Genomic DNA, 115343 nt, shown 5'->3' on the forward strand with positions numbered 1-115343 from the left:
TCAAGTTCAGGCTTAGCAGTCTCAGCTGGCATTAAGCACTCAGCAGGCGTGAATACCGGGTTGTCGTTCGCGAACGTTGCTAACTGTGAACACAGGTTTTCAATCCCCATCTTATTCATGTAAGTGAAAGGGCCACCTAAGAATGGAGGGAAACCAATACCAAAGATTGCGCCGATATCACCATCGCGCTCGTTAGCAATAATGCCTTCATCTAAACAGCGTGCTGCTTCATTAAGCATTAAAGACACACAGCGATCTGCGATTTCTTTCTTATTCAAGCGTGGGCTTGGCGTTACACCAAGGAGCTCGTATACAGACTCATCGACTTTCTTGCCTTTTTTGTCGTACTTGTAGAAACCACGACCTGTCTTACGACCTAAACGTTTGCTGTCGATTAAACGATTAAACGCATCGGGTGCTTTGAAGCGATCGCCCAGCTCTTTTTCAAGAATTGGTGCAATCTTAGAACCGATGTCGATACCTACTTCATCAAGCAGTGCCAATGGACCAACTGGGAAACCAAATTCAACCAGTGCGGCATCAATCTTCTCGATTGGCTCACCTGCTAGCAATAGATTTGCCGCTTCATTCACGTAAGGCGCTAAAATACGGTTTACGTAGAAGCCCGCTTTGTCTTTTACCACGATAGGTGTTTTGCCTTGCTTACGGGCAAATTGAACCGTACGCGCAATAGTTTGCTCAGAAGTGCCGTCATGAGGAATGATCTCAACCAATGGCATTTTTTCTACCGGTGAGAAGTAATGTAAGCCAATGATGTTCTCTGGGCGCTCTGCTTTTTCAGCAATTTGCGCAATCGGTAGTGACGAGGTGTTACTAGCAAAAATAGTTTCTGCTGAACAGTTTTGTTCAATTTCAGCCACCATACTTTGCTTAAGGTTTAAGTCTTCAAACACCGCTTCAATCACCATATCAACGTGCTTAAAACCTGAGTAATCAGTCGAGCCCGTAATGCGGTTCATGGTTTGCTGTACGTCGGCATGAGACATGATGCGACGCTTCTGACGCTTAGATAAAATCTTGTAGCTGTAGTTAAGTGCATTGCTCACACCTTGCTGCGCCACATCTTTTACGCGCACTAAGGCTTTAGCTTTAACCGCACTTACATGGGCAATACCTGCGCCCATTAAACCACCACCAAGTACAGCAGTTCGCTTCACTTTTGCGACATCGTCTTGGTAGTCTTTTTTCATTTCAGTGGTCGCGAAGAAAATACCACGTAGTGACTTAGACACCTCGGTCATTACTAAGTCAGCAAACCCTTCTGCTTCTGTTTTGTAAGCTTTCATTGGATCAAGCTCAACAGAGGCACGCACGGCTTTAATTATGTTAATTGGTGCAGGGTAATGGCCGCCCGTTTTCTTTAATACACCTTCTTCTGCTTTTTTGAAGATGATGTTACGACCAAATGGGTTTGACTCAAGCGCCCAGCTTAACTTATCTAGTTTTGGCTGAGATGGTTTTGCTTTGCCTTTTGTAGCAAACTTGGTTGCCACATCAAGCAAAATGCTTTGTGGTACACAATCATTCACAAGGCCTGCTTTTTTAGCTTGATAAGCACGTACTTGCTTACCTGTAAGCATCCACTCTAGCGACTTTTGAATACCCACAAGTTTTGGTAAACGTTGTGTGCCGCCACCACCTGGTAATAAACCTAGCTGTACTTCTGGTAAACCTAGTTTTGTGATGTCGCTGTCTGTACATACACGGTAATCACAGGCAAGGGCAAACTCGAGACCACCACCTAATGCTGCACCATGGATTGCAGCAACCGTCGGGTATGCTTGATTTGCCATAGTGAAGAAAGCTTGCTGACACATTTCAGATAGCTCTAACGCATCATTACGCGTTTTTGCACTATCTAGCATTTTGATATCAGCACCTGCGATAAAGTTATCTTTTTTACCACTGATGAACACCATACCTGTAATGTTATCATCACGGCCCTGCTTTAAGATTGCCGATAGGTCATCAGCAAAACTTGCACGCAAGGTATTCATTTTCTCATCGGCAACATCAATGGTTACAACTGCAACCTTGCTATCCGTTAGCTCATAACTAAATACTGACATTATGCACTCTCCAATACGAAGGCCGCACCAAGACCACCTGCAGCACATGCAGTTGTCAGTGCTAACCCGCCACCACGGCGTTTTAATTCATTTAAGCTCTGTGTGATAAGACGTGCGCCAGTCGCTGCAAATGGGTGACCATAAGCCAGTGAACCACCGTTAACGTTAAACTTATCCATATCAATTTCACCGATCGCTTTCGAGCGACCTAGTTTTTCTTGCGCAAACTTATCACTGCCAAACATCTTCATGTTTGCAAGTGCTTGCGCAGCAAATGCTTCGTGCATTTCAATTAAATCTAAATCTTGTAAGGTGATCCCCGCTCTGTCTAACGCGATAGGCGTTGAGTGCGCTGGACCCATTAGCATATCTTCGTGTACGCCAATTGCCGAGAAACCAAAACTACGTACATAACCAAGGATCTCATAACCAAGCGCCTTGGCTTTGCTTTCACTCATCATCAGTACTGCTGCTGCGCCATCTGTTAACGGTGTTGCGTTTGCGGCAGTTACAGAACCGTGTTGTCTATCAAACACAGGACGAGGCTTTGCATAACCTTCGATGGTTGAGTTATGACGAATGTTGTTATCTTGTTCGATGAAAGACTTATAAGGTGGTACATGTGCCGCCATCACTTCATCTGCAAGTAGGCCATCATTCCATGCTTTACTCGCTAACGAGTGTGAACGGTGTGCCAATGCGTCTTGATCTGCGCGGCTAATACCATGCGTTTTAGCCATCTGCTCAGCCGTTTGACCCATTGATAAACCAGTTGAATACTCAGCCACCGCTGGCGGTACAGGTAATAAATCTTTAAGACGAAGTTTGCTGAAAATTTTAAGGCGCTGGCCTAATGTACGCGCTTTGTTTAAATCAACTAAGCTGCCAGCTAGCTTTTTGCTTACACCAATTGGCAATACAGAAGAAGAATCTGCACCACCTGCAATACCAACATGGGCGTTACCCGCCACAATAGACTCTGCGACGTTGGCAATGGCTTGGAAGCTGGTCGCACATGCTCGAGATACTGAATAAGCATCTACCGATACTGGCATACCTGTACCTAGTACGATTTCACGCGCGATGTTTGGCGCTTCAGGCATTTGTACTACTTGACCAAAAACCAGTTGGTCAATTTCATTTTTATCAAAGTTAAGACGCTCAAGCATCTCATTAACGACAAGTTTGCCTAGGTCTAGCGCTGGAACATGGTGGAATGCTGTTGCCTGCTTGGCAAATGGGGTACGAAGACCGCTGACAATCGCGATTCTATCGCCTTTTCTTGTTTTTAGTATGTTTTGTTCAGACATTGAATTTGCTCTCCCGCTGACAGGTCTGACCTGTTGAATTTACATCGATTCTAAACAACCAACAAAAATATGCCAATAAAAATTTTAATTCGGCTATAAATTGAGCACCAAACTCAACCCTAGATGTTTTTTTAACCAGACGCAAAATATCTTTACAAAACAATGGAACTATTTGATGTAGTGCAGTCTAATCAATATCGTAATCTTCCTTTAAATTTCGTGTTTATTGATAGCAAACACTTGAGAAGTAACGATAGAATCCTTATAAATTAAGCAAAAAATTTTGTCAGCAAAGGACAAACCATGGCAGTAAATGAATTCTCAGCTCTGAAAAAATATTTAGATACGCAGATTATTGGTCAACCAGAACTGACCCAAGCGCTACTTATTGCGATGCTTGCAGACGGCCACCTATTGGTTGAAGGCCCGCCGGGACTTGCAAAAACCCGTGCTGTTAACGCCCTCGCTAAAGGCATAGAAGGCACTTTCCAACGTGTGCAATTTACCCCAGACTTATTACCAGCCGATGTCACAGGTACTGACATTTATCGTCAGCAAACCAATGAATTCGTTTTCGAAAGTGGCCCGCTATTTCACAATCTTATCTTAGCCGACGAAATTAACCGTGCACCAGCCAAAGTACAATCAGCGCTGTTAGAAGCCATGGCTGAGCGTCAAGTGACGGTTGGTAAAAACACCTATCCGCTGTCAGATCTGTTCATGGTGATGGCAACGCAAAACCCGCTGGAGCAAGAAGGCACATACCCTCTGCCGGAAGCACAATTAGACCGTTTCTTATTGCATTTAAACATCGACTATCCGGGCGCTGAAAACGAGCTGGCCATTCTACGTTTAACCCGAGGCGAAGCGTTAGAAGAGCATCAAGCTGATTTCACCGCCATTAGTCAAAACACCTTATTTGAAGCACGTAAGAAAGTGTTATCGATGCATCTTGCTGAGCCGCTAGAGCAGTATCTTGTGCAACTGATCATAGCCACTCGTGAAGCTGCAAAACTTGATGAGCAACTGGGTCGTTGGATTGAGTTTGGCGCCAGCCCACGAGCTACTATCGCCCTTGATAAGTGTGCCCGCGCACACGCATGGTTACATGAACGCGATTTTGTGACGCCAGATGATATTCAAGCTGTACTGCATAATGTATTGCGTCATCGCATTATTTTAAGTTACGAAGCGCAAGCTGATGGTATCAGTAAAGACCAAGTGATCAGCCGTATTCTTGAACTTGTCCCTGTGCCATAATGATGCAGCAAGCCGTATTCGATACCGCGCAATGGTTAACTCAGTGCCACAGTAATGGCGCCGAACTCGACTTAAAAGAATTGCTTTACTACAAATCTAAAGCGCATCTTTTGTCGTTAAAACCGAAAAAACGCATTCAAAGCAGCCAAGCAGGCCAATACCTTGCGCCACATAAAGGCCGCGGGATGGAGTTTGCTGAAGTTCGTCAATATCAATATGGTGACGACATTCGTGCCATCGACTGGCGTGTCACGGCCCGTACAGGCATTACTCACACTAAGCTCTATCAAGAAGAAAAAGAGCGACCGGTGTTTGTGTTCACCGATTTATCAAACAGTATGTTGTTTGGTTCGCAGCTTTTACTGAAATCTGTGCAAGCCGCACATTTGAGTGCACTTGTGGCTTGGTCAGCATGTCAACGTGGCGATCGTTTAGGCGGCATTGTCTTTAGTGAATACGCCCATCATGAATTAAAACCTACAGCACGTGATAAAGGCGTGCTATCGTTAAGTCATCAATTGGTCGACATTCACAAACAAGCCTTTGCTAACCGTGAACAAAACGCTGAGAATCGTTTTTCCGATAACTTAAAACGCTTAACGCACTTAGCCAAACCGGGCAGCTTAATTTACCTCATCTCTGACTTTAATCACCTACAAGAAGCCGACTTCAAACAGCTTGAACGTCTAGCGCGCCACTGTGAACTGATTGGTTGTCAGGTAAGCGATCCGTTCGAACATCAGTTGCCTGCCTACCAAGATGCCATCAAGGTCGATGCCGAAGGCCAATCTTGGACGCTGCCACTGATGAATAAACAATTTAGAGACAAGTTTGCTGAGCAAACCGCGCAAGTGTTTAACCAACGCTTTCAACGATTACAACGCACAGGCATGAGTATGTTGAACTTTTCAGCAGCCCACCCTATTGAACAGCAAGTAGTGAGACTTTAACCGATGCAAGCTTCACCACTCGACGCACTTCATGATGTTTTACCGCCGGAGCAAGTGGCTTGGTGGCCATTGTCGCTGCCAACTTGGGCAGTGATAGTCACTTCACTTACTTTGCTCGTCACGCTTGGCATATGGCTTTATAAACGCCAGCAATTTTTAAAAGTCAAAAAAGCCGCTATAGAGCTGGCTAAACAACAAAGTGATGATGCGCAGCAACTGCATATAATACTAAAACGCCTCGTAAAACATTATTACGGTGCGCCTTTGACTTCATTGCCTACTAAAAAGTGGCAAAGCATTTTAAATACACTCAGTGGCGAACAGTTTTCTGAGCAGGCGTTACACAGCTTATATGGCCCAAAGAACAACCCAGAATTAGCCAAGCAAATCTTTAACGCCATCAAAAATCTAAAACTCAAGGAGGCCATTGATGTTTGAATTTAGCTGGCCTTGGGCGTTTTTACTGTTACCCCTGCCTTGGATTTTAAGGCGTTTTACCGCCAGTACTGAGCAAGTAAAACAAAGGCTGCGTATGCCTATGTTTGCTCACTTTTCTAAACTGGCGCCTAGCCTCAAAGAATCAAAGCAAAAAACCAACTGGTTCGAAGCCCTAGTTTGGGTATGTTTGGTCATTGCTGCGGCTAACCCACAATACTTAGACGACCCAGTTACTTTACCTACTGAAGGTCGCGATATTATGCTGGCCGTGGATTTATCGGGTTCAATGACTGAGCAAGATATGGAGTACCAAGGCCGTTATGTTGATAGGCTTTCAGTAGTAAAAGCGGTTTTAGGTGACTTTATCGAACAGCGTCAGGGCGATCGCCTGGGTCTGATTTTATTCGCCGATACCGCTTTTTTACAAACGCCCCTTACCCGTGACTTAGATACGGTAAGTCAAATGCTCAGCGAATCGCAAATAGGCCTAGTGGGTCGCGCCACTGCAATCGGTGACGCTTTGGGTCTAGCCGTAAAACGTTTTAGTCAAAAACAAGACAGTAACCGTATTCTCATATTGCTGACCGATGGTCAAAATACCGCGGGTAACTTGGAGCCTGATGAAGCCCTTATTTTAGCGCGTGAAGAAGGCATTAAGGTTTACACCGTTGGCGTTGGCTCGGATGGTCGTGGCGGCTTTAGTCTATTTGGCATGGGCGGGATCGGCGGCAGCAACATTGATGAAGCCACGTTAAATAAAATTGCCACCGAAACTGGCGGCTTATATTTTAGAGCAAAAGACGTCGCAGGGCTTCAGCAAATCTATCAAGAGCTGGATAAACTAGAACCTATCAGCGACGAAAATGAAACCTTCAGACCGCAAATCGCTTTGTTCTTTTGGCCCCTAGCAGCGGCGCTGGCATTACTCATGCTTAATCAACTGTACGTTAATCTTGCACGACTGCTTTCTCGTTCTGGTAAGGAGGCTTAATGATGGAATTTGAATTTTTAAGGCCCCTACTGTTACTTTTAATTATCCCTTGGGCCATTTTAACCACAGTACAAGTGCTCAATAAGAGCCGCAGCAATAAATCAGGATTAATTGCGCCCCATTTAGCACATGCGATGCTAACCGAAGGTAAAGCAAGCAAACAAACAAACCCGTGGCTGCTGGCGCTATTTACTTTGCTATGCATTATTTTTATTGCAGGCCCTAGCTTTGAAAAACAAGAAGTGCCGGTATTTAAGTCAAAACAAGCGCGTGTGGTTGTGATGGACATGTCTTATTCGATGTTCTCAACCGACATTAAACCCGACCGACTCACTCAAGCGCGCTTTAAAGCACTCGATATGGTCGAACTTTTTAAAGAAGGTGAAACTGCATTGGTTGCCTACGCGGGTGATGCGTTTACCGTGTCTCCACTGACTTCTGACGCCAGTACATTAAGTAATTTAATTCCAAGCCTTAGCCCAGAGATTATGCCTAGCAAAGGCTCAAATGTGTATGCAGGTATCGACCAAGCTATGCAACTGTTGTCTCAGGCTGGTTACTTACAAGGCGAGATTATTTTAATTACTGACGGGCTTGAACAGAGTGATGTCGACGAAGTTAGAGAAGCCATGCAAAGCAGTAAGTTTACATTAAGCATCTATGCCATCGGCACCGCACAAGGTGCGCCGATTGCCTTGCCTGAAGGCGGATTTATGAAAGGTCGCAGCGGTGAAATAGTCATTCCAAGGTTGAATGTGGCGCCCCTTAGAAATCTTGCTGCCATAAGTGGTGGTCAATTTTCAGCATACACACCCGGCGCTGAAGATATTCAAGTGTTTGCGCCAACGGCGAGCTCCAGCGAAGCAGATCAAAACGATGAAGAAAACAAAATACTTTGGCGCATTGATGCAGGTAAATATGGCTTAATTTTACTTATTCCATTGGCATTGTTACTACTACGCAAGTCAGCATTGGTATTATGTGCAATGTTCTTTATGCTGCCTCTGTCTCAATCTGTTTATGCAGCAGATTGGCAGTCTTGGTTTAAAAATACCGATCAAAATGCCTTATCGGCATATCAATCTAAAGAGTTTGAAAAAGCGGCTGTCGCAGATAACACTGATTTAAAAGGCGCTGCACTTTATAAACAAGGCCAGTATGAGCAAGCTGCTGCGGTGTTGAAAAACAGCCCCTCGGCGATTGGTCAGTACAATTATGGTAATGCCCTTGCCCAGCTTGGCAAACTGGACGAAGCCATTGCCGCTTACGAGAAAGCACTAAAGCAAAATCCTGATTTTGACCAAGCCAAAGAAAACAAAGCCCTGCTAGAGCAAATGAAGCAACAACAAGAGCAGCAACAACAGAATCAATCTCAAGATGGAGAGAGTGAGCAAGATCAGCAATCAGATGAACAGTCTGATCAACAAGGTCAATCAAACAAGTCTGAGCAAGGTCAACAAGACCAGCAGCAAGGCGAGTCTGGCGAGCAATCTGACCAGCAACAAGGTGAACAATCAGAGCAAGATGCCGAACAACAAAACTCGGGGCAGCAAAACTCTGATCAGCAAAACAAGCCTGATATGCAAGCAGATGCTCAACAACGGCAAAATCAAGCAGAGCAAAAAGACAGCGAGCAATCTGAGCAACAAGCTCAACCTCAGCCGCAAGAAGCCACAGACAATAATGAACAACAAGGTCAGCAGCAAATGATGCAATCGGCTCAAGCTAAGCCAATGACCCCTGAAGAGAAAGAAAAAGCGCAGCAGTTAAACCAGTTACTCAGGAAAGTACCTGACGACCCTGCCATTCTATTACGAAACAAAATGCGCTTAGAGGCCCAAAAAAGAGCCCAACAACGTCGCCTTGGAGGATCTAAACAATCATGGTAAACCGTTTTTATATTGCCTGTGTATTTTTACTGTTTAGCACAGCGAGCGTCGCTTTTGACAAGTTAACCGCATCGGTCGACAGAAATCCTGTTTTAGTGGGTGAGTTTTTTACGCTGACTATTTCAGCGGATGGCCGTGCATCAGGTCAGCAGCCTGATACCAGTGCCTTGGCGAGAGATTTTGTGATGGGCCCAATTAATACTGGCTCAAGTACTCGCATCATCAATGGTCAAGCAAGTAGTGAAACCACTTGGCAAATGCAACTCATGTCGCGTAAAGCGGGCGACATTACGATCCCAGCTTTCACTGTTTCTGGTAAAAGTAGCGACCCAATCAAACTAAAAGTGGTTGCACGCAGTAACGATGCCGATGAACAAAAAGACATCTTTATCAAAACCGAGTTAAAGCCAAGCAAGTTGTTTGTTCAACAAGCAGGCCTTTACACGGTTAAACTTTACTTAGGTAAAGACCTATTAGACGGGCAACTGTCAGCACCCGCTATGGAAGACGCGCAAGTCACACTTCTTGGTAAGCAAAAAGAAGACTATGAAGTAGTTGATGGTCGCCGTTATATGGTCATTAGCCGAGAGTATCTACTTCAACCTCAAAAAAGTGGTGAATATACTATCGAACCGCCAATTTTTAATGGTCAAGTTAGAGAGAATTATCGCCGTATGTCGGTCTCTGCCATGGGCACAGCTGAAACAATTGACGTGCAACCCGTACCTGAAGATTACAATGGCGCATGGTTACCCAGTGAATTAGTCAATTTAAGTGAAGAGTTTCAGCCTACCTCTGATGAAGTCGTGGTTGGTACACCCATCACGCGTACTATTACCCTGACCGCTTTAGGTGTGACCAAAGAGCAGTTGCCTGAAATTCGCCTGCCAGAAGTCGGTGGCTTTAGAAGTTACCCTGATGAGAGCGAGCGTAACCAACTTGCACGTGATGGTCGAGTGATCTCACAACTTGTCAGCTCGTATGCGTTGGTGCCTCAAATACCAGGCACTTACACCCTACCTGAAGTAAAACTGCCTTGGTTTAATACAGTGATTAACCGTGTGCAATATGCGACCTTGCCAGCTCGTACACTGACCGTCATTGCTGATCCGAATCAAACTGCTCCGGCTATACCAAACATGACAGCACCATTGCAAAATCAACAGGCAATCGAGCCAACGATTGTTGAAGTTCCCGTTGAAAAGACATTGCTTGATTGGGGCATTTTGGTATCGGGCTATGTGCTTTGGATTTTCACTTTGATTTTTGTTTGGCTTGGTTTTATCGCTCAAAAAAAACCTGCGATTGAAACTGAAACCAATGACACATTCAAACCAAGAATGAGTTTGAGCTTGCTAACACAAGCGGCTAAAGCGAACGATAAAACGCGCTTTTATCAGTTATTAAGTGAGTTTGTTACTACTGAGCTCACTACAACCTCCTTTAGCCAGTGGCTAAAAGAGTTAGATAACGCTGAGCTAAAAGCAGAAATTGTAAACTTACAAGCAGCCCTTTATAGTGAAGGGGCGGCTTCTGCAAATCTTGAGAAAATTGCTAAGCTCATATCTCAAATTGAGAAAAACCAAGCAGATCAGAAACGTAGCTCGCTACAACCTCTGTACTGAAAATTTTTATGAAAAGTGTGTAAGAAAAACTTACTTACTAAGGTCTATTGGGTATGACCAAAAAACAACAACGCTACGAAGAGTTGGTTAAGCAGTATCAGACGGAGCTTTATCGCTTTGCCTACTGGCTTAGCAAAGATCCGACCGTAGCAGAAGACTTAGTACAAGAGACATTTTTGCGTGCGTGGCGAGCTTTAGATTCTTTACAAGATGAGGCAGCGGTAAAACCTTGGTTATTAACCATAGTACGTCGCGAAAATGCGAGACGATTTGAACGTAAACAATTCGATTATGCCGACGTCGACAACGACACCATAGTCGATAACCAAAGCACCACATTAGATTCAGAGATGGAACAAACGGTGATCCAAAGACAAATTAGTCAGCTCTCGATTGAATACAGAGAGCCGCTGCTTTTGCAAGTAGTCATGGGGTGCTCTGGTGATGAAATAGCTGAGATTTTAGAGCTGAACAAGAACACTGTAATGACGCGTCTTTATCGCGCACGCAACCAATTGAAAGAGGCACTGATGTCTCAACCACAAACCATGACGGGGGCTACAAACTGATGGATGAATTAGAATTTCGTCGTCGCGCATTTGCCGATCCCAACGATCCAGAAGTCATTGCGTTTGCACAGCAGAACCCTGAACATCAAAAGCTGCTAGATGAGCTAATGATGTTAGACGACAAAATTAACCTAGCACTTGATATACCCATACCACCAGATCTCACTGAAAAGCTGATGACGCAAACCAAAAACGCGCCTGCAAGTAATGTGACGCAAGGCTGGTTTGGCCGTTTTAACAAGCCTTTTGCGACCGCGGCATCAATCACATTGGCGGTCAGCTTATATTTCTTGAGTGTGGGTGGCTCAAATGACCTACAAGCTGGCGAACATGCGTTGGCACATGTTTATTATGAAGTAAAAGCGCTTGAGCGTGACAAAGAGGTTGATTTACAAGTGGTCAACGAGAAACTTGCCATGTTAGGTGCTAAGTTTGAGTCTTTACCTGGCAAAGTGACCTATGCGACTTTTTGTCATTTTAAAGGGCAACGCAGTTTACATCTAATCTTTCAATCTGATCACGGCCCTGTTACTGTATTTGTTGTACCGCACTCAGGTGATATTCAAGACAAGCAATTGGGTGAATTTAACGATGCGCGTTTTGCAGGTGTGATCTCAAGTGAAGATAAAGCCAATATGATCTTGGTGGCTGACAGAAATTCACCGGTCAACGACTATCAAGAAGACGTACAACAAGCGCTCCGCTGGTTATAGTTCTCATACAAAAACAAAAAAAGGCGCATGATGCGCCTTTTTACTTTTATTAATTTACAAACAGTATCTAGCAAATAAACTTGCGACTGTTGCAGCCGTTGGCTTACCATGCTGCCAATCACCGCCCTCAACACCAGAACCTGCAATATCCATGTGCACATAAGGTAATGGTTGCTCTGAGTCTAAGCCGTGCTTGTCTAGACCACCCACTAACGCTAAGAACGCCATCGGGAATTGGTGACCACGTGCTGTAACCGCTGATGGCGCATTGTTACTTGAAAGTACATCATCGGCTAGTGTGCGCGGCTGAACGAAGTCGTAGTCTTCTCGACGGCTACGATTTACTTCTGCTGCATCAGCCCATAAGTCACCTAAGTCAGCAATCTGGCGAGATACATTAGCTGCGCGAGCTGGGCCATTTTCAACGTACGCACTGTAAGGACCCACTGCACGAGCAGCGTGACCGGTTAATGTTGCCACAGTAAATAGCTCAGGGTTTACTTCATTCTTCGCAAGGTCTTTCACTTCGCTCAGGAGATCACCCATAGCCAGACGGCCTTCTGCATCTGTGTTACCGATGCGAACACGTAACCCCTCACGACACGTGATGATTTCATCTGGTACGAAACAATCAGAGCCAATTGAGTTACGAACAACTGCTAAATATGCAATCACTTTAACGCCTTTAGGCTGATAATCAGCTACTGCTTTCATGAAGCCTGCCACCGATGCAGCACCGCCTTTGTCACGGCTCATACCTGCCATGAAACCACCGACTTTAAGGTCTGCACCACCTGTGTCATACACTAAGCCTTTACCTACGAACAGTAAGGTTCTTTCAACGCTTCCTTCAGGCTCATAGGTCATTTTCACAACGCGTGGATGATGACGTTCTACCGCATAAGATGCGCGCGCAACGGTCGCAAGCATTGGGTAGTCTTTGTTAATTGTGTCAATGCTGTCGATCACTTCAACATCAACGACAGAGCCTTTTAACAGCTCAACACAGTAATCAGCAAATTTAGGTGGTGCCATACGCTCAGGCTCAGTGCCACATAAATCTCTTGCCGCATACTGGCCTGCTGCAATGGCATTTAACTGCTTAACTTGCTCTTCGCTAGCGCTCGCTAAAAATACCTGCTTAACAGGCTCAATGCTCTCACCGTGGTATTCTCTTGCTTCAAGAGGCTGCCATAACGCTTGGCACATGCCTAAGAATGCAACTTCTAAAGCTTGTGAGTAACGCGCATCATCAGCAATAGAGGCAAGCTGTAACACAGGCTGAGTAACACCAGCCGCTTTGGCTTCGGTGATAGCGCTTTTAGCTGCTTCGAAGATACGACGTACGTCATCATAGTCACGCGTTAATGGTCCAGTTGGTGCCACAATAAGACGTTTGCCCGGTAAGTTCTCTGCAAATAGTAATGATGCTTTTTGTTTAATGCGTGCATCAATTGCCAGTGCAGGTGCAACAATGTCATTTAGTTCTGCTTGACCTAAATCTTCAACATTGCCGGTGATCACAATGACAGCATCTGCGTCAGATGGAAGATTACCGTTAAAAGCAATCGCGAGAGGAAAAGACATAAAAAAGGCCCTTATTGTTATTCAATTAGGGCCAATTATCGGTTATTTACTTTGCTATTTCTACCAATTGAGATTAATTCGCAGTTTCGCCTTCGTCGCTGGTTTTATTCTGCTTGTGTTTGCCTATCACCGACCAAGCTTCAAGCATCACCAAGACACTGACTACTAACACAATTAAGTCTAAGACCACCAACAACCAGTTGCCTTTCTCGTAGTATTCTACCAGCTTAATTAAGCCCGCGAAGAAAGCCATCAAGATCACAAATACCATAGGAATAAGCGTATATTTAGCCGGTCGACCTAGTTTGATTAAGTACACAGACAGCACGAGTAAAGTCAGACTTGCTAAGATCTGGTTAGTCGAGCCGAATAGCGGCCATAACACCATGCCGCCCGTACCCGACGCGCCACCGGCACCAAATGCAAGCAGTAAACAACATGCCACCGCGACAAAGGTTGCGACTAAGCCATTCTTAAGCACGCCAATGTTATAAATATCGCCCCACTCTTGGATGATATATCGCTGTAAGCGCACGCCAGAGTCCATAGTCGTACCGGCAAATAGCACTACCATTACTGCCAGTAAGGTCGCTGCAATTTCAGCAGAGAAGCCCCACCCTTCACTGATAAGGTTTGATCCACCCGTAATAAAGGCGCTCACACTTCCCGCCCCCAAATGGCTATAAATTTCGTGCCACTCTTCTGGTGACACCGCTAACATAACACCGCTTACGGCAACTAACGTGATCAGTGCTAAACACCCTTCACCTACCGCACCTAAGTAACCAACAAAACGGCCATCAGTTTCTTTATCAAGCTGTTTAGAACTCGTACCAGACGACACAATGCCATGGAAGCCTGATACCGCTCCACACGCGATGGTGACAAACAACAGCGGAATAATACTCGGAGTATCGATGGCGGTTTGTGTATTGAATGCAGGTGCGGTGATATCTGGCATCACCACAAATACGGCGCCATAAAGTAACACTAAACCCACTAACAACTGCATGCCATTAATAAAGTCACGTGGCTGTAATAACATCCAAACAGGTAACAGTGAGGCAACCGCTGCATAGATAAATAAAATGACTATCCAGTTCGCTTTGTCAGTTAAGCCAAACATTTCTGTTGGTAATGACACAGGCATTTCTGCACCCATGAAAATCGTTGCATAAAGTACTGCAACACCAATCACGCACAGTGGAATAAGCGGGATCTGACGCTTTAATAACTGGCCGATAATGAGTGCGACAACAATGGCCGCCCAAGCAGGCACAACAGCACTCGGGTTTGCAACTAATGAGTTGGCGATAACCACACCAAATACCGCGTTAACCATAAGCAGTAATAAGAACACTACTATCATGAATAACACGCGCGTACGTTTGCCTATTACGCTTTCAGATAGTGCGCCCATTGATTTGCCTTTGTGACGCGTACTAGCCCAAAGTGCGCCCATATCATGTACACCTGCAAAGAAAATCGTACCAAATACGACCCAAAGTACGGCTGGTACCCAACCCCAATAAACTGCAATCGCAGGCCCGACAATCGGTGCAGCTCCAGCAACAGATGTAAAATGATGCCCCCAAAGTACCAATTTATTGGTTGGCACATAATCAACACCATCGTTAAGCTCATGGGCTGGGGTAACAAAGTTATCGTCCATTTTAAAAATCTTTGTGGCGATGAACTTAGAGTAGACAAACCAGCCAAATAGCATGCCGGCAATACCAAATAACACTATCATAATTGACTGCATTCATGACTCCTGATCTATTGGTTGTATTAATTAAAACTTAGGAATTAACATAGCTAATAAACAATACATCCAGCTTTAAGCTGATGTGTGAAGCCTTAACATAAGAAGATAACATCTTGTGGTTAAAGTTAAGGCTGGCATTAAAAACATATACACTAAATAAAGTTAATATAAGGGTTTTAAGGTCATAACGTGTGTGGTTTTGAACTAACGAATGAGTTTAGAAAGTTCTTATACTTGAGCAAAGTGGTTTCGTCTGAAAACATGCTTCCATGTGAGGCCCCTTTTACTAATATCAACTCTTTTCGATTGGATGAACTGCTATCATAGAGAGATTGAGACAGTTTACTTGGTACTTGTTCATCTAATTCAGCACTAATTACTAAGAGAGGGCCTGTGTAGTCGTTTGCTAATATATCTTTATTATCAAGGGCTTCAATTTCTTTCTGCACATTTACTGTGATGAATGGTTTCATAAGCCAAGACAAACGTTCATCAATCCACTCTTGTGCATTTGTCGCAGCACCTTGTAACACAAGTGCATCGACGTTTTGCGTTTTTGCAACCTGTGTAGCAATAAATGAACCTAATGAATAGCCATGTACAGTAAACTTACTCGGCTTAATATTTTGATGTATGTAGGCTACTTGCTGATTAGCATCGGTCAATAAATTTTCGACACTTGCATTCCCGCTACTTGCTCCTAAGCCTCTTCGATCAAAAATAATCATGTCGTGACCAAGTTCGGCAAGATCTTTCATGGCATCAATCCCTCCTTTAGAGATACTCATACCATTACCCGGAATAAAATAAATCAACTCAGTACTATCTTTCCTATCAAAAAATACACCTTGTATTGTCGCGCCTCTATCAATTGATACTAAGCTAACCGTACTTAGATTATAATTTGAGAAAACACGCTGCCAGTCTTGTATTGTATTTTCTGTAATTGGTGATACGTTTTTATCTTGTGTAATGAAACTCTCGCTCTTAATCGTCGCAGTACAGCCAGAAATCAGAATCAAACTCGAAACGAAAAATATTTTCAGAATACCCATAATTCTCTCTAATCAGACTGACTAACCGAAAAACTAATAGAATAAGCAGCCTTTGCAGGATAGAAATTAAACCCGAGTGATTTTTTTAGCTTACTGGTATTTTCGATCGTATTACTCGATGTTAGAGGCTTGTGTATTTGCATTCCCAAAAAAGGCTTTATTTGTTCACTAAAGTTTTGATATTCAAAATCAACACCTGTGTAAGCCCCATATATAGATTGGCTTTCTGGGCCTTGCTCAGAGAAAGTTAAACCAATGTTATAATCCGCTTTCCAAAACTCACTGAGTTCAACTTGGTATGAAACCCCTAAGCCATACTCAAAAAACGAATCAATATCAAAGGAATTGCCATTAACTGAACTTTTATAACCTTCAATGTATGATGTGGATAGGTCAAGTTTATATGGCTCTTCCGCGTTTGATGCAAATGAGCAAATTAAACATAAAATTAATAATGAATCCCTCACATTTCCCCCTCGCTTTCTCTTTGAGAAAGATATTTATATAAACCAACTACAATATACATACTAACCAAAAACTGCCTAAAAATATCAAATGCTGGTTGGTCCAACACTGCAATTCCCTCAATGACAACATTCGAGTAAAAATGCCACCCAGTAAGAAGAACCACATAACTTATGTATCCAATACCAAGTACCAGAAATAACCTAAAAGTAAAAAAATGAATCCTTTTTTTCCTTTCCTTGGCTGAAAACATTTCTTTGTATAGCCAATAGCCATCGTTTTTTAAAAACGGAACCAAATTAAAGAAAATTTGTATTGCCAACATATAAAAAAGTAAGACTAACGCGACCTCTCCTAACCAAAAATAAAATGGTAAAACCAATAAAGGAAAGAAGATGATTTGATAGAAAACACCCGCAAAGAGTATTTTTAACTTTTTATTTTTGTCTGTAAGTAATGCAGCATCTCTAACATCAGAAAAAAATGCTGGAAAGCAATAGTTAAATGTGACACCAATTGGAGCTTCTTTACCATGGTATTTATAGAACAAAGAGCTATGACCCAACTCGTGAATAATGCCAGAGGTAAATATATACAACATAAGCATAATCAAAATGTCATATCCCATCCCAACTGACGCTGAAGGTATGACAGTAAGTATATTATTAGTGTCATAAAGGTAAAAAGAGATACCTAATATCAACACCAAGTAAGGAATTAATAGTCTTACGTTACTAAATAAACTGAAAAACTTTAGTGCAATGCTTAGAGGCCGCTCTTTTAAAAGAACAAAACCTTCAACTTCCTCTCCATTGTGCTCACTGATATGCTCTATTTCACTAGCTTTATAAATCACACCTTTTTTATGTAAATCAGAAATATACTCAGACTTGAGCATATTAGAAATTTCACCAGTATTAGAAGAATGCTTTTCTAGTAACGTAAAGATGTCTTTTGGGATATGGAAATATCGGTCTTGAAGCGTTTTTATTGATACAACGTGACCATTATCTAATTTTTCCTTGTAATTAAATATGTAACTCTCATCTAATGTATTCACTCTGGCAGATCCTTACGCTATTTAAATTCACACATTCGCTCTAATTCATTAACCCGCTCAAAATTCTTGAAGTCATTACCCAACAACTTTACATATTCATCTACAACTTCATCATGACTATTAATTTCAACTTGTCCAATAGACATTTTTTTATAATCATTACTTACTTGAGGTAGTATTAAAGATGGTTTTTGTTTTAGCATCGAAGCGATACGCATGTACCCCAAACGATGCTTAATTTTGCCAAAGTGGGTATCAAACATTTTATAATTTTTATCGTCACTACCTGCTGGTAGATCGACCAATATGAAAATACATTTTCCGGCTTTTTTTGCTTTGAGCACTTTTTTCACAAACAAGCCTGATTCATCAATTACAATTGGTTCTAATTCTGAACCAAAGGCTTGCGCACATTTTTCTACAAGTCCAAAGTCAATACTCTGTGAAGTCAGAATAAAAGCCGCGCCACTGAAATTAAATTTTTTTACAAAGTGAAGGGGAACAGAGAAATAAGGGCCATAATGAAACAAAAAAAATATATTTTTATTTTCGACTTCGACACTGTCTTCGAAGCTTACATCGCAATTTAAATAGAATTGACTTTCTGGTCCATTAATTAAAAAGTCTGCATGTAATTTTCTGTAAGCTAGCCAATGGGAAAATGCTTTATCAAGTTGAGATTCAATTAGATTGCTGCTACAAACCTGCTTTGCAATACCATAAAACCTAGCTTTTTCTTGTTGATATCTTGATTCTTTATTATTCATTAGATTCGCAACAAAGAGAGAAATACTATTTCTCTCTTTTTATTTTAAAAGCTCAATTAGAAAGGTGTTGTGCAGCCAACGCCAACTTCCCAATCGTGGTCTACATGTGATTCAACTTCTTGAATTTCGTCTAATTTTAGTTCTTCGTTGTTTTCTACTGGAAGTTGTTGAATGTTTTCCATTTTGTTTTCCTTTTAATAATAATTAATGATCTTGAGGCATCTCTTGTACCTCGAAAAGTACAATAACCACATAAATACACTATTGCAACATAAAATTAACCGAAACTGAGAAAAATTAAAAATGAAGAGCAAAAAAAATACTTATAAGAAATTGATTTAAAAGGGAAAGCAATAGGTGTCAATTTATGTTTTTAAGTATTAAAAGAAGTGTATTTAAGTAATAAGTATATAAATTAGGTCATTTTATCCCCATAAATTGAGAAAAGCTGTTAACTACAAATCTAGCTCTATTTGTTGCTCTTGTGATACATGCTCACCTGCTAAGCCAACAAATAAACCTAATAACCTAACCGGCTTACCATAACCTCGAACAAACGCTTCCTTTAGTAACTGAGAAAATACCATCGCATTTAACTCCGAATAACTACATTCTTTAGTTGTTTGCTGAAAATCGCTGAACTTCACTTTTACACCTAGTTTATTTACCCCTCTTTGCTTCACATATTGCTCCGTACGTTTAGAAAGTTCGGGTATTAAGTGTTGACTCAAATATGCCTCTAACTCTTTTATTTCACGGATATCTTGTGAGAATGTATGCTCCACACCAATAGACTTTCTAACTCGATGTGTTTCCACTTTTCGCTCGTCTATGCCTTGGCAACGCCGCCAAAGCACCAAACCAAACTTCCCAAAACGCTGATGCATAAAGTTCTCGCTCGTAGCTTTAACATCACAACCATATTTTAAATTTAAAGCAAGAAGCTTTTGCTGTGTTACTTTACCGACCCCTGGAATTTTTTTTAATGGTAAAGTATTGATGAATTCATCAACCTCATTAGGTGTTATAACGAATTGACCATTGGGCTTATTTTCATCGCTGGCAATCTTCGCCAAAAATTTAATCGGGGCGATCCCAGCCGAGGCAGTTAAACCCGTTTCTTTAAAAATCTCATCACGTATTTGTTGAGCAATTAAAGTAGCACTGCCTTTGCATTGAGTGCAATCCGTCACATCTAGGTAAGCTTCATCTAAAGACAAGGGTTCAATAAACTCTGTATAACGGGCAAAAATAGCTCTGATCTGCTGTGAGATTTCTTTATAGAGCGACATTCTACCCGGCACAATACGTAAATGCGGGCACAGTTTTTTTGCTTGATAATTAGACATAGCAGCACGTACCCCATATTCACGAGCAATATAGTTTGATGTCGCCAAAACACCTCGGTTGCTATTGCCGCCAATCGCCATTGGCACCTTAGCCAACTCAGGATTGTCGCGCATTTCTACCGCGGCATAAAAGCAGTCCATGTCTATGTGGATAAATTTACGCATACATGAAAAACTGTATATAAACACAGTCATTATTGCGCAACTTCTGCTTTTATTGCAACTGTTACTGCGCTTTAAGATCAACTACACTAACTACTTAATAAAAAGTAATATCTCAGTTTTTTATACATTCTGAGCAATTAACTCAAGGAGCGCACATGCAATTTAGTCGTTTAGGCAGCAGTCAAATCGATGTTTCTCGTATTTGTCTTGGTAGTATGACATGGGGCTTACAAAACAATCAGCATGATGCCGATGAACAAATCAATTATGCCCTCAGTCAGGGAATCAATTTTATTGATACCGCTGAAATGTACGCAGTTCCACCTTCACCAGAAACCTATGGTAAAACTGAGGCCATAATTGGTAACTGGCTTGCGCGTCATAAAGAGAAGCGTGAGCAAGTGGTCATTGCCACCAAAATTGCTGGTCCTGGTTTAAGCTGGGTTAGAAATGGTGGGCCTATTACGCCCGATGCCATTTACAAGGCCATTGATGATTCACTCGCAAGGTTAAATACCGATTACATCGACCTTTACCAACTGCACTGGCCAAACCGCCAATCACCGCATTTTGCTCAGCACAAGCCTAATGGTCACAACTTTGTAGATGTCGATACCCAAGCTGAAATTGCCAGTATGGAAGCCATTCTTGAAGCATTAACAAAGAGTATTAAAGCGGGAAAAATCCGTCACTGGGGTTTATCTGATGACACGACATGGGGCATAAACACGTATTTGCGACTTGCTGAGCAGCATAATTTAGTAAAGCCTGTATCAATTCAAAACGAATTCAGTTTATTGCACGCAAAAGACTGGCCATATTTAATTGAAAACTGTTGGCATGAAGACATTGCTTATCTACCTTGGTCGCCGCTAGCTGCAGGTATGCTAACAGGTAAATACCTAAATGGCGCTCGTCCAGAGGGCAGTCGTTGGACACTGGTTCAGCGTCAAGGTTTATTCAGAGACACTGAACAAGCAGGCCTTGCCACTACCGAATACGTGGCTTTAGCGAAAAAACTGAATATGACGCCCGCGCAATTAGCCCTTGCATGGTGCGATCAAGTCAAAGGCGTGACCTCAACGATTATTGGCGCAACCAATATGAGTCAATTAAAAGAGAACATCGCCGCATTTGATATGTCTCTTTCTGAGGAAGCATTAAATGACGTAGCTGACATATTCAGTCGCTACCCTGCACCTTTTTAATCCGAATTTAGATTATTTTAAGGGCTCTTTCTGAGCCCTTTTGTTATTCCAAAATATTGCCTCAATAGCTGTAATCACTCGTTCTAATCGTTATACTGACAGCCGAAATTTTAAAGGTCAGTTTTCCAATGCAGTTACTCAATACACCACCTCTCAAACCCGAAGGTTCAATTTTCACTCGTCATACCGCACGCGCCATTGTTTTAAACGGCAACGACATTCTATTACTCTTCACAGAGCGTTATGACGATTACACGCTGCCTGGTGGTGGTGTTGACGAAAACGAAGCCATTGAAGCTGCTTTGCTACGTGAACTACAAGAAGAAACCGGCGTTAAAAGCATTACCCAATGCACTGCATTTGGTCGATTTGAAGAAGTTCGAGCTTGGTACAAAGACGATTTCGACTATGTGCATATCGTGTCTGATTGTTATGTGTGTGAGATTTGTGGAGAGTTTGATAAACCGCAAATGGAACACTACGAAGTAGCCAACGGCATGCGCCCTGTTTGGGTGAATATTGATGAGGCCATGGCGCATAACAAACACACTTTGGCACAAAGCGAAAAGAAGGGCTTATCGATTCAAAGAGAGATATTTTTATTAGAGGAAATAAAAAAGCGTTTGATTAATTAGACAACTTTCTTGTTAGAAAAATTGTTATTAAAAATAAAGGCTGAAAAGACATAGCTTTATCAGCCTTCCAAATACTTCGTTTATAAATTAGTGACAGGTTGGCGTGCACCAAGGCCAGGGCCATACACCAATGCGTTTAGCAGTAAGCGATTTGTCGCTAATGTTGACCCTCTAAATACTGGCTGCCCTGCAAATAAAATGATTTGTCCGCTGCCTTTACGCTCTTGTGTTAAATAAGCAGAGTTCGCTATACGTTTGCTCGCCTCAGGCCAAAGCAGACCACTCATACGCAGCTTCAACTCTTGTTTATCAGGCAAGCTCGACCAACCCACTTTGCGATCTAACTCTTTATCTTTTGCTTGCTTAACCGTTTTGCTCCATTCGCTTTTGCTCATTTCTTGATAAGCACCTAGTCTAACTGCTGAACGAACGCCCTCTTTTGCCATTAACACAGGGTTTCGAGAAATTAAAACAGGGATCACCTCTGGTGAACCAAAAGTAAGCCAATGTTTCTGGTCAGTTCGCGCAGCTACAATTGCGCCTGAAGGTCTAAATTTAGCTAACCAGTTATATTGCTTCTTAAGCTCTTTTTCACCTTTTGGTTGTGATCCGCTCTTCCAAGGGTAATTAATATCTTTCGCAGCATCATGCGACCAGATATTCTCAATTTCAGCGAAGCTGCTTTGCTGAGCAAGCCACTCTCTTTGTAATGAAATATCGTACTGCTCAACCTCTTTTAAAGTGTCTTGGATCTGTCTTACTCGACTTAAACCAGCATCTTTACCTGTAAATGGCACTGCTGAGCCGTCGATAGCCACTAACGTACCACCAGCTTCTACCCAAGTTTTAATCGCTGATAATTCACCTTTACTCAACTGGCTATACCAAGTTGCAGGTATCACCAAGGTGTTATAACGCCTCAAATCAGTGTAACTCAGTCGGTTGCTGTCTAAATGAGAATGTCTGATCCCTAAGTTACTATCGATTGAGTGCCAAATCGTGCCAAAGTCGAGTGAGTTAATGCCGTTGCCACTTAAAATAGCAATTCTAGGTTGAGTTAATACCCTAAAATGCGCGCCGCCAATGTCGGGTAAATCTCTATTACCTAAACCAGAACGAACAGCCTTTGCTGTGACTTTAACTTCAGTTGCGGTCTGTTCTACAACTTGGTCTAAATCACCCTCAAAAAATTCATTGTCATAACGCGAAACAACAATTGAGCCTCGGCTCAAGGTCACCCCATCTAACACTGTACTTTTGTCAATTACTCTCGTAGTTACACCGCGCTCCATAAGACGTGCAGCAAAACCAACAGATGCATCATTATTGCCATCTACGACATAGGCAATTGAGCCCGCTTTTTTGATGATAAATGGCTCTTCATCAGACGGCTCATAGAGGCGAATATGATTGGTGATATGTTGTGGTATTGTCAAAGCTTCTAGGCCATGCATCATGGTGATATTCCAAGCTGTGGCATCGTACATGAGGCTTGAGCCATCACGAAGTACCCTTTGACGCTCTTCAACTAACACGTCATTGCTAATTTTAGCGTCGAACTCGAGCATAGTAGAGATGAGTCGTCCTTGTGGCTGTCGGTTACGAATAATTAAAGTGCCTTCAGGCAGTTCTGAAGTAATAACGTCACCAAGCTGTGTCTTCGCTTTTTTAACTTTTATTGCTTTGGTTGTTTGATGAATTTCAAATCCTTGTAGCTGCATCAAGTCAATAAACTTCGCTAAACGCTGTTTATTTTTCGTAGGTAAAATTGCGAAGCTCTGATCTGCATACGGACTGTTATCAGAGATTAATCTTCGCTTATCTTTAACAAAATCTCGATAGATTGCTTTAGAGTGTTTAGCTAGAGTCTTTAAATTTTCGATGCTACTCACATATTGTTTATCTACCGATTCTGCATAGCTCACAATTCTGCCATTATGCTGCATTACTCCGTCTTCTTTAATGCGGGCTTGCTCATACAGAATATGAATCGTGCCTCTAAAAGCAGCATAACTTGAGTAACCTGGATAGAGGTTTTCTAACCACTCACCGGTGTAATAAGGCCATTTTTGATCATCAAATGCTTGTGCCTGATCAGCTTCAAAGACTTCTCCCCATTTGCGAGAAGACTCGGATAAATTTTTATTAACTGGCTGTCGAGCCAAGCCAAACAGATAAGAGTCCATCGGCCCCATTTCATGGGCGTCTATCATCAACTGTGGATTCCATTCATTGATAGACTGAACAATGCCTCGAGTTTCAGGGTGAACGCCTAAAATAAAGTCACGGTTTAAATCAAAGAAGTAATGATTGCTGCGTCCAGTTGCCCATGCATCTGTGTGTAATTTTGACTGAGTATCAATATTCGGAGAGGTGCCCCTTCGTTGCTGAAGCTCTTTCGTAAAACGAGCGCGACCATCAGGGTTCATGAGCGGATCTACAATAACCACAGTATCCGAAAGTAATGACTTAATATCTTGATCTTTCGAGGCAATAAGCTTGTAAATTGTTGCTAGGGCAGCGTCACTGCCAGACCCTTCATTGCCATGAATAGAGTATGCCATCCATGCAACCGCTGGTAAGCGCTCAATAATGCGCTGCTCTGCTTGCTTTGATAAGTTAATGGGGTTTGCTAACTTACCTAAGTCAGCTTTAATACTGTCCACTTTCGCTAGATTATCAGGAGAAGAAATAACTAAATAATGTAAGGGTCTTCCCTCATGTGAGCGTGCATATTCTACTAGCTGAATTTTGTCGCTCGCCTTTTGCCACACTTTAAGGGCTTCGGTGATTTGCTCAGGCGTTGCAGCTCTTTGGCCAACAGGAAACCCCAGTATACTTTCAGGCTTAGGTATATTGGCGTCTAACACGCCAGTGACAAGTGACTTGTTGTAATTCAACCCCTGCAGCTCAGTCGGTGCAAGGTTCATATTTGCAGAAGCATGCGAACTTATCACTAAAGTACTCGCTATAGCTAGTGAGAGCAGTTTATTGCGCATTATTGAAACCTTTTTTGTTATTTTACTTTGAATGGCAAATAAAGATTTACCATCACCAAAATGTTACATTATCACACAGAAAAACACCGCTCAATTACTGTGCGATAAACGGCCGCCTCCTAAATATACGAAGCTTTTCAAGCGATTGACAGACTCAACACCCTGATTATTCCCATTATGAATACATGTAAATAATAACCTGCCGCTAATCATCGAATTGTAAACTTAGCCTGAATAGCCCATTTTTATCATTGTCTCTCAATAATGAACTTTTTGACCTGTTCCGACTCAAATCAGGCTGTTATGAACAATCGGAGTAGGTTCTTGCTAAAGGGATTACCAAAAGCACTCGCCATATCTGTGCTATTTCACATATTGATTGTGTACTTTCTTCACAAGCAATTTGTGCTGCCTATCCCTCCAAAGCCACAACCTACAATGAAAACTTACCTAGTGATTGAAGAGCCTGAAACCAAGGTAGGAGTTGACGCTAAAGTAGAGCCCGAACAAGCCGAACAAACCGAACAAACCGAACAAACCGAACAAACCGAACAAACCGATGAAAACGCGGTAGCAGAGCAAACGCAAGTCACTTCACAAGCCACCATAGTGCAAACCGAAAAGATAGAGACTCAAAAAGAGACAGAAGAAATTCAAGTGCATGACACAAACAAAAATAATTTAGAAAAACCGAGAATAGATCCGTTCAAAGCGCTCGATAACATTCGCTCAGGTGAGCATGACTATTTCTCCACGCAGCAATCAAACAACACTATTGAATCGGATGATCGTTTTGGCAATGGTCGAATTTCAACACCCAAATCACATAAAGAAGCGCGTGAAAATAAAGACTTGCCGCAATTGGTTTATGAAGGACCAACCTACAGAGTATTTCAAAAAGGCGCGTATTGTTTTAAGCACAACCAAATAGACCCAAATAATCGCTCTATCGATTCAAGCCTGCCGACCACTTGGCGTGGTCTGCCTTATAAGTGCGAGAAAGATAAGATTGAGAAAGCTTTTGATGCTGCGATGGAAAAATGGTTACCGAAAAAGCAGTAAAATTGTTAATTCGACTTTGCTTTCGCATGCTCTAAAAAAGTAAGATTATAGTTTTCATGTATATAGAAAGTATTAGTCACTAAGAAATTATAAACCTGTATTGAATACAGGGCTTGGCCTCTTACTCTTCCCATATATTACTAATTCGATAAGCCTTATCATTTATGAGAATAGTTTTATTTGTAGTAGGAACATTAAATTTTGCAAAATAAGTACAACCAAGGATAGCTTTAAATCTGTCTAACTCAATTCCCGATTCGGATCGAATAATATAAAGTTGATTAATTTTAAAATCAGCAAAGTACACTGAAACTTTTCCATCATAATCTCTAATGATTGAACTAAAAATAGGGTTCGGCTTGCACTCCTCGAAAGTAATTTTTTCATAAAATACTTCCTTTTCCTCAGTCTTATGAAATAGAGAAACACTTACAGAGTTACTTTTTAAATCACATTTTTTTATCTTGTATTTAGTATTACCATTGATATTCCCTTCTATGGAGTATTCTTTACCACAAATTTGAAATTTAAGTATTTCTGGCAAATTAGAAAACTTTACCCCGCGACTTACACTTGCATATAGCTGATAATAATTATTATCGATATCATAAACTACAAAATCAGTTAACCCTATCTTTCTACCTGCGTGACTTGAAAAGTGTAAAAAAGTTAGAATCACTAAAAGCATCAGTTTAGTTTTCATTTTAATAAGCACTATTAGTGTAGGACCCGAATAAATACCCAATGACTAAAAATAACATAACTAAACCAGAGCCTATTTAAATACTTAACTATCTTCACCAAAAGTAGTGGCACATTTTATTCCACAAATAACGCAAGCTCCTAAAAGACATGCAGTGCCTACTATTAAATCTAGCGCCTCTATGATATCTCCAGAATTGAGCCTATAAATGTATACACCTGAAAACAGTATAAGGCAGCTCAAAAACATAGATAAAAAACCAATTAAGAAGCTTTTAAGTGTACTGAAAGTATTTTTAGAGCAATAAAAAACAGCTATGGAACCAACTATCCCAAGCAACAGAATAACCAACATATTCATTTTTTAAAATCCAACTTATATTGAATAAAGAAACAACTAAAAATCCATAACCAAGTGAAACTAACCAGTTCAGTTTTAACAATACTCTAGAGTTTGCAAAAAAAGCCGCACAAGAATGTAACTACACATACAATTCAAGCACTTAAGTTGTAATAAGTATTTTTCCAACTATGCCACAAGATAAAATGGGTTAAAACAACTTACTTAAACGCCCCCACAAATAAGACTTTGGTATAAAGACAGTTATTTAATGACAACGCTAACTTAAATCAACTTTTCTGTGCTCTGTTACGTGTTAAAGTTATAAAAAATGTTTGGTAAGGAACAGTAGATGAGTGTTAAGCGGATCAGCCAGTTTTTTAATCCTAAGTCAGTTGCAGTCATTGGCGCGTCTAATAATGCGGGGCGTGCAGGCTTTGTGGTTATGCGCAACTTACTTCAAGGTGGCTTTAAAGGGCCGATCATGCCGGTTTCTCCAAAGCATAAAGCGGTGCATGGTGTGCTTGCCTACCACAACATTAAAGCGCTGCCGCAAACACCTGATCTTGCTGTTATCTGTACCAACAAAAATACCTTAGAGCAAATCATCATCGAACTCGGTGAACTTGGTTGCCAACATGCGATTATTATTGCCTCGGGTGCAAACCAAGCGCAAAAGAGCGCCCTTAAGCAGACTGCAAAAGAAGCGGGCGTGACTCTACTTGGACCCAACTGTTTAGGCTTACTCATTCCTCACTTAGGTTTAAATGCCAGCTTTTCTCATACCGTCGCTGAGCCAGGCAAATTGGCGTTTATTTCACAATCGGCTGCAGTGTGCTCGACCATTTTAGACTGGGCGCAGAATAAGCGTATTGGCTTTTCATACTTTATTTCTGTTGGCGACTGTATTGATATCGACTTTGACGAGTTACTGGACTTTTTAGGCAGAGATGCGAAAACTCGCGCGATCTTACTGTATATCGATAACATTGATGACGTTCGCCGTTTTATTTCAGCCGCGCGAGCCGCTGCATTTAGTAAACCTGTGTTGGTAATTAAAACAGGTCGCACCCGCGCTGGCGCAGAAGCAGCATATATTCATACTGGCGGCCAAAGCAGTGATGATGCGGTGTACGATGCCATGTTCCAGCGGGCGGGTATGCTAAGGGTAAATGATTTACGGGAGCTCTTTGCTGCCACTCAGACCTTGGCGCTTCACCCTAAACTGTTACAAGTAGAACAGTTGACCATTCTCACCAATGGCGGCGGCCCGGGCATTATGGCCGTTGATACACTTTTACAAGGATCAGGAAAACTGGCGGAGCTGAGTGACCAAACTCGTGAAGCATTAAATAAAGTCATTCCTCAGGCTGAGAAAATCTATAACCCCGTCGATTTATTTGGTGACTCATCACCAAAACGCTACCAACAAGCGCTAGAAATATTGCTTAAAGCATCTGAGGTGAAAAACTTACTGATCATCCACACGCCTTCAGCGCTTGCACCGAGTGAAGAATACGCAGAGATCATTGCCAACGCCTTAGAAAAAATTCCAAAAATGGCTCGCCCTTATGTCATGACCGTCTTTATGGGTGAATACGCGGCTTATGAAGCACGCTATGTGTGTGCCGAACATTCAATTCCGACCTACCGCACACCCGAAGGCGCTGTTGGCGCATTTATGCACTTAGTAAGCTATCGCCGTAACCAAAAGCATTTAACGCAAACGCCGGAGTCGATCAGTAGCGACCTATTAATCAATAGCCAAACGGCAAAGCATGAAATTGCTGAGTTTATCGCTGAAGGCCATACCCACTTATCAACGCACCTTGCTCGAAAAGTTTTATCTCACTATTCAATTGAATGTATTCAAACTGAAATTGCGCTCACACCAAGCGAAGCAAAAGAGCAAGCTGAACGACTTGGCTTTCCTGTGGCGTTAAAGCTTATCAGTCCGTCTATTCCTTCAAAGTCTGAAGTGGGTGGCGTGGTACTGAATTTAAATGATGGCAATGAAGTCGAGCAAAATGCCTTTGCCATCTTGCTACGTATTAAAGAAGCCTACCCGGATGCCATTATTGAAGGTTTTTCATTGCAGCGTATGGCGCCAAGAGCGGGCGCACAAGAGCTGCGTATTGCCATCAAAACCGAGCCTGGCTTTGGCCCTGTCATATTATTAGGTGAAGCAGGTACCGGTCTTGAGTTCTCTCAAGCAGCGGTGGCCCTCCCTCCGCTTAATATGAACTTAGCAAAATATTTGATCGCCGCAGCGCAAGACAAAGGCGTGCTAAAAGAACGCACCTTACCCGATAAAGTCGACAAATACCGTTTATGTGCCCTATTGACGCGTATTTCACAATTATTGGTTGATCAACCCGATATTTATAATTTAGAGCTCAACCCTGTGCTTGCCAGTGAAGGGCAATTTTTAGTGCTCGACGCCGCGATTCAGCTTCGCCCATATCAGGCCAAAGCCAATCGTAAACGCTTAGCCATTAAACCTTACCCGAAAGAGTGGGAGCAAAAGGTGACCTTAAAAGACGGCCAAGCAGCTACTTTAAGGCCAATTCGCCCTGAAGATGAGCGCGCCCATCAAGAGTTTGACCAGGCGCTAACTAAAGAAGACAGATACAAACGCTTCTTTGGTGAACTGCCTGAGTTCAATCATGAGCAATTAGCTAAAATGACACAAATTGATTACGACCGAGAGATGGCGTTCATTGTCTCTGCTCCTCACAAAAGCGCTTATCGTACGCTAGGAGTATCTCGGGTATTAATGGACCCAGATAATCTTTCTGCAGAATTTGCTGTTGTCGTTCGCTCAGGCAGCCAAGGCTTAGGACTTGGAAAACTGCTTATGAATGCGGCCATAGATTATTGCCGAAGCCAAGGTGTGGGTATTGTTGAGGGGATAACTTTACCCGAAAATACCGGCATGATTGAGCTTTCTAAGCGCTTGGGCTTTAAAGTAACCCGTGACTTTGAAGAAGGAACCATTAATATGGTTTTGAAGTTAGATGAAGCACAACAATAAACTATGCTAACAACCAGACAAAAGGTCGCAAGCTTACTTGAAAGTAGTGGCCGACATCAAAAAGCAGGTCACATACTCGATGTATTTTTGATCTGCTTAATTATGGTTAATGTGATTGCCATTGTTTTAGAGTCTGTGGCCTCACTCGCCCAAACTTATCACACTGTTTTTCTTGTTATTGAGGTAGGATCAGTCGCGATTTTTACCTTAGAGTATCTTGCAAGGTTATGGTCTTGTGTCGATAAAATCGAATATAAACAAGTTAAAGGCTCAAACCTTAAAAAGCGTTTTAAATATGCACTGACGCCGCTTGCGATAATTGATTTACTCGCTATAGCGCCAACCATTCTTATGATGTTCTTTAGCTTTGATCTTCGCTTCTTACGAGTTGTTCGATTGCTGAGAGTTTTCAAACTCACCCGTTATTCAAAAGCTATGCAGTTGTTACTGGCAGCATTTAAAGAAGAAGCCAGCAGTTTAATGGCGGCCTTCTTTATTATGTCTGTCGTGCTGATCATGGCGTCATGCGGTATTTATCTTATTGAGCATGATGTTCAACCCGATAAGTTTGGCTCTATACCCGATGCCATGTGGTGGGCAATGGCTACCCTAACCACAGTTGGTTACGGTGATGTGGTACCAATTACACCACTAGGACGCTTTTTTGGGGGGGTCATTACCATGTTAAGTATGGGTATGGTCGCCATACCAACCGGCTTACTAGCGTCGAGTTTTGCTGAGCAACTACGTAAGCGTCGTGAAGTCTTTCATGAAGCGGTATTACATAGCTTGATAGACGGCCATGTTGACGAAGAAGAACGCGCCCACCTTGAGGCTCTGAGAGTCGAATTAGGCTTAAGCGCAGCAGAAGCTAATCAAGCAATTAAAGTGATGACCAATAAACGCGTGCATAGCCAATATTGCAGACACTGTGGCCACAAGCTTTAAGGCCACAGCAATATACAATCAAAAGAATCTCTATTTTTAGATAAACTGCTTTCGGGCTTAAACCTTTACCTCTGAAGAAGCCTCTGGTGTAAACACATACCAGGCTTTATCTAGCATGTTTGCCACATAATCACCTGTAACGGCATCGCCATAAATTGGGCCTTGGAAAATATCACAGCCTATTTCTCTGAGTTTATTAATCTGCCCAGCGTTCAATACACCTTCTGCGATACAACGCTTTTCAAGTAAGTTTGCAACGCTAATAACGGCGTGAGCAATCACCGCTTGATCGCCATTCTTTTGATTGATAAGCGCAGGCGCTATCTTGAAAGCATCGACTGGCAGGCTTTGCATTGAGGCCAATGATGCAAACTCAGAACCAAAGCCATTAATGTGAATTTGGCAACCAATCGACTTGAGTTGGGTCATCAAATTTAGGGTTTGCTCTGAATTCACCACTGTCTGTGCTTCAGTGATCTCAATCACCACGTGTTCAGCGCCAATATTACAGCGCGAGATAACATTCGCAATGCGACTTAACAGGTCACTTTGCACCAAATCTGCAGCCGTTAAGTTAACTGCTAAATAAAGATTCGGGTGATGTAAGTGCCATTGTTTTAACTCGATAAGGCCAGCACTCAAGGCATGTAATAAAAGTCGATGACTGGCACCAATTTGCTTGGCCACATCATTCACATAGTCTTGAGAGTAATCATCTAAGGATGGCCATTTTAATGAGACTTCGAGCCCTTCAACTTGACGTGTTTTGTAATTCAAGATTGGCTGATACTGATTTATGAAGTTTCCTTCTTTCAGAGAAGCCATTAAGCTTTGCTCGATCGCAAAAATTCGCTCTGCACGGGTTTGCATGGCCCTAGTAAAGAATTGATAGTCTCTGCTTTTCTCATCCATAGCATGATTAAGCGCCATGCGTGCTTTTTGACATAGTTCTTCAGCGTTATCCGCATCTTCAGGGTAACTCGCGACCCCAATGAACGGCATAAGCTGAATATTATGACCATCAACTAATTGTGCATGCTCAAACTGCTTCTTGATTTTTATGATGCATTGAGTTACTTCAGCAGGCTCAGCTAATCGCTCTAACAGCACCATAAATTCACGACCATTCGCAAACGCAATATTCACTTGCTGTCCAAGACTGAGTGTCAATTGCTTCGCGATATGTTTGATAAGGCTTTCAAAGAATGATTTACCGTAAATATCATAAAAATGCTTGAGCCTGTCGACTCTTATCGCCATCACAGCTAGGCTCTGGTTAAGCTCTTTTTGGCTGATTGCATGTTCAGCCCAGTCAATAAATCGGGCTTTACCGGCAAGTTGTGTAACTGTATTGATATTTTCAAGTTGCTGTAAGGAGTGCTCAGAACGTTTTTGTGCACTTATGTCAGTTAAGCCAACCACATAATTGCTCAGCTCACCATTACCATCTGATACAGCCGTCACTTTAATAAGCACATGACACTGCTTACCATTAGCAAGACCAACTCGCTCTTCGCCAACAAAATATTCTGACACTTTTAACTGACTTATTTTACGCAGATAATGTATTCGCGTTGCAATTGGCAGCCCTAAGTTTAACGCAGAACTAGATTTGGGTTCTTCAACGATATTAAATGCTTGTTGTAAGGCTGCATTACAGGCTTTGATTCGCAACTGTTTGTCGAGAATAAACACCCAATCTCTGGCTTGCTCGAAGGCAGCACCAAACAACCTTGCCCGCTCAGCAAACATCTTTTCTCTGGTTAAGTTGGTATAAGTCCCCGTTACACGCTCTGGTACATCATTGGTCCAAGCCATTACTTTGCCAGAGTCTTTATACCAACGCCAATGTCCCTCTTTGTGCTGTAAGCGGTAAGTACAATTAAAATAGCCTTTATTAGTAGTCACAAATTCAAGCCATTCAAGCCTGAATAAATTACGCTCAAATGGGTGAATCTTTTGCAAATACTCATCTAGCGTCAAAGCATCATTATTGTAACCAAGCTCAGCTGTGAGTCTGGGCTGATAAATTAAGTGATGATCTAATTGCCAGTCCCAGACCCCTGAATCACTACTTTCAAGTGCTAGTTTTAAGCGCATTTCACTATTTTGCGTTTCTTTATGCGCCGCCAATAAAATTTGCTCAATGCGCTGCTTTCTACGTAACCATAATGCAAATAAAACGCTGATAATAAACACGTAGCTTGCAATCGCCAAAGGCGAGCGCCAGATAGGATAATTCACTTTAATACCAAGCGAAGCCGGCGGTGTATAATCCCCCGTTAGTGGATCTTTCGCCCACACTTTCAACTGGTAGCTACCCGGATTTAACTTTGGAAATACAACCCGATTATTGCCTCGGGTTAAAATTCTTTGTCCACCTGAAATTTGGTATTCATAAACTATGCGCTCTTGGTAAATGAAGCTCATTGCAGAAAAAGACACTTCTAGACCAATGTCATCATGAGCTAATTCTATTTCCTCAAAAACCTTTAAGCCACTGTGCGTCAACTTTCTAGACATGAGTTCAACCGAAGTAATATTCACTCTGTCTAACAAGTTTTTCTTGGGCCTATTTACCTTTGGATCAAACATGGTGAAGCCTTTCACCGAACCATAGGCTATATTACCTTTTGCTAACTTTAGCGAAGCACCACCATTAAACTCATTACTGAGTAAACCATCACCAGTAGTAAATTGCTGCAAGTGAAGATTATCAGGGTCTAAGCGCCAAATACCTTTGTGAGAAGACATCCAGATCATACCTTCATCATCTTCTTGCATCCCGTACATCAAGGTGCCAAGGTTATTCTCTTCTAAGTCTATAGTGTGCACTCTTTCAGAGCTTTGCGGGTCAAGCCCGATTAACCCATAATTCGAAAGGGATAACCACAAAATATTGTTTTTATCTATCAGGTAAGACTGCACGATAATGGGTATATCTTGGTGTGCGTCAGGTACTGCATAAATAACATGTAACTTGTTGAAGATAGGATCAAAGCGGTACAAAGTTCCGCCTGTAAAAAACAACGGATGTGTTGGGTGGCTTGGCAAAGGCTTTAAAAATGAAAAAGACAAAAACGGGTCAAACTGTTCAAACTCCCCTTCTAGTTTATGTAGCTTTTTATCATTGATACTATACCTAAAAAAGCCATGTTCAGCGTGAATAAAATACACAAACCCATCTTCAGACACATAAATGCCATATAACCTGTCTTGCAGAATTTGACTCTCTTCTTCATCACGCCCTGTCAGCTGTGTTGCTTCGTCTTTAACCGGATCGTAAACAAAGAAACCTCGATTTGTTCCTAGCCATAAATTATCTTCGTACAAGTGAAGCGTATAAATGGAAAACTCAGGATAAACATCTTCACCTAAATACCCTTTCAAAAATATCTGCGTTTCATTTTTTTTAGGGTCATAACGGGTGAGGCCATCATTGGTTGCAGCCCAAATATAGCCTCCTAACTCCACCATTCTCCAAACAGTATTATGTGAAAACCCCGACCCTTGGGTATTCAAACTGCTGACATTTTTAAAGCGGTCTACTTGCTCTGAAAGGTAAAACGCCCCATCACTTTTCGTCGCTAGCCATAAGCCATCGTGATTATCTCGCACTATTTCCATAATGCTGCTATCAGCAAGGGTAAACTCACTATTAAGCAGTCTTTGATCTCGAACTCTTTCACCCGTTTCAAGCCAAAAATGTATTAACCCCTTATCTGTACCTAGGAGCAAATGATCGTCTTGAGGCTCGATATCCCATACATTAATATCTGCAAACACTGTTTTGTATTGCCAATCAAATGACCCGCTTGCAAATTTTTGCTGAAGGTCGCTAATGTCTATTTGATATAATCCTTTCACCGCCCCTAGCAGTAATGTATTACTATCTTTCAGATAAAGTCGCTTAGTATTGGACTGATATTCATGTGTCACTTCGTCAATGTATGTTATTTTCTGAAGTTGTTTTGAGGAGTGCTGAAATACAAATGCGCCATCAGTGGTCGCAATGAAAAGAAAATCGCCATGATTGAGCAGCGCCCTGACAAAAGTGCGTTGCTCTAGTACAGGCAGCTGGATCTGGTCAACAATTTCACCCGTATCAACTTGCATTAAAGCCACATTATCAAAACGGCCTAACCAAATATGGTTATCATCTTTTTCTAAAATTTGGTTTATTGAAAAGTTGACATAATCTTCTTCCGTTTTTGGGGCTGGGAAGTAATTTCTATAACTGTCCGATTTCACGTCGTAGCTAAAAAAGCCCACATTTTGCGTCGCTATCCAAACCCTTTCTTGAGAATCTTGATAGATTCGATTTAAAACGACTTCTTCAAGTACCCCTTCTGGACCTGACACATTGAGTACTCGATAGCCATCATATCGATTTAAGCCTGCTTCTGTCGAAAGCCATAGAAAGCCCTGGCTATCAAGTAATAGGGTATTGACATAACTTTGTGATAACCCTTCTGCAGGAGATAAGCGGCTAACGCTAGCATTTACGATACTGCTGCATATCAGTGATACCCAAAGAATGATAATGCTTATTAGCCTCATGTTATTTCCTTTCTTAATGGCCGCTAGGGCTGATACTTCATAGCGATAATATTGCGGCCTTGCTGTCGATAAGCGCTGAGCATACACGCTAACTCGTCTGGTAAGGCAGTGACACAGGTGAATTGAACAGCACGGTAAAACGCTTCTAAGTGAGTATATGCAAAGGTGAATATGGGCTGATTATGCTGAGATAACACCTCAAGTATGATTTGCTTTGCAATACCTTGACCGCGATACGCCTCAGCAACAAACAAAGTCGATAAAAATAACGCGCCCGCTCTATTTTGAATACGACACGCAGCAACAATAGATTGACTCTTAACTACCCATACTTCATCTTGCTTGTTAGCACGACCGCGCACATTATGAGCTTGATAAAACTTATTCACCAAAGGAGTAGCGATTTGCTCTAAGCGCTCAACCTTCATTGAAGTTAACCTGCCAACATCATACTGAGGTAGTATTCAAACTTTTGCTTTAAGATTTGCTGTTCCGAAAGTGGGCGATTATTGATAGTATCGTAAATCGTTTCACGAGAGTTCTTGCCACGTTTAATTTGATAAGCCCAAAATGAGGCTTCGTAATCCAATTGAATTTGGTATTTTTCTTGTCTAGGCAGGTTGCACAAGTTGTAACTCATAACGGTTTCACTAAGTTTAATACATAATAATCCAGACTGCGTACCATACTATTTTTAGCTATAGTTCGCTATATTTTACAAAACAGTGAATTAAGATATTTAAGGAATGAACTTGTATTTGGTACACAGAAGTCTATTTTTGCTGTTACTCTTTTCATCATTTATTCAAGCTAACACAGATAAACTTACTTTTAACCGCCCTGCAGACACTGCGCAATCTCGATATGTTGTTGAACTGATGTCACTCGCCTATAAAGAAATAGGAGTTGATGTTGAACTAATAGACTTTAACCGAGACAGTGCGCTCGTTGCCGCTAATGAAGGGGTATTAGACGGACAGTTAGCCAAAATATCAGGTTTAAGTAATACTTATCAAAACTTACTTCGTCTTGATACACCATTATTAGATTTCAAACTCAATTTAATTAGCTTTTGTGACGACTGTACTTTGTCTGATATGCCTTCATTGGTTATCCATTCGACTTATCCTGCAGCAGCCAAGTATCTTGAGTCTAACCCATATAAGGGTCAGCTTTATAAAGTGAAAAGTGTTTCGACACTATTGAATTTATTGATGCAAAAACAAGTGTCTGCAGCGCTTGTCATCGGTTTTTATTTAGACCCTTATATGCAAAAACTACAAAACGCGGGCATCAAGATCACAACCCTAGACTCACAGTATGTTTTCCATTACCTTCATAAGAAACATCAGCACCTAGTACCAGCACTGTCTGCAACGCTGCTACAGTTTGAACAGTCAGGTAAAATTCGCGAATTAAAGACTAAGCATAATTTATAAACATACAGGGATGTTAGAAATCAAACGGAGTTTGCTGTTCGCTTTGATCATCAGATGATTTTTTCTTACTGGCTAGGTAACGTTTGTAGCGTTGCTGGCACAAGGCTATCACTTTTCTTTTTTGTTGATCGGTCAATGTATTCCAAGCAAAACGCTCCTCTCTACTGCGATAACAACCTTTACAGTAGCCGCGATTATTGACCTGGCAGATCCCCTTACATGGACTGGGGATCTCAAAAATCTCGATTTGTTCCATCAACAAAAGTTAAAAAAGTATGGTATTTAATCTATTTTTAGATTTTTTAACCCTCTGTTGTCAACAATATAAATTGAGAAATCAAAGCTCGAGCTTTAAGCATGCAATAAAAAAGGGAGCTCAATAGCGCCCTTCTCATCAATCAAATAACGTTTAGACAAATTCGCCTTTACGCCTTAAAGGCTCTGCGTACATAGCCAAAATCTGTTGGTGTAATTCGTTTGGAATAGTCTCAAGTCGAGTTTGAAACTCACTCTTAAGTTCTGCAGACACAGTTTCTTCTTGACCACCTGCTATGTAATTTGTTGAGTGTAAGTAATACTGGCTGATAATTTGTTTATCAATACTAGCAGCCAGCGATTCCGGTGTATCACACTCTTCTGTTATCGGCGAACCAAATGAAACATGCACATGGCCTTTGTCTGAACGCATACCTTCAATGATACTTTCTATGTCTTCACCTTCAGCTTTTACATACTCGCCATGGGCTTTTTTGTGCACCAGCTCTTTGGCCTTAGCTATGGCACAAGGCTCGTATTGATAAGAAATCGACACAGGAACGATTTTTAACTGCTTTACATAGTCTTCAAAAGACAGCTTCAAACGACGACCTTGCAGTTGCAGCATTTTTAAAAGTGCAGGATCAGTTTGATCAACACCATCTTTGGCTCTGCCTTCTTTTTGTGCAATCCAAATTGAATTACCCGTATCTAAAGAGTCGTAGATGTAAGCAGAAAGCTGGCTCAATGCTTTAAGCATTTCTTTTGGTGCTTTCACTGAGCGCTTAACGATAAAACTCTTGTTCAAGCGCATGAGCTCGTTGATATAAGGCACTTGTAATAAGTTATCGCCTATTGCAATACGCACAGTTTGCATATTGTGAGAGTGGAGCCCCCAGTTCATGATGGCTGGATCTAAAGCAATATCACGGTGGTTTGAGATAAATAAATACGGCGTTGACTTATCAAGCTTTTCTAAGCCAGAGAAAGTTACTTTACTGGTGGTACGCTTGATTAACAGTTCTAGGTAACCCGCTACTTCTTGTTGAACTTGCTCAACGGTTGCGATACTGCCCCACTTCTTTCGTAGCTGACTACGCACTAAAGGTCTTGCAATGAAAGGCCATTTATTTAACCAACTCGGCGCATTATGCTTAGCAATTACATCAATAAAGTCATTGTCTTCTAGAAGACGAGACAGCGCGGCTGGGACTTCTTCATCATTGTAAGGTCTTATATCTGCGTATTTATCCACAAAACTACTCATTGTTACTGGGTAAAAAAAACGTCGTATTTTATCTTGCTAATCAGTCGGATGCTAAGGTTATCAACTCCGACCAGATAAGCCCATCATTTCATTCGTTGTTTTAACGATATCAAAACTAATCGCAACATTAAAATCAACAATATAACCCCCAAACCTTGGGTTAACCAACTCGGCATTAGCTCATGTTCCATGGCATGTGCCGGGTTAACTTCAAAGCCAAACTGCTCGACTAAATAATCGGTCAGAAAGCCGAACGCAATGGCAACACCAATCACGCCTGTTAAGTAGGCACTCACGGCTCGTTTGCCTAGCTCAGTTGCAACCACACCCAAAGTGGCAATGTTGGTTGCAGGGCCTGCCAACATAAATACCAATACGGCTCCCGGTGATACACCAGCCATCAATAAGCCTGCAGCAATTGGCGTAGAAGCAGTCGCACAGATATACATTGGAATACTCACCAAAATCACCACGACCATTGCCAATATGCCATCCCCCCACTGACTCAAGAATGAGGTTGGTACATATGTTTGTACTAGCGCGGCGAAAAACAGTCCCATCATCAGCCACCCCATGGTGTCACTAAGTAGCTTATTACAACTAAAGTGCACGGCTTGCTTTATTTTGTTGAAGAAAGACGCTGCTTGTTGTTCATCTTTTTTACTATCACAGCAGGATGATCCGTTGTTCATAGGCTGTGCTGGGAGCTCTGTATCACAACAGCTTGTCGTTTTTTCAAGTAACGCCTTGCTACTATTTACGATGACAGGCTCAGATGACGTTGCGCAACAAGCTGCTTTTGTATCAGTGACTGTTTCTGCTTTTATACTACAGCTTGATTGCTCTTCTAGTTTCTTCGTCCCACAACAGTTTGTTGTTGCAGGTTTCTCTTCTTTCTTTAGTGTCACTTCATCAGGTGACATCGCGCAGCATGATGCTTTTGGCTTTGTTGTTATTTCTGCTTTTTTACTACTGCAACTTGTTTGCTTTTCAGTGCCACTCTCGATATCCGCTAGCTTAGGAGCGCAACAGCTTTTACTCACAGATACTGAATTATCAGATACATCGGTTTTGGTATCTTCATCTAAGTTCTTTATTTCAGACGCTTTTTCTTTACCAACCAATAAACCCGCCACTATCGCGCTCGACACAGCGGCTATTGGCCTGATAATCGCCATAAATGGCCCAAGTAACACATAAGACACTGACACTGAATCTACGCCAGTTTCTGGTGTAGACACTAAAAACGCTGTGGTGGCACTTTTTGAGCCACCAGCCCTTCTGAGTCCCACCGCAGCAGGAATAACACCACAGGAACACAAAGGCATTGGCGCACCAATTAAAGCCGCTTTAATGGTCGTCCACACACCTTCTTTGCCTAAGTGCTTTTGTAAAAAGTTTTTCGGTATGAAGATATTTAAAAGGCCAGCCAGTAATAACCCCAACATTAACCAAGGGGCTGAAACTAAAAATAAAGACCAGAAATTAGATAACAATGTCATCTGCTGCCTCCAAGGTGATTAAAATTGAACAGCCAGTCGCAAGCTCAGGGCCGCCACAACAGGCATCTGCTAACAATGATAGAGATTTTTCGAAACGTTGTAATTCAGCTATCTTATCACGAACAATCTGTCTTTTTTGCAAAGTAAGCTGTTTAACTTCGCCACAGCTATGCTGTTGCTTATCTACCTTAATTGCTAACAATTCTTGAATTTCTTTAAGGCTAAATCCGACTGCTTTTGCTCTTAAAATAAACTGCATTTGTTTTTCATGCTTAGGACTATAAATACGATAACCTGACTCACTGCGTTCACTAAAACTCAGTAGGCCATGCTTTTCGTAATACCTTAAAGTATCCGTACTAATATCTAAACGCTTTGCTAATTCGCCTATTTTCATCTTACACTCCCGACTTATTAAGCACATTATAAACCTTTGAGTAAACTCCAAGGTCAACAAAGCAGATTAAATTTATGAAGATTGTCTTACTTGATGCCGCCACACTCGCCAATACTGACCTAACGCCTTTGTCGGCTCTTGGTGAACTGACTACATATCAGAATACGAACAAAGAGCAGGTACTTAATCACTGCAAAGATGCAAACATTGTCATATCGAATAAAGTGGTGCTAGATGCTAAGACCTTAGCTGAATTACCCCACCTAAAACTCATTTGTGTTGCTGCGACTGGCACTAATAACATTGATCTTGATGCAGCTAAAGAATTGGGCATTCGTGTTTGTAACGTCGCGGGTTATTCAACCCCATCAGTCGTGCAACATACTTTTACTCTGCTTGGCAACTTAATGACTAATATTCACCGCTACCAGCAAGATTGTGCGAATGGTCTTTGGCAACAAAGCAATATGTTTTGTCGCCTTGATTATCCGATCACTGAATTGTCGGGTAAAAACTTTGTGATTTTTGGCCACGGTAGCTTAGGACAAGCTGTTGGCAAAGTTGCCGAAGCATTTGGCGCACAGCTCATTATTGCTGAAAGACCAAACGCCACTGACATTCGTTCTGGTCGAACAGAGTTTACTGAAGCGTTAAAAATGGCCGATGTGTTATCTGTTCATTGTCCGCTTAATGATGAAACCCGAAACTTATTCAATAAAGAAACGCTAGCCCTGCTCAAACCCTCCAGCTTTGTGATCAATACCGCCAGAGGCGGTATAGTTGATGAAGCAGCTTTAGTTGAAATTCTGACAAATAAACAAATTGCAGGAGCTGGCTTTGATGTATTATCTGTTGAACCTGCACAAGCAAACAATCCCCTTGCCAATTATCAAGGTCACAATTTAATACTGACCCCACATACAGCTTGGGCGGCAAAAGAATCTATTGAACGACTAGTGAAAGAAATCGCAAATAATATTGTTAACTTTAACAATGGCAGAGCCCGTAATGTTGTTGTGTAATTCGCTAAAATTTGGTGAATAACCCTAAAATTTAGAAGGGTCAACACTTCAAAATCTGTATAAAAAACAACAGGCAATTGTAAAATAAAGACTTTTAAAGTTGGCAACAATATTGCTCTAATAAAAACAAATTATCTGAAACGAATTTTTTAAGGAAATCTACAATGAAAAAATTATTACTTGCTGCTGCGCTAAGTGCACCATTACTTTCAGGCTGTATTGTGGCTGTTTCTGATGATGGCGTTGAGCCAGGCTGGTCGTCGAATCACAGTGGTAGTAGCTGGAAGTATCAGCAAGAAGAAAATCGTAAAACAATTTCAAAATTAGACCTTGGCGCTGACTACAACCAAGTACTTGAGCAGCTTCCTACTCCTGACTTCACTGAGTTAGTGAAAAAAGATGAAGGTGTTTATAAAGTGATTTACATTGCAACAAACAGCAAACATTCTGACGGCAAAGTTACAAAAGACGAGTGCACGCCATTGGTGTTTAAGGATGAAAAGCTAATTGGTTTTGGCCAATCTGCACTACTACAAATTTTATAAGTATCTCATTAAGCCGTTAAATTGTTTTAACGGCTTAATATTGTAACCCTTTCTTGTTGCATATGTGACTTCACAAGCGCATCATCAGCAATCTTCAATACATCTTGATCACTACCATTAAAATCTCTATCTATGTGCACTATGCCAATACTAATACTGACATGAGCGCAAATCGGAGAGCTTTTATGAAGGATTTTCAACGCATCAATAACATCATGCATATGTTTTGCAAACTGTGAGATTTGCTCTTTATTTTTACCCTTTTGTAGCGCTGCAAATCGCACTCCATCATATCGAGCAACGAAACCATCATGTTTACGACTGCTCTCGCTCAAAGCTTGTGCGACTTTTATTAAACACTCATCACCCGCTGCATAACCATAGGTATCATTAAATTCTTTAAAATAATCTATATCAACTAAGAATAACGAAAAGGGCTCATGGCTTTGTGAACAACCTTGCCAATAACTCGCTAAGGTTTCGTCTAATAATCGACGATTGGGGATCTCTGTTAGGCCGTCAATTGCAGCCAGCTTTTCGAGCAAATCATTCTTTTGCTTAATCGCTAAGTGATTCTTGACCCTTGCTTTTACAATGACTGGACTAAACGGCTTTGTGATGTAGTCCATCGCGCCCATCTCAAGCCCTTTAGCTTCATCGTTGTAGCTGTTACTCGCAGAGATAATAATAAACGGAATAGAATAAGTACTCTGTTTTTCTTTTAGCTTTTCAAGCAAGTCATAGCCACTCATACCAGGCATGCGAATATCTGAAATAATTAAATCTACCGTATTTGACTCTAGAAAACTGACCGCTTCTTCACCACTTGCACACAGTGAGATACTGTACTCATCTGACAACGTGTTTTCTAATACGACACGATTAAGCGGATCGTCATCTACAATTAAAATATGCGCAACTTTTGCCATTTAACACCCACTTGCTCTATTTTTCAGAAACGCTTGTACTTTTAATAATTGCGTTTCAAGCTCAACGACTAACTTAGGGTTTACTATTTTATGTTGTTGCTTTAACTCTGCTTCTAGCTGCTTCGCAGCTTCTGCTAATTGTTCAAACCCTAACCCAGCTGATGCCCCTTTAACACTATGCGATAATAAAATCATTTCTTTAGTCTCTAAATTTGATTTTAATTGCGCTATGTATTTCTCGCACATCTCAAGAAACTTTACCATCATATTTTCTAAAAATGTGGCTTCACCCATCATTTGCTGAAGCGCAAAGGCTTCGTCAAAAAACTTACGTTGTAGCTTTACATGCTTAACCAATATTTTCTCTAACTCTTCAATGGTTACAGGTTTATTAATATATCCCTGCATCGAAGAATGCAAATATTCTTGTTGAGAAGAGATTTCTGCATTTGCTGTCAGGGCAATAATGGGGCTCTCATTTAAATACTGGCAATCATGGAGTTGCTTAGCTGCTTGGAAGCCATCAACTTCTGGCATATGGATATCCATAAAAATAATATCTGGCCTTAAGTTATCGACCGCATCACAAATATCTTTTGCCGTTTGACTGACGACAACACTGACGCCCAATTGCCGCAATAAATTTTTAGCGATCTCTAAGTTAATATCATTATCATCGACCACGTAACATAATGCACCTTGATAACCACTTTGAAGTTTTGGATTATTAGCTTCATGCTCAAGAGACTCAGGTAGCCCTGCCACGTCTTGAGGTTTGAAAAATATATCTGATAAGCATGATTGAAGAAATGCCCCTTCTTCACAACGCAAAGATTTACCTGCCAAGTCTACGTCATTTACTTGATGCTCCGCTTGGTTTACATAGATGCGTCTAAGACCTGTTATTGAGCTCAAAAAAGGGAGTGATAACTTAGATAAACTTCCTTTTTCAACAATTAAATAACGACTATTATCTGGTAGTACATCCGTTTCTTGTATTGTACATATATCAAACTCTTCAAGTAAACTAGGCGCTGCTTCACCAAAATATACACTCGATTTAGCGACTTTTGCATCTGAGGACAACTTTTTATTCAGAGTGAGTGAGAAGTAAAACTCACTGCCCTTACCAAACTGACTTTGTAAGGCGATTGCGCCCCCCAATAACTCAACTTCATGTTTTACTATGGCAAGCCCTAGGCCTATTCCTTCATGTTCTCTAGACAGGCTATCATCAACTTGGGTAAAGGCATCAAATAGTTTTATTTGGTCACTTTCTTTAATGCCTATGCCTGTGTCTTTAACAGAAAATTGAATGGTTTGTGTCTCAGCATCAGAGTCAGTGAGCTTCAGAGCAAAGCTTACAGTGCCTTTTTGTGTGTACTTCACAGCATTATTCAATAAGTTCAACAAGATTTGCGTAAGCTTTTGTTTGTCGCCATATAAGCAAGGCCATACATCTTCATCAACGGTAAAAGAAACTGCGAGCTCTTTTTTATTTGCCAGCGGCTCGATTAACTCTTGAAGATTTTCACAGAGTTCACTAACAATAATGTCGTTATTTTTTATGCTCACTTCATGACTTTCAACTTTGGCAAAATCCAAAATATCATTCAGCATCTCTAATAAGGTTTCAGCGGCATGCGTGACTGTATCTAAGCGACTTTGCTGCTGCTTTTCTGTGATAGCGCGTTTTACCATGTCTACCAGCCCAATAATGACATTGAGAGGGGTTCTAATTTCATGGCTTAAATTGGCAATAAAGCGGCTTTTGGCTAATGTGGCTCTTTCAGCTTCCATCCTTGACGTGGTGATTTCTGTGATATCTTGAATATGGATCACAAAATACTTTGGCATTTCTTCACTGTCACATACCAAAGACACACGTAAATCGAGAAACGGATAGCTTCCAGATTGTGTCAAACTAAGTTGGTCAACAGACTGTTTGTGCTTTGATAAATGCTCTAATACCTGAGAAATTTGCTGATAATTCTCATAACCAAACAGTGTAGATACGTGCTGCCCTTGTTTATTATTACATCCTAAGTAACGTTCAGCGGCCTTATTTAACATCATTACAGTACCATCTACTTTTACAAGCGCGATCCCATTAGGCGCGTACTCAATAGCAGATTTAAAGTTAGATTCTGACACTTGCAAAGATTGCAGTGCTTTTTGGTGCTCAGTAATATCACGTAATACTCCGACACACCCCATCACACCAAGTTGTTCGCTAAAAAAAGGTGCGACCGTTACTAAGTAAGTACTATGCTCGACACTCATTTGTTGAGAAAAGGGCTTGTGCTGCTCTGTGACTTTTTCTTCGATATCCGTTATTGCAAGGAAGTGTTCAGCAAAGTCATTAAAGTCTTTGCCAAGCAAGTTTAGCTTGCTTGTTTTGAGCAAGCGTTCGAAAGACCTATTGCAGCCAATCAATACCCCGTCAGTATTCTTATAATAAATGGCATCAGGCACCGCATCTAACACCCCCTTAAGTACCGCACTTTGCCGCTCTTTATCTTGCCCTGCAAGTTCCAGAAACTGTTGCTTCTGTTGAAGTTGATCTGTAAGCGCTTTATGATCTTCTTTTACCCTTGAAAATAACTGCGCACGACGTTGATGAATGGTTTTAATTTGTTTAAATTCAGAAAGCCAAAGCTTAGGCACAATATAAGAATTGGACTGATTATCGGGCTGTTGAATAAATGAGAAAAGCTCTTTCAATGGCCTTACAAAAATTTGTTCACAAAGCCAGTGCAAGGGAAAGTAAGTTGCTAAAATAAATAATAAAATAAAACTAAATTCTAGCCCTAGACTATAAATAATAGACTCAGCAAAGCCTTGCTCAGACACGCTCATAACGATATCAAGCGGGCGCGATGCTTCACTTTTATAAAATATAACCCCGTCATGCCAAGGTGCAATTTCACCTTGGTCTGGATAAACAGGCTTACCCAATGACAAATCTGTAATTAAGTTCCGATGTAATTTATCACTTAAATAGACTTCAGCTTTTGGTTGTGATTTATCATAAAACAATGCTTGGAACTTACTCGCATCAAAGATCATCAGCGTATGAGCACGTGAACTTGAAATACGCTGATTAGAGAACGCAAAGTAACTTTTGTCAGCTATTTCCAATCGCTGACTGACCATGAATTTAGAAGGGTCTGTATTTACTTTAAAGCTGCCTGAAACAATTTTGCTCAAAAGTTCACTGTTCTGAGTATGCTTTCTTTTGACAAAGACGAGACCATTCTCACTGACGTAGGCAATTGCTTCTAGCGGTTCAAGCAAAGCCAAAGAAGTATTAAACACCCCACCCAACGCCATCACTTTTTGCCAATACGGGTGCGATAAATCAACGCCTTTTAAATCACCATAGCCAACTAGCTCACCAAAGTACTTACCTAAAGATTGATAATAATAATTTGAATGGCGAATAATGGGTGAGGTTTTAGGTTGTGAAAACTCATAGCTAAGTGGTTGCTCTAAGCTCACATTAACGGCCAGGAAGATGTTATCAACTGCTGTCAACGTTTTATCTAACTGACTATTTAACCGTTCATAATGGGTTTCGAACTGAGTAAATGTTTGTTGCAGCTTAAGATTATACAAATGCAATGTCAGTGTCGCAGCCAACATAACCGTAATCGCGAGCGCAACCCAAAATGCACGACGATAAAATTGAAGCGGTGATGTGGTTAGTTGTTCTTCCGTGTGCATCATCATGCACAAATTCCTTTGGGGTAATGATCTAACCTAATACTAGCAAGCAATCTTAGTTAATGGTGACTTTTTATCATTAATATATTTACAATTTTATACATGCCAAACTTGGTTTAGACCTACTGAAGTGATAAGTTTAATGTATACAATATCCAGAGGTGTCGTATGAATAAAATTGTCATTCCTATTGCGTTAATGGCGGTGTCTAGCATCATTATTTTCACGCATAATTCGCAACCAGAAGAAGTACCATTAAAGCCTCCTGTATTAACTAGTCAGCATACGGAAAATGCGCCACCCAGTTCACTACCAACGCAAGAAGCACAGTTAAAGCAGCCAATTACTGCGATGGCGCACAAAACAGCTGATGTACAGGCACCGGCGATGCAAGCTGCACCTGTAAGCCCCAATATTTCAGCTCCACCACTGCAGCCGAATCATCAAACCAGAAATCGTCATGGCCATAACGAAAAGCTTGAACACGGCCATGAACACCATCAAAGGCCTAAAACACATAATGGTAAAATACCGCCAACCGGCGCTAATTTTTAAATACAAACTAAGCAAAAAAAGAAAGCATATGCTTTCTTTTTTTATGCCTGTTTTTTTACTGCACTCTCTCACCGCTTTGCAAACTGAAATTAAAAGCGGCCTTGCCCCGCTAATATACTGAAAACAAAAAAGCCACTCTTGCGAGTGGCTTTAGGGACGTATCAAATAATGAAACTGATTTTACTTCTGTTGTAGGGTTACTCAACAATCTCCACTGTCATCTTGGCGCCGCCAAACTGACCGTCAAGAGAGAAGTAGTGCCAGTGTTCATTGGCATCGATTTGTATGTCAATCGATTCTGTATTGCCGTGACCACCCGATTTAGCTGTGTAGTCACTGCGTGTTGGCCAGTTACCGCCTTTGTATAGGATATCTAGATTACCCCAACCACCTTCTGTGGTAATACGCAGCGTTAACGGCTCTGAGCCTGAATTTGCAAACACAAAGTTTGCGCTCGATGTGCTTGGAGAAATACATTCCACCACAGTCAAACCTTTACTTAACTGGTTGTTACTTGGATCAAATACGTTTGCTGCATCCGTTGCCAAACACTGTGTGAAATCAGTATCAATCGTTTCTGGCTCGCCTGCCCAGTTGCCTGTATCACCTGAATTTACAGCCACTGAATCATCTGGGCCTCTTTCAACAATACCGCTTACGCCTTCAGCTAATGACGCAACCCAATTTGCAAACTCGTTGTCATAACGTGTACCAATGTCATCAATGAATTGCTGATAAGCTTGATATTCGCCACTACGTAAGTAGGTTAGGATTTGTGCCACATCACTTGAATGACGCTCATGCATGAATCGTACTGCTAAATAACCCCAGCGATAGATGCGATCTTGGCCAGACTCATAGGTGTTTGTGAAAATAGTAGACAGTGCTACGTTGCCCGCTTTACCAACATTAATTGCGTGGTTATAGCCGTCTTGATATGCAATGTACTCACCTAAACCTTCTGTCCACCAAGTTGTTGCTGCCGTTAGGCCTTGTGCAAAGTCACCGTATAAATCAAAGCGACCATCTAAGTAGTGAACATACTCATGTTGTAGATTCCATACGTGGAAGTAGTCATCACCATTTTGCTCATAAGCAATAAAACGCGCTTGGTTATTCGGGTCATTCGGCGCACCTTCTAAATACATACCACCATTGTTGGTATCCATGTTAAAGAATGTACCGGCATAGTCGCGATAATCTTCTGACGAGTTGAAAATAACTAACTCAAGTGCATCATTGTAGTCATCTGCTACAGGGATATTGTACGTCTTTAATACATTGTGGAAGTGCGCTTCTTGCTGCCCTAATACTTCGCAGATCCACTGTGCTTGGTCGTTATACATTTGCTGAGCACGGATCTTTAATGTATCTGAACATTGATAGTTAAACTTCAACGTCTCTTTCTCCAAGTAATATGCAAAGCCACAGATGTCATAGTAACCACAATCTTGACGGTCAAATGTATCTGCCATGCTGCCCGCTTTTACCCATAACGGCGCGGTTTCATCATATTGACTGGTTGATGCCAAAATGTTTTTAACCATTGGCTTAACCTGATCTTTTAGTGACGGCACACTTAAGAAACGCGCAAGCTCATTCACCACATTTTTAATAAAGTAGTTATCGTCTGCTTGTAGTAAATAACGATTATCACGTTGGAAGCGATACATAGTATCTAGCAAACGTCCATCTTGCATACGCGCGATGAAATCTGCATCACCATTTGGCGCTGCTTGTGAAGCACGGAAAAACGCGGTCATCATGGCATTAGCAGCCGCCATTCGGCTTCGCTTAGCCGACCATGTTTCATCAAACATCTCTAAAATATTGATGTAGTTATCGTAGAATGGCGCGCGGATCTCAGCTGAGTCAGTCAGCGTTAATAGCTCTTGTAATGCTAATGCTTGGTCGTTTGACTCACCGTAAATGCCAGCGCTTGCAAATAAGTCCTGCATTGCCGCTTTTAGGTTTACTTCAATAGATGAAGAGTATTCAGGCACAAGATCTGGATTAAAGAACTGTACAAATAACCCACCACGTAAGAAGTAAATTAAACCTTGTACTTTATAGGCATTGTACTCATCAATAGTACGCGCTTGACGACGTAGTTCACTTATCACCGACATCATATTAGATTCGCTGAATAAGTATCTCGCCTGATCCGATTTAATGTTGAATACAGCACCCACATGTTGCGGGTTAGACGCCATAATACGCTCAACCAAAGCTTGACCATCTAAGCCTAAGAAGCGAGACTCATCTTCAGGTAAGCCATCATTTAACTCTGGGTGGTTATTTACAAATGGGTCATTTGGATCGGTTGGGGTTGGATCTGTGTTGCCACCACCTTGCTCATTACTTTGCACTAAGGCATGGAAAGTCACCCCAGTAAACTGGCCATCAAGCTGAAGCATGATCTGCTGGCCAGCATTGGCAGTAAACTGAACTGATTGAGATGTACCCGCATTGGTACTCGATAAATCAGCTGCTGCAGACGTCGGCCAAGCATTATTTTCATTGTTCACATATAGGTTGACATTACCTTCCCCGCCCATTAGGCCGATAGTAACGGTTGAAGCATCCCAAGGTACCGTCATTGTGAAGTACTTAGGCGCTGAGCCCGTCATACAAATTTTTTCATTTATTGCAATGTCATAGGCACTGTTTGTTTCGGTATTTGGACAGTTCGCAATTGGCGTCCAAGGGTTTTCACCTGTACCAGAACCAGTGTCTGTACCAGAGCCAGTATCTGTACCAGAACCATCGTCTGTACCAGAGCCATTATCTGTACCAGAGCCATTATCTGTACCAGAGCCATTATCTGTACCAGAGCCATTATCTGTACCAGAGCCATTATCTGTACCAGAGCCATTATCTGTACCAGAGCCATTGTCTGTACCAGAACCATTGTCTGTACCAGAACCATTGTCTGTGCCAGAGCCATTGTCAGTACCTGAACCATTGTCTGTGCCAGAACCATTATCTGTGCCAGAGCCATTATCTGTGCCAGAATCTGTAGTTGGTAGCATAGCTTGCGTGATCACATAATCACTGTTTAGCTCAGTTAACGCCGCCACACCTAAACAGGTATTTTGACTATCCATTACTGCCATGCGGTCGCCTTGAGACCAAAAATCTGCGCTATATACTTCGCCATTAATCAAGGTTGCATATGGGTTAGCTAAATCCGCAGCACCTGTTGCTGGGTTCACCCAGTACAAAGTCACAGGCTCAGCATACGGGTTAGTGATTGAAACACGTGCTTTTGCCGTGCCGCGCTCATAAGTGGTCAACAACTCACAACCAGAGAATACACCTGCAACAGGGTCTGGTAGTACGCCTGGTGCAACCGCGTCGGTGTTTGCAACCATCCAATTGATAAAGTCATCATTATGGTCTGTCGCAATTTGGCCCAGTAGTGTTTCAAACTGTGTGCTGTCACTTAACTTCAATGCATTTGAAAGCGCCAAAACACTTTGTTTATGGTTTTCAGCTAAGTAACGCATGGTTAAGTAGCTCCATGGATACAAATTATCAAATCCATATTCCATGAATAAAATGCTGCGCAGTGACGGAACAGTCTTACCTGCAATGGCATCAAAGTTACGCTTGTTATACTGGCCTTTGGTTAAGAACTCAGCCCATCCCTCAGCCCAAGAAACCGTATTATTATGATGTGCGAACATGCCATATAAGTTGTAACGTCCATCTAAATAGTGAACGTATTCATGTTCTAAGTTATAGACTTCACCTGCCGTGTCACATGAAAAGCCAACCCAACTTTGTGGACATTGCATTGCATGGAAACGCGGAATATTGCCCGCTACACTTGGGTCGCCTTCAAGGTAAATACCGCCATTATTGGTATTGTGACCAAAGAATTGATAACCATATGCTTCATAGTCTTCAGGCGTTGCATAAACAATCACTTCAAGTTTGGTGTTGTTATCATTGCTCACCGGCTGCATATTGGTATTAAAGAACTGGTGGAAGTTGCTGCCTACATCAGCCATCTTGCTACATGCTGTTGCAAGTTGCTGGTTTGTCATTGCTTGTGCACGAATGGTGATAGCATCATTACATTGGTAGGTAATGGTTAAAATATCTTCCACCTTTTTAGGCACAGAACAATAACCGTTCAGTGCATCGTTACTGTCACAGCTACGATTAACGGTTTCAAGGTAGCTTTCTGTGATTTTCTTCTTCACTTCCTCTGCGTCAACTTGTACCGATGTTACGTCGAAGATTTCCTTCACAATACCATCAATACGCGCCTGAACAGCTGGTTCCGCTAGGTTTGCAACATGGCCTAAGGCTAAGAACTCGTGCGGCATGATCCACATGCGATCTGCATCTGCATTCCAGCGCATATCTAAGCCAGTTTCAGCCAATGCATAACTACGAAGCACAGACATCACAGCAAGCATATGCTCATTAAATGCCGCTTTAATTACCGCATTTTGCTTACCAATATAAGCTAAATCATAAAATGCTTTTAAGATTTGATTGGTGCTATAGCCAAAATTGTCGTTTACATATGGGTTAGATAAACCCGCATAAAACTGAGTCAACGCCATTAAGTGTGGTAATTGCTCAGTAATAAACTGTGCGCCTTCGGATGTAGTTAAATTAATTAAAGCAGTTGCATAGCTTTCATGGATTAAGCCAGCCGGCGCACCTGTGGTATAAAACTCCGTCATCATAGCAACCGCATGAAGCGCATCACTGATTAACTTAGCATCAGCTTGGCTAAACTGAGTAAAGTCGCCATTTGCTGCAAAATTACGTAAAAAATACAGTAATGTATCTAGGTCTTTGTCTTTTATATCATCTTGCTGTGCAAGGTAATGAATGGCTTTGGCAACATCCACGACTACACCTGGAGTGTTTGCTGAAATCTCGCCCCACTGCGCCCAAGTAGAGGCAATGATCTGCTCAACATCTGAGCTAAACTCTGCTTTTGAATTAATCGCTGCAGCCGGTATAGACACCACAACTGGCTCTACAACCACAAAGTCTGCTGTTGCAGAATCTGTTGGGTTAACTGGATCTGGGGTTGAAGTCCCAGTTTTAACAGAGAAGTTCACGCCATCATTTTGGCCCATTACACTGACGTAAAATAACCCTTTATTAGCCGTCACTTTTAATGTTTCATTGGTGCCAGCATTCGCAGATGACGCAGTATAGCTACTACGTGTTGCCCAGCCACTATTGTTTACAAAAATATCCGCTTCACCTTCACCGCCCTGAGTTTCAATCGTTAACTCAGTGTTGTCTTCTGGTACGTCAACATAATAATAAAGGCCATTACCACCAATACATAACGCTTCATTTAGGGCTATTTCACCAGTTCGTTGTTTTGCTTCAAGGCATTTATCTGTAGTCGGTTGTTCACCAACTGTTTGCGTTAATGCAAGCTGGACTTGCTCATGTGCGCCAAAAACACTGATATATAAACGACCCTGATTGGCTGTGACCTTTAAGGAATCGTTTGTACCTTGAGTATTCGTTCGAGCAGTGTAGGCACTTGATGTAGCCCAGTTACCTGTATTGACGAGAATATCGGCCTCACCTATACCACCATCAGTGGTAATATTAAGCGGTGTGCCATCCTGTTTAATATCAACATAGAAATAAAGTCCATTTCCTGAAATACACTCAGTCTGACCAAGTGTTAAAGCATTGCCTGTTGTTGTCGTTGCGCCGCACATTGCGGCTGCAGAGGCGTAAGTTGGTAAGGTAGAAACAGCTAATAAGCTTGCTCCTACAAACAACTTTTTAGATTTATACATCATACTTCTACTTCCAGATAATCAATTACTACCATTGCGTTGGAAACGGATTAAACCAATAACCAGCTGATCTAACGCAAAAAAAAGACTGGCTCAAGTTGCACGAAAGCCAGCCCCAAATACAACAAGGAATATTGTATGCAATAAATTCTAATTGCATTTACAACTTTGTAAACTATGTGACCTTTTTATTACGAATATCAACACAAAAACCCATTAAAAAACAAAGCTAACAAGCTGTTTTAAATAGATTTAAATTTAAAGCATTAAATGTGAAATTTTGTAAACATACAAACAATTTCATTGAAAAAAATATCCAATGCAAACTGGTAAAACCAGATTGAAAGCATAGTTTTCTCTGCAATAAAAATAACATGCATACTAAATGCAATTTAAATTTACTGCTTTATTAATAGATTAGGGTCAATAGACCATTTGTTGGCTAACGTAAGGTAGGCGTCGGAATGTAAATATTGCTGTAGAGCATGATCAAAACGGGTTTTAAAAGCATCCTCTTTAACAAGAAGCCCGTAGGGGGTAAGCGGGAAGATCCGATGAATATCAACCTCAAGTTCATGAAACTTATTGAAGTAATTAAATATATTGATATCCATTACTAAGACTTGGACCTTATTCTTTCTAAGCATGTGTAATTGCAGAGACTGGTCAGATAATTCGGTATATTGACTCGACTTTGAAACTGCTTGGTTAAAAGTGTCTCCTAAAATCGTTTTAGCATTTAAAAAGGTAGCGATAGAAAAGCGCTCTAGGTCATTGATTGATTCAAGCTTTAAATTTGCGCTTTTTAAGGTCAAAGCGACATTCTGATACTGAATATAGGGCATACTGAGCTTACCTGACGCTTTATATAAGGCGACACTGGCTGTAGTCATAGCATCTATGTTTCTAACATCCAGAATTTTAATTGACCGAACATAGGGGGCAAAAACAAATTCATGCTTATTCACTACTTTGTCTAGTACAGCATTTAATAGCTCTATTTCTACCCCTGTTTTGGCTCGTTGTAAAGAGTACGGCGGTCTATCAATACCTGTTACAACATTAAATGGCTTAGCCAATAAGTAGGACGATATAATTAATAGGAAAACAAGACATACTCGTCTCATTATCTCGCCTCTAAAAAACTAGTTATTAGTTAGTATAATCAACAACTACAATTTCGAGAGGTTTTATAACCCATCTATTCACCTATAAAGGCTTGCCTCTATAGCTCATTTCTTCGCGCTTGACACTTTTCACATAGTCGCTCATTACTCTGCTTTGGTTTAATTATCAGAGTTGTATAATCAACGCCACAGTTTCGAAAGGTTTTACGACCTACCTAATCTCTCGATGAAGATTATTTTTTACCTCACTTCTCCATGCTTAACACTTTTCACATAGCCGCTCATTACCCTGCTTTGGTTTAAATACTAGGGTACACTCATCACACGTTCGACTGGGTGTGAATAGATAAAACAAAATGTGCTTTAACCATTTCATTGTCTTAAATTTCTTACTCGGCGTTAGGGATCAAGTTATTGTTATGCTTTATAAGTATTTTGTATTACAAAAATCCTACAACACACTCTATGCCTTGCTTTTTTTATGTACAATGGAAAAAATGTCTCAGAGACAAAAAGCTTAAAGTATTAAAAAGTCCCAAAAAGGAATAAGTATGACACCACTCAGACGCCAGATAAAACGTGTCTCGGAGACAAAAGGACTAACCATAAAACAAATAGTTAACCTATGCGAATGCAGTCGTTCTCATTTTTACAAAGTGCTTGATGGGCAACGTATGCCCAGTGAAAGCTTGCAAACTAAGCTAATGACCGTTTTAGAGATAAACGAAGAAGAATTTGCAGCGTTGTTACAAGCCAACAAAGCTGATGAGCAAAGAAAAGTGTCGACTGACAGCAATAATCTTAATGCTGTTAGGCTGCACGCTATAGTGAGCAAATTAAAGCCTAAGACTTTACCTAGCTATGTAATATGGCTGGTTAGTTTGATCTGTTTAACTGCGTCGCCATATTATTTTTATGCATACCTTTCAGATAGTAAGAATGAAAAAATAGAACTAAAAACAGGCTTTGCAACTAAGTTTATTAAAGACGTCACTATTCCAGATGGCACACCTATCCCTATTAACACGCGTTTTACTAAAACTTGGCGGGTGCAAAATATTGGCACCGTACCTTGGAAAGAAAAACATCTAAAACGTATCACGCCTCAGGACCCTAACTTATGCTACTCAAGAGATAGCATTCCCCTGCCTACAGTAGAATCTGGTGAAATCATAGATATTTCTATTGAGTTCACTACGCCAAAATACCCAGGCACCTGTCGGACCGATTGGAAGATGGTCGATGCGCATGAAAATTTAATCTTTCCTGACAAACAAGGACTTTATAGTATTGTGCATGTGGTTGAAGAGAGCCTTTAACTTCAACCACATAGAACTCAAGCTAGGGTTATCGCACTCCTTTTAATTAAGCTCGACCTAGCATACGCAATAGTGTTGTGTCTTTGTCAAGCACATGATGCTTGATGGCGCCAAGCATGTGTAATGCAATGAGCGCTGTTAAAGCGTAAGCAATATAAGAATGTGCAGCTTTAGCAACTACAAAAATAGTCTCATTGAAAGGTACTGCGCCATTCTCTGTATAGTTATTTGGCACTAAAGTCAGACCAAACACATCGATACCGTACCCGCCAAAGCCAGAGTAAAGCATACCGCTTATCGGCATTAACAAGGTCCCTAATAATAACCCCCAATGGGCGAAATGGATGGCTTTATTAAGCGCCTCTGACGCATTTTCATCAGCAGGTAAAAAACCTTTTTTAATGCGGTAGATCGCACGAGGTAATACAAGCAAGAGCGCAATAACACCTAGTGCCTTGTGAATGGGGTATAGAGACCAAACCTCCCAGTTCACCATGTAATAGCCCACACTAATCAAACCTAGCATAGTGAATGCAACCAACCAGTGTAGTAAGCGAGTCGTTAGAGTAAGTGACGGCTTATTCATATTGTTTTCTCCTCAGAATTTTGATGATGAAAACTATATAAAATTGATTCTACCCAACCCAGCTCTATGTGACGAAATCATAAAGTTTGGGACAAAAGGTTATTCATCCATTCGTCCCTAGCCTTTATTTTTAAAGGCCTAACAGCAATTTAGTTGTTGAACGATTACTTTTACTGACTGGCACTTCAATGTCGTTATTGAGCACCAATAGACCATGACCCGAGCGCGCATTGACTAGCTTTGCACTATGAGAAAGATTGACAAGGTAAGAGCGATGGCAGCGATAGAAAGCCTGAGCAGGTAAGCTGTTTTCTAACTCTTTCATGGTTGTGCGTACCAGTGACATACCTTGTTTGGTATGTAACTCAACATAATTGCCCGCGGCTTTTGCAAAGTAGATATCGGCAAACGCAATATCAAATTCTTCTATTTGTAACCTTTGTAGCTCTGTTTTTTCTTCCGCTTTTTGATTAACAAATAATCGAGACGTTTGGGCAACTGAGTCGCTACTTTGAGCCCGATTTACATCGACAAACCGACTTTTAAAATGCACTAAAGTGACGATGGCCAAATAAGCAATGGCATGTTTATGCCAATTATAGAAAAGGCTTTCTTGCCATGCAGTCTGCTCTATTAAAACATCAAGGCTCGTGTTTACGGTTAACACGCATGTCAGCGCGAAAAACCCCACTGAGATTAATTGTTTTAATTTCATACTGCGCTGGAGAGCAAAACAAATAAACGGCGTGATCAGCAACCAAATACCAAATTCTTGCAATGACCACAAAATAGAGGAAACAATATCAACCCGCTGTTTAGCAATAAATACGCTATGCACTGTACAGTTTAAACACACCATACATAGCATACCTAACCAACCTAATGTGAGTAATTGATAATCTTTAAGTTTTACAATTTTACTAAACATAGTTTGGCCCTGAAGTTTGAAACGGCGAGAAAATAAAAGCATAAGGATAAAAAATCCTCAGCTAAAAGTAAAAGCGATCCCCAAAACAAAAAAGCCTTGGCAAATATACCAAGGCTTCGACATCTAAAAAGCACATTCGTTCTTTTAATTACATTGCTGCTCGGAAGATTTCTGAAATTTCTTCTGCAGTAGCCTGAATAGGGTTAGTAAACCCACACACATCTTTCAATGCATTTTCAGTTAAAGTCGGAATATCATCAGCTTTGGCACCTAGCTGCTCAATACCAGAAGGAATACCCGCATCAGCCGCTAATTTAACGATGGCATCAATCGCCGCTTTATCAACCAGTTCTGCATTGGGTATGGTCACATCGACCCCAGACGCTTTTGCAATATCTTTTTAATCGTACTTAGGAACATACAGTTTAGTTGTAACGATGAGAAGATAACCATGTTTAATCTGAAAATCAGCGAAGTATGTTCTTCGCTGATATGGATGTAAAAATCAGATGATTAATGTTGTTGATGAGATGCACTCAAGCTTCTATAAAACAAAGTGGTCACTCGCTCTTCTGGTAACCAGTTTGAATAAGTTAAGTTCATAGCGCTAAGCGGCTTTTCAGCAAGTACCTCTTCAAGTGACTTGCTGCCGCTCATTGCTGATACCATGACACTTTTAGCTTGTAACAATAATTCACGATACGCTTCGAGCGCCGACTTATCAGTGACAGGACCGTGACCTGGGATCACTTTAGTATCACTATCTATTCTCGCTAAAGTTTGTTCTACAGCATTTATCACGCCATCGAGCGAACCACCACTGTCGACATCAACAAAAGGTAAACTGCCTAAGTTAAAGAAAATATCTCCCATGTGTACTGCATTGGCATTTTTGTAAAAAATGACCGCATCGCCATCAGTGTGAGCATGGGCGTAATGCCAAAGCTGCGCGTGTTCATTGTTAAAATGGAGCGTCATATCTTGGCTGAAACTTAAAATAGGCAAATATTTAGACCCTTCACCATGCTTTTCTTTCAAGCGGTCATACACATTATGATGCGCTATGACATGACTCCCCGCTTTGGCAAAGTTTTCGTTTCCACCTGTATGATCGCCATGGTGATGTGTATTAATCACAAACTCTGGCGCACCAGGTTTTAACTGGCTAATTTGTTTTTTTATGTCATCACTGAGCTTTGCAAATTGGTCGTCTACTAAGTAAATACCATCATCTCCGGTGCTAATGGCAATGTTACCACCTCGTCCATAAAGCACATGTAGGTTTTCAGACAATGCCTCTAGCTTAAATTTGACGTTTGCGATGCTTGTAAACGACGCGCTGAGTAAAGACGCCCCGATTAATATCGATAATGTTTTCATGATGACTCTCAGTTTTCGTTATTATTAACTGCTTATATACCCAAACTTCCTCAAGATGCATGATTCAGAGCGCTGCCTTCTGTTCTAGTTCAAGGAAAAGGACGCAGCGTAATGACGAGTCCTTTCCAAGTTCTTTGACGATGAAATAGGACTGAAAGCACGCTCCCTTGGGCGAGTTTGATTGGCTTTCATACTGCGTTATCAATTTTCGATTTAGAACCACTAGACCTTCAAATCGATGCCTTGTCTGACAGCCAATCAATTCTCGCTGAACCTCGTATCTTGAGGTGGTTTGGGTATACTAAAACAGCCTGTATCAAAATATATCTACGAAATAGAAACATAAAAGGATTGATTAAAACTGCTATAAAAAATGCCCACCGAGGTGAGCATTGATTTGAATGAAAAAGTTTAATTTAGCTACAGGTTTTCTTCGGCAAATGACGCCAAACGACTTCTCACCACACCGTTCAGGTTGATGGTGGCGCTACCTTCAAAATGTTTAAACCGTTCAACTAAGTAGGTCAAACCCGAGGTCACTGGGGTTAAATAATTACTGTCTATTTGTGCCAAGTTACCCGTACAAATCAGTTTTGTGCCTTCACCGCATCGGGTAATAATGGTCTTCAATTGCGAAGCCGTTAAGTTTTGGCTTTCGTCTAAAATCACCACCGCATTTTGGATACTACGGCCTCGCATAAAGTTTACTGACTTAAACTGAATGTTGGCCTTTTCCATAATGTAGTTTCGGCTTGAAATTGGGCTTTCATCATTTTTGTGTAGCACCTCAAGTGTATCGGTAATAGCTGCAAGCCAAGGTGCCATTTTCTCTTCTTCCGTGCCAGGAAGAAAACCAATACTCTCTGCGATTTCAGGCGTATTACGAGTAACAAGTACTTTGTCATAGACCTTTTTCTCAATCACCATCTCCAACGCACAAGCTAAAGCGAGGAGTGTCTTACCGCACCCGGCAGGGCCTGTCAGGATAACCAACTCTATTTCAGGGTCTAACAAGGCATCGAGTGCCATGCCTTGATAAATATTTTTCGGTGAAACGCCCCAAGCTTGTTGATGCATAAGACGCTCTACCCCGAGATCTTTTAAAGTGATATGTTGGTTGTCATATCCCACCACTCGCGTTGCAAAATGATCAGTTTCATCAACAATGTACTCATTGCTAAAAACGTCTTCAATTCGCTCTTTAGGAATATGATGCAAGGTGTAGCGCCCTTGCTGCTCTGAGCTACATTCACCAACACTTTGCCAAAAATCACCTTGGAACTTTTTAAACCCAGAACTGAGCAATTTAATATCGTCAATAAGTTGGTCTGTTCGATAGTCTTCTACAAATTTCAGTCCGGCTCCTTTTGCTTTAAGACGCATGTTAATGTCTTTAGTAACCAGCACAACCTTGGTACTTTTATGTTGCTGCTGTAAATGAATGGCACAGTTAATAATTCTGTGGTCATTTTCATTACCCGGCAAACCAGAGACATTATCAGGAAATAAATGGTCGTTGATGATCACAAGACGACCACAATTATTTGAGTTGTTCTCACCAGTTGTATTAGGGAGCTTCACCCCCTCTAACATTTGTTCTGGAGAGGCATCTCTTAAAATATCTTCAAGACCGCGTATAGCAACACGTGCATCACGGCTTACATCACGTTTTCTATCCTTTATGTGATCAAGCTCTTCTAACACTGTCATGGGGACAACTACATCGTGTTCTTGGAAAGAGAGGTATGCGAGTGGTTCGTGAAGTAGTACGTTAGTGTCGAGCACGTACATTTTTTTATCGACATCTTGAGCTTTTACCATAGCATCTTCCTATCGTTGCATTGATACCGCGACAGCCATGGCTTTTGATGACGTTGCCATCAAAAACTCATGGCCACACTGTAAGTTTAGCCTATCTGTCATAAAAGTCTGTTTTATGACAGAAATAGATTGTATTTACCTTTAAGGCGTGAATTTTGCTCAAACCAAAACTCAATACACCGATCAATTCCCTTCACTAAATCAGAAGATTTCGACTATCTTAAAAGGCAATAATTTATCTGCGCGCTACTGGATCCTCAAAAGCATAAAATTGCCTGAGAAACAAGATTGAATAGGCCCTTGCTTACGGTTAACATAGCCGCCTTTTTTCTGCTAAGTCGAGACAAACATGAATTTTTCCTTAGGTCAGCGCTGGATCAGTGATACTGAATCAGATTTAGGATTAGGTACCATCGTAGCTTTAGAGGGGCGACAGCTTACGATTTTATTCCCTGCCAGTGGAGAAAACCGCGTTTACTCAGTACAAGAAGCACCGGTTACCCGTGTAATTTTTAATCCTGGTGATGTTATTCGCAGTGTCGAAGAGTGGGAACTAGAGGTAGAAACCGTTGAAGAACAAAATGGCATTCTGAGCTATCACGGTATTCGCCTCGATACAGAAGAAAAAACCACTTTAAAAGAAACGTTTTTAGACCACTTTATTAAGTTTAATAAACCACAAGACCGCTTATTCGCTGGTCAAATTGACAGATTCGACCGTTATACGTTGCGCTATAACACATGGCAGCACCAGTTCACCCGTCAGCAATCGCATTTAAAAGGCCTAATTGGTCAACGTGCCAGCCTTATTCCGCACCAGTTATATATTGCAGATGAAGTAGGCCAACGTCACGCGCCACGCGTTTTACTTTCAGATGAAGTTGGTTTGGGTAAAACCATCGAAGCGGGCATGATTTTACATCAACAAATTTTAACTGGCCGTGCTAGCCGCGTTTTAATCGTTGTGCCTGAAAACTTACAGCATCAATGGTTAGTTGAAATGATGCGTCGCTTCAACTTGTACTTCTCTATCTTCGATGAAGAACGTTGTGACGAGGCATTTGCCGACTCTCCAAACGTATTCGAGACTGAGCAACTGGTATTGGTGAGTCTTGAGTTCATCACTAAAAAACGCCGCTGGTTTGAACAAGCCACTTTGGCTGATTGGGATCTATTGATCATCGATGAAGCGCACCACTTAACGGTAACTAAAGAAAAGCCAAGCACAGAATACCTGCGTATTGCAGAGCTTAGCCAAGATATTCCGGGCTTAATTCTTCTAACAGCAACGCCAGACCAACTTGGCCACTACAGTCACTTTGCTCGTCTGCAGCTTTTAGACCCAGATCGCTTCTACGATTACGATGCTTTTGTTGAAGAAGAAAGCCACTATAAAGAAGTGGCTGATGCCGCTAATCAGCTGTTACAGCAAGGCGAGTTAGATGAAAAGAATCAGACGACTTTAAAGACCCTGTTAAAAGAAACTGACATCACTGAATTACTAGCCAAAGCGCAAAGTGGTGATGACGCAGCAAAGCACGAAATCTTGTCGATGCTATTAGATCGCCACGGTACAGGTCGTATTTTATTCCGTAATAGCCGCAGTGGTATTGATGGTTACCCAAGCCGTAAATTACATAGCTACCCGGTTGAGTTACCTAAGCAATACAAAACCGCTATGTCTGTAATGGGTAATATGGGTGGCATTCAAACACCTGAAAAGTCTGCATTACGCGCTCTGTTTCCTGAAAAAATCTTCCAAGAGTTTGAAGGCGCAGGTAGTAGCTGGGCAGGTTTTGATCCTCGAGTTGAGTGGTTAATTGCTAAACTCAAAGAGCTTAAGCACGAAAAGGTTTTGTTGATCTGTGCCGAAGCACAAACCGCAATTAGCCTTGAACAAATTTTACGTGAGCGCGAGGCCATTAAGTCAGCCGTTTTCCACGAAGGCATGAGCATTGTTGAACGTGACCGTGCAGCAGCTTACTTCGCCGACGAATACGACAGTGCGCAAGTATTACTATGTTCTGAAATTGGTTCTGAAGGCCGTAACTTCCAATTCTCACATAACATTATACTGTTCGATTTACCGCTCAACCCAGACTTACTAGAGCAACGTATTGGTCGTCTTGACCGCATTGGTCAGAAGTTCGACATCAATATTCATGTGCCTTACTTTGAAAATACCGCGCAAGAAGTGTTATTGCGTTGGTACCATGAAGGCCTAGATGCATTCGAAACCACCAGCACAACGGGACAGCTCCTTTACAAAGAGTTCAACGATGATTTATTAGAGTTCATCAGTGAGCATAACTGTGACGAAGAAGAACTAGACCCGCTTTTAGAGCAAGCTGCGAAACAAAACGCACAACTACGTAAGCAAATGGAACAAGGCCGCGACCGTTTATTAGAGCTACACTCGAGTGGTCAAGGTAAATCAGATGCATTAGCCGCTGAAATTGAACAACTTGATGACGATGTTGTGCTACCAGCTTACATGATAAATGTGTTTGATATGTTTGGTGTAAACCAAGAGGATAAAGGCGAAAACACCATTATCTTGAAGCCAACTGAGCATATGCTAAACCCATCTTTCCCGTGTTTACGTGATGATGGCATTACAGTGACATTTGATCGTGCAACCTCTCTTTCTCAAGAAGATGCGCAATTCATCAGTTGGGATCACCCTATGGTACAAGGCACCATGGACATGATCTGTGATGATGATTTTGGTTGTGCGTCTGTAGCACTACTGAAAAACAAAAAACTACCTGCCGGTACCTTCTTTGTTGAGTTAATTTTTGTTGCTGAAGCCTCTGCACCAAAAGCGTTGCAGGTTGGTCGCTTCTTACCGCCAACACCTATTCGCGTATTACTTGATAAAGCAGGCAATAACTTAGCTGAAAATGTGGCCTTTGATGCATTCAACAACCAGCTTTCTGCAGTTGGTCGCCAAACAGGTAGTAAATTGGCAAATGCGTTACAAGCTGCGATCCACCCACTCATTACTAAAGCGAATGAATTAGCGGGTGCCGAGTTAGTTGGTCTTAAAGCTGCTGCACAAGAAAAAATGCAAACGTCGTTAAACGAAGAGCAAGGTCGCCTTGAGGCACTTAAAGCCATCAACCCGAATATTCGTGATGAAGAAATTCAGGTGTTTGATAAGCAAAAAGCGCAGCTTGATGAATTTATTGAAAAAGCGCAATTGAAACTCGATGCGATCCGCTTAATTGTGGTATCTCACTAAATTCTTTGTGAGGTCAGTCAATGACTGGCCTCCGTTTCTTCTCTCTTAAACTTTTTCCTAAACCTGCAAGCAGATTTCAATTGTGTTAATATAGCTCGCTAGTATTTCTTATTACCTGAAAGTTGATGATTTCTCATCGTCAATTTATCCTTTTGCTATTTACCCTATTTAGATACAGTCTTATTATGCTTTTAACAATCCTCTTAACTAAAATAGGGTTGGCATTAAACTTCAAGGGTAGACGATGATTTTTAAAACAAAAAAAGCGCGGGCAAATATCATCAAAGTTTTATTTGAATCTGGGTTAATCGTATTCAGTGTATTACTCGCTTTGTTTCTAAGTGAAATGCATTCTCAAGTTAAAAAAGACCAAGAAAAAGTCCGTGCCCTGCAGCTAATAAAAGCCGAATTAACTGCAAACAAAGCTTTATTAGAGCAATGGCAACCATATCACCAGCAAGTGCTAAGTAAAGTTGAATCAGCCATAAATAATCCTCCCGAATTTTCGCAAAGTAATAAACAACGGGAGTTTATCCTAAACCAGATGCCAAACGGTTTAGTGCAAGATATGTTAAGAAATTCCGCCTGGGATGCACTTAAGCAATCGGGGATCTCTTCTAATATGCACATAGAAACAGTATCTTTGTTGTCGACTTTATATCGCTTACAAGCTCTGAGTATTGAAGCCACTTTAGCTCGATTAGGCGATATTTTTTACACAAGAGAATCTGTCAGAAAAGAACATTTACTAGAAACGCTGTATTTGATGAGAAACTTACTGTTAGAACTCATCGCGCAAGAATCATTCATGATTATACATTATCAAAACGCCATCAATGATATAGATAATCTACTCGCAGAATAGCAACCCGACGCATTGACAGAGCGGCCATTAAAATAGCTCTACATCCATCTGGTAGCCATCTTCATCATCAATGTCTACCTCAGCACCCTGCATAAAACAGATGTCTTGTTGCGTTGCAGAAATGACACCTTCTAAATCTCCGACTAAGGACTTCATCTCTTTTAAAATGTGCACAAACGTAATATTCACTTCGTTTGAGTTACTTAAGTGCTCAGAAACTTCGTAAATGTATTGGTGATAGAATCAAGGATAAACTCTTCTTGTTCTGGCTCGAGTGCTAATTTGGGTAATTCAAATTGCATACTCGTCGCCAAGCGTTCGATACTTTCTCCCACATCAGCTTGGTGAACATGTAAGCTCTTGACAAGACCCTGTAATGAATGGCGAATATTGGTGAAAGCAAAATGGGTTTTCTCGCCTTGTTTGAGCAAGAGATCATTGGTTTCCATTAATCTAAGCTTGGCATCGGTAGCACCTAAAACAGTAGGCAAGACATCTTTGAATCGCCCATATTTTTCAGGGCTGTGCAAAGGCATGTTTTTTACAAGTAAGGTTACTTTTGGATAATTGATAATCGTGCGGCAACCAAAATCAATAAACCGTTTATTAGTTCGACAGCTTTCTAGCAATTCTTGCTCAATGGGCGACAGTAAACCTGAGCTGCAATAGGTAAATGCTTTGCCATTAAAATCAAACAGCACTGAGCATTTCAAGTCTAGGCTAGACGTTAAATCGAGCAACTGTTTTGCCAATGAATCTAACTGGCGAATACCATAGGTCATTTCAACAAAGCACATCACCAAGCCAAGCTCACTATTGCCAGTCATCACATCCATCGCGGTGTTATGTGCCGTTTTTATTTCTGTTTTTAATGAATCTCGTTCTGTTTTATATTTGGCTGACACCTTCAATTTGGCAATGAGTTCAACGGTATCAAAAGGCTTGAGTTGATAATCATCAGCACCGGCCTCATAGCCCAGCATACGCTCTCTAAAGTAGTTTTTCCTGACAAAAATACAATAGGAATTTCTTTCGTTGTATTGTCAGACTTCAAGACCTCGCAGCATTCATAGCCATTTTGGCCAGGCATTTCAACATCGAGCAAAATCACATCGGGTTGTTCAGACTTAGCTATTTCAAAGCCTTCAGGTCCGTTGTATGCATGACAAACACTAAATACCCCATCGCTGCTTTTCTCACCACTTTATGAATAAAGTTATCATCTTCAATGGGGAGTACTTTGATATCCATGTTTTTCACAATTTTGACCTTGTATTATTTGAAGTATAGAAATAGAAGTTGAAAAGACTAAAAAAACACCAATATATTTAATACTTAAAACGACTTAGATCAAATATTCCAAGCGCCCTGAAAAACCTCGGTAAAGCCAGTGACTTTCATCCATTTTTTCGAATAAAACTGAAATAAGTATGATATAAAACGTTATTGTCTAGATAAGGGCTTTAAAGGAAAACCATGCACTCTTTGCAGCAGTCAGAAAATTCTAATGATGCACCCGTTATTCTCGCACTCGTGACCGCTATGTTATTTTGGGGAGCCAGTTGGATTTCGGGAAAAATCATTGCCGATATGGCCCCAGCAAAGCTCACCGTTTTTTATCGTCTTGCTCTAGCAACCGTTAGCATGCTACCCATTCTTTTTTTGGTAAAAAAGTTCAAACTAGTAAGTTTACGCTTTGCTAGGCCCGCTTTACTGTGGTCTTTACCCGCAGGACTTTTGTTGGCCAGTTATAATCAGTTGTTCTTCTTAGGCTTACATGACGGTTTACCAGGTAAAGGCGGCATGCTGGTTACAACCATAAACCCCATTATGACATTTGCGCTTGCTGCTATTTTTAATCAGCAAAAGTTTAGGCCTTTGCAGCTCGTGGGTATGCTATTAGGCCTTGCGGGTGGTATGATGATGATCGAGGTTTGGCATTTTGATACCGAGCAGATTTTTGCATCCGGTAACTTATTCTTTGTGCTCGCAGCACTTTCATGGGCTTTTCTGACTCTTGCCAGTCAACGTGGTACACAGTTTGCCGACTTCATGACATTTAGCGCACTAATGTACTTATGGGCCAGCATATTAAGTTATATATTTGCTTTTGATTTAAATCCATTTACTTCAATGATTCACTATCCTGAAATCTATTGGCACCATATGCTATTTCTATCTGTAATTGTGGTCAGTATTGCCACGAGTGTGTTTTTCTTAGCAAATCAAAAAATAGGCCCGAGTCGCTCTAGTTCATTTATCTTTGTGGTCCCCGTTACTGCTATGGGATTATCTGTTTGGTATTTCGGAGAAACCATTCCTTTAAGTGTTGCTATTGGCGGCGCGTTGGCTCTTTCAGCCGTCTATTTAATCAATACCAGCAAACAATAAAACACTTTTAATTTTACTCTTAGAGTTAGGTTGTGTTTTAAGCATTTAAACCCTAGACTTTAGTAGGGTTTAGCATTTAGCTAATTGAGTGATTGCACTGAGCTATCACTCACAAATCAACAGATACAAATCAAAACTTTAATAATAATAAATGACTGGCCTCAGGCCTTTGGAGTTATGTGTGAAGTTTAAACACAAAATCATCGTCATATCCTCACTGGTCTTACTGCTTGCACTGACTGTGCTGTCTATAAAACAATATTTCTCACTAAAAAGTAATCTTGAAAAACAAGTAGAACTAAGTGTTGCTGAGATAATACAAGGGATCAGTAATACGGTTACCGCACAGATGCAAGGCAGTGCCAATTTGGCTAGCCTCACCACTGATTTAGTGGCGCAAACAGGCAGCTTAAACCAAGCCGCCCCGCTACTTAGTCAACAGAAGCTTCAACAAGAGTTTATTTTGATAGGTTACGGAGAAGAGCGCACGGGTAAATATGTTGCTAGTGACCCTAGCTGGAATCCGGGACCAACTTGGGATCCTAGAAAGCGTCCTTGGTATCAAGATGCAAAGAACGCCAATAAGCTCATTGTTACCGCACCTTATGCAGATTCTGTTTCAAAAGAAATCCTCGTTTCAATTGGCACACCGGTTAAAAAGTCAGGTCAATTTTATGGTGCTATTTTCTTTGACGTGAGCTTGGCAAAACTCAGTAATATGATTAACTCATTCAACTTATTTGACGCAGGTTTCGCCTTTATGGTCAGTAAAGACGGCACCATTATTTCTCACCCCGATAGCAAATTAAATGGTGAAAAAGCCTCCAAATTTTTAGGCAACACACAATTCAAACAATCCATGCAAATCATAGAGCTCAATGGTAAAGAGCACATCCTGGTATTTCAACAAGTTGAAGGGTTTGACTGGCTGGTTGGCGTAGCACTGGAAAAAGACAAAGTATTCGCCGCGGTTGATAACTTAACCAGTGACTCAATCACTTTCACTATTTTGTTTGTAATTATTGCTGTTGTACTGCTTTCTATTGTGATTAATATTCTACTTAAGCCGCTCGAAGATATTAATGACGCCATGGCGAATATTGCAAAAGGCAATGCTGATTTAACTGTACGCTTAAACACTGATAGTGACCCTGAGTTTTCTGAATTGGCAGAAAACTTCAACTTATTCACTGCACGTCTTCAGGGGATCATTGAGCAAATCCAAAGCCTAGGTCATGAAATTCTTGCCGATGCGAAGCAAACCTCAAATGATGCAAACCAATCTCGACAAGAAATCTCTCGTCAGGTGAATGCGTTAGGTGCATTAGTCGAAGCGACAGCCAGTATGTCTGATACTGAACAGCGTGTTGCCAACACAGCCCAAGAGGCCGCTTCTGCAATTCAAAATACTGATACAGCAGCACAAGACGGTCAAAAGGTTGTATCAGAAACCACCTCTTCAATCGCACAATTGTCAGAGCAAATAAGCGATGCTGTTAACGTCGTGAATGAGCTTGAAGTCTCAACAAGTGGTATTGAGCAAATTCTGTCTGTGATCAATGGCATTGCCGAGCAAACTAACCTACTAGCACTGAATGCGGCAATCGAAGCAGCCCGTGCCGGTGAATCAGGTCGAGGTTTTGCTGTGGTTGCCGATGAAGTGAGAACACTTGCTCAACGTACGCAAGAAGCGACTACAGAAATCAAATCAATGATTGATCAACTCCAAGCAGGAGCTATGAGCGCCGTACAAGTGATGAAACAAAGTCAGCAAGTGGTACAAACGACGGTAGGTAAAGCCGATGAAACCAAACATGCCCTTGATGCAATACGAGATTCAATTGCGCATATTGTTGATTTAAACATGCAAATTGCCAACATGCTGCACGAACAAAGGCAAGTAGTCACTGATGTTAATGACAATGCCTCTGAAATTCGAATTATTTCAGACACTGTGCTCTCTCAAGCTGCTAATGTCGACCAGACCATGCAGTCGCAGTTTGATAAAATTGCTCATCAAGAAGATATGCTTGAGCAATTTAAAGTCTAGTAAAATGATCAAACTTTACAGTTTCCAACAGACCCTTTAGGGTCTGTTTTTGTATGTGAAGTTAACTCGCTTATTACTACTTGCTTAGGGTAGAATAGCGCCCTTGCTAAAAACGAGGTATTACTGTGCTACTTAACTATGCTCCCCCACTAGACCCATATTTAGATATTCTGTATCAAGATGACGATATATTGGTCATCAATAAGCCTAGTGGGCTGTTAACAGTGCCCGGTAAAGACCCTAAACATGCTGATTGTGCAATTGCACGAGTAAACCGTGTTTTCCCGAGTGCACGTATCGTGCACCGTTTGGATATGGCAACCTCGGGTGTGTTGTGTCTAGCTATGCACAAAGAGGCCCATCGTTTTTTAAGCATTCAGTTTCAAGATAGATTAACCAACAAGTACTACATCGCTCGTGTATATGGAAAATTAGCGCAGTCTACAGGCTCGGTTGATTTACCCTTGACCTGTGACTGGCCAAATAGACCTAAGCAAATGGTGTGTCATGAAAGTGGTAAGCCATCACTTACCCATTATGAGGTGTTAGCGCATGAGGCAGATGCAACACGTGTGAAACTCACTCCTATCACGGGTCGTTCACATCAGCTGCGCGTTCATATGCTATCACTGGGTCATGTCATTTTAGGTGACAGGTTATATGCTAAAGATGAAGCACTAGCGGCAGCAAACCGTTTACAGCTGCATGCCGAGATGTTGCAAATTGCGCACCCTCGTACTGAAGAGATGATGACTTTTACCGCACCAGCGCCTTTTTAATAAAAGAGCCGCAAATAATCTTGCGGCTCTTTTATATTTTAACGAATTAAAAACTACTGTTTAAAAAGATCAAGTACACTCGCTGTCATGGCTCTTACACCCGTATGTACTGCCAATTCATAATCTGGTGCAAACTTGCTCGAGTGTAATGAAGGTAGAGGCTCACCAGTGTTCATTGCGGCTTGATAGCTGCTTGGCTCAACCCCGCCTAACCAAAAAATGGTAATTGGAATATTTTCTTCGGTGCGGCCAAATAAACCAAAGTCTTCGCCCGCCATAACAGGCTCTGCTTTGACAACCTGAGAGTCACCTAACTCCTGTTTAATGCTCTTTGTCATACGAGTTGCAAGTTCAGGGTTATTATAAGTTGATGGAATAGACTCAGATTCATGTACCAGCACTTCAGGATAAAGCGACTCTTCTAACCCAGCACTTTGCGCAATGCCAGCAGTTAATCGCTTGATCGCCGCAATTTGTTGCTCGCGAACCGCAGGATCATACGAGCGTAACGTCAGCTGCAACTTCACTTCATTTGAAATAATATTGTGTTTTGAGCCACCGTGAATTGAACCGACGGTGATAACAGACGGCTTAAGCGGTGAAATCTCACGGCTGGTAATGGTTTGTAGACCTAAAACAATACGAGATGCTAATACCACAGGGTCGATAGTGGTATGTGGGTAAGCGCCATGCCCGCCTTTACCTTTGACTGAAATATCCACCGAATCTACGTTTGCTAAGGCATACCCTGGTGCGATTGCAACTTGCCCAGCAGGGATCGACGCACTGGTATGTAAACCCAACACATAGTCAGGTTTTGCAAACTGCTTAAATAGCCCCTCTTTGATCATCGCTTTGGCACCGCCACCGACCTCTTCAGCAGGCTGAGCAACCATCATCAGCGTCCCTTGCCATTGGTCTTTATGCTTCATCAGCTGCTCAGCAGTACCGATCATACTGGTCATATGAATATCGTGAGCACAGCCATGCATAACACCGACCTGATTATTATGCTTATCTAACACCTTTACTTTTGACGCATACGGTTTACCTGTCTGCTCAACAATAGGTAACCCATCAGTATCAGCCCGGATCATCACAATTGGGCCGCTGCCATTTTCATATAAACCAACTACGCCAAAACCACCCACATTGCTAGTCACATCAAAGCCAAGCAGCTCTAGCTCTTTGGCCAAACGCTTGCCTGTTTGCTCTTCTTGATAGGACAACTCTGGATTCTGGTGCAGGTGTAAATAAAGCTGATTGAGTTTAGGTAAACTTTGTTGAACCGATTTATCTAAATCTAGGGCGTGAATATTAGCACTGAGTAATAAGGCTACGCTGAGAGTCAGTTTTTTCATTTTTTGTTTTTATCTTGTGTATTAAGTGAGCATTAAACTTATCAGTTTCAGTCGCTTTTCGCCAATAGCAACTGGTCTATACTCACTTTAGAAACTGATAGCACATAAATAGTTAAGTGTGCTCAGCATCACACCAGATACTGTACTTATTGCCTAGCCATAAACAAAAATTGAAGAAATACCCGACTCCCAACATAATGATCCCGCCCGCCAGTGCTGGCTGACTTATTAAGCCTAGTAAACAAAATAAATAACCACTTATGTGACAAGTAAATAATGCCCGAACTGTCGCATATTTTGACGGCGTTAAATTGAGGTAATTTAAAGTAAACCAACATCTAACCCACAGTGGCGCAGCTTGCCATAACTCTTCTTGTGTTTTCATATCTAACCTCGTTCGTTGCAATGTATCTACATTCACTTCCAAAACAGAGGCAAGGCATTTTAATGATTCCAAACTGGCATTTTGACCACTTTCAATTCGCTGAATTGTACGAACATTTAGACCAGACATTTCAGCTAACTGCTCTTGGGTTAAGTGTCGACTGACTCTTAATTGTTTTAAAACCATTATTTCTTGTTTCCTTGCTTCCAACGAGATCACTATGAACAAAGTAAAGCAACTCAACCACGACTTTTACCCGACATGAAATTTTATCTTTATAGTTCAGATAATTAGCTAATACGATTAGCCATTAAAAAAGCCCGCAATTGCGGGCTTTCAAAACTTAAATGCTTACTCTGAGCTTTCTGACGAGACCTCTTCAATAGGCTCCGCTTTGGTAAACTCAATTTCGTATTCATCAACACGCTGAAGCCCTCTTGGTAATTTATTACCACGACGACCACGTTCACCATAGTAATGTTCTAAGTCACTTGGCTTAAGGGTTAGTTTGCGCTTACCAGCATGTAATGTAACCGATGCTCCATCAGGCACACACGCAAGTACTTTTACAAATTCTTCACGCGCTTGTACTTTCGCACTTGGAATAGAAATGATCTTATTACCTTTACCTTTAGCCAGTTTTGGCAAATCACGAAGTGGAAAAATAAGCATTCGACCTTCATTTGAAATTGCCATACAACGATCGGTTGCAACATCATTCACAGAGATAGGTGCTATGAGCTCAGCTCCTTTTGGCACAGTTACTAGCGCTTTACCATTTTTATTCTTACTGACTAAGTCATTAAAGCCAGTAATGAAGCCATAACCGCCATCAGTGGCCATCAGATAAAGCTCTTCTTCTTCGCCCATCACCACATGTTCAAATGTCGCGCCACCCGCTAAGCTAAAGCGACCTGTCATTGGTTCACCTTGGCTTCTGGCTGACGGTAAGCTGTGGGCATCAGTCGCAAACGCGCGCCCTGTACTGTCTAAGAATACGGCAGGTTGGTTGCTCTTACCCCGTGCTGAGGCTTTATATTCATCGCCTGAACGATAATTCAAGCCTTCTGCATCAATATCATGGCCTTTGGCTACACGCGCCCAGCCTTTTTCAGATAGCACCACAGTCACGGCTTCTGAAGGAATTAAGTCTTTTTCACTGAGAGCTTTTGAGTCACCACGCTCAACCACAGGCGAGCGGCGTTCATCACCGTAAAGCTCTGCAGCTTCTTGAATTTCTTTTTTCATCAAGGTCGACATGCGACGCTCAGAGCCAAGCGTTAACTCTAACTTATCACGCTCTGCCGCAAGTTCATCTTGCTCGCCTTTGATTTTCATCTCTTCTAGCTTCGCTAAATGACGAAGTTTTAGATCAAGAATGGCCTCAGCTTGCTTGTCTGATAAACCAAAGCGCGACATCAACTCTGCTTTTGGGTTATCTTCATTACGGATAATTTCGATGACTTCGTCGATGTTTAAGAAGGCAATCATTAAACCTTCTAAAATGTGCAGTCGAGCAAGCACTTTGTCTAAACGGTACTGCAAACGACGACGCACTGTTTCGCGACGGAACACAAGCCACTCCGATAAGATTGAGCGTAAATCTTTAACTTGTGGTCTGCCATCTAAGCCAATCATGTTCAGGTTAACACGGTAGCTTTTTTCTAAATCTGTGGTTGCAAATAAGTGCGCCATCAGAGGCTCAACTTTAACTCGATTTGAACGAGGTACAATCACAATGCGCGTTGGATTTTCATGATCTGATTCATCGCGAAGGTCTGCCACCATAGGCAGCTTTTTCGCTGTCATCTGCGCTGCAATTTGCTCTAATACTTTTGCGCCCGAACACTGATGTGGTAAAGCCGTGATCACCACTTCTCCTTGCTCTTCAGTGTAAACCGCACGCATTTTTATTGAGCCTTTACCCGTGGTGTAGATTTTCTGAATATCCGCTTTTGGCGTGATAATTTCAGCATCAGTTGGGTAGTCAGGTGCTTGAACGAGCTCTAACAACTCTTCCAAGGTTGTTTTTGGTTTATCAAGTAATGTACAACAGGCAGAAGCTAACTCTCGAACATTATGTGGCGGTATATCTGTCGCCATACCTACCGCAATACCCGTTACGCCATTAAGTAATATATGAGGTAAACGCGCTGGCAGCACTTGAGGTTCGTTCATGGTGCCGTCGAAATTAGGGGTCCAATCAACTGTACCTTGGCCAAGTTCTTTTAATAGCACTTCTGAGAATTTCGATAATCGGGCTTCAGTATAACGCATGGCCGCGAAAGACTTAGGGTCGTCCGCAGCACCCCAGTTACCTTGACCATCAACGAGCGGGTATCGGTATGAGAACGGCTGCGCCATTAATACCATGGCTTCGTAACACGCGCTGTCACCGTGAGGGTGGTATTTACCCAGTACATCACCGACTGTACGTGCTGATTTTTTATACTTAGCAGCAGCTGAAAGACCCAGCTCACTCATCGCATACACAATACGACGTTGCACTGGTTTTAAACCATCACCAATATGCGGCAGTGCACGGTCCATGATCACGTACATGGAATAATTGAGGTAGGCGTCTTCGGTAAAACGCCCCATAGTTTGTTGTTCTATGCCCTGTAAGGACAAGGTTTGCGGATCTGTCATATCGCGCCCTATTGTTATTATCTTTATACGCTTTCATTAATTGAAATGAACAAAACGTACAAAGCCGCTAGCGATTATATCGTTTAGCGGCTACTCAATTTTAAAATCTATTCTTATACTTCGGCTCTGTCGCCATGCTCTTCAAGCCATGATTTACGGTCACCCGAGCGCTTTTTCGCAAGCAGCATATCCATCATTTCAATGGTGTGTTCTTCTTCATCTAACGTCAGCTGTACGAGACGGCGCGTATTAGGGTCCATAGTCGTTTCACGTAATTGCATGGGGTTCATTTCACCCAGACCTTTGAATCGCTGTACGTTCACTTTACCGCGTTTTTTCTCGGCTTCGATTCTATCTAAAATACCACGCTTTTCGTCTTCATCGAGTGCGTAATAAACTTCTTTACCAATGTCGATTCGGAATAATGGCGGCATTGCCACATACACATGGCCCGCTTTGACTAGGGTCGGAAAATGCTTTACAAATAGCGCACACAAGAGTGTTGCAATGTGTAATCCATCCGAGTCAGCATCGGCAAGAATACAAATTTTGCTATATCGCAGGCTCGATAAATCAGTTGAATCAGGGTCGATACCTAAAGCGACTGAAATATCATGTACTTCTTGAGAAGCTAGAATTTGCCCTGATTCAACTTCCCAGGTATTTAAGATTTTACCGCGCAGCGGCATGATAGCTTGGAATTCACGGTCTCGGGCCTGCTTCGCAGAACCGCCCGCCGAGTCACCCTCTACTAGAAATAGCTCTGAACGCTCTGTTTCACTGCCCGAACAGTCGGTTAGCTTACCCGGTAATGCAGGACCTGATGTGACCTTTTTACGCACCACTTTTTTCGCTGCGCGCATCCGCTTTTGCGCATTGCTGATACACAATTCTGCCAGTAACTCAGCCGTTTCTGTGTGCTCATTTAACCATAGACTAAAGGCATCTTTTACAATGCCCGACACAAAGGTCGCACATGAACGAGAAGATAGCTTTTCTTTAGTTTGACCTGCAAATTGTGGGTCTTGCATCTTCACCGATAATACGTAGCTACATTTATCCCAGATATCGTCAGGAGTTAACTTAACACCTCGGGGCAATAAATTACGGAATTCACAAAACTCACGCATGGCCTCTAGTAGGCCTTGGCGAAGACCATTTACATGGGTACCACCCTGTGCTGTTGGGATAAGGTTTACATAGCTTTCGGTGATCAGCTCACCACCCTCAGGCAACCAATGCAAGGCCCAATCAACCCCTTCAGTAGAGCCACTAAAGCTGCCAGTGAAAGGGGATTTTGGTAATACCTCGAAACCACTTGCTGCGTCTTTTAGGTAATCTTCAAGACCGGCTTCATAGTGCCATTCTTGCGTTTCTTTTGTTTGCTTATTAATAAAGCGAATGCGTAAGCCTGGGCATAACACCGCTTTGGCTTTTAGTAAGTGATTAAGTTTAGATAAAGAAAAGTTTGCTGAATCGAAGTAGCTTGCATCAGGCCAAAAGTGTACTGAAGTACCCGTGTTGCGCTTACCTACCGTGCCCGTGACTTCTAGGTCTTGTACTTTATCGCCGTTTTCAAATGCCATTTCATAGACTTGAGCATCACGGCGAACGCTAATTTCAACACGTGTTGATAAGGCGTTTACGACTGAAATACCTACCCCGTGTAGACCACCTGAAAACTGATAGTTTTTGTTTGAGAACTTACCACCAGCATGCAGTTTAGTCAGGATTAGTTCTACCCCAGGTATCCCCTCTTCAGGGTGAATATCAATTGGCATACCTCGGCCATCATCGATAACCTCTAGTGAGTTATCTTCATGAAGGATGACGTCAATCTTGGTTGCGTGGCCAGCTAATGCTTCATCAACACTGTTATCTATTACTTCTTGGCCTAAATGGTTAGGTCGAGTGGTATCTGTGTACATTCCCGGGCGACGTTTTACAGGCTCTAACCCGTTTAAAACTTCTATCGCTTCGGCATTATAATTCTGCTGGCTCATGGCTTAATTCTTTATCTTTTTTATTCGTTTTGTTTTACGTGATTTTAAGAAATTTGGCAACGGTGTCAAAGTAACGCTCAAAACCCATAAAACTGTGATCACCGGCAAACTCTACATGTTGCGCGCTTTGTTTAAAATAATCAACTGCTTGCTCAAATGGCAAAACTTCATCTCCCATTTGTTGAAGCAACATTACCTTATCTGGGTTAGGAAGATGAGTCATAAATAATGATTGTAAGGCGGCAACATGCTCTAAAGTCAGTTCGTAGTGCATGTCTTGATAGGGATTATACTGTGGTCCCAAGTAATCTGCTAATAATTCAAAAGGCTTAACTGCCGGATTAATCACAACTGCTTTAATGTTATGCAACTGCGACAAATAAGTCGCATAATACCCACCTAACGAGCTGCCCAACAACACTGTGTCCTGGTCAATAAGCTGTGTTAGCTGGATGATAGCAATTCTGGGATCAAAGTGTAATCTCGGTGAGGTGTACTCAATATCAGGATAATGCGTTGATACCCACTGTCCAAACTGCTGGGCTTTAAATGACTTCTCTGAGCTATTAAACCCGTGGATATAAATTACGCGCTTAACCATACCACCTCAGTTTTAAACGCTGAACGCGAGAACTCTATTAAACGCACTGCGGGCCCTAAATTTTGCTGCAGCCAATTAGGGGTTGCTTTTGAAAACTGAATCGAAGTTGCCGGTGTTGCTAACACAGGTAACTCTCTATAGCTCTGCGAGTAATCGTTATGCACATGGCCGTGAATAAGTGCCTTTACTTTTTCACTATCAACCAAGGTGTTTAATAACTGCGGCCCATTTTCTAAAATGTGTTTATCTAAATAACCGTTGATTGGCACAGGATGATGATGACATAGCGCGAGCACATGGTTTTCAGTTTCATGCAAAAGCGTGTTTAATTCTTCTAGGTGGCTTTGTGTACACCAACCTGCTGGCGTGTCGCCTTTTGAATTAAGCAGTAATACTTCAACGCCGCCTGCAATTAGTTTTTTATGTGGCAGTATTTGGGTGTTTTCAATCGTCGCATACTCACTGGGGTCATCATGATTTCCTGGCAGCCAAAAGATCGGACAGGTTAAGTCACTTTGCTCTAAAAGCTCTGCAAATAACTGATAAGACTCAGCAGTATGATCTTGGGTAATATCGCCACCAAATATTGCCGCATCTAATTGCTGTGTAGCAAGCAACTCGAAGGTTGCCGTTAAATTGCTTGCTGTATTTACAGAAAAATACTCGCCTTCTCTGTTAGCGAACAGGTGACAATCAGTGAAATGAGCAAGTTTTAAATGGCGGGTATCAAAAGTATAAGCTTGTTCAAACCATGCCATTGTTCACATCCCAGTTTAAAGGTACTCGACCACTTTCAAGACATGCCATCAGCCAATCGCCTAAAAAAGCATTCAGCTGATATTTTTCATCTTTGTGATGCATACTTGGATTAGGATAACCGTAAGAGGGCTTAATACGCTGATGAAAATCATGATGCACCACTTCAGCCACTTTCGCATCATGGTATAAGCGTACAGCAATATCTAACTCTGGCAGATAGTCGCTGATTGTTGAAGTTTGTTTAATAGAGATATCTGTGGTGTATTTTGCACAGTCGTCAATATGTACTTCATAACTGGCATTCGCTAATACGATTTTTCGCTTCTCGCCAACCACTTCTTCAGGTAATACTTTTAAAGCGCGTAAGTAGTTACGCTCACATAAGGTAATATACTTAGGGAGAGATTGAATATACGCTTGCCTAGTAACCACATTACTCAACTATGCACCTCTTTACTCTGCTTGCCATTGTTCCAAAATACGAGCTTTATTTAACGCTAACCATTGTAGACTAATCACAGTCGCAGCGTTATCAATTTCTCCGCTGTTTAGGCGGGCAATCGCTTCATCATACGGCATGACATGCACTTTGATATCTTCGTCTTCATTATCTAAACCATAGATACCACCAGCATTAGATAAATCTGTTTTCGCCAGATATAAATATAATCGCTCAGTAGTACCACCTGGACTAGATAAATAAGATGTCATAAATTCAAGTTCTTGCAGTTCTAACCCGGCTTCTTCTTTGGCTTCTTTGCGAACCACGTCTTCATAATCCGTCGACCCCTCGGCCATCCCAGCAATACACTCTAATAACCAAGGCGACTCTTTTGTTGCCAGCGCGCCTATACGAATTTGCTCAATAAGTAGTACGTTATCTGTACTCGGATCGTATGGCAATACCGCGACGGCATGACCGCGTTCTAGTATTTCTCTGCGCACGGTTTTGCTCATACCACCAGCAAAAAGTGCATGATTAAATTTATACGCATGAATTTTAAAGAAGCCATCAAAAACAGGCTCTATTGATGTGATTTTTACATCATTTTCATTAAATTGATTCATAAACTTCATAAATTTGCCTTTAAAAATAGGACTCTAGACGCAAAAAACTAGGTATTTCAACTGTAATATATTCTGTTACACTTGAGCGTAAACTTTTACGTATTTACCCCTTTGCTATTGATAAAAACACGGTAACATACTCTAAATTAAAAATTGTCTAAGGATCGAGCGACAAATGAAAAAAAGCTTATTATCACTACTTGTTGGTTTATCATGCGCTTTAACCAGCACGATTTCTCAAGCCGAAGATTTATTACAAGTTTACGACATTGCAACTGCCAATGATCCTACGGTATTAAAAGCAAAAGCCCAAGCTGACGCACAAAAGTTTGCTAAAGACAGCGCATTAGGTGATTTACTACCATCATTAGGTTTCAGAATGAGCTATGGTGAAACCGATAGAGATGGTTATGAAGGAAACGACGCAGAAGGTTATGTATTTGGTAGTTCATCTTCAGACTCTTTCACTCGCACGCTTACTCTTTCACAAACCGTGTTCAGTTTAGGTGTGTGGGAAAGTTTAGGCATTGCGGAAAAGCGAGCACTGCAATCAGAGACTCAGTATGCTTTAGCTCAGCAAGACCTAATTGTTCGCATTGCCCAAGGTTACTTTGACGTTTTAAGTAAATTAGACAATCTTGAATTCGTACAAGCAGAAAAACGCGCAATCGAGCGTCAACTTGAACAAACAAAGCAACGCTATGAAGTGGGCTTAACAGCAATTACTGACGTGCATGAGGCCCAAGCTCAGTTTGACCGTGCTGTTGCTGACGAAATTGTTGCTTCAAATGATGTTGAAACAGCGCGTGAAACACTAAGAACAATTACTGGCAAATACCACAGCAAACTTGATGCTTTAAACACTGATACTTTTTCAACAGTAAAACCAACTAAAAAATCAACTGATTTTATTGATGTTGCAAAAGAGCGTAATTTATCTTTACAGATCACTAAAGCATCACTAGATATTGCGTCAGATGAAATTGACAGAGCACAAGCGGGTCATTACCCAACTCTTGGTTTTGAAGCGTCTTACTCAGATGGTTTAACTAATGCAGCAGGTGCTGACGGTAAACCTCGTGGCGACACGACTCAAGTTGGATTAACTTTAAACGTCCCAATCTACTCTGGTGGTAAAACACAAGCAGCGACAGACAGAGCAAGAGCTAATTTTGTTGCAGCGAGTGAAGATCTAGAAAAGAGTATGCGTGACATCACGCGCTCGGTGATCACGTCTTATAACCAGGTGGTGTCTGATGTTGCGACTTACCGCGCACTAGAGCAAGCCGTTGTTTCTGCTGAGAGTGCTCTACAAGCAACAGAAGCGGGTTTTGAAGTAGGTACTCGTACTATCGTAGACGTGCTAGTCAGTACAAGAAACCTTTATGCAGCAAAACGTAACCTAGCAAACCTGCGTTATCAATACGTGCTTTCTTCACTTAGACTTAAGCAAGCGACAGGTACGCTTTCAAGAGCTGACCTTGAAGCTATCAACAAAGGTCTTGTTGAAGGCTAAAATTAAGTCTTGTTAAGCAGATACTTAAAATTCTTTTAAAAAGCCGGCTCTCGCCGGCTTTTGTATTTTGAAAAGCTTATCGTTAAACTATCGACAATCCTTTGTACGAGAGAACTTTTGTGGTCACAAATCCAACTTTTAAACTCGCTTTTTTAGCACCAAAGTATTGGTTAACCTGGCTAGGTGTGCTTTTCCTTTACCTAATTTCTTGGCTTCCGCAAAAAATACAAATATGGTTAGGTCGAGGCCTTGGAAAATTGGTCCATAAATATGTTAAGAAACGCCGCAAAATTGCCGAAGTAAATATAAAGCTCTGTTTTCCTGATATGAGCGAGGCTGAGCAGGCTAAACTCGTAAAAAAGAATATGGAAAACACAGGCGTAGCAACATTAGAGACCGGCATGGCGTGGTGGTGGCCAAACTGGCGAGTTAAAAATGTGATCGGTTCTATTAAAGGCTTTGAACATGTTGAGCGCGTGCAGGCTGATGGCAAAGGGGTGTTATTACTTGTGCCACACATGCTACATTTAGAAATGTTAGGCAGAATTGTTGGCTCAATTCAACCTGGCGTGGGTTTCTATCGACCTCATAATAATGCTTTGATGGAGTATTTTATGACACGAGGTCGACTTCGCTCAAATGAGGCTTTAATTGGCAAAAAAGATGTCAAAGGTTTACTTAAATCATTAAAAGACACAAAAATGTGTTACTACTTACCCGATCAAGATTATGGCCGTAACCGCTGTGAGTTTACTTCGTTTTATGCAGTAAAAGACACAGCAACAACGACAGGAACCTTGCTATTCGCAGCGAGTAATTACAGTGAGTCATTAAGCTTATCAGGATCTCGAGATAAACATGGTAAGTATCATATTGAATTTCATCCACTACTAGAGAATTTCCCAAGTGGTGATGACAATATTGATGTTAGGCGTGTGAATGAGCGCATGGAGCTGTCAATTGATAAAGCACCTTCACAGTATATGTGGCTTCATCGCAGGTTCAAAACACGACCTGATGAGAATGCTCCATCGTATTACAAGTAAATAATGAGTGTTATGCATGGCTAAAAAGAAAAAAAGAAAAAAGTCGTCTTCAGCGGGGTTTTGGGTAAAACACCTCGGTCTAAGCGCCATTTTGATTGCTGCAGCCTATTATGTACTAAACGGTGCGTTACCAGAAAATATGGATATAACCAAAACCAGTAATGCTGCCGCGCAAGGTTTGTCACAATTTTATGAAAGTTTTAGAAACCGTGTCAGCGACAGAGACTCTGAACGTGATCAGTATGTCATAAATTTAGGAAAGCCAACTTTTCCACTAGATGATGCGTTAGCTCAAAGAGGTCTAGTTGTGAAACCGTCCTCCCCCAGTTGGACAGGTGAGTCAACATCACGACGCTTCGAGTCCGGTGGCACTTTAAAAGACGTATTAGCCAACTATGCCCGCAAAGAAGGCATTGAACTATTTTGGTATCTAGAAAGAGATTATGTCGTCAAACATAACTTCAGAGTCGACAGTAACTTTGTGTCGGCACTTTATCAGGTTGGTCGCGCAATCAATGATGACTTCGAGTTTGAGGTGTACACTTTCTTTTGCCCGAACCATCGCGCCGCAGTGGTTACGCAAAAGCCTTCTCACTTCGTCAGAACGAACTGCAGAAGGTTAAGTAAGTAAATCATCTACAAAAAATGGGGCTAAAATTAGCCCCATTTTTTATTCTAGAAGCAGGCTTAGTTGAAAAGTTGCTGCCAAATATTTCTGACCTGTTCTACCTGATCGACTACCTGCTCTCTTAGTACGCACCGACCGTGCTGGTTTAAACTATTTAAGTGATAATGCTCACGAAGTGTGCAATAACACTCTGTCAAAATAGTTTGTTGCTCTGAGCTGATCACCCCCTGCTGCACAGCACTTTCTAGAATACGAATATTATCTGAAAAGTGCGTGAGTTCATGACAATGCTTAGCATGATTTAAAACCAAAAACTGAGCGATAAACTCAATGTCTGTCATGCCTCCATGACCTTGTTTTAAATCAAATGCTTGTTCACTGTCTTTAGAAAGGTGCGCGCGCATTTTTTCTCGCATTTTGACCACATCATCTTTTAGCTGAGCTTCATCTCTTGCTGTACATAAGATATTTTTACGGATCTCAATAAAACGCTCTATTAACTCAGTCTCACCGTAAATCATTCTCGCTCGGGTCAAAGCTTGATGTTCCCATGTCCACGCTTGTGACTGCTGATAATGATTAAAGCTTTCAATATTAATCGCCAACAAGCCAGAGTTCCCCTCAGGGCGAAGCCTTGTATCAAGCTCATATAAAATGCCTGACGCTGTACGAGTATTGAATAAGTGCATCAAACGCTGAGCAAGCTTTAAATAAAACTGACGCGAGGAGATCTGCTTCTTCCCAATCGTGCTGCTATCACCTTGTTGATTATGGACAAATACTAAATCAAGATCTGAATCATAGCCTAGCTCTAAGCCTCCCGCTTTGCCATAAGCGATGACTGCAAAGCCCTTACTAAGCTCATTACAGCCCTGTGGCTCACCGTAGCGGCTTACCATTTGCTGCCAAGCTAGATTCACTGACTGAGATACGATTGCTTCAGCAAGCGCTGTAAGATGATCACTGACTTTCATGATACTCAACACACCGGTCGCATCCGCGGCGGCAATACGTAATTGATGCGCTTGCTTAAATTGTCTTAGCGCTTCCATTTGTAACTCGAGGTCATCTTGCTCAATACGTAAGAAATACTGCCTAATTTCAGTCTGATACTCACTCAATGGTAAAGGTTTATAAAGCGCTGCTGGATCAATTAGTTCATCAAGCAATATTGGATATTTCGCAATATGTTCAGCGATCCACTTGCTATGGCCACACAACAGAACCAATTGCTTAAGTGCGCCCTGATTCTCAAACAGTAATTCTAAATAAGTAGTTCGAGTCGCAATCATTTCAACAATGTTTAAAACCCGCTGCAACAACTCAGCAGAGCTTTTTTGCTGTGCCAGGGCATGCAGTAGAGCTGGCATCAACTTATCGAGTATATCTCGCCCTCTTATGCCTACATGACGCTTATTCAGCTTGGCATCAAACTCAACCAGCACATTTTGCCATTGCGCTAATTTTTCAGCTTCGAGTACACCTTCTAATTGTAAGCAATCTCTTTGTAACCAGGCATAGCTATAGCTGTCGTCAAAACTCGTTTTCTCTTGAGGTTCATCTCCCACCACTAAAGCAAATTCTTGTCGAACAGACTCCATTATCTGGTTTATTTGCGGCAAAGTTGACTGAAAATCTTGATGTTCGAGTAAGTAAGCCAGTCTCACTTTATCTAACTCCGAATCGGGCAAAGTTTGCGTTTGTTGATCATCAAATGCTTGCAGGTATTGCTCGACTCTACGGAGAAATAAGTAGTGACGCTTTAAACTATGGCTGACTTCACTTGGTAAGATATCAAGCTGAGTTAATTCTGAGATGGCAACCAATATAGAGGGGGTTTGCAGGCCAACATCTCGACCTCCACGGATCATCTGAAGTGCTTGCACTATAAATTCGACTTCACGAATACCACCTGCACCGAGTTTGATATTATTTACTAACCCTTTTCTGCGTACCTCTTGCGCGATAAGATGCTTCATTTTCCTAAGCGACTCAATCACTGAGAAGTCGATATAACGGCGATATACAAAAGGTTTAAGTAGTTGCTTAAATTCATCCCAATAACAGGTTTCTTCCCCTAGCGGTCTTGCTTTGAGCATCGCATAACGCTCCCACTCACGGCCTTGGTCTTGGTAATAATCTTCCATGGCAGCAAAGCTCATCACCAAAGGTCCGCTTTCACCGAATGGTCGAAGGCGCATGTCCACTCTGAATACCTGCCCGTCTGCAGTCACTTGGTTTAACGCGCTAATCAGCTTTTGCGCAACCTTAGTATAAAACACTTGGGATTCGAAACTGCGCCTACCGCCTTGCGTCGGTACATTTCTTGGGTAAGTAAAAATTAAATCAATGTCTGATGAAAAGTTAAGCTCTCCGCCCCCAAGCTTGCCCATACCTAAAACCAACATTGGCAGAGGGTTTCCTAGTTCATCTAACGGGGCGCCACATTGTTTTGTTGTTTGAGCAAACGCCCATTGATTCGCGGCCCCGATTAAAGCTTCTGACAGCTTAGAAATATACTCAATACTGTCTTCGATGGGGTTTTGATGAACTAAGTCTAACCACATCACCTTTAGCCAGTACTGCTGACGATATAAACGCAGTTGTTTAAAACATGCCAACTCACTCAGTTCGACTAGGTCGCCTGTCAGTGGCTTTGGAACGATACGACAGTCAACATTAAGTTGCTGTAACCAAGCCCCTAACTCCGGTCGTTTTTCTAAAATTCTAAATGCAAAATCACTGAGCCCTATTAACCGCCCAAGTTGTTTATCATAAGGCTGCGCGCCAAATAATTGCTGCCAACGTTGCTCAGCTAATTGCAAAAGTGAAAGCGGAAAATCGACCTGATGCATAAAAAATCTCCAAAGCTAGGTAGCTCAATGAGTTGGGAGTCGTTATAGTTAATCTATTAAAACCATAACATTACACGTTATATGTCATATTTGTCTTTACTCGATATCAATATTTTTGCCATTTTAGTTTGTTTTGTATTAGCAAGCCTGATTGTGATTGGTCATCGTCTGATCATGCAATACAAAGCCAAAAAAGCCCTTGAATCTGAAATTGCCAAACGCGATAACTTTGCCTTCGGCATAAACTACGCCTGTCAAATCGGCATCATCGCGCTCACTGGCGCTTACATCTTTCCTGATGTTTATGAACACTTAACTGCCGGTCACTTTCCCTTAGCCATACTTACCGTTCTGATTTCATTTAGTTTTATTTTGCTAGGCCAATATATCCATCGTAAGTGGATTTTAAATCGCTTCAATGAAGAAAAAGCCATCATGAAACAAAATATCTGTGCAGCCCTCGTCGATTCAGGCATGTTACTGGGTAATACCATACTTGTATTAGGTATTTTTCATTGGCTTCACCCACAGGGCGTCAGTGATTTATTAGTGGCAACGATGAGCTTTATTGTTTTACAGATCGTATTCGCTATTGATAGTAAGCTCAGAGAAATGCGATTTGCCAAAGCAAACCAAGGCGCTTCGTTACAACAAAACTTTAACCTTGCGAATACCTCAATTGGTATACGATATGCGGGTAAAACCATTGGGCTTTCATTAGCGCTCTTTGCAGGGTTACAGAGTGCACCTTATCACGGGGCCACCATAGTCGAGAATATCAATAGCGTATTGCTTCACTGTGGAATAATGTGGGTACTGTTATACTCGATGAGCTTTTCTCTCATTCATTTTGCTCTGCCCAAAGTGAATGTAGGGTTAGAAGTTGATCACCAAGATAACATTGGCGTTGCCTGTATAGAATTTGCGGTTTTCACCGCTATGGGCTATTTACTTATTAATCTCTTTTCGGTCTAGTGCGCTAAACACTGACTGAAGCAAGGTGAAGGTATGGCGACTTGTTTTGAAAATTTTTTGCTTATAGACAGTAATGCTGAGTTCAGCAGGGATTTTGTGACCTATCAAAATCAACAATTTCCAAACAAGCCGCAACACCTTATTGTTGCAGGTGAGAATACCCGTCATCTAGTAAAAATGATGTTCGACAACCTAATCAAAGACTACTGCTATTGTGACTTTGCTAACGAAATAAGTGTCACTGAACTTGCCGCTTATTTGTTAGAACATCATCAAATTGCTGGAGTGATTATCCATGACTTAGATTTTCATCTCGCGAATGAAGAGCAAAGAGCCATATTCAACGCACTGCATCCAATCCGATACTTAGTTGAAATCACACCTGAAGGTTATAACTACAGTAAAATTCAAGATGTGTTTCATGAAAATCACATGTCTTGTCACAGTGAGCACCTCAATGAAGCCGATAAATCAATCGAAGCATCTTTATGTAAATTAGAGAATGACTAGACGTCGCTTTCGCTTAGCCTTACTATTGCCCCACCTTTGTTTTTAAGTCGAATCACTATGCGCGTTCCTCATATTTTTCAACCTTCTGAGTTAAGCCTTAACACCCCTGTTCAGCTTTCTGTTGATGCTGCTGGCCATATTGGTCGAGTGTTAAGAATGCAACAAGGCGATCATGTCTCTTTGTTTAATGGCGAAGGGGGAGAGTATTTGTGTGAACTGACCGAAGTAGGCAAAAAGTCGGTTACAGCAACACCGATCGAATTCAAAGAAATTGACGTTGAATCACCTCTTAAAATTCATCTGGGTCAGGGGATCTCTCGCGGTGATAAAATGGATTTCACCATTCAAAAATCAGTCGAGCTCGGTATCACCGAAATTACTCCCCTGTTCACAAACCGTTGTGGAGTAAAACTAACCGGTGATCGCCTCGCTAAGAAGCACCAGCAATGGCAAAAAATCGCAATCGCTGCTGCCGAGCAATCTGGTCGTAATTTTGTAACCAAGATCCATCCTCCAATTCAATTATCTCAGTGGCTGTCCCAACAAAGTGAAGAGTTAAAGCTAACGCTGCACCCTCGTGCCGAGCACAGTATTAAAACTTTACCAGCACCAACATATGGTGTGCGTTTTGTAGTGGGGCCTGAGGGCGGCTTTACCGATGAAGAAATGGCTGCGACCTCAGAGCAAGGCTTTGTAGATGTTCGCTTAGGCCCACGAGTACTTCGCACAGAGACAGCCGCTTTAACCGTATTAAGTGCACTGCAATTACAATTTGGTGATTTAGCACTTTAAAAGTGCTTTTCTAACCCCATATTGATTAAAACATTCAAATAACTAGGTAAACATTATGGCAATTAAACTCGGTATCATTAGCGATCCAATCAGTGGTTTCAATATTAAAAAAGACACTGGCTTTGCCATGATGCTCAGTGCCCAACAACGTGGCTATGAGCTTTACTACATGGAAATGGACGACTTGTTTTTATATCAAGGCCAAGCCCGTGCAACCGCAGCTAAAGCGACAGTGTTTGACGACGTTGACAACTGGTATACGCTAGAAGACAAGCAGGATATTGCACTGAGTGACCTAGATGTGATCTTAATGCGAAAAGATCCACCCTTTGATACTGAATACATCTACGCTACCTATATTCTTGAACGCGCTGAAGATGCTGGCACTTTAGTCGTTAATAAGCCACAAAGTCTTCGCGATGCTAATGAGAAGCTATTTACTGCATGGTTTAGTGAACATACACCAGATACGCTGGTGACTCGCTCTCAAACACAAATTCGCGAGTTTTTAACTAAGCATGGCGATATCATTTTAAAGCCACTCGATGGCATGGGTGGCGCATCAATCTTCAGAATAAAACAAGATGATCCTAATATTGGTGTGATCTGCGAAACCTTGACTGAACATGGTAGCCGATTTGCAATGGCACAACAGTACATTCCAGAAATTAAGCAAGGCGATAAACGAGTTTTGGTTGTGAATGGTGAAGTCATCCCGTACTGCTTAGCGAGAATTCCTCAAGGTGGTGAAACCCGAGGTAATTTGGCTGCTGGTGGTCGAGGCGAAGCCCGTCCTATCAATGAAGATGATTTAAAAGTAGCGCAAGCTGTCGCCCCAACCTTAAAAGAAAAAGGGCTCATTTTTGTTGGCTTAGACATTATTGGTAACAAGCTAACCGAAATCAATGTCACAGCCCCGACCTGCGTAAAAGAAATAGAAGCGGCGTTTGATATTTCAATTATGGATAAACTCTATGAGGCGATAGAAGAAAAACTAGCCCATAATAAATAAACAAAATGGGGTGATATGCGCCCCATCTTCTGATCTAAGGCTATCAATATGCAATCATCATTAGAAAATCATTTCTTAATCGCAATGCCGAGTTTGCAAGACCCCTACTTTAAACAAAGTGTGACGTATATTTGTGAGCATAATGAAGAAGGTGCTATGGGTCTGGTGATTAACCACCCCGTCAATGTTACTGTAGGTGAACTACTCGATAAAATTGATATTGAGAATAACAAGATGAGTGAAGCGGCTAAACGCTATGTCTTTGCCGGTGGTCCTGTAAACACTGACAGAGGGTTTGTGCTTCATACGCCAAAATATGGCTACTCATCGAGTCAAGAGCTTAGCTCAGAGATTATGATAACTACCTCTAAAGATGTGCTTGCCAGCCTAACTTATGATGACAGCCCCAGTGAATTTATTATTACCCTTGGCTATGCGGGTTGGGAGCAAGGTCAGTTAGAAAGAGAGTTATCAGAAAATAGCTGGTTGGTTATCAAAGCTGATCCTGCAATTATATTTAATACGCCCGTAGAACAAAGATGGCAAAAAGCCGTTGAAATGCTTGGCTTCGATGTGTCGAAATTAGCGACAATCGCAGGCCACGCCTAATACAGAAATTAATTCATGTCAGATAAAAAAGAAAAAACACCCATTGGCCAACGAACAGTCATGGGCTTTGATTTTGGTACTAAAAGTATTGGCATTGCTGTTGGTCAAGAGATCACTGGCACAGCCAATAGTGTTGGTGCCGTAAAAGCGCGAGATGGCATTCCTAACTGGGATGAAATTGCTACACACATCAACGACTGGAAACCTGATTTATTAGTGGTTGGACTGCCGTTAAATATGGATGGCACAAATCAACAAGTTACGTTCCAAGCAAAGAAATTTGCTAATCGTCTGCATAACAACTTTAAGTTACAAGTTGAAACTCAAGATGAGCGGCTCACAACAACTGACGCGAAAGCGCGTTTATTCGAACAAGGCGGTTATCGTAATCTAGGTAAGGGTAACGTAGACAGCATGTCTGCGGTCATCATTCTAGAAAGCTTTTTCGAATCGCTGTGGGACTAATTCTTACCTAGTTGGTAACTGATTTAAAACCTCATATTTTGACAGATCAGGAATGAAGCCTGCTTGCGTGTAGGCTTTTATGATCATTCCCCGCTCCCGCAGTATTTCAAGCCCAACTTGAAGCGCTTGAAAGGCTTCTTTGCCATAAGGATGTGATTTAGATACAACCAGATGTCTACTGCCATCGAGCAGAACAACTAAACTTGGGTGAGCAACTAGCTTTATTCCCTCTAAATTGAATTCATTTTTTAAACTAGGCATCAGTGGCATTAGCATAAAGTCAGCCCACATCATGCTCACCATACGAGCTTGTGATATCCATTCATGCTCTACAAATAGCTTTTGTAACGGCAGATTATGTAGTGTTTCCCAATCTGTCCGCCAACGTGGTGTACTTACTGATGTATAATCTTTTAATTGTTGGTAGCTTTGCAGTCGCTGCATTTTTTTATTGTCTGGAGCGAAAAATACACCTGCATAATACTCTCCGCGCTTGATAAGGGCTTTACTGACATAGACAGAGTTAGACATGGCTTTAGCATCTTCTAACCAATAACTGTCCATGCTCAGTAACAGCTTTCCTCGTTCTAAGAGTTTGGTATTTCTAAAATTGACATTACCTGTTTGATATTCAAATTGTTTTGTAAAGCCACCCAGAACGAGTGCCTGCTGGGCCAGAATCATATCAACAACATCTCGACGAATATAATTGCCTGAAAAGTCAGTGATCTCTGAGACGTTACGGCCGTTTAGGAAGCGTTTGTAATCGATATACACATCATCCCTAACGTATATCTGTATTTTGTTTATGCCTAATGCGTTGACCGTGTAACTAAACAACACAGCCAACATAGGCAGTACAAAATATAAACTTCTTAAATACTTATTATTTTGAGTCCAACCCATCAACAGTCACACCTTGTAGGAAACCTGCGCCTTGCTGCTCATTATTCTGCAGCTTTATCATTAAACGTAGATCATTTGGCGAGTCTGCGTAGTGAAGTGCATCGGCATAATTAATACGACGTTGTTTATAGAGATCAAACAATGCCTGATCAAAGGTTTGCATCCCCATCTCTTTTGACTTCGCCATGGTTTCTTTAATTGAACCTATATCACCCTTTTTGACAAGCTCAGCAACCATTGGCGAGTTAAGTAAAATTTCTATCGCTGCTTCACGACCCTCTCCCTTCGCTGAAGGTACCAATTGCTGAGCGACAATTGCACGTAGGTTCAACGCCAAATCATATTTAAGTTTATCATGTTTCTCTTTCGGAACCAGGTGCATAATACGGTCAATCGCTTGGTTAGCGTTATTTGCGTGTAGGGTTGCAACACATAAATGACCAGTTTCAGCAAAGCTAAGTGCGTATTCCATAGTTTCTTGAGAGCGAATTTCACCAATTAAAATGACATCCGGCGCTTGTCGCAAAGAGCTCTTTAGCGCCGCTTCAAAACTCTCTGTATCAATCCCTACTTCACGCTGTGTGATGATGCTCTTTTTGTGCTCATGCACAAATTCAATTGGATCCTCAATTGTTAGAATATGACCACGCTGATTACGGTTGCGATAACCTAGCAGTGCAGCTAGTGATGTTGACTTACCTGTGCCTGTACCACCGACAAATAACACCAGGCCACGCTTTGACATGATCACATCTGTCAGGACAGAAGGTAGGCCCAAATCATTCACATCAGGAATTTGTGTCACAATGCGACGCAGTACCATGCCGGCACAATCCCTTTGCCAAAATGCGGAAACACGGAAACGCCCTTCATCGGTGGCAATCGCGAAATTACATTCTTTTTCGCGATAGAACTCTTCTTTTTGCCTGTCATTCATTGCAGACACGACAATCTCAAGAGAAGCTTCCGGTGTTAAGCGCTCTTCACTTAAAGGCGTTAACTCACCATCAATTTTGGCACTCACAGCTAGACCCGCAGAAACAAATAAATCTGAAGCTTGTCGGTCTACCATGGCTTGTAAGAATTGATTCAATAACATGATGGCCTCCCCTTACATATTTGGACCAAATTGAGCCTTATCGTGCGCTTTTGTTTGTGCATCTTGCGCTGTGATAAGGCCGCGGTTAACCAAGTTCTTTAAACATTGATCCATAGTTTGCATGCCATGCATAGCACCGGTTTGAATGGCCGAGTACATCTGCGCAATTTTATCTTCACGGATTAGATTACGGATTGCCGGAATGCCAAGCATGATTTCGTGTGCAGCCACACGACCTCCCCCTACCTTTTTAACCAGTGTTTGTGAAATAACCGCTTGCAGTGATTCTGACAGCATTGAGCGAACCATGTCTTTTTCTTCACCAGGGAAAACATCAATTATACGGTCAATGGTTTTTGGTGCCGATGTGGTGTGCAAAGTACCAAACACTAAATGACCTGTTTCAGCTGCGGTCATAGCGAGACGAATAGTTTCTAAATCTCGTAATTCACCCACTAGGATAACATCAGGATCTTCACGCAGCGCTGAACGAAGTGCCGCTTTAAAGCTGTGTGTATCTCTATGCACTTCACGTTGGTTAATTAGACTCAATTTATTAAGGTGCACAAATTCAATAGGATCTTCTATGGTCAAGATATGGTGATGTTTATTATTATTTATGTAATCGACCATAGCGGCTAAGGTGGTTGATTTACCAGAACCGGTAGGACCGGTGACTAGCACTAAACCTCGCGGTTTATCTGAGATATCTTTAAAAATATCTGGCGCACCTAACTCTTCAAGTGAAAGTACCGTTGACGGAATGGTACGGAATACCGCTGCAGGCCCGCGACTCGTATTGAATGCATTAACACGAAAACGTGCTAAATTAGGCACTTCGAATGAAAAGTCCACCTCTAAATTTTGCTCATAGTCCTTTCGCTGGTTATCATTCATAATATCGTAAACAAGGCTATTTACGTCTTTCGATTCTAACGCGGGAATATTTACACGACGCACATCGCCGTCAACCCGGATCATCGGCGAAACACCCGATGATAAATGTAAATCCGAGGCTTTATGTTGAACACTAAAGGCCAATAATTCAGTAATATCCATGTACGACTCCAAAACGAGCTGAAATATAATATGGTTACAATAGCAGAACGTCTGAGCTGCGCCTACGATCGCGTGATAAAAGCAGAACAAAACAGTCCATTTTCCGATACAGTGCAATTACTTGCTGTGTCTAAAACCAAACCAATCGAGCTTATTGAAGAAGCTTATGACGCTGGGCAACGTCAATTTGGGGAGTCTTACGTACAAGAAGCCGTTGATAAGATTCAACACTTAAAAGATAAAAAAGACATTGAATGGCACTTTATTGGTCCGATTCAATCAAATAAATCTCGCCATATTGCGGAGCATTTTAGTTGGGTGCAAAGTGTTGATCGCTTAAAAATAGCAAAACGCTTAAACGAGCAACGTCCAAACAACCTTATGCCGTTGAACATCCTGATCCAAGTAAATATCAGTGAAGACGAAAATAAGTCAGGTTGCCAGCTTTCAGAGCTAGATGAATTGGCTGCATTTATAGCTGATGCACGTCAATTAAACCTTCGTGGTTTAATGACCATCACCGAAAAAACTGACGATGAACAGAAACAATTACAATATTTTCAGCAAATGCGGGCTTGCTTTGATAAACTAAGGCACCAATATCCTCAAGTAGATACCCTTTCTATGGGTATGAGCCAGGACTTAGAGCCTGCCATCATTGCAGGGGCAAACATGGTGCGTATTGGCACCGACATTTTTGGAAAAAGACAATAAGGTAAGCACAAACTATGTCAAATAAAACCATCGCGTTTATCGGAACAGGTAACATGAGCTATGCCATCATCGGTGGTATGGTAAAAAGTGGCTTCGATGCGAACAGCATTATTGCTACTAACCGTAATCCAGAAAAACTAGCAAAAGTTGAAGCTGACTTAGGTGTGAACGCCACATCAGATAACCTTGCGGCAGTAAAGCAAGCCGATATTATCGTACTCTCTGTTAAACCACAGATGATGGCGGAACTTTGCCAAACATTCCAAGACGCAGGCATAGACATGAGTAGCAAACTATTCATCTCAGTTGCTGCTGGTATTACTGTAAAGCGCTTACGTGAAATGCTGGGGTTTGATGCAAAACTCGTACGCTGTATGCCAAATACACCGAGCTTATTAGGTAAAGGTGTCAGTGGCTTATTCAGCGATGCAATTAGCGATGAAGAAAAAGCCATTGTCACTGATATGTTCAGCGCAACAGGCATAGTACTATGGTTAGAGCAAGAGTCACAAATAAATGACATCATTGCTGTAACAGGCTCATCGCCTGCGTATTTCTTCCTATTTATGCAATCTATTGCTGAAAAAGCTGTAAACCTTGGCTTTAGCCATGAACAAGCTCGACTGCTAGTGCAGCAAACTGCATTAGGCGCGGCTGAAATGGCGTTTGCCAATGATGACATTTCACTCGAACAACTGCGCGCCAATGTGACATCAAAAGGTGGAACAACACACGCGGCTGTTGAATACTTAAAATCAAAAAGCTTACAAACTACCGTTGCCGACGCTATGGATGCCTGTATCGCTCGCGCTGAAGAAATGGAACAACAGATCTAGGAGGCAGCCATGACTGCTATGCAATTTTTAATTGGTATTGTATTCGACCTATTTTTAATGGTCGTGTTACTGCGTTTTTGGCTACAGTTAGTTCGCGCTGACTTTTACAACCCTCTTAGTCAAACCGTCGTTAAAGCCACTTCTTTTGCGGTTAACCCACTGCGTAAAATTATTCCTGGCGTAGGTGGCTTAGACCTCGCCTCTTTGGTGCTCGCCTTCTTAGTTGGTTTTGCCAAAGTATCTTTACTCATGGTGATGTTTTACGGTGGTTGGGAGCCAGTTGGCGCCGCAATTAATGGAGTTATCACTGTCTTAAAAGAAGCTTTTACGCTGGTATTTTGGATATTAATTATTCGTGCAATCATGAGCTGGGTGGCACAAGGTTATAACCCGATTGCCGCGGTATTTGACCAGCTTACTGAGCCAATGCTACGCCCCATTCGTAAAGTTATCCCACCTCTTGGTGGTTTAGATCTATCTATTTTGGTATTAATTATTGGCCTGCAGTTCGTGCAACTATTAATCATGGATTTGCTAGGTTAATTAGGAGTATTTATGCGAATTTTGATTGCTTTCATCCTTGCTTTAAGTAGCTTTATTGCCTCTGCTAATTCTGTACAAGGTGGACAATATAAAGAACTCGGCCCGTGGCAAGTTCACTACATAGCTTTTCCTTCAACGTTTATTCAACCTAGTATTGCCAAAGCCTATGGGCTTGAGCGCAGTAATTATAAAGGCGTGATTAATATCTCAGTGCTTGCCAATAAAAAGGGCACGCCTGCTCAAAAAGCCAAACTCACAGGTGAAGCAAAGAATCTCCTAGGTACTAAACAAGTACTGGAATTCAAAGAAGTGGTTGATGGTGATGCCATTTATTACCTTGCCCAAGTTGATTTTCGAAATGAAGAAATTTATCGCTTTAAAATCAATATTAATCAAGGTAACAACTTCCAAGTTTTAAACTTTCAACAAAAATTCTACGTGGACTAATTAGCTAATGAGTCAACAAATTGTTCTTGCCACAGGCAACCAAGGTAAAGTGAAAGAGCTCGCTGCGATGCTCAATGAGTTAAGCATTGAGGTATTACCACAAAGCCAGTTTAATGTACCTGACGTGCCAGAAACAGGCACTACCTTCATCGAAAATGCTATTATTAAAGCGCGCCACGCAGCTAAAATTACCGGCCTGCCTGCCATTGCGGATGACTCTGGTCTTGAAGTCGATGCTTTAAATGGCGCACCAGGTGTGTATTCGGCACGCTTCGCCGGTGAAAGCGCAAACGACCAAGATAACATCGACAAGTTACTGGTCGAGATGCAAGGCAAAACAGAGCGTTCAGCGCGCTTCTGGTGTGTGCTAGTTTATATGCGTCATGCTGATGACCCGACACCACTCGTTTGCCAAGCAAATTGGGAAGGGGTAATCACAGAAGAACAACAGGGTCGTGAAGGCTTTGGTTATGATCCGGTGTTTTATGTAGCAAGCGAAGGATGCACGTCTGCACAGTTAACGAAGGAGCAAAAAAATGCCCTGAGCCATCGTGGTCAGGCACTGCAGCAACTCGTTGCCAAATTAAAAGGCTAATTGTGCAACTTCCTCCTCTAAGCTTATATGTGCACGTGCCTTGGTGCGTGCAAAAATGCCCTTATTGCGACTTTAATAGCCACGGTCAAAAGGGTGAAATTCCTGAACAAGAATATATTCAACACTTACTTCACGACTTGCAAGCTGATTTACATTTAGTGCAAGGTCGCAAATTACACAGTATTTTTGTCGGCGGTGGCACACCAAGTTTGTTATCGGGTAAAGCCTATCAATGGTTATTAGCCGAAATAGAAAAGCTTATCCCCTTTGAAGACAATATTGAAATTACGCTAGAAGCCAACCCAGGCACGGTAGAAAAAGACAAGTTCAAACATTATGTTGAAGCCGGCATTAACCGTATTTCAATTGGTGTACAAAGTTTACAAGCCGATAAGCTTAAGTCTTTGGGTCGTATTCATGGCGAAAATGAAGCCATTAACGCCGCCAAAGAGGCTCAAGCTGCGGGCTTAAATTCATTCAATATGGATTTAATGCATGGACTTCCAGGTCAAAGTGTCGAAGATGCGTTAAGCGATTTACAAAAAGTCATTACTCTTAACCCACCTCACTTATCTTGGTATCAATTGACCATTGAACCAAACACTCAGTTTGCTTCTAAACCACCTGTTCTCCCTGAAGATGAAACATTGTGGGATATCCAAGAACAAGGTCAAAAATTACTGGCAGAAGCAGGCTACGAGCACTATGAGATCTCGGGCTACGCAAAACCAGGTTATCAATGTAAACACAATTTAAATTATTGGCGCTTCGGTGATTACCTAGGCATAGGCTGTGGCGCCCACGGTAAGATAACTCAGCCTGAACAAGGTGGTATTTTACGTACCGTAAAAGTTAAACACCCTCGTGGTTATATGGATCTTAGCAAGCCATATTTGTATGAAAGCTGGCAAGTTGAAGAAGAGGGTCGCCCTTTTGAGTTCTTTATGAACCAATTTAGGCTACGTGAACCATGTAATAAGCAGCAGTTCATAAACTATTCGGGCTTGTCATTAGCCAAAATCGATACTGCAATAAACACTGCAATTGAAAAAAAATTAATAGAAGACTTAGGTCATTCATGGTTGGTTACAAATAAAGGCCACCGTTTTTTAAATGACCTGCTAGAATTATTTGTTTAAACGGTTTCGGCTGTTTTTATAAAAATAACAACACGCCAAGGATAATCCATAGCGTACACAAAACTCAAAGGTAGATAACAATGCGTAAACTCACCATTATTGCTGCAGCAATCAGCGCAGCATTTTTGGCTGGTTGTCAGCAAACAGCTGAAAAACCTGCTCCTGCACCGCAAGTCCAAGTTGTTCAGAGCGAAGTTGAAAAAGCCAATGCGCTTTTTGAAGAAGTGTTTATGAACGGCGTCATGCGAAGCCCTGTATACCAAACTTACATGGGTATCAAAAAAGACTACGATAAGTGGGATGATGACAGCGAAGAGCGTGCACTTGAAGATTTAGCTCTAGCTAAAAAAGATCTTGGCAGATTGAATGCGATTGATCGCAGTAAGTTAGATGCTAACACGCAAGTTAGTTATGACCTGATGAAGCAACGTTTAGAAGATGGTATTGCTGATTTCAAATGGCGCTACCATAACTACCCGGTAAACCAAATGTTTGGTACGCACTCAATGGTACCTGCATTTTTAATTAACCAGCACCAAATCACTAATGTTGAAGATGCGAAAGCGTATATCTCACGTTTAAATGGCGTAACGAAAGTATTCGATCAACTTATCGACTCTTTAGAGATCCGTGCGCAAAAAGGCATTATTGCACCTAAGTTTGTTTTTCCTCACGTAATTGAATCAAGCAAGAACATTATTAAAGGCGCACCGTTTGAAAAAGGTGACGACTCTACTCTACTTGCTGACTTCAAACGTAAGGTAAACAAACTAGAAATCGCTGATTCTGAAAAAGCAGCACTTATCAATGAAGCTACAGAAGCACTTAACACTGCTATCAAGCCGTCTTACAACAAGCTAATTAACTACCTAGCTAAGCTTGAGAAAAAAGCAGATACCCGTGACGGTGCTTGGAAGTTCCCTGAAGGTGAAGCCTTCTTTAACAATGCCCTTGCTCGTACAACGACTACAGAGCTAACGGCTAAAGAAATCCATGAAATTGGCCTTGCTGAGGTTGCACGTATTCATGACGAAATGCGAGCAATCAAAGAAAAGGTTGGCTTTAAAGGTGACTTAAAAGCATTCATGGAATTCATGAAAACCGACAAGCAATTCTACTTGCCTAATACAGAAGAAGGTAAAGAGAAGTATCTTAAAGATGCTACTGCGATGATCGACAACTTAAAATCTCGTCTTGATGAATTATTTATTGTTAAGCCAAAAGCAGACATGATCGTTAAGCGTGTTGAAGCATTCCGTGAAAAAGCGGCTGGTAAAGCGTTCTACCAGCAGCCTGCACCAGATGGCTCTCGTCCTGGTATTTACTACGCAAACCTGTATGACATGGAAGCAATGCCTACTTACCAAATGGAAGCGCTTGCTTACCACGAAGGTATTCCGGGTCACCACATGCAAATTGCTATCGCGCAAGAGCTTGAAGGTGTGCCTAAGTTCCGTAAATTCGGTGGCTACACAGCTTATATCGAAGGTTGGGGTTTATACTCTGAGCTAGTACCAAAAGAAATGGGCCTATATGAAGACCCATATTCAGATTTTGGTCGTCTTGCAATGGAATTATGGCGTGCATGTCGTCTAGTGGTAGATACAGGTATTCACGCGATGAAATGGACGCGTCAAGAAGGCATCGATTACTACGTAAACAACACCCCTAACGCTAAGTCTGACGGTGTTAAAATGGTTGAGCGTCACATCGTAATGCCTTCTCAAGCAACCGCTTATAAAGTCGGTATGCTTAAAATTTTAGAATTACGTGAAGATGCGAAGAAAGAACTTGGTGACAAGTTTGATATTCGTCAGTTCCACGATGTGGTTCTGAAAAATGGCCCTGTGCCACTTAACGTACTTGAAAAGTTCGTTGACGAGTGGGTAGCAAGTAAAAAAGCTTAACCGCAAAATTGATTTAGAAAGCCATGGTTAAAACCATGGCTTTTTTATTTCTATATACTTATTTCTGCTGACAGAATAAACGTCAACCTAAACAAAATGAGTTACTCGCAAGACTAACTTATAGGCTCTTAACTGACGTCAGATAATTGTTTTTGTGAAAATTCAGTCTCTGACAAAATAATATGAAGGCAAGCACCACCATGCGCAGGGCTTTGCATTTTCACTTCCCCTTTCAGCTTTTGCGTGACCAAATTATATATGATGCTCATACCCAGACCAGTGCCACCACTATGGCGTTTTGAAGTAATAAACGGTTCGAATATCACCGGTAAAATTTCTTTGTCTATGCCCATGCCATCGTCTTTAAAATAGATATGCACAAAATCATTAACAACCATTGCTGACACCACAATATGGAGTTTCTGATTGGCTATTTTGCCATGTTTAATACTGTTATGAATGCATAGATTAATGATCTGATTGATTGCTGAGGGGTAGCTATTAATAAACAGCCCTTCTGAGATATCAAAGGTGATATCATAATCTTCGGCTGATAATAAACCGTCATTACTTCGAAATGCATATTCTACTTGATCAAGTAAGTTAAAATAGGTCAGGATATCCAAATGTTGGTTTGCAGAGATCAGCTTAAACTCTTCAATAAGCTGCTCACTGACCGTGAGATTACTTTCAATAATATCTAATGTACTTTCTAGATGACTTATCATCTCTGTAATAGAGGCACTCTCATCTAACCCATCTCTTAGGTTATTTTTCATGATGGCTATTAACTCAGCCATATCGCCCTTACCACTTTTTACTTCTCCAAGTGGCGTATTGAGCTCTTGAGTAAAGCGATGAATAACATTACTAAAACTCGCCACTTCAGTATCTTCTAATAAACGTTTTTGCGCCGAAGACAAACGCACTAGAAGACCATCAAGGTATTCAAGTAATTTATCGACATGCGTGCCTATTTGACCTAACTCATCGGTATTATTGAGATTAGTCCTGAGTTTAAAGTTTTCATGTTCAACAACCTTATCTAAGACATCATTGATCACATTGATCTTTTTCGAGACTCTTGCATGCAATATCATCAATAAAACAAAGCATACAGAGCAAATCAAAATTATCATGCCCAGTAAACTTAAAACCCAAGCTTGCTTGGTATCGTGATCCTGTAAAATAATAGTATTGCTCAATCCCAATATTTCAGTTGTTAGATCGTTTTTTTGCTCATCAAGTTGCTTTCTCAAGCCCTGCTTAGAGTTCAAACCAATTTCTGTGAGCACTGCACTGTAAGATAAAAAACCTTGGCGATAAGCTTTGAGTTGCAGTGCCGCTTGAGGGTTTTCGGATTGCAGCTTTTGATATAATTTTTCGTAAATTCCTGTATGACGTTCAATATAGGCATGATCGTGTCGCAGTAAAAAGTCTTTCTCTGCACGCCGTAATTCTAGTACCTTAAGCTCTAACATGGGTTGTTCAGCTGTTTGCACATAACTTTGTAACTGATGAGCGTGACGTCTAAACAAGCCATATACGCCCTCATCAGCCTCATGACCTAACTTAATTTGGAACTGCTCAAAACGCTTTAAAGTTTGCCTTAGTTGTGCGGTATTAGATTCTATCATGGAAAGTTGCAGCATGACTTTTGGCTCATCTAAAAGAAGTTGGGCAAGCTCACCGTATTCTTTTTCGAACTGAAAATAATGCTTATCGAAAGACTCAATAAATTCTGGCTGTTTTTCTTGTATGTAGTCATTTTTTACGCCAACTAATCGAGCTGCGGCTAACTTTAGACGATTTAACTGCAATTCAACTTGCTGGGTATGATCTATGTGTGAATACATTAACCAACTTGCAAGCATGATTAAAAACACACATGTGCCCGAAGCAACTTTAAAAATAAGTAATGAAGACTTAACGCGCATAGTCTGACCTTAATTTTTCCTTACTTTAAGTTTAGTAAAGAAAACTAGATTTAGATCAAGTTATAAATTGTGCAAATTTCGAGCATAACGATAGACTATATGATAAACCACGCTATGGGGTTTACGCTTAAAGTAAGCCGCAAGAGTGAGTTCTTAAAAAGGTCATGGTTTGGTTAAAAAACTGTCACTTTTTTCGCAAATAATGAAGTCACTTAACGATCACTCAAGTGAATTTCACTAGTGTTTGTTGCCTAAAGCAAACATGACAAATGCAGTTAAATTGTCATAAAAGATGTAGGGAAATCATCATGGATATACAAAAAACTGCCATTGTAACTGGCGCCTTTGGTGGCATTGGTACAGCCATCGTTCAATCTCTCGTAGACAACCAGTTCTTCGTTATCGCCGTTGCGAGCCAGCGTCGAACCCAGGCTGACTTTGATCAATGGCTCAATGAAGCAAACATCAACCCAAAACAAGTTCAAGCTGTGTTTTTAGATGTCACTGATGCTCAAGCTTGTAAACTTGCCCTTGACAACCTTATCGAAGAGCATCAACACATTGATGTGTTAGTCAACAATGCGGGTATCACACGTGATAGCACATTTAAAAAAATGTCGATTGAGCAATGGCGTGAAGTGATCGATACTAACTTAAACTCTCTTTTCAACATGACCCAACCTTTGTTTGCGCATATGTGTGCGCAAAAGCAAGGTCGTATCATCAACATCTCAAGTGTAAACGGCCAAAAAGGACAATTTGGACAAGCAAACTATGCTGCAGCAAAAGCGGGCATGATCGGCTTTTCTAAATCTCTTGCTTATGAAGGTGCGCGCGCTGGTGTCACAGTGAATGTGGTTGCTCCCGGTTATACAGAAACTCCAATGGTTGCTGCAATGAAACCTGAGGTTCTAGATAACATTCGCGGCCAAGTACCTATGCAGCGTTTAGCGACCCCAGAAGAAGTCGCCAAAGCAGTACGCTTTTTAGCATCTGACGATGCGGCTTATATCACAGGTGAAACACTCGCTTTAAACGGCGGTTTATACATGAATTAAGTTAGTTGAGTAAGCAGTTAACACTCAACCCATTTTTTGAACAATTTCAACGACTCAAAAGGAAAACGTTATGTACACTGATTTACTAAACACGCTAACTGAACAAAACCAAAAGTTTTTCGGCCCAGCAATCAAGTTCAACCAACTTGTTGCAAAGAACATTGAACAGCTAGCGAGCATTCAAATTGATGCAGTACAAAACATTTCAAATGCTTCTGTATCGCAATTAAAAGCAGCGACTGAAGTACAAGATGTTAAATCTGCAATCGATTTTAACTTAAGCCAAGTGTCTGCAATGACCCAGCTAAGCCAGCAAATGATTGAAGACGGTCAAAAACTAACAAAACTAGGTCAAGAGTTTAAAGACAGCCTTGAAGCTTTAACTAAAGAGCAAATGCAAACAGCTCAAGCTTAAGACTTATTTAGGTAGCGGTAGTTCTGCCGCTACCTGCTCTTCTTGCCTTCATGCTGCGACACCCTGCAGCGTCTAGTTGTGTCATTAGGACAATCATGATGAAGATGGATAACGACGCCTTAAATGCTACGATGCAATCTTGGTGGCAACAAAACCAAGAAATTTTTAACTCCTTTACCCAAAACTTGAGCCAACAAAGCCCTGTTCAACAAGCTTTAAATGAGCTAAACAGCAAAGACTTTACTACCTGGTTGCAAGCACTAAGCCAGCAACCTGAGACATTAATAAAGAATCAAACTAACTGGTGGCAGCAGCAATTGCAAATAATGCAAAATGCGATGCAAGCAGGCGACGAAAACGTTGCGTCTGTCATCAGTGAAGAGCGAGGAGACCGACGCTTTAAAGACGAGCAATGGCAACAAAATCCATGGTTTAACTACATCAAACAAAGTTACTTATTATTTGGTGAGTCACTGTTACAAAATATTCGTGATACTCAAGGGCTAGACGAAAAACAAAAAGAACGCCTTGAGTTTTTTGCCAGACAAACCATTAACTCGCTTGCGCCCAGTAACTTTATCAGCACTAACCCTGAATTACTTAAACTCACCCTAGAGTCAAAAGGTGAAAACTTGGTGAAAGGTTTTGAGCTGCTAAAAAAAGATTTAGATAAAAGCCATGACATGCTGCGTATTAGCATGACTGATGAGCAAGCTTATAAACTCGGGGAAGACCTAGCCACTACCCCAGGTCGTGTGGTGTATCAAAACCATTTATTTGAATTAATCCAATACAGTGCAACCACAGAGCAAGTACTCGAGACGCCTCTATTAATCATTCCCCCTTATGTGAACAAGTACTATATCTTAGATTTGCAACAACAAAACTCGATGGTGAAATGGGCTGTAGAACAGGGCCATACCGTGTTCATGATGTCGTGGAAAAACCCTGATCCAAGTATGGCACACATCAGCTTTGAAGATTATGTGGTTGATGGCGTGATAGCTGCCCTTGATGCCATCGAGAAACATATAGGCACAACCTATGTCAATGCCATGGGATATTGTATTGGCGGTACTTTGCTGACCACAACATTGGCTTATTTCACAGCAAAACGTATGAAGCAACGCATTAAAAGTGCAACCTTGTTAACCACACTACTCGATTTTGCGCAACCAGGGGAGATTGGTGTATTTATTAATGAGCCAACAATTGCTGCGCTCGAAGCGTACAATACAGAAAATGGTGTCATGCATGGTCACTCGCTGGGTACGGCGTTCAGCATGCTCAGAGAAAACACCCTGTACTGGAATTATTATGTGAATAATTACCTCAAAGGCAAAGCGCCTATGAATATGGACCTGCTTTATTGGAATGGTGACAGTACCAACCTTACTGCAGCATGCCATAATTTTATGCTGCGTAACCTCTATTTAGAAAACAAGCTGGTAGAGCCAAAAGCGATCAGTATTCGTGGTACTAAAATTGATTTGAGCAAGGTAAAAACACCTATTTATATGCTTTCAACTCGAGATGATCATATTGCGCTATGGCAAGCCACATTTAAAGGTGTGCAAAATACTGCAAGCCCAGTGACTTTTGTGCTGGGTGAGAGTGGCCACATTGCCGGTGTAATTAATGCGCCTGAGGCAAATAAATATGGTTATTTCTATGGCCCAGAAGCCAAAGGAGAAGCGCAAGATTGGTTTGATAAAGCGCAGCATCACACAGGTTCTTGGTGGCCTCACTGGCATCAATGGCTCAATAACCTTAATGACACAAAAGTAGACGCCAGAGCAACGCATACTGATGAAAAGCCGGGGATTTATGATGCACCTGGAGAATATGTAAAGGTTAGTCTATAACTAATTCTCTTTGGCTTTATTGCAAAAAGCCAAAGAGCTTCTCTCGGTAATCAAGTAAAAACTTCAAGGTAGCCCTTTACAACCAAACATAAAATATGTTGTTTACAAAAGTTTACGTTCAGCGCGGAGCACTCCTTCTTTTAAGAGTTTTAATAAAATAGAATACGCCCGATTTTAATAAATGGAATAAAATAATGATAAAATTGATATCGGGTCTTGCCTTATCAGCATTAATCAGCGGCAATGCTTTAGCGAATGATGCTAATTTAGTTCAGGAAGACGGCTCTGATATAAGCTTTTCAGCGTTTATGGGTTACTCTGTTGGCGGTGAAAAACTGGTAGAAATAAACTATAAAGATAATTCGGATCAATCAATTAAAACAGGCAAAGGTTTTAGTTTTGGACTTGGCCTTAATTATTCGATTAGTGAAAAGTGGTCTCTAGCTACCAACTTAAGTTATTTTTCAGATTCAGATAATGCAGAAAATTTAGATGCCAAAATCTCGCGATTTGTTTTAGACGCGATACCTTATTACCAACTTAATGAAAAATTTAAAATTGGCTTAGGTTTAACATATCACCTAAGCCCGGAACTTGAAGTTGAGTCTTCAAAGTTAGAATTTGATAGCGCCTTAGGCTCAGTGGTTTCAATTGGTTATGAACTTGAATCATACAATAGCATGATTGAAGTAAGATATGTGTCTAATAGTTACGACTACAATGAAAAAGTCTATTTAGGTTATGGCAGTTATGGAAGCTACAAAGGAACAGTAGATGCAAATCAATTTGGTGTATTTTGGCACTACCAGTTCTAATAATCATTGATGATTGAAAAACAAAAAACCCGCCGAAGCGGGTTTTTTTAAAGCTTAAAATCAAAGAATTACTTCTTCTTTTTCACTGCTTTTTTGTTTGGTAGGTCAGTGATTGAACCTTCAAAGATTTCAGCAGCTAGACCGATTGACTCGTTCAGCGTTGGGTGAGCGTGGATAGTAAGCGCTAGGTCTTCACCGTCTGCACCCATTTCTACCGCTAGGCCGATCTCACCAAGCATTTCACCTGCATTGATACCAACCATTGCACCACCAATAATGCGACCTGAGTCTTTATCGAAGATAAGCTTAGTTGAACCTTCAGTACGTGCTGAAGCGATTGCACGGCCAGATGCAGCCCACGGGAATACCGCAGTTTCAATGTTAAGACCTTGCTCTTTTGCTTCTTTCTCAGTTACACCAACCCAAGCGATTTCTGGATCTGTGTATGCAATTGAAGGAATACACTTAGGATCGAAGTAATGCTTCTGACCAGAGATCACTTCTGCAGCAACGTGTGCTTCATGAACCGCTTTGTGCGCAAGCATTGGTTGACCAACGATGTCGCCAATCGCAAAGATGTGGTTTACGTTTGTCTTCATTTGCTTATCAGTGTTGATGAAGCCGCGCTCGTCAACAGCTACGCCCGCTTTTTCAGCGTCAAGTAGTTTACCGTTAGGTGTACGGCCTACAGCAACAAGTACTTTGTCGTAACGTACTGGCTCAGCTGGAGCGTTCTTGCCTTCGAATGATACGTATAGACCGTCTTCTTTCGCTTCAACAGCCACTACTTTCGTAGAAAGCATTACGTTGAACTTGTTCTTAACATACTTTTGGTAAATCTTGATGATGTCTTTATCCGCTGCTGGTACTAGTTGATCAGCAAATTCAACAACGTCGATTTGTGAACCTAGTGCACGGTAAACAGTACCCATCTCAAGACCGATGATACCACCACCTAATACAAGTAGTTTCTCTGGTACGTCTTTAAGCTCAAGTGCACCAGTTGAATCGATTACACGCTCATCTTCTGGGATGAAAGGTAGGTTTACAGGCTGAGAACCCGCAGCAATGATTGCATTGTCGAAAGTAACAGTTGTAGTACCGTTTTCGCCTTCAACAGCGATAGTGTTAGCACCTGTGAATTTGCCGTAACCGTTAACAACGTTAACTTTACGCATCTTCGCCATGCCGTCTAAGCCACCAGTTAATTGACCGATTACAGAATCTTTCCAAGAACGGATTTTGTCTAGGTCGATTTGTGGAGCACCGAAAGTAACACCGTGAGATGCCATTTCGCTCGCGTCGTCGATTACTTTAGCAACGTGAAGTAATGCTTTTGAAGGGATACAACCTACGTTCAAGCAAACACCACCTAGAGTGTTACGTGATTCGATAAGTGTAACGTCTAAACCTAAATCAGCAGCACGGAAAGCTGCAGAGTAACCACCAGGACCACCGCCTAGTACAACAACTTGAGTTTTGATCTCGTTGCTCATGTTTTAACCTTAATATTTTGCGAACGGGTTATGCCAAATTGGCGTTGCCCTACTCGTTATACTCACTGCCATGTCATCCATTTGTCAGGAGGAACAAGGGGCAGACTAAAAAAGTGTGCGTCGATTGTATCAGAGGATACAAACAAAATCCCACTGAAAATCAGTGGGATTTTTGAGTTTTACATTACCAGCTGACGAATGTCGCTTAGGTAAGCTGCAAGTGTTGCAGTAAAGCGTGCTGCTAACGCACCGTCAATTACACGGTGGTCGTATGAACAGCTTAGCGGCACCATTAGGCGCGGCTCAAACTCTTTACCATTCCACTTCGGCTTCATGTCAGACTTAGACACACCTAAGATGGCAACTTCTGGTGCATTTACGATTGGTGTAAACGCAGTACCACCGATGCCGCCTAGGCTAGAAATCGTGAAACAACCGCCCTGCATATCAGATGCAGTTAGTTTACCTTCACGTGCTTTCTTAGAAATTTCCATCAACTCGCGAGATAACTCAATGATGCCTTTTTTGTTCACATCACGAACAACAGGAACAACTAGACCATTTGGTGTATCTACTGCGATACCAATGTTTACATACTTCTTGAGAATTAAGCTTTCGCCATCTTCAGACAGTGATGAGTTAAACGTTGGGAACTCTTCTAGTGCTTTAGCCGCGGCTTTCATTACGAATACTAGTGGAGTGATCTTCACGCCCATTTTCTTCTTCTCAGCCAGTACATTCTGCTCTTTACGGAATGCTTCTAGCGTGGTGATGTCCGCTTCATCAAATTGCGTAACATGAGGGATCTGTACCCAGTTACGGTGAAGGTTTGCACCAGAAAGCTTTTGAATACGAGAAAGCTTCTTCTCTTCAACTTCACCAAACTTGCTGAAGTCTACTTTTGGCCAAGGAATTAGGTTTAGCTCGCCACCGCCAGTATTGCCACCTTTAGATAGCTGACCTGATTCAACTTGCTTCACTAACTCTTTCACGTAGTTTTGTACGTCTTCTTTAAGTACACGGTTCTTGCGACCTGTGCCTTTAACGCGCGCTAGGTTTACACCAAACTCACGCGCTAAACGACGAACTACAGGTGATGCATGTGCGTATTGGTCGTTCGCTACAAATTCATCTTTTTGTGCTGAAGCTGCAGGTGCCGCTGCTGGCGCTGGTTTTGCCGCTGGTGCTGCCGGAGCCGCTTTTGCAGGTGCAGGCGCAGCTATAGGAGCTGGTGCAGAGCCTTGCGTTTCAAATACAAATACCAATGAACCAGTCGACACTTTACCGCCAACTTCAACCTTCACTTCTTTAACAGTCCCAGCAAACGGTGCTGGTACTTCCATAGAAGCCTTATCACCTTCTACGTTTAAGATTGATTGGTCAGCTTCAACCACATCGCCTACCGCAACCATTACTTCAGTTACTTCAACTTCGTCACCGCCGATGTCTGGTACGTGAACCTCGATCAGTTCTGCCGCCGCTGCTGGAACAGGCGCTGCCGCAGGAGCCGCTTGAACAGCTGCCGGCGCAGATGCACCAGTTTCAAATACGAATACTAGCGAGCCCGTTGATACTTTGCCGCCAACTTCAACTTTGATTTCTTTAACTGTACCGCCAAATGGTGCTGGTACTTCCATAGAAGCCTTGTCGCCTTCTACGTTTAAGATTGATTGGTCAGCTTCAACCACGTCGCCTACAGCAACCATGATCTCAGTTACTTCAACCTCGTCACCACCGATGTCTGGTACGTGAACTTCTTTTAATTCAGATGCCGCTGCTGGAGCAGGTGCAGCCGCCGGGGCTGCTGGTGCTTCAGGCTCGGCTGCTGCAGGTGCATCACCCGCAGCATCAAAAATCATAATTAAAGAGCCAGTTGCAACAGTGTCGCCTTCAGCTACTTTAATTTCTTTCACTGTACCCGCTTGCGCAGCTGGCACTTCCATTGAAGCTTTATCACCTTCAACAGTGATAAGAGATTGATCAACTTCAACTGTGTCACCTACGTTAACTAGGATCTCAGTTACTTCAACCTCATCCGCACCAATGTCTGGAACATGAATTTCGATTGCCATTCTATCTGCCTCTTATGCGTATAGTGGGTTAGTTTTCGTTGTGTCGATATCAAATTTCTTGATAGCGTCAGCAACAACTGATGCGTCAACTTTACCTTGCTTAACAAGCTCTGTAAGTGCAGCGACTACTACGTAACCTGCATTTACTTCGAAGTGACGACGTAAGTTTTCACGGCTGTCTGAACGACCGTAACCGTCAGTACCAAGTACTTTGAAAGAAGCGCTAGGCATATAAGCACGTACTTGCTCTGCATAGTTCTTCATATAGTCAGTTGCAGCAATTGCTGGAGACTCACCTAATACAGATGTGATATAAGGTACTTTTTGATCTGCTGCTGGGTTAAGCATGTTGAAACGCTCAACATCTTGACCGTCACGTGCAAGCTCATTGAATGACGTTACAGAGAATACATCTGAACCGATGCCGTACTCTTCGCTTAAGATCTGACCTGCTTTACGTACTTCGTTTAAGATAGTACCTGAGCCCATTAGTTGAACGTGTGCTTTGTCGCCTGCATTGTCTTCAAGCTTATAGATACCCTTACGAATGCCTTCTTCCGCACCTTCTGGCATTGCAGGTTGTGCGTAGTTTTCATTCATTAGCGTTAAGTAGTAGAACACGTTTTCTTGTTCAGGACCGTACATGCGACGAATACCGTCTTGTAGGATTACAGCTACTTCAAATACGAATGTTGGGTCGTAAGAAATACAGTTAGGAATAGTACCCGCTTGAATGTGCGAGTGACCGTCTTCGTGCTGTAGACCTTCACCGTTAAGGGTTGTACGACCAGCCGTTGCACCTAATAAGAAACCACGTGCTTGTTGGTCACCCGCCATCCACGCCATGTCGCCAACACGTTGGAAACCGAACATAGAGTAGTAGATGTAGAATGGGATCATCGGCAGGTCATTTGTCGAGTATGATGTTGCAGCCGCAACCCATGAAGACATTGCACCTAGCTCATTGATACCTTCTTGAAGTACCTGACCTGATGTTGCTTCTTTATAGTAAGAAACGATGTCACGGTCTTGAGGTGTGTAGTTCTGGCCATGCGGGTTATAAATACCGATCTGACGGAATAGACCTTCCATACCAAAGGTACGTGCTTCATCCGCAATAATAGGAACGATGTTTTTACCTACGCCTTTATCCTTTAATAAGATATTTAGTGCACGTACATAACCCATAGTTGTAGAGATATCACGCTTTTGTGCTTCAAGTAGTGGCTTGAACTGCTCTAAAGTTGGTAGCTCAAGTGCTTGTGTGAAGTTAGGCAAACGCTGCGGTGTATAACCGTGAAGCGCTTTACGACGTGAGTGAAGGTACTCATATTCAGCTGAACCTTCTTCAAGCTTCAGGTATGGTAAATCTTTGATTTGCTCATCAGATACCAAGTCTTCAAGACCAAGACGTGAACGAAGGTGTTCAACATGCGTCATGTCCATTTTTTTAACTTGGTGTGCAATGTTTTTACCTTCAGCTGCTTCACCCATACCGTAACCTTTAACCGTTTTTGCTAGGATTACTGTTGGACGACCTTTTGTCTCTTGCGCTGCTTTGTAAGCTGCGAAAAGCTTAGATGTATCGTGGCCACCACGCTTAAGCGCGAAGATCTCGTCATCAGTCATATCAGCAACAAGTGCTGCAGTTTCTGGGTAACGACCGAAGAAGTGCTCACGAACATATGCGCCATCTTTCGCTTTATATGTTTGGTAGTCACCGTCGATTGTCTCGTTCATAAGCTGTAATAGCTTACCCGTTGTGTCTTTTGCAAGAAGCGCATCCCAACCAGCACCCCATACAACTTTAATTACGTTCCAGCCTGCACCTTTAAATAGACCTTCAAGCTCTTGAATGATCTTACCGTTACCCATTACTGGGCCGTCTAGGCGCTGAAGGTTACAGTTAATTAGGTAACATAGGTTATCTAGCTTCTCACGCGCAGCGAAAGAAATTGCACCTCGTGATTCTGGCTCATCCATCTCACCGTCACCTAAGAACGCATATACGCGCTGCTCGTTCGTCTCTTTTAGACCACGACCTTCTAGGTATTTAAGAAAACGAGCTTGGTAGATTGATGCAATTGGACCTAAACCCATAGATACAGTTGGGAACTGCCAGAATTCAGGCATCAACTTAGGGTGTGGGTATGAAGAGATACCTTTGCCGTCGACTTCTTGACGGAAGTTATCAAGTTGCTCTTCAGTTAAACGACCTTCTAAGAAAGCACGTGCGTAGATACCTGGTGAAATGTGACCTTGGTAATAAACTAAATCACCACCGTCTTTTTCGTTTGGTGCACGGAAGAAGTGGTTGAAACACATCTCATAGAATGCAGCCGAAGACTGGTAAGACGCCATGTGGCCGCCTAGCTCTAAGTCTTTCTTAGACGCACGTAAAACGATCATGATCGCATTCCAACGAATGATTGAACGAATACGACGCTCAATCGTTGTGTCACCTGGGTATGCAGGCTCTTGATCTGCTGGAATAGTATTTACATAGTTTGTAGTAATACCTGTTGGCATATCAACGCCATCAAGACGAGCTTGTTCTAATACTTGCTCTAATAGAAACTGAGCGCGTTCAACGCCCTCTTCTTTTACTACAGACTCAAGCGCTTGTAACCACTCTTGGGTTTCTAACGCGTCTACGTCAATTTTATTGACTTCAGACATATGGAGTGTTCCTTATGTTTAAAATACGAATTTAATTACTTCTGGTTAATCTTAACGAACTCGATTGTTACTGGTACGTCTTAAACTACGTGCGATCCGCGAACGTTCTTTGTCCGCTTCAAGTAATGCTTCTTCAATAAACGCTAAGTGCGCGTTACTGGCTAATCGCGCTTGCTCTGGATTACCTTCTATAACAGCATCCATCAACAATTTACGGTGCTCAGCAAGCTGTTCACTGACGTCGTTCTTTTGCACCAAAACTTGTAAGTTTTGTAATACATTTTGCTCCAGCAAAGACTGCATGCCTTTAACGAGGTGTAGTAACACCACGTTATGCGACGCCTCAGCCACTGCAAAATGAAATGCATTAATTGCTTGTGCTTTTTGCTCTAGGTCTCCGTGCACATCGGCGATATTGTCGAAACTTTGCTGAACTTTCTCAAAGTCAGTGTCAGTTCCGCGAAGCGCTGCATAATATGCCGCGATCCCTTCTAGTGCATGACGAAACTCCAGCAAATCGAATTGCGATTCTGGATGCTTACTGATCAAGTCAAACAGCGGGTCAGTGAGCCCCTGTTCTAATTGATTTTTTACATACGTTCCGCCGCCTTGACGACGTGTCACGAGTCCTTTTGCCTCAAGCTTCTGAATTGCTTCTCGAAGAGAAGGTCTTGAAACCTCAAACTGCTTCGCAAGCTCCCTTTCTGGAGGCAACTTTTCACCTGGCATTAAAGAGCCCTCGAGGATCATATTCTCAAGTTGCTCTAAAATAACATCGGATAATTTTGCTGCTTTTATCTTTAAAGACATTGATCAAACGCCGAATTTAAGGATGTTGAAAAGACCATCTAACATCACATTGCTAGGTAATCTTAACCAAAAGGTAAATTGGTAATACCAAATTTGCGCATTACACTATCAAAAACCCGTGATACTGTCAAAATTCTGCACGGTTTAACCACAGCTTTTCTACAACCAAAGTCTAAACTTTATACAAATTTAGGAAAAACCACAGTACAAATTAAAGTGGTCTGACCATTGGTGTGTTTTTTATTATGCCACCAGCTTGGTGCTCCAAAATTTAAAGCGATCATTTTTACTTAACTGACATATTGTGATTATTTGGTAGTAAATAGACTTAGTTAAAACGCAAGCAATAGGATTGAGGGATATAAATGAAAAACTATAAAGACAACCTCTTTAAGCTACTCAGTAATGAACAAGATGCCAGGGCCTGTAAGCCACTTGATGATTCTGCCTGTAAAGTCGTCTCTCATAACTTCATGTTGACGCTATTCAGCCAGCTGTTTAGCCAATTTGCAGATGCATTGCTCAATCCAAAAGTGACTTTGCCTTGGCTACTACAAAGCTTGCAAGTGCCCGCTGTTTTTATTTCGTGGCTGGTGCCGATAAGAGAATCTGGCTCACTGTTACCACAGTTTGCTATTGCAAGTTTCATCAGAAAGCTACCGCTACGAAAGTGGGTATGGGTATTTGGTTCCCTGACTCAAGCCTTATGCATGCTGGCATTGATTGCGATAAGCTTTACTTTAAGTGGTTATGAAGCGGGTATTGCAATTATTGGCACGCTCATTATCTTCTCTTTGACCAGAGGTTTTAATTCTATTGCCGCCAAAGACTTACTGGGTAAAACCATACCTAAAACGCAAAGAGGCAATTTAAGTGGCTTAACCGCTAGTTTATCTGGCTTGGCAACAGTGTTGTTTGGGTTGTTTTTTATATTTTCAGACAGTCGACAAGATCAAACTATCTTATAGGCATTAGGCTTAGCTACTGTTATGTGGTTATTAGCAGCATTAAGCAAGTTTAGAATGATTTATGAGACAGTAACTTTGCACTGTTTTTACTGACCCGTACTTTGCTGATTTGCTCAGCCTTGAGCGCCCCGTTTTATATAGTACTTGCCTCAGAGCAAGCATTTGATTTTGCAGTTCTGGCGATATTTATGCTGGTATCTGGTACTGCAAGTTTAGTCTAAGCACCAACCTGGGGGCGCTTAAGTGATTTATCGAGTAAACGTGTAATGACGTTAAGTCCGGCCCTGGTGGCAATAAAAGAACTGACTATGTTGCAGTGGGCAATACATTTACCGGAATTGTACTGTTGATATTGGGAAGTGCTGGCTTGTTAGCAGATCAGCTAGGGGCACTCCAACTTATCCTGATGTTCAGCAGCCTGTCATTGCTGGCAATTATCAATTCATATTTTTTGAAAGATTAAAGCGTATTTGTTTGGCCCAATTGCCATTTTTTTAACAGCTTTGCATATTCCCCGCTGAGTTTAACTCTCTGCAATGATTGACTTAAACTCTGAGCTAAACTTGGGTTAAGCTGCTTATTTGCAACAAAATGCAATTCATTTGGAAAATCTGGCAAGCTCAGCTTCTTTTCTATCTGACTTGGGTCTAATCCTAGGTTCCTTAACTCTTTATCAAGTGACAAGGTATTCGTTAGCACCAGATCAGTACGACCTCTGTACAACATTTTAAGCAAACTTGCAGGATCTGGCGCAAGCACTAGATCATGCTCAGTCGAAAACCCTGCTCTCTCTAAATAATAATGACTGTGGTAGCCTCTAACTGTGCTCACTCTTAGCCCTTGGGCTGTTTTCAAATCTATTAGTTTAAGTGCTCTGTGCTTAAGCCCTATTAGATATGCATCTGCAAAATACACACTCCCCAAAAAGTTAAACTCATTGGCACGTTTTGGTGTTTTTAATAAAGATATCATTAGCGTGTTTGAGTTTGATGTAAACTCTTTAAATGCACGCGCTTGCGGCATAATTTCGATGTGCCCTTTGCATTGGCACTCGAGCAATACCGCCTCGACTAAGTCGACTAAAAAACCTTGCGGATGTTTTTCATTATCAATGAAATGTAATGGATAGAGATCTTCAGCAACAAAGCGCAACTTGCTTTCAGAACGCACTTCAAAAGCACTTATGCTCATAAATAATAAAAATGAATAGAATGCCAGATGTTTCATACAGCCTTGACTCAGCATTGTGTGAAAAAACAACATAACCTAAACTGCAGGCGCTTTGCCAGCCTTCTAGCATGACAAAGTTAAAATTAGCATTTTAGGGTACTTAAACATTGTTTAAGCTTTTCAATGGTAAGGGGCTTTGCAACATGTAGCGTAAAGCCCGACGCCAAAGCCTTTTCTCTACTATCGGTATCGGCATCGGCTGTTAAAGCAAAAACTGGTAAAGTTGCGAATTGCTTTACTAAGCGAAGTTGTTTTACCGCTTCATACCCATCTAACACTGGCATTTGACAGTCCATCAAAACTACGTCAAAAGAACTTTTTTCAATGGCTTCTAACGCTAACTGACCATTTTCAACAAGCGTGGCATTTATATTTAATTTCTCCAGCATGGCTTTAATGACCATTTGATTAACTGGGTTATCCTCGGCAACCAAGACTTTGAGTGACGAAAAGTCTCGATTAATACAGGGCACTTCAGTGTCTATCTCTTTTTCAGCTTTAGGTAATTCAAGCGTAAAAGTAAAAACCGATCCCTGAGGGTGGTTATTTGCAACCCGTATAGACCCCTTCATTAATTTACTGAGCTGTTTAGAAATCGCTAAACCAAGGCCTGTACCGCCAAACTTTCTTGAGGTTGAGGAATCACTTTGCGTGAATGCCGAAAATAACTGTTCAGAGTTTTCATTTGCGATACCTATGCCCGTATCTATGACTTGAATAGACAGCTGATAAGCCTGTTCACTTTGTGCAATTATGTTGCAAGTCAGCACAACTTCCCCTTGCTCTGTAAATTTAATCGCATTGCCACACAAGTTAATTAAAATTTGTTCAAAACGTGTTTTATCTGCTTTTACTAACAAAGGAACTGGACAATAATTTTCAAACCGCCAAGTAAGTCCTTTACTTGTCGCTGATAATCTAAAAATGTTATTCACTTTATTGAGCGCTTTGTTTAAATCGAACTCATCCTCAACAAGCTCAAAATTGCCCGACTCAATCTTGGAAAAATCTAAAATATCATTCACGATATTAAGTAAGTGCTGTGACGATACATCTATATTTTCAAGGTAAGATTTAACCTGCTCAAAATCTTCTGACTCTTTTGCTAGTTGAGAAAAACCAACAACCGCATTCATAGGGGTACGTATTTCATGACTCATATTGGCTAGAAATCGACTTTTCGCACGATTGGCTTTATCAGCCTGTTCAACGGCTTTATTTAAAGAACGTGTTCTTTGTAAAACTCGCTTATCAAGTACATTTTGTTGGTTATACATTTGCAGAATGATCAAAACAATCGCAGTCACAATAATGAATTGCAGCAAAAATACGGGCAAATTAGATTGCTGTTGCAATAGATTAATGACTGCTTGGTTCAAATGCAGATCGACAAACCACTTCTGACCAAACATAACAATCTCTAAACGTTTAAACTCGCCTGTATCTTTGTCTGTGTTTGTGTTTGTGTTTTCATCACTTGAATAAATAAGTGTATTTGTAAAAGCTTCCAATACATGAATATGGAACAGTTCTTTATCGACATTATCTAACGCTGAATCGATGATTTCAGACACTTTAAACACCCCAGTGCTAAACCCGATGAGTCTATTTTCTCCTGTTTGCGCTTTTAAACTGTTTAAGTCAAACACAGGATAAAACAATAAAAATGCAGGACGCTTTTCTTTATGCTGAACAAGCTGAATTATCGGCGTAGCTTTTGGTTGCATATTTTGTAAAACCGCATAAAGCGTTTTTTTGCGTTCAGGATTAGAGTAAACGTTAAAGCCTATGGCATTTTGATTGGGCTTTTCTGGGTAAATGTATTGTACGTAGATAATTGGATCATCTGCCTGAATTGGCTCACCTTTAACCTTAAACTCAATACCATAAGTATTTTGAAGTATTTGAGTATGCGCATCTTTTAAGTTCTGCGTAATTAAAGGATTCCAAGAAACGGCTTGCAGAATGCCATTGTTTGCCATGAGTGTTTCAGCTTGTTTAGCGAAGGCTTGTTTATCAATGAACTGCGAATTTTGAATGTTATCGGCCAAAATTTGC

At 41.6% G+C, this 115343-nt stretch carries 94 protein-coding genes (2 of these 94 cut by a window edge); 44 read left to right on the forward strand and 50 right to left on the reverse strand.

All coding sequences use genetic code 11. The features are described 5' to 3' along the window. Both fadJ and fadI read right to left on the reverse strand, forming a co-directional pair. A protein-coding gene (gene fadJ / locus ACGHEH_RS02435) for a fatty acid oxidation complex subunit alpha FadJ (protein WP_390441526.1) crosses the window boundary here: on the reverse strand, window positions 1-2090 show its 5' portion. It extends 148 nt beyond the left edge of the window; 2090 of the gene's 2238 nt are visible here — the first part of the coding sequence; it begins with the start codon at window positions 2088-2090; its stop codon lies beyond the left edge, outside the window. Beyond that, the gene (fadI, locus tag ACGHEH_RS02440) at window positions 2090-3400 is read right to left on the reverse strand and encodes an acetyl-CoA C-acyltransferase FadI (RefSeq protein ID WP_138562208.1); all 1311 of its coding nucleotides are present in this window, start codon (window positions 3398-3400) and stop codon (window positions 2090-2092) included. Before fadI ends, fadJ begins: the two co-directional genes overlap by 1 nt. Window positions 3401-3703: 303 nt before the next feature. Between fadI and ACGHEH_RS02445 the strand changes: the two genes are divergently transcribed. From ACGHEH_RS02445 to ACGHEH_RS02480, 8 genes are read left to right on the forward strand one after another with little or no spacing between them, the layout of a single operon-like run. Next, window positions 3704-4660, forward strand: coding sequence for a MoxR family ATPase (locus tag ACGHEH_RS02445; RefSeq protein WP_130255485.1), 957 nt, complete (start codon window positions 3704-3706; stop codon window positions 4658-4660). A gap of 2 nt (window positions 4661-4662) precedes the next feature. After that, window positions 4663-5610, forward strand: coding sequence for a DUF58 domain-containing protein (locus ACGHEH_RS02450; RefSeq protein WP_390442394.1), 948 nt, complete (start codon window positions 4663-4665; stop codon window positions 5608-5610). A gap of 3 nt (window positions 5611-5613) precedes the next feature. Continuing rightward, on the forward strand, window positions 5614-6048 hold the full coding sequence (locus ACGHEH_RS02455) for a DUF4381 domain-containing protein (RefSeq protein ID WP_390441530.1): 435 nt from the start codon (window positions 5614-5616) through the stop codon (window positions 6046-6048). Then, entirely contained in the window at window positions 6041-7039 is a 999-nt protein-coding gene (locus ACGHEH_RS02460; RefSeq protein WP_390441533.1) for a VWA domain-containing protein, read from the forward strand. The genes ACGHEH_RS02455 and ACGHEH_RS02460 overlap by 8 nt, the downstream gene beginning before the upstream one ends. 2 nt (window positions 7040-7041) lie before the next feature. Next, window positions 7042-8928 carry a VWA domain-containing protein gene (locus tag ACGHEH_RS02465; protein ID WP_390442396.1) on the forward strand — a complete coding sequence of 629 codons (1887 nt, stop codon included), beginning with the start codon at window positions 7042-7044 and terminating at the stop codon, window positions 8926-8928. Beyond that, a complete protein-coding gene (locus tag ACGHEH_RS02470) occupies window positions 8922-10553 on the forward strand; it encodes a BatD family protein (RefSeq protein ID WP_390441535.1) in 1632 nt (543 codons plus the stop codon). Before ACGHEH_RS02465 ends, ACGHEH_RS02470 begins: the two co-directional genes overlap by 7 nt. A gap of 53 nt (window positions 10554-10606) precedes the next feature. Next, complete coding sequence (locus tag ACGHEH_RS02475; protein ID WP_390441537.1) at window positions 10607-11122, forward strand: sigma-70 family RNA polymerase sigma factor; 516 nt, start codon at window positions 10607-10609, stop codon at window positions 11120-11122. After that, window positions 11122-11835 carry a DUF3379 family protein gene (locus ACGHEH_RS02480; protein ID WP_390441540.1) on the forward strand — a complete coding sequence of 238 codons (714 nt, stop codon included), beginning with the start codon at window positions 11122-11124 and terminating at the stop codon, window positions 11833-11835. The genes ACGHEH_RS02475 and ACGHEH_RS02480 overlap by 1 nt, the downstream gene beginning before the upstream one ends. 54 nt (window positions 11836-11889) lie before the next feature. Here ACGHEH_RS02480 and ACGHEH_RS02485 read toward each other — a convergent pair whose 3' ends face one another. The 8 genes from ACGHEH_RS02485 to dinB form a co-directional block, all read right to left on the reverse strand. Then, on the reverse strand, window positions 11890-13422 hold the full coding sequence (locus ACGHEH_RS02485; RefSeq protein ID WP_390441544.1) for a M17 family metallopeptidase: 1533 nt from the start codon (window positions 13420-13422) through the stop codon (window positions 11890-11892). Between the two features lie 73 nt (window positions 13423-13495). Continuing rightward, window positions 13496-15187, reverse strand: a complete 1692-nt coding sequence (locus ACGHEH_RS02490) for a carbon starvation protein A (RefSeq protein WP_390441546.1) — start codon at window positions 15185-15187, stop codon at window positions 13496-13498. A gap of 185 nt (window positions 15188-15372) precedes the next feature. Then, a complete protein-coding gene (locus ACGHEH_RS02495; protein ID WP_390441548.1) occupies window positions 15373-16245 on the reverse strand; it encodes an alpha/beta hydrolase in 873 nt (290 codons plus the stop codon). Window positions 16246-16253: 8 nt separating this feature from the next. Continuing rightward, a complete protein-coding gene (locus tag ACGHEH_RS02500) occupies window positions 16254-16712 on the reverse strand; it encodes a hypothetical protein (RefSeq protein ID WP_390441550.1) in 459 nt (152 codons plus the stop codon). Then, window positions 16709-17770 carry a hypothetical protein gene (locus ACGHEH_RS02505; RefSeq protein ID WP_390441553.1) on the reverse strand — a complete coding sequence of 354 codons (1062 nt, stop codon included), beginning with the start codon at window positions 17768-17770 and terminating at the stop codon, window positions 16709-16711. The genes ACGHEH_RS02500 and ACGHEH_RS02505 overlap by 4 nt, the downstream gene beginning before the upstream one ends. A gap of 17 nt (window positions 17771-17787) precedes the next feature. Then, a complete protein-coding gene (locus ACGHEH_RS02510) occupies window positions 17788-18537 on the reverse strand; it encodes a hypothetical protein (RefSeq protein ID WP_390441556.1) in 750 nt (249 codons plus the stop codon). A gap of 56 nt (window positions 18538-18593) precedes the next feature. After that, a complete protein-coding gene (locus ACGHEH_RS02515) occupies window positions 18594-18719 on the reverse strand; it encodes a hypothetical protein (protein WP_390441558.1) in 126 nt (41 codons plus the stop codon). A 273-nt stretch (window positions 18720-18992) separates the two neighbouring features. Then, window positions 18993-20051 (reverse strand): DNA polymerase IV, encoded by a 1059-nt coding sequence (dinB, locus tag ACGHEH_RS02520; protein WP_390441560.1) that lies wholly within the window; start codon window positions 20049-20051, stop codon window positions 18993-18995. Window positions 20052-20206: 155 nt separating this feature from the next. On the opposite strand from dinB, the gene ACGHEH_RS02525 reads away from it, so the two are divergent. Together ACGHEH_RS02525 and ACGHEH_RS02530 are read left to right on the forward strand one after the other, a co-directional pair. Next, window positions 20207-21259, forward strand: a complete 1053-nt coding sequence (locus tag ACGHEH_RS02525) for an aldo/keto reductase (protein ID WP_390441563.1) — start codon at window positions 20207-20209, stop codon at window positions 21257-21259. A gap of 128 nt (window positions 21260-21387) precedes the next feature. Further along, complete coding sequence (locus tag ACGHEH_RS02530) at window positions 21388-21894, forward strand: NUDIX hydrolase (protein WP_390441565.1); 507 nt, start codon at window positions 21388-21390, stop codon at window positions 21892-21894. Between the two features lie 80 nt (window positions 21895-21974). Here the strand turns inward: ACGHEH_RS02530 and ACGHEH_RS02535 are convergent, their stop codons facing one another. Next, window positions 21975-24893, reverse strand: coding sequence for a M14 family metallopeptidase (locus ACGHEH_RS02535; protein ID WP_390441567.1), 2919 nt, complete (start codon window positions 24891-24893; stop codon window positions 21975-21977). Between the two features lie 324 nt (window positions 24894-25217). Between ACGHEH_RS02535 and ACGHEH_RS02540 the strand changes: the two genes are divergently transcribed. Then, the gene (locus ACGHEH_RS02540; protein WP_390441569.1) at window positions 25218-25955 is read left to right on the forward strand and encodes a hypothetical protein; all 738 of its coding nucleotides are present in this window, start codon (window positions 25218-25220) and stop codon (window positions 25953-25955) included. 121 nt (window positions 25956-26076) lie between these two features. On the opposite strand, the gene ACGHEH_RS02545 is transcribed toward ACGHEH_RS02540, so the two are convergent. Beyond that, on the reverse strand, window positions 26077-26658 hold the full coding sequence (locus ACGHEH_RS02545) for a hypothetical protein (protein ID WP_390441572.1): 582 nt from the start codon (window positions 26656-26658) through the stop codon (window positions 26077-26079). 691 nt (window positions 26659-27349) lie between these two features. On the opposite strand from ACGHEH_RS02545, the gene ACGHEH_RS02550 reads away from it, so the two are divergent. Both ACGHEH_RS02550 and ACGHEH_RS02555 read left to right on the forward strand, forming a co-directional pair. After that, the gene (locus ACGHEH_RS02550) at window positions 27350-30031 is read left to right on the forward strand and encodes a GNAT family N-acetyltransferase (RefSeq protein WP_390441575.1); all 2682 of its coding nucleotides are present in this window, start codon (window positions 27350-27352) and stop codon (window positions 30029-30031) included. 3 nt (window positions 30032-30034) lie between these two features. Beyond that, on the forward strand, window positions 30035-30979 hold the full coding sequence (locus ACGHEH_RS02555) for an ion transporter (protein WP_390441576.1): 945 nt from the start codon (window positions 30035-30037) through the stop codon (window positions 30977-30979). Between the two features lie 57 nt (window positions 30980-31036). Here the strand turns inward: ACGHEH_RS02555 and ACGHEH_RS02560 are convergent, their stop codons facing one another. From ACGHEH_RS02560 to ACGHEH_RS02570, 3 genes are read right to left on the reverse strand one after another with little or no spacing between them, the layout of a single operon-like run. Beyond that, a complete protein-coding gene (locus ACGHEH_RS02560) occupies window positions 31037-35539 on the reverse strand; it encodes an EAL domain-containing protein (protein ID WP_390441578.1) in 4503 nt (1500 codons plus the stop codon). A gap of 23 nt (window positions 35540-35562) precedes the next feature. Then, entirely contained in the window at window positions 35563-35967 is a 405-nt protein-coding gene (locus tag ACGHEH_RS02565; RefSeq protein ID WP_390441580.1) for a GNAT family N-acetyltransferase, read from the reverse strand. 5 nt (window positions 35968-35972) lie between these two features. Then, the gene (locus ACGHEH_RS02570) at window positions 35973-36179 is read right to left on the reverse strand and encodes a DUF3283 family protein (protein WP_058030613.1); all 207 of its coding nucleotides are present in this window, start codon (window positions 36177-36179) and stop codon (window positions 35973-35975) included. Window positions 36180-36291: 112 nt separating this feature from the next. On the opposite strand from ACGHEH_RS02570, the gene ACGHEH_RS02575 reads away from it, so the two are divergent. Further along, window positions 36292-36978: a substrate-binding periplasmic protein gene (locus tag ACGHEH_RS02575; protein WP_390441582.1), complete on the forward strand. Its 687-nt coding sequence runs from the start codon at window positions 36292-36294 to the stop codon at window positions 36976-36978. A 13-nt stretch (window positions 36979-36991) separates the two neighbouring features. On the opposite strand, the gene ACGHEH_RS02580 is transcribed toward ACGHEH_RS02575, so the two are convergent. The 4 genes from ACGHEH_RS02580 to zntR form a co-directional block, all read right to left on the reverse strand. Next, window positions 36992-37234, reverse strand: a complete 243-nt coding sequence (locus ACGHEH_RS02580) for a DUF1289 domain-containing protein (protein ID WP_390441584.1) — start codon at window positions 37232-37234, stop codon at window positions 36992-36994. A gap of 153 nt (window positions 37235-37387) precedes the next feature. Then, window positions 37388-38488 (reverse strand): 1-acyl-sn-glycerol-3-phosphate acyltransferase, encoded by a 1101-nt coding sequence (locus tag ACGHEH_RS02585; protein WP_390441586.1) that lies wholly within the window; start codon window positions 38486-38488, stop codon window positions 37388-37390. Between the two features lie 95 nt (window positions 38489-38583). Continuing rightward, window positions 38584-40002 (reverse strand): SO_0444 family Cu/Zn efflux transporter, encoded by a 1419-nt coding sequence (locus tag ACGHEH_RS02590; RefSeq protein WP_390441588.1) that lies wholly within the window; start codon window positions 40000-40002, stop codon window positions 38584-38586. After that, window positions 39986-40399, reverse strand: coding sequence for a Zn(2+)-responsive transcriptional regulator (gene zntR, locus ACGHEH_RS02595; protein WP_390441590.1), 414 nt, complete (start codon window positions 40397-40399; stop codon window positions 39986-39988). The genes ACGHEH_RS02590 and zntR overlap by 17 nt, the downstream gene beginning before the upstream one ends. Before the next feature lie 74 nt (window positions 40400-40473). On the opposite strand from zntR, the gene ACGHEH_RS02600 reads away from it, so the two are divergent. Together ACGHEH_RS02600 and ACGHEH_RS02605 are read left to right on the forward strand one after the other, a co-directional pair. Continuing rightward, window positions 40474-41421 carry a D-2-hydroxyacid dehydrogenase gene (locus ACGHEH_RS02600; protein WP_390441592.1) on the forward strand — a complete coding sequence of 316 codons (948 nt, stop codon included), beginning with the start codon at window positions 40474-40476 and terminating at the stop codon, window positions 41419-41421. A 164-nt stretch (window positions 41422-41585) separates the two neighbouring features. Further along, entirely contained in the window at window positions 41586-41966 is a 381-nt protein-coding gene (locus ACGHEH_RS02605; protein ID WP_390441594.1) for a DUF3192 domain-containing protein, read from the forward strand. A 26-nt stretch (window positions 41967-41992) separates the two neighbouring features. Here ACGHEH_RS02605 and ACGHEH_RS02610 read toward each other — a convergent pair whose 3' ends face one another. Both ACGHEH_RS02610 and ACGHEH_RS02615 read right to left on the reverse strand, forming a co-directional pair. Beyond that, window positions 41993-42895: a diguanylate cyclase domain-containing protein gene (locus tag ACGHEH_RS02610; RefSeq protein ID WP_390441596.1), complete on the reverse strand. Its 903-nt coding sequence runs from the start codon at window positions 42893-42895 to the stop codon at window positions 41993-41995. Beyond that, window positions 42896-46627, reverse strand: a complete 3732-nt coding sequence (locus ACGHEH_RS02615) for an ATP-binding protein (protein WP_390441598.1) — start codon at window positions 46625-46627, stop codon at window positions 42896-42898. It lies immediately after the preceding gene. A gap of 162 nt (window positions 46628-46789) precedes the next feature. Between ACGHEH_RS02615 and ACGHEH_RS02620 the strand changes: the two genes are divergently transcribed. Then, a complete protein-coding gene (locus ACGHEH_RS02620) occupies window positions 46790-47176 on the forward strand; it encodes a hypothetical protein (protein WP_349285719.1) in 387 nt (128 codons plus the stop codon). Between the two features lie 197 nt (window positions 47177-47373). On the opposite strand, the gene ACGHEH_RS02625 is transcribed toward ACGHEH_RS02620, so the two are convergent. Beyond that, on the reverse strand, window positions 47374-52974 hold the full coding sequence (locus tag ACGHEH_RS02625) for a collagenase (protein ID WP_390441600.1): 5601 nt from the start codon (window positions 52972-52974) through the stop codon (window positions 47374-47376). A gap of 395 nt (window positions 52975-53369) precedes the next feature. Further along, on the reverse strand, window positions 53370-54098 hold the full coding sequence (locus ACGHEH_RS02630; protein WP_390441602.1) for a substrate-binding periplasmic protein: 729 nt from the start codon (window positions 54096-54098) through the stop codon (window positions 53370-53372). A gap of 551 nt (window positions 54099-54649) precedes the next feature. Between ACGHEH_RS02630 and ACGHEH_RS02635 the strand changes: the two genes are divergently transcribed. Continuing rightward, window positions 54650-55417: an NBR1-Ig-like domain-containing protein gene (locus tag ACGHEH_RS02635; RefSeq protein WP_390441604.1), complete on the forward strand. Its 768-nt coding sequence runs from the start codon at window positions 54650-54652 to the stop codon at window positions 55415-55417. Window positions 55418-55463: 46 nt separating this feature from the next. Here ACGHEH_RS02635 and ACGHEH_RS02640 read toward each other — a convergent pair whose 3' ends face one another. From ACGHEH_RS02640 to ACGHEH_RS02660, 5 genes are all read right to left on the reverse strand, one after another. Further along, window positions 55464-56003 (reverse strand): cytochrome b, encoded by a 540-nt coding sequence (locus ACGHEH_RS02640; protein ID WP_390441606.1) that lies wholly within the window; start codon window positions 56001-56003, stop codon window positions 55464-55466. Between the two features lie 130 nt (window positions 56004-56133). Continuing rightward, complete coding sequence (locus ACGHEH_RS02645) at window positions 56134-56931, reverse strand: LytR/AlgR family response regulator transcription factor (RefSeq protein WP_390441608.1); 798 nt, start codon at window positions 56929-56931, stop codon at window positions 56134-56136. A 148-nt stretch (window positions 56932-57079) separates the two neighbouring features. After that, window positions 57080-57325: an iron-containing alcohol dehydrogenase gene (locus ACGHEH_RS02650; protein WP_390442398.1), complete on the reverse strand. Its 246-nt coding sequence runs from the start codon at window positions 57323-57325 to the stop codon at window positions 57080-57082. 119 nt (window positions 57326-57444) lie between these two features. Further along, window positions 57445-58314 carry an MBL fold metallo-hydrolase gene (locus tag ACGHEH_RS02655; RefSeq protein ID WP_390442401.1) on the reverse strand — a complete coding sequence of 290 codons (870 nt, stop codon included), beginning with the start codon at window positions 58312-58314 and terminating at the stop codon, window positions 57445-57447. Window positions 58315-58731: 417 nt separating this feature from the next. Further along, a complete protein-coding gene (locus tag ACGHEH_RS02660) occupies window positions 58732-60132 on the reverse strand; it encodes a PhoH family protein (protein ID WP_390441609.1) in 1401 nt (466 codons plus the stop codon). Between the two features lie 349 nt (window positions 60133-60481). Between ACGHEH_RS02660 and rapA the strand changes: the two genes are divergently transcribed. After that, window positions 60482-63376, forward strand: coding sequence for an RNA polymerase-associated protein RapA (gene rapA, locus ACGHEH_RS02665; RefSeq protein WP_390441611.1), 2895 nt, complete (start codon window positions 60482-60484; stop codon window positions 63374-63376). Between the two features lie 244 nt (window positions 63377-63620). Beyond that, window positions 63621-64241, forward strand: coding sequence for a hypothetical protein (locus tag ACGHEH_RS02670; RefSeq protein WP_390441612.1), 621 nt, complete (start codon window positions 63621-63623; stop codon window positions 64239-64241). 27 nt (window positions 64242-64268) lie between these two features. On the opposite strand, the gene ACGHEH_RS02675 is transcribed toward ACGHEH_RS02670, so the two are convergent. Genes ACGHEH_RS02675 through ACGHEH_RS02685 form a run of 3 tightly spaced genes read right to left on the reverse strand, consistent with a single transcriptional unit; the run spans window position 64269 to window position 65376 of the window. Beyond that, window positions 64269-64397: a hypothetical protein gene (locus ACGHEH_RS02675; RefSeq protein WP_390441614.1), complete on the reverse strand. Its 129-nt coding sequence runs from the start codon at window positions 64395-64397 to the stop codon at window positions 64269-64271. Window positions 64398-64444: 47 nt separating this feature from the next. Next, window positions 64445-65224, reverse strand: a complete 780-nt coding sequence (locus tag ACGHEH_RS02680; RefSeq protein ID WP_390441616.1) for a hypothetical protein — start codon at window positions 65222-65224, stop codon at window positions 64445-64447. Next, window positions 65149-65376: a PleD family two-component system response regulator gene (locus ACGHEH_RS02685; RefSeq protein ID WP_390442404.1), complete on the reverse strand. Its 228-nt coding sequence runs from the start codon at window positions 65374-65376 to the stop codon at window positions 65149-65151. Before ACGHEH_RS02685 ends, ACGHEH_RS02680 begins: the two co-directional genes overlap by 76 nt. 341 nt (window positions 65377-65717) lie before the next feature. On the opposite strand from ACGHEH_RS02685, the gene ACGHEH_RS02690 reads away from it, so the two are divergent. From ACGHEH_RS02690 to rluA, 3 genes are all read left to right on the forward strand, one after another. Then, window positions 65718-66632 (forward strand): DMT family transporter, encoded by a 915-nt coding sequence (locus ACGHEH_RS02690; protein ID WP_390441618.1) that lies wholly within the window; start codon window positions 65718-65720, stop codon window positions 66630-66632. Window positions 66633-66813: 181 nt separating this feature from the next. Continuing rightward, window positions 66814-68682, forward strand: a complete 1869-nt coding sequence (locus tag ACGHEH_RS02695) for a methyl-accepting chemotaxis protein (RefSeq protein ID WP_390441620.1) — start codon at window positions 66814-66816, stop codon at window positions 68680-68682. Window positions 68683-68807: 125 nt separating this feature from the next. Further along, the gene (gene rluA / locus ACGHEH_RS02700) at window positions 68808-69461 is read left to right on the forward strand and encodes a bifunctional tRNA pseudouridine(32) synthase/23S rRNA pseudouridine(746) synthase RluA (protein ID WP_390441622.1); all 654 of its coding nucleotides are present in this window, start codon (window positions 68808-68810) and stop codon (window positions 69459-69461) included. 53 nt (window positions 69462-69514) lie between these two features. Here rluA and ACGHEH_RS02705 read toward each other — a convergent pair whose 3' ends face one another. The 8 genes from ACGHEH_RS02705 to nudF all read right to left on the reverse strand — a co-directional run bounded on the left by ACGHEH_RS02705 (window position 69515) and on the right by nudF (window position 78296). Continuing rightward, entirely contained in the window at window positions 69515-70822 is a 1308-nt protein-coding gene (locus ACGHEH_RS02705) for a M20 family metallopeptidase (RefSeq protein ID WP_390441624.1), read from the reverse strand. Window positions 70823-70934: 112 nt separating this feature from the next. Continuing rightward, the gene (locus ACGHEH_RS02710) at window positions 70935-71393 is read right to left on the reverse strand and encodes a helix-turn-helix domain-containing protein (protein WP_390441626.1); all 459 of its coding nucleotides are present in this window, start codon (window positions 71391-71393) and stop codon (window positions 70935-70937) included. 165 nt (window positions 71394-71558) lie between these two features. After that, window positions 71559-73856, reverse strand: coding sequence for a DNA topoisomerase IV subunit A (parC, locus tag ACGHEH_RS02715; protein ID WP_390441628.1), 2298 nt, complete (start codon window positions 73854-73856; stop codon window positions 71559-71561). 113 nt (window positions 73857-73969) lie between these two features. Next, window positions 73970-75859: a DNA topoisomerase IV subunit B gene (gene parE, locus ACGHEH_RS02720; RefSeq protein ID WP_390441630.1), complete on the reverse strand. Its 1890-nt coding sequence runs from the start codon at window positions 75857-75859 to the stop codon at window positions 73970-73972. Between the two features lie 34 nt (window positions 75860-75893). Then, window positions 75894-76460 (reverse strand): YqiA/YcfP family alpha/beta fold hydrolase, encoded by a 567-nt coding sequence (locus ACGHEH_RS02725; protein WP_390441632.1) that lies wholly within the window; start codon window positions 76458-76460, stop codon window positions 75894-75896. After that, entirely contained in the window at window positions 76445-77218 is a 774-nt protein-coding gene (locus ACGHEH_RS02730; RefSeq protein ID WP_390441634.1) for a metallophosphoesterase family protein, read from the reverse strand. The genes ACGHEH_RS02725 and ACGHEH_RS02730 overlap by 16 nt, the downstream gene beginning before the upstream one ends. After that, window positions 77205-77660, reverse strand: coding sequence for a DUF1249 domain-containing protein (locus ACGHEH_RS02735; RefSeq protein WP_138482702.1), 456 nt, complete (start codon window positions 77658-77660; stop codon window positions 77205-77207). Before ACGHEH_RS02735 ends, ACGHEH_RS02730 begins: the two co-directional genes overlap by 14 nt. Window positions 77661-77672: 12 nt before the next feature. Then, window positions 77673-78296 carry an ADP-ribose diphosphatase gene (gene nudF / locus ACGHEH_RS02740; RefSeq protein ID WP_390441636.1) on the reverse strand — a complete coding sequence of 208 codons (624 nt, stop codon included), beginning with the start codon at window positions 78294-78296 and terminating at the stop codon, window positions 77673-77675. 166 nt (window positions 78297-78462) lie between these two features. On the opposite strand from nudF, the gene tolC reads away from it, so the two are divergent. The 3 genes from tolC (at window position 78463) to ACGHEH_RS02755 (ending at window position 81480) form a co-directional block, all read left to right on the forward strand. Then, window positions 78463-79803, forward strand: a complete 1341-nt coding sequence (gene tolC, locus ACGHEH_RS02745; RefSeq protein ID WP_390441638.1) for an outer membrane channel protein TolC — start codon at window positions 78463-78465, stop codon at window positions 79801-79803. A gap of 119 nt (window positions 79804-79922) precedes the next feature. Beyond that, window positions 79923-80849 carry an LpxL/LpxP family Kdo(2)-lipid IV(A) lauroyl/palmitoleoyl acyltransferase gene (gene lpxL / locus ACGHEH_RS02750; RefSeq protein WP_390441640.1) on the forward strand — a complete coding sequence of 309 codons (927 nt, stop codon included), beginning with the start codon at window positions 79923-79925 and terminating at the stop codon, window positions 80847-80849. Between the two features lie 16 nt (window positions 80850-80865). Next, window positions 80866-81480 carry a TcpQ domain-containing protein gene (locus ACGHEH_RS02755; protein WP_390441642.1) on the forward strand — a complete coding sequence of 205 codons (615 nt, stop codon included), beginning with the start codon at window positions 80866-80868 and terminating at the stop codon, window positions 81478-81480. A 56-nt stretch (window positions 81481-81536) separates the two neighbouring features. On the opposite strand, the gene glnE is transcribed toward ACGHEH_RS02755, so the two are convergent. Beyond that, the gene (glnE, locus tag ACGHEH_RS02760) at window positions 81537-84332 is read right to left on the reverse strand and encodes a bifunctional [glutamate--ammonia ligase]-adenylyl-L-tyrosine phosphorylase/[glutamate--ammonia-ligase] adenylyltransferase (protein ID WP_390441644.1); all 2796 of its coding nucleotides are present in this window, start codon (window positions 84330-84332) and stop codon (window positions 81537-81539) included. 81 nt (window positions 84333-84413) lie between these two features. Between glnE and ACGHEH_RS02765 the strand changes: the two genes are divergently transcribed. From ACGHEH_RS02765 to ruvX, 6 genes are read left to right on the forward strand one after another with little or no spacing between them, the layout of a single operon-like run. Beyond that, a complete protein-coding gene (locus tag ACGHEH_RS02765) occupies window positions 84414-85307 on the forward strand; it encodes a hypothetical protein (RefSeq protein ID WP_390441646.1) in 894 nt (297 codons plus the stop codon). A 33-nt stretch (window positions 85308-85340) separates the two neighbouring features. Further along, a complete protein-coding gene (locus ACGHEH_RS02770) occupies window positions 85341-85817 on the forward strand; it encodes a hypothetical protein (RefSeq protein ID WP_390441648.1) in 477 nt (158 codons plus the stop codon). Window positions 85818-85874: 57 nt separating this feature from the next. After that, entirely contained in the window at window positions 85875-86609 is a 735-nt protein-coding gene (gene rsmE, locus ACGHEH_RS02775) for a 16S rRNA (uracil(1498)-N(3))-methyltransferase (RefSeq protein ID WP_390441649.1), read from the forward strand. A gap of 55 nt (window positions 86610-86664) precedes the next feature. Further along, window positions 86665-87621, forward strand: coding sequence for a glutathione synthase (gshB, locus tag ACGHEH_RS02780; RefSeq protein WP_390441651.1), 957 nt, complete (start codon window positions 86665-86667; stop codon window positions 87619-87621). A gap of 48 nt (window positions 87622-87669) precedes the next feature. Further along, on the forward strand, window positions 87670-88230 hold the full coding sequence (locus ACGHEH_RS02785) for a YqgE/AlgH family protein (RefSeq protein ID WP_390441653.1): 561 nt from the start codon (window positions 87670-87672) through the stop codon (window positions 88228-88230). 15 nt (window positions 88231-88245) lie between these two features. Next, the gene (gene ruvX / locus ACGHEH_RS02790; protein WP_390441655.1) at window positions 88246-88695 is read left to right on the forward strand and encodes a Holliday junction resolvase RuvX; all 450 of its coding nucleotides are present in this window, start codon (window positions 88246-88248) and stop codon (window positions 88693-88695) included. 3 nt (window positions 88696-88698) lie between these two features. On the opposite strand, the gene ACGHEH_RS02795 is transcribed toward ruvX, so the two are convergent. From ACGHEH_RS02795 to ACGHEH_RS02805, 3 genes are read right to left on the reverse strand one after another with little or no spacing between them, the layout of a single operon-like run. Next, complete coding sequence (locus ACGHEH_RS02795; RefSeq protein ID WP_390441657.1) at window positions 88699-89601, reverse strand: hypothetical protein; 903 nt, start codon at window positions 89599-89601, stop codon at window positions 88699-88701. Beyond that, window positions 89582-90700 carry a PilT/PilU family type 4a pilus ATPase gene (locus tag ACGHEH_RS02800; protein ID WP_390441659.1) on the reverse strand — a complete coding sequence of 373 codons (1119 nt, stop codon included), beginning with the start codon at window positions 90698-90700 and terminating at the stop codon, window positions 89582-89584. Before ACGHEH_RS02800 ends, ACGHEH_RS02795 begins: the two co-directional genes overlap by 20 nt. A gap of 12 nt (window positions 90701-90712) precedes the next feature. Then, a complete protein-coding gene (locus ACGHEH_RS02805) occupies window positions 90713-91759 on the reverse strand; it encodes a type IV pilus twitching motility protein PilT (protein WP_390441661.1) in 1047 nt (348 codons plus the stop codon). A 30-nt stretch (window positions 91760-91789) separates the two neighbouring features. Here ACGHEH_RS02805 and ACGHEH_RS02810 point away from each other — a divergent pair, with 30 nt between their 5' ends. From ACGHEH_RS02810 to ACGHEH_RS02840, 7 genes are all read left to right on the forward strand, one after another. After that, entirely contained in the window at window positions 91790-92473 is a 684-nt protein-coding gene (locus tag ACGHEH_RS02810; protein ID WP_390441663.1) for a YggS family pyridoxal phosphate-dependent enzyme, read from the forward strand. Window positions 92474-92487: 14 nt separating this feature from the next. Further along, window positions 92488-93309, forward strand: a complete 822-nt coding sequence (proC, locus tag ACGHEH_RS02815) for a pyrroline-5-carboxylate reductase (RefSeq protein ID WP_390441665.1) — start codon at window positions 92488-92490, stop codon at window positions 93307-93309. Window positions 93310-93318: 9 nt separating this feature from the next. Beyond that, window positions 93319-93852 carry a YggT family protein gene (locus tag ACGHEH_RS02820; protein WP_349285682.1) on the forward strand — a complete coding sequence of 178 codons (534 nt, stop codon included), beginning with the start codon at window positions 93319-93321 and terminating at the stop codon, window positions 93850-93852. Between the two features lie 12 nt (window positions 93853-93864). Next, window positions 93865-94299: a DUF4426 domain-containing protein gene (locus ACGHEH_RS02825; RefSeq protein ID WP_390441667.1), complete on the forward strand. Its 435-nt coding sequence runs from the start codon at window positions 93865-93867 to the stop codon at window positions 94297-94299. Between the two features lie 7 nt (window positions 94300-94306). Further along, on the forward strand, window positions 94307-94894 hold the full coding sequence (locus ACGHEH_RS02830; protein WP_390441669.1) for an XTP/dITP diphosphatase: 588 nt from the start codon (window positions 94307-94309) through the stop codon (window positions 94892-94894). Window positions 94895-94896: 2 nt separating this feature from the next. Next, window positions 94897-96033, forward strand: a complete 1137-nt coding sequence (gene hemW / locus ACGHEH_RS02835) for a radical SAM family heme chaperone HemW (protein ID WP_390441671.1) — start codon at window positions 94897-94899, stop codon at window positions 96031-96033. Between the two features lie 80 nt (window positions 96034-96113). Beyond that, window positions 96114-97940, forward strand: coding sequence for a DUF885 domain-containing protein (locus ACGHEH_RS02840; RefSeq protein ID WP_390441673.1), 1827 nt, complete (start codon window positions 96114-96116; stop codon window positions 97938-97940). Between the two features lie 128 nt (window positions 97941-98068). On the opposite strand, the gene ACGHEH_RS02845 is transcribed toward ACGHEH_RS02840, so the two are convergent. Further along, complete coding sequence (locus tag ACGHEH_RS02845; RefSeq protein ID WP_390441675.1) at window positions 98069-99877, reverse strand: ATP-binding protein; 1809 nt, start codon at window positions 99875-99877, stop codon at window positions 98069-98071. Between the two features lie 308 nt (window positions 99878-100185). Between ACGHEH_RS02845 and ACGHEH_RS02850 the strand changes: the two genes are divergently transcribed. The 4 genes from ACGHEH_RS02850 to ACGHEH_RS02865 all read left to right on the forward strand — a co-directional run bounded on the left by ACGHEH_RS02850 (window position 100186) and on the right by ACGHEH_RS02865 (window position 104030). After that, window positions 100186-100935, forward strand: a complete 750-nt coding sequence (locus ACGHEH_RS02850; protein WP_390441676.1) for an SDR family oxidoreductase — start codon at window positions 100186-100188, stop codon at window positions 100933-100935. 70 nt (window positions 100936-101005) lie between these two features. Then, on the forward strand, window positions 101006-101350 hold the full coding sequence (locus ACGHEH_RS02855; RefSeq protein WP_390441678.1) for a phasin family protein: 345 nt from the start codon (window positions 101006-101008) through the stop codon (window positions 101348-101350). Window positions 101351-101448: 98 nt separating this feature from the next. Continuing rightward, window positions 101449-103215 (forward strand): class I poly(R)-hydroxyalkanoic acid synthase, encoded by a 1767-nt coding sequence (phaC, locus tag ACGHEH_RS02860; protein ID WP_390442407.1) that lies wholly within the window; start codon window positions 101449-101451, stop codon window positions 103213-103215. A 194-nt stretch (window positions 103216-103409) separates the two neighbouring features. Further along, window positions 103410-104030, forward strand: a complete 621-nt coding sequence (locus ACGHEH_RS02865) for a hypothetical protein (protein WP_390441680.1) — start codon at window positions 103410-103412, stop codon at window positions 104028-104030. Window positions 104031-104098: 68 nt separating this feature from the next. Here the strand turns inward: ACGHEH_RS02865 and lpdA are convergent, their stop codons facing one another. From lpdA to pdhR, 4 genes are all read right to left on the reverse strand, one after another. Then, window positions 104099-105526, reverse strand: coding sequence for a dihydrolipoyl dehydrogenase (gene lpdA, locus ACGHEH_RS02870; RefSeq protein WP_390441682.1), 1428 nt, complete (start codon window positions 105524-105526; stop codon window positions 104099-104101). Window positions 105527-105705: 179 nt separating this feature from the next. After that, window positions 105706-107598, reverse strand: coding sequence for a pyruvate dehydrogenase complex dihydrolipoyllysine-residue acetyltransferase (gene aceF / locus ACGHEH_RS02875; protein ID WP_390441684.1), 1893 nt, complete (start codon window positions 107596-107598; stop codon window positions 105706-105708). Window positions 107599-107610: 12 nt separating this feature from the next. Continuing rightward, window positions 107611-110277, reverse strand: a complete 2667-nt coding sequence (gene aceE / locus ACGHEH_RS02880) for a pyruvate dehydrogenase (acetyl-transferring), homodimeric type (RefSeq protein WP_390441686.1) — start codon at window positions 110275-110277, stop codon at window positions 107611-107613. A gap of 51 nt (window positions 110278-110328) precedes the next feature. Continuing rightward, complete coding sequence (gene pdhR / locus ACGHEH_RS02885; protein WP_138567073.1) at window positions 110329-111087, reverse strand: pyruvate dehydrogenase complex transcriptional repressor PdhR; 759 nt, start codon at window positions 111085-111087, stop codon at window positions 110329-110331. Window positions 111088-111452: 365 nt separating this feature from the next. Here pdhR and ACGHEH_RS02890 point away from each other — a divergent pair, with 365 nt between their 5' ends. Beyond that, window positions 111453-112055, forward strand: coding sequence for a hypothetical protein (locus ACGHEH_RS02890; RefSeq protein WP_390441688.1), 603 nt, complete (start codon window positions 111453-111455; stop codon window positions 112053-112055). A 459-nt stretch (window positions 112056-112514) separates the two neighbouring features. Here the strand turns inward: ACGHEH_RS02890 and ACGHEH_RS02895 are convergent, their stop codons facing one another. Continuing rightward, window positions 112515-113282, reverse strand: a complete 768-nt coding sequence (locus ACGHEH_RS02895; protein WP_390441690.1) for a substrate-binding periplasmic protein — start codon at window positions 113280-113282, stop codon at window positions 112515-112517. A gap of 86 nt (window positions 113283-113368) precedes the next feature. After that, window positions 113369-115343, reverse strand: the 3' portion of a protein-coding gene (locus tag ACGHEH_RS02900; RefSeq protein WP_390441692.1) for a CHASE domain-containing protein. The gene runs 758 nt beyond the window's last position; only the last 1975 of its 2733 coding nucleotides appear in the window; its start codon lies beyond the right edge, outside the window; the stop codon is at window positions 113369-113371.

The sequence above is a fragment of the Pseudoalteromonas sp. MTN2-4 genome, assembly GCF_042848605.1.
Taxonomy (GTDB): Bacteria; Pseudomonadota; Gammaproteobacteria; order Enterobacterales; family Alteromonadaceae; genus Pseudoalteromonas.

What these genes read in the sequence shown, in the direction of transcription:
- ACGHEH_RS02710 (WP_390441626.1), bottom strand. Translation starts at nt 71,393, where the DNA reads ATGGTTTTAAAACAATTAAGAGTCAGTCGACACTTAACCCAAGAGCAG.
- parE (WP_390441630.1), bottom strand. Translation starts at nt 75,859, where the DNA reads ATGAGCCAGCAGAATTATAATGCCGAAGCGATAGAAGTTTTAAACGGG.
- ACGHEH_RS02510 (WP_390441556.1), bottom strand. Translation starts at nt 18,537, where the DNA reads ATGAATAATAAAGAATCAAGATATCAACAAGAAAAAGCTAGGTTTTAT.
- ACGHEH_RS02545 (WP_390441572.1), bottom strand. Translation starts at nt 26,658, where the DNA reads ATGAAAACTAAACTGATGCTTTTAGTGATTCTAACTTTTTTACACTTT.
- aceF (WP_390441684.1), bottom strand. Translation starts at nt 107,598, where the DNA reads ATGGCAATCGAAATTCATGTTCCAGACATTGGTGCGGATGAGGTTGAA.
- fadI (WP_138562208.1), bottom strand. Translation starts at nt 3,400, where the DNA reads ATGTCTGAACAAAACATACTAAAAACAAGAAAAGGCGATAGAATCGCG.
- nudF (WP_390441636.1), bottom strand. Translation starts at nt 78,296, where the DNA reads ATGAAGTTTATGAATCAATTTAATGAAAATGATGTAAAAATCACATCA.
- ACGHEH_RS02645 (WP_390441608.1), bottom strand. Translation starts at nt 56,931, where the DNA reads ATGTTTAGTAAAATTGTAAAACTTAAAGATTATCAATTACTCACATTA.
- ACGHEH_RS02755 (WP_390441642.1), top strand. Translation starts at nt 80,866, where the DNA reads ATGGCTAAAAAGAAAAAAAGAAAAAAGTCGTCTTCAGCGGGGTTTTGG.
- ACGHEH_RS02670 (WP_390441612.1), top strand. Translation starts at nt 63,621, where the DNA reads ATGATTTTTAAAACAAAAAAAGCGCGGGCAAATATCATCAAAGTTTTA.
- ACGHEH_RS02840 (WP_390441673.1), top strand. Translation starts at nt 96,114, where the DNA reads ATGCGTAAACTCACCATTATTGCTGCAGCAATCAGCGCAGCATTTTTG.
- ACGHEH_RS02570 (WP_058030613.1), bottom strand. Translation starts at nt 36,179, where the DNA reads ATGAGTTACAACTTGTGCAACCTGCCTAGACAAGAAAAATACCAAATT.
- rsmE (WP_390441649.1), top strand. Translation starts at nt 85,875, where the DNA reads ATGCGCGTTCCTCATATTTTTCAACCTTCTGAGTTAAGCCTTAACACC.
- ACGHEH_RS02630 (WP_390441602.1), bottom strand. Translation starts at nt 54,098, where the DNA reads ATGAGACGAGTATGTCTTGTTTTCCTATTAATTATATCGTCCTACTTA.
- ACGHEH_RS02825 (WP_390441667.1), top strand. Translation starts at nt 93,865, where the DNA reads ATGCGAATTTTGATTGCTTTCATCCTTGCTTTAAGTAGCTTTATTGCC.
- lpdA (WP_390441682.1), bottom strand. Translation starts at nt 105,526, where the DNA reads ATGAGCAACGAGATCAAAACTCAAGTTGTTGTACTAGGCGGTGGTCCT.
- ACGHEH_RS02560 (WP_390441578.1), bottom strand. Translation starts at nt 35,539, where the DNA reads ATGAGGCTAATAAGCATTATCATTCTTTGGGTATCACTGATATGCAGC.
- ACGHEH_RS02680 (WP_390441616.1), bottom strand. Translation starts at nt 65,224, where the DNA reads ATGCTGGGCTATGAGGCCGGTGCTGATGATTATCAACTCAAGCCTTTT.
- ACGHEH_RS02445 (WP_130255485.1), top strand. Translation starts at nt 3,704, where the DNA reads ATGGCAGTAAATGAATTCTCAGCTCTGAAAAAATATTTAGATACGCAG.
- dinB (WP_390441560.1), bottom strand. Translation starts at nt 20,051, where the DNA reads ATGCGTAAATTTATCCACATAGACATGGACTGCTTTTATGCCGCGGTA.
- ACGHEH_RS02800 (WP_390441659.1), bottom strand. Translation starts at nt 90,700, where the DNA reads ATGTTATTGAATCAATTCTTACAAGCCATGGTAGACCGACAAGCTTCA.
- rapA (WP_390441611.1), top strand. Translation starts at nt 60,482, where the DNA reads ATGAATTTTTCCTTAGGTCAGCGCTGGATCAGTGATACTGAATCAGAT.
- ACGHEH_RS02785 (WP_390441653.1), top strand. Translation starts at nt 87,670, where the DNA reads ATGCAATCATCATTAGAAAATCATTTCTTAATCGCAATGCCGAGTTTG.
- ACGHEH_RS02725 (WP_390441632.1), bottom strand. Translation starts at nt 76,460, where the DNA reads ATGGTTAAGCGCGTAATTTATATCCACGGGTTTAATAGCTCAGAGAAG.
- glnE (WP_390441644.1), bottom strand. Translation starts at nt 84,332, where the DNA reads ATGCATCAGGTCGATTTTCCGCTTTCACTTTTGCAATTAGCTGAGCAA.
- ACGHEH_RS02620 (WP_349285719.1), top strand. Translation starts at nt 46,790, where the DNA reads ATGAATAAAATTGTCATTCCTATTGCGTTAATGGCGGTGTCTAGCATC.
- ACGHEH_RS02660 (WP_390441609.1), bottom strand. Translation starts at nt 60,132, where the DNA reads ATGGTAAAAGCTCAAGATGTCGATAAAAAAATGTACGTGCTCGACACT.
- ACGHEH_RS02845 (WP_390441675.1), bottom strand. Translation starts at nt 99,877, where the DNA reads ATGCGCGTTAAGTCTTCATTACTTATTTTTAAAGTTGCTTCGGGCACA.
- ACGHEH_RS02895 (WP_390441690.1), bottom strand. Translation starts at nt 113,282, where the DNA reads ATGAAACATCTGGCATTCTATTCATTTTTATTATTTATGAGCATAAGT.
- ACGHEH_RS02765 (WP_390441646.1), top strand. Translation starts at nt 84,414, where the DNA reads ATGTCATATTTGTCTTTACTCGATATCAATATTTTTGCCATTTTAGTT.
- ACGHEH_RS02705 (WP_390441624.1), bottom strand. Translation starts at nt 70,822, where the DNA reads ATGAAAAAACTGACTCTCAGCGTAGCCTTATTACTCAGTGCTAATATT.
- ACGHEH_RS02460 (WP_390441533.1), top strand. Translation starts at nt 6,041, where the DNA reads ATGTTTGAATTTAGCTGGCCTTGGGCGTTTTTACTGTTACCCCTGCCT.
- ACGHEH_RS02795 (WP_390441657.1), bottom strand. Translation starts at nt 89,601, where the DNA reads ATGGGTTGGACTCAAAATAATAAGTATTTAAGAAGTTTATATTTTGTA.
- ruvX (WP_390441655.1), top strand. Translation starts at nt 88,246, where the DNA reads ATGTCAGATAAAAAAGAAAAAACACCCATTGGCCAACGAACAGTCATG.
- ACGHEH_RS02605 (WP_390441594.1), top strand. Translation starts at nt 41,586, where the DNA reads ATGAAAAAATTATTACTTGCTGCTGCGCTAAGTGCACCATTACTTTCA.
- ACGHEH_RS02525 (WP_390441563.1), top strand. Translation starts at nt 20,207, where the DNA reads ATGCAATTTAGTCGTTTAGGCAGCAGTCAAATCGATGTTTCTCGTATT.
- ACGHEH_RS02565 (WP_390441580.1), bottom strand. Translation starts at nt 35,967, where the DNA reads ATGAAGGTTGAGCGCTTAGAGCAAATCGCTACTCCTTTGGTGAATAAG.
- ACGHEH_RS02865 (WP_390441680.1), top strand. Translation starts at nt 103,410, where the DNA reads ATGATAAAATTGATATCGGGTCTTGCCTTATCAGCATTAATCAGCGGC.
- ACGHEH_RS02530 (WP_390441565.1), top strand. Translation starts at nt 21,388, where the DNA reads ATGCAGTTACTCAATACACCACCTCTCAAACCCGAAGGTTCAATTTTC.
- ACGHEH_RS02590 (WP_390441588.1), bottom strand. Translation starts at nt 40,002, where the DNA reads ATGACATTGTTATCTAATTTCTGGTCTTTATTTTTAGTTTCAGCCCCT.
- ACGHEH_RS02535 (WP_390441567.1), bottom strand. Translation starts at nt 24,893, where the DNA reads ATGCGCAATAAACTGCTCTCACTAGCTATAGCGAGTACTTTAGTGATA.
- tolC (WP_390441638.1), top strand. Translation starts at nt 78,463, where the DNA reads ATGAAAAAAAGCTTATTATCACTACTTGTTGGTTTATCATGCGCTTTA.
- ACGHEH_RS02675 (WP_390441614.1), bottom strand. Translation starts at nt 64,397, where the DNA reads ATGAAGTCCTTAGTCGGAGATTTAGAAGGTGTCATTTCTGCAACGCAA.
- ACGHEH_RS02640 (WP_390441606.1), bottom strand. Translation starts at nt 56,003, where the DNA reads ATGAATAAGCCGTCACTTACTCTAACGACTCGCTTACTACACTGGTTG.
- gshB (WP_390441651.1), top strand. Translation starts at nt 86,665, where the DNA reads ATGGCAATTAAACTCGGTATCATTAGCGATCCAATCAGTGGTTTCAAT.
- ACGHEH_RS02550 (WP_390441575.1), top strand. Translation starts at nt 27,350, where the DNA reads ATGAGTGTTAAGCGGATCAGCCAGTTTTTTAATCCTAAGTCAGTTGCA.
- ACGHEH_RS02890 (WP_390441688.1), top strand. Translation starts at nt 111,453, where the DNA reads ATGAAAAACTATAAAGACAACCTCTTTAAGCTACTCAGTAATGAACAA.
- ACGHEH_RS02490 (WP_390441546.1), bottom strand. Translation starts at nt 15,187, where the DNA reads ATGCAGTCAATTATGATAGTGTTATTTGGTATTGCCGGCATGCTATTT.
- ACGHEH_RS02690 (WP_390441618.1), top strand. Translation starts at nt 65,718, where the DNA reads ATGCACTCTTTGCAGCAGTCAGAAAATTCTAATGATGCACCCGTTATT.
- ACGHEH_RS02730 (WP_390441634.1), bottom strand. Translation starts at nt 77,218, where the DNA reads ATGGCATGGTTTGAACAAGCTTATACTTTTGATACCCGCCATTTAAAA.
- aceE (WP_390441686.1), bottom strand. Translation starts at nt 110,277, where the DNA reads ATGTCTGAAGTCAATAAAATTGACGTAGACGCGTTAGAAACCCAAGAG.
- ACGHEH_RS02580 (WP_390441584.1), bottom strand. Translation starts at nt 37,234, where the DNA reads ATGGAACAAATCGAGATTTTTGAGATCCCCAGTCCATGTAAGGGGATC.
- ACGHEH_RS02480 (WP_390441540.1), top strand. Translation starts at nt 11,122, where the DNA reads ATGGATGAATTAGAATTTCGTCGTCGCGCATTTGCCGATCCCAACGAT.
- ACGHEH_RS02805 (WP_390441661.1), bottom strand. Translation starts at nt 91,759, where the DNA reads ATGGATATTACTGAATTATTGGCCTTTAGTGTTCAACATAAAGCCTCG.
- parC (WP_390441628.1), bottom strand. Translation starts at nt 73,856, where the DNA reads ATGACAGATCCGCAAACCTTGTCCTTACAGGGCATAGAACAACAAACT.
- ACGHEH_RS02820 (WP_349285682.1), top strand. Translation starts at nt 93,319, where the DNA reads ATGACTGCTATGCAATTTTTAATTGGTATTGTATTCGACCTATTTTTA.
- proC (WP_390441665.1), top strand. Translation starts at nt 92,488, where the DNA reads ATGTCAAATAAAACCATCGCGTTTATCGGAACAGGTAACATGAGCTAT.
- phaC (WP_390442407.1), top strand. Translation starts at nt 101,449, where the DNA reads ATGAAGATGGATAACGACGCCTTAAATGCTACGATGCAATCTTGGTGG.
- zntR (WP_390441590.1), bottom strand. Translation starts at nt 40,399, where the DNA reads ATGAAAATAGGCGAATTAGCAAAGCGTTTAGATATTAGTACGGATACT.
- ACGHEH_RS02450 (WP_390442394.1), top strand. Translation starts at nt 4,663, where the DNA reads ATGCAGCAAGCCGTATTCGATACCGCGCAATGGTTAACTCAGTGCCAC.
- ACGHEH_RS02495 (WP_390441548.1), bottom strand. Translation starts at nt 16,245, where the DNA reads ATGGGTATTCTGAAAATATTTTTCGTTTCGAGTTTGATTCTGATTTCT.
- ACGHEH_RS02555 (WP_390441576.1), top strand. Translation starts at nt 30,035, where the DNA reads ATGCTAACAACCAGACAAAAGGTCGCAAGCTTACTTGAAAGTAGTGGC.
- ACGHEH_RS02830 (WP_390441669.1), top strand. Translation starts at nt 94,307, where the DNA reads ATGAGTCAACAAATTGTTCTTGCCACAGGCAACCAAGGTAAAGTGAAA.
- ACGHEH_RS02770 (WP_390441648.1), top strand. Translation starts at nt 85,341, where the DNA reads ATGGCGACTTGTTTTGAAAATTTTTTGCTTATAGACAGTAATGCTGAG.
- ACGHEH_RS02635 (WP_390441604.1), top strand. Translation starts at nt 54,650, where the DNA reads ATGACACCACTCAGACGCCAGATAAAACGTGTCTCGGAGACAAAAGGA.
- ACGHEH_RS02515 (WP_390441558.1), bottom strand. Translation starts at nt 18,719, where the DNA reads ATGGAAAACATTCAACAACTTCCAGTAGAAAACAACGAAGAACTAAAA.
- ACGHEH_RS02625 (WP_390441600.1), bottom strand. Translation starts at nt 52,974, where the DNA reads ATGATGTATAAATCTAAAAAGTTGTTTGTAGGAGCAAGCTTATTAGCT.
- ACGHEH_RS02455 (WP_390441530.1), top strand. Translation starts at nt 5,614, where the DNA reads ATGCAAGCTTCACCACTCGACGCACTTCATGATGTTTTACCGCCGGAG.
- ACGHEH_RS02485 (WP_390441544.1), bottom strand. Translation starts at nt 13,422, where the DNA reads ATGTCTTTTCCTCTCGCGATTGCTTTTAACGGTAATCTTCCATCTGAC.
- ACGHEH_RS02475 (WP_390441537.1), top strand. Translation starts at nt 10,607, where the DNA reads ATGACCAAAAAACAACAACGCTACGAAGAGTTGGTTAAGCAGTATCAG.
- pdhR (WP_138567073.1), bottom strand. Translation starts at nt 111,087, where the DNA reads ATGTCTTTAAAGATAAAAGCAGCAAAATTATCCGATGTTATTTTAGAG.
- ACGHEH_RS02615 (WP_390441598.1), bottom strand. Translation starts at nt 46,627, where the DNA reads ATGATGATGCACACGGAAGAACAACTAACCACATCACCGCTTCAATTT.
- ACGHEH_RS02850 (WP_390441676.1), top strand. Translation starts at nt 100,186, where the DNA reads ATGGATATACAAAAAACTGCCATTGTAACTGGCGCCTTTGGTGGCATT.
- ACGHEH_RS02600 (WP_390441592.1), top strand. Translation starts at nt 40,474, where the DNA reads ATGAAGATTGTCTTACTTGATGCCGCCACACTCGCCAATACTGACCTA.
- ACGHEH_RS02810 (WP_390441663.1), top strand. Translation starts at nt 91,790, where the DNA reads ATGGTTACAATAGCAGAACGTCTGAGCTGCGCCTACGATCGCGTGATA.
- ACGHEH_RS02855 (WP_390441678.1), top strand. Translation starts at nt 101,006, where the DNA reads ATGTACACTGATTTACTAAACACGCTAACTGAACAAAACCAAAAGTTT.
- ACGHEH_RS02610 (WP_390441596.1), bottom strand. Translation starts at nt 42,895, where the DNA reads ATGGCAAAAGTTGCGCATATTTTAATTGTAGATGACGATCCGCTTAAT.
- ACGHEH_RS02470 (WP_390441535.1), top strand. Translation starts at nt 8,922, where the DNA reads ATGGTAAACCGTTTTTATATTGCCTGTGTATTTTTACTGTTTAGCACA.
- ACGHEH_RS02465 (WP_390442396.1), top strand. Translation starts at nt 7,042, where the DNA reads ATGGAATTTGAATTTTTAAGGCCCCTACTGTTACTTTTAATTATCCCT.